This is a genomic window from Streptomyces tendae, assembly GCF_008632955.1.
Lineage (GTDB): Bacteria > Actinomycetota > Actinomycetes > Streptomycetales > Streptomycetaceae > Streptomyces.
Genome location: NZ_CP043959.1, coordinates 6331773 through 6446444, shown reverse-complemented (window position 1 = coordinate 6446444; position 114672 = coordinate 6331773). Strand labels below are relative to the sequence as shown.

Genomic DNA, 114672 nt, shown 5'->3' with positions numbered 1-114672 from the left:
ATGGGGCTGGTCTATCTCGCGCGCTCGGCGTCCGGCCGGCGGGTGGCGATCAAGACGGTACGGACGGAGCTGGCCGAGGACCAGCTGTTCCGGGTCCGCTTCACGCGCGAGGTCGAGGCGGCCCGCGCGGTCTCCGGTTTCTACACGGCGGCCGTCGTGGACGCCGACCCGCGCGCCGCCGTGCCGTGGCTGGCCACCGCGTACGTCCCCGCCCCCTCCCTCGAGGAGATAGTGAACGAGTGCGGGCCGCTGCCCGCGCAGGCGGTGCGCTGGCTCGCCGCGGGCGTCGCGGAGGCGCTGCAGTCGATCCACGGCGCGGGCCTGGTCCACCGCGACCTCAAGCCCTCCAACGTGCTGGTCGTGGAGGACGGCCCCCGGGTCATCGACTTCGGCATCGCCTCCGGGGTGTCCAACACCCGCCTGACGATGACCAACGTCGCGGTCGGCACCCCCGCCTACATGTCCCCGGAGCAGGCCAAGGACTCCCGCAGCGTCACCGGCGCGAGCGACGTCTTCTCCCTCGGCTCCATGCTGGTCTTCGCCGCCACCGGACACCCCCCGTTCCACGGCGCCAACCCCGTCGAGACCGTCTTCATGCTGCTGCGCGAGGGCCCTGACCTCGAGGGCCTGCCCGACGAGCTGCGCCCGCTCATCGAGGCCTGCATGCAGATGGACCCCACGGCCCGGCCCAACCCCGCCGACCTGCAGGCCCAGCTCGCCCCGCACCTGTTCGGCTCCGGCTCCGACGACAGCGGCACGGCGTCGGCGTGGCTGCCCGAGCGGGCGGTGGGCCTGATCGAGACGCGCCGCGGCGGACGCCCGGCCATGCCGCCGCAGCCGGCCGGCCGCAGCGGGGGCGGCGCCCGCCCCCACGTACCGCCTCCGCCGCCGCACGACCCGGTCGTGCCGCAGCCCCCGCCGGTCCCGGTGGGTCCGCCCGGCACCGGCCCGGTCCGGCTGGCGGGCGCCGCGGTGCCCATCGGCCCCGGCCCGCGCGTCGCCGACACGCGCGCGGCCGCCGTGCAGGCGCCCCCGGCCGCCTCCGCCCTGGCCGCGACCTGGACCAAGCTCCGCCCCGGCGTGAACGGCGCCGAGCCCGCCGCGCCCGCGACCACGGCGCCCGCCGCGCCGCCGGAGCAGCCGGGCGGCTGGCGCCCGTGGCGGTTCCGTATGTCCAACGACGTGTGGGGCACGCCCGCCGTCGCCGGCGACCTGGTGTACGTCACCTCCTTCGAGGTGCACGCCCTGGACGTGGCCACTGGCCGGCGCCGCTTCAAGACCCGGGACGTCGCCTGGTCGATGGCGGTCGCCGACGGCCGTATCCACGCCTCCGACGGCCCCACCCTCTACGCGCTCGACGCCCGGGAGGGCGGCGACCTGTGGCGGCTGAACACGGACGCCTGGGTGTACTCCCTCAAGGCCGAGCGCGGCACCGTCGTCACCGGTACCCGCGGCGGCGGCGTACAGGGCCGGGAGGCGTCCACCGGGCAGCAGCTGTGGGAAGTCACCGGCTGTCAGACCGACTTCGAGTCCCCGGAGGCCGGACCCGCGCTGCACGACGGCACCGCCTACGTCTGGCAGGACGCCCGGCTGCGTGCCCTGGACGCCCGCACCGGCGAGGAGCGCTGGTCCTACCCGATCGGCGACGCGGCCTCCTGCGGCGGCGTCCCGGTCCGCCTCACCGCCGCCCCCGACGGCTACGTCTACGTCTGCGCCGGCACCCGGGTGCTCGCCCTGGAGGCGGCCTCCGGGCACGTCCGCTGGCACTTCGAGGCCCCGGCCGTCTTCCTCTGCCCGCCGGCCTTCGTGCCGGGCCCGGCGGTGACCGGCGGCGGGATCTACCTCGCGGACTACCTCGGCACGGTCTACGCCCTGGACGCCACCGACGGCCGGGACCGCTGGCGCATCGCCACGGAGTCCCGCTCCTCCGTCGAACCGGTGCTGGTCGCCGCCGGACACGTGCACGTGGGCAGCGGCAAGGGCCTGTACACGCTGGACGCGGTCACCGGCACGCCCAAGTGGCGCTTCCAGTCGGGCGGGGAGATCGTCGGCGCGCCCGCGGTCGCCGAGGGCCGCATCCACTTCGGCTCCAGCGACCACCTGCTGTACACGCTGAAGGCCGACGACGGACGGCTGCGCTGGAAACTGGCCACCGGCGGCGAGATCACCGGCTCCCCGGTGGTGCGGGACGGCGTGGTGTACGCGTGCAGCAAGGACCGCTGCGTGTACGCCCTGGACGCGGAGAAGGGCACGGGCACGGCGCGGACGGCCTGACGCCGTTCCGGCTCCCCGCGCGATCCCCGGCCCCACGCGTTCCGCGTCCCCGCGTGATCCGCTCGTCCCGGCGGGACGGCCGTCGTGCCGGCGCACGGAAGGGGTCCGGACGGCGGCCGCCGCGGCGGACGGCGGCGCTGCCCGCCGCCCACGGCCCCGACGCTACGCCGGGTACGCGACGGTCGCCAGGTAGTGACATGCCCGTGACAGAGAGATCGCTAGCCTGACGGTCATGACTTCTCGGGGGAAGACACTCAGGCTCACCGCCGTCTCGGCGCTCGTCGTCCTCGCCCTCACCGGTTTCTCGACCGGCCGCGGGCACGGACACGGCAGCGGAGGCGACGGCGGGGGCGGCTGCAGCAGCTCCGGCCAGAACCACGACTCGTCGGGCTCGGGCGGCGGTTCGCACCGCGACTACTACGACGACGATGACGACGACTACGACTACGGCGACAGCGGCGGTTCCGGCGGCGTGGACACCACGGCCTCCCCGGACGCCGCCACGGTGACGCTGGTCGACTGCGCGTCCGAGGAGACGCCGTACGCCACCGTCGAGGTCGGCAACTCCGACACGGTGGAGGGCACCTTCTCGGTGACCGTGATCTTCAGGGACGCCGCCGGCGGGGAGCTCGACAGAGGGACGGAGGAGGTCTTCGTCCCGGCGGGCGAGAGCACGCCGGTGAGGATCTCGGTGAACGAAGCGGAGAGCGTGCCGCTGATCGAGGAGTGCGACCTCTCCCACGCCTAGGTTCTGTCACTTCGGTCGGCGTCGGGTCCAGATGAGGATGCCTGGCGAGGTGGAGGGCGGCGGCGGGCGGGAAGCGATGGCGGGTTTGGCGGTCCGTGTGGCGAGAGGCTCTGCCGGCCTGGCTCAGTACGTGAGGGTCATGCGACTTTCGGGCTTGTTGATCACGTGGCCTGTCGTGGAGGCATAGTCGGCGGGTGTGACGGTCATCCGCGGCACGACCATGCGGTCGGAGCACCAGGAATCGATGTGCGCGACGAGGTCCCGTGCGAGTTCCTCGGCCTGCATGCCGCAGGCGGCCGCGCCGAGTGGGATCGGGCCTTCGGCGTCGGTGCCCACGCGGGTGATGGTCAGGTAGGCCAGGGAGTCGTCCTCGACGAGGACGGGAGCTGCGGACGGGAATGGCGAGCCTGCGGAGCAGTTCCTGTTCCAGCGGGCGTGCCCGTCTGCAGGGTGGCCGGGCCGTCGGGGTCGAGGTTCTGGTCCTCGTCGTGGTGCACGCGGATGGTGTCGTCCGTCCTGCGCCAAATCGCCAGGGACGTCACCCCTCACAGGACGACTCGCATCCCCTCTACGGCCGCCATAATAGGGACATGCCCACCAGCCCACACCGCCCCGCGCCCGCACCGAGGAAGCTCTCGGGCGCGGACGCCGAGGACCTCGCGCTTTACCAGGAGAAGTTCCGAGGCCGTCTGCCGGAGTCGCTGGAAGAGCTGCACGGCCCAGCCAAGGGGGTCGTCGAGCTGCCGCTGCACATGGCCTGGTCCGGAATGACCACGTACGACTTGGACAAGCCGCGCCAGCGTATGGGCCTGTACCGCACCATCCTGCACGAAGGACTACGCGAGGACCTGCCCCGCTACCTCAACCGGGACCTGCTCCTTGAGCTGTGGCCGGTGCTGCGCACCCTCGTCGGACGCACCGTGCGCACGGTATGGGAAGACGCCTTCCCCCAGCTCAGCTCCCGCACCCGGGCAGCCGCGTGACGGACATGCCGGAGCTGCACACACGGCTCCTGGCAGACGTGATCGCCCTAGGCTCCCCCTATCCCCTGGTCCTCACCGGCGGCTACGCCGTCCGGGCACACCGCCTGGTGAACCGCCCCAGCCAAGACCTCGATGTCGCCACCGAGAATCCCGCGCCCATGACCGAGATCGCGGCTACGCTGCGCGCCGGCCTGGAAGCCCGCGGCTGGAGAGTGCACTCGCTGGAGACCGCCCCGCTGTCCGCCCGCTTCACCGTGACCGACCCGGCCACCGGACAGGAATGCGAGGTCGACATCCTCAAGGAGAACTTCTGGCGGCCGGTCACGCACAGCCCTTACGGGCCAGTCCTCGCGGAAGAGGACGTGATCGGGACCAAGGTCCGCGCCCTCGCCGACCGCGGAGCCCCGCGTGACCTGATCGACGTGTTCGCAGCCTCCCTCCGCTGGAGCACTGCCGATCTCGAAGAATTCGGCCGCCGCCACGCCCGCGGCCGCTTCGAGAGCGAAGACCTGCAGGCAAGTCTCACCGGTGCCGAATGGACCGACGACGAAGCCTTCGTCGCCTACGGCCTGGACGAGGCCGCCATCACCGCTCTTCGTACCTGGGCCTTGGAGTGGGCCGACGACCTCGCGACCCGCCTGCTCGAAAAGTCCAGCGATCCGGACATTGACTGACCACGTCCGGGTGTCGATGAAGAGCCGGCTGCTCCCCGCACCCGCGGGGATGGTCCCCACCGCGCCTCCCTCGGCCTCGCCCGGCGGACAGCCATCCACGGCGCGGCCCAGGACCGCACCGGCACCTGCCGCACGTTCGACCAGGTACAGGAAGCGATGCAGCGCGCCACCCCCGACGACTACCGGCCGGTGTGGCTGCTCGCCTTCTACGACCAGGCGGAACTCCACTCGCTCGCCCTGTCCGCCCACCTGTCGCTGGACGACTGCCCGACCGCCGAGTTCCACACCCGCCGTGGCCTGGCAGGGCTGCGCCCGCACGTGCGCCGGTCTCGGGCCACCACCATGACGCGCCTTGCCCACGCCCGGCTCGCCCAGGACGACCTGGAACACGAGAGCGGCCGTGTCCGGTGTCGTACGACACCGGACACGGCCCCTCTCGACGCCTCGGCCGCGGCGGCTCCCCCTCCGCGCCGCCGCGGCCGGTCCCCGTGCGGGAAAAGGTCTACCTGCCGTCCCGGTCCAGGGCGGGCGGGACCGGCGCGTGCTGGTCCAGCGTGGTGACCTCGCCGATGCTCGGCGGGGCGGGCGCGTGCTGGTCGAGCGTGGTGACCTCGGGGTCGTCCTTGCTCGGCGGCGTCGGCGCGTGCTGGTCCTGAGTGGTGAACTCCGGCTCGTTCGTGGCTTCGCTCATGACGTGTGCTACCCCCAACAGGTGGACTGGGCCGTGCGGTTGAACGGCCCGTTCGGCGACTCCCCCGAAGGCCGCCGAACGGGCGTTCTGGCGGGTCTCAGAGTAGAGATGAGCCCCTCGGATCCGCCTGCCCCCCGACGCGACGCATCCGTTCCATGAGAGTGACAGCCCGCCATAAACGTTCGATGAACGCCGTGGGCGCGGGCCGGTCAGGCCGCGGACAGCGGGGCGAGCAGGCGCCGCACCTGGGCGGCCTCGGCGGAGCCCGCCTCGTCGTAGAGGGCCAGAGCCTCACGCCAGCAGGCGCGTGCCCGGTCCGCCTGGTCCAGCGTGTCCAGTGCCCGTCCGAGCACGGTCAGGGCGTTGGCCCGCATCCAGTCGCCGCCGATGCAGCCGATCGCCAGGGCCTGTTCGGCGTGGCGGGCGGCGCGGGCCGGACGCCCGGCCCGCAGGTGCACCTCGGCGATGCGGTAGTGCGTGGTGCCCTCCCACAGGGACTGGCGGTTCTCCGCGAAGATGCACAGCGCCTCGTCGAGCTGGGCGAGCGCCTCGGCCGGCCGTCCCGCCTGGCTGAGCACGATGCCGGAGGCGTACCGGGCGTTCGCCAGCCGCACCGACATCCCCAGCTCGTCGTAGATCTCCACGCCCCGCTGGGCCAGTCGGACGGCCTGCGTGGTGCGGCCCATGGAGGCGAGGGTGCGGGAGAGGTTGCAGACCGCGCTGGCCTCGCCCGGGCGGTTGCCGTCGGCGCGGAAGGCGTCGATCGCCCGCTGGAAGTACCCCTCGGCGTCGGCGTACCGGGCCGTGCACAGCGCGATGATGCCCAGCTGGTTGGGTGCGGTGCCGTTCGCCCACGGGTCGTCCGCGCCGCGCAGCAGGGTGTCGGCGCGCCGGGCCTCCTCCTCGGCCGTCTCGAAGCGGCCCGCCTGGCTCAGCACCTGGGCGTGGGTGACGCGGGCCCGCACCTCGGCCCGGGCGTCCCCCAGGGCGGCCGCCGCCTCGCAGGCGGCGATCGCGGTCTTCCGGTACTGGCGCGAGTCCACCCCGGACTCCGCCAGGTCGATGGTGGCCACCAGCAGGTCGACGGCACGGCGCACCATGGCGGCGTCGAGGGACTGCTGCACGCAGGCCAGCAGCGGCCCGGCCTCGGTGTGCAGCCAGTCCAGCGCCTTCGCCGCCGTGCGGAACTCCTGGGCTCCGTACCGGCCCTTCTCCAGATGGGCGACGGTCCGGTCGCCCGGCCGCTCGATGGCGTACACCCCCACCGCCGTCGCCAGGTAGTGGTCCAGCAGCCGGGACCGGGCCGCGTCCCGTTCGGCGGGCGGCTGCTCGTCGCGCTCGGCGCAGGCACGCGCGTAGAGCCGGACGAGATCGTGGAGGCGGTAGCGGCCGGGGGCGGCCGACTCCAGGAGGGAGGTGTCGACGAGGGACTCCAGCAGGTCCTCCGTCGCCTCCACCGGCAGGTCCAGCAGGGCCGCCGCGGCGGCGACGGAGATGTCGGGGCCGTCGGCCAGGCCCAGCAGCCGGAACGCGCGCGCCTGCGTGGCCTCCAGGGCGCCGTAGCCCAGCTCGAAGGTGGCCGCGACCGCCAGGTCGCCGGCCTGGAGCTCGTCCAGCCGGCGGCGTTCGTCGGCGAGCTTCTCCGCGAGGAAGGAGACCGTCCAGGTGCGCCGGGAGGCCAGCCGGGAGGCGGCGATGCGGATGGCCAGCGGCAGGAAGCCGCAGGCGGCCACCACGTCCAGGGCCGCCTCGCGCTCCGAGCGGACCCGCTCCTCACCGACGATCTTCGTGAAGAGCGCCAGCGCCTCCTCCGGTGACATCACGTCCAGGTCGACCAGATGCGCCCCGGCCAGGTCCACCATCCGCACCCGGGACGTCACCAGGGCCGCGCAGCCCGCCGTGCCCGGCAGCAGCGGCCGGACCTGCGCCGCGTCGCGCGCGTTGTCCAGCAGCACCAGCACCCGGCGGCCGTCGAGCAGCGAGCGGTAGAGCGCGGCCCGCTCCTCCAGGGAGTCCGGGATGGCCGAGTCGGCCGTGCCGAGGGCGCGCAGGAAGGAGCCGAGGACCGTCTCGGGCTCCGCGGACCGGGCCCCGGCGCCCTGCAGGTCGACGTAGAGCTGGCCGTCGGGGAAGGCGGGCCGGGCGGCGTGCGCCACATGCACCGCGAGGGTGGTCTTGCCGACGCCGCCGATGCCGGCCACCGCCGACACCGCCATCACCTGCGCCTCGGCGCCGGACGCGGCTGACAGGACCTCGCCCAGCTCCCGTACGAAGGCCGCACGGCCGGTGAAGTCCGGCACCGACGCCGGAAGCTGCGCCGGGCGCACCGGGGCGGGCGCCTGCTGGGGCAGCGGGGCGGACGGCTGGGCGAGGGCCGGGTCGGCCTCCAGGATGCGCTGCTGCAGTTCCCGCAGGTCCGGGCGCGGGTCCACGCCCAGCTCGTCGGCGAGCAGCCGGCGGGTGTCGGCGTACACGGCGAGCGCCTCGGCCTGCCGGCCGCTGCGGTACAGGGCCAGCATCAGCAGTTCGCGCAGGCGCTCGCGCAGCGGGTGGGCGGCGGTGAGCGCGGTCAGTTCGGAGACGGCCTCCGCGTGGCAGCCCTGCTCCAGGTCCATGTCGAGCCGTGACTCCAGGAGTTGCAGCCGCCACTCCTCGAGGCGGACCCGCTGCGCCTCGGCGTACGGGCCCGGCACCCCGGCCAGCGTCTCGCCGTCCCACAGGGCCAGCGCCCGGTCGAGCACCTCGCGCGCATGGCACAGGTCACCGCCGGTGCGGGCCTTCTCCGCGTCCGTCGCCAGCTCCTGGGCCGCCGCGAGGTCCAGCGCGCCCTCTCCGAGCCCGCGCACCGCGTAGCCGCCGGACTCGCTGACCAGGACCCCGGGGCCGAGCACCTTCCGCAGCCGGGAGGCGTACGTGCGCACCGCGGCCAGCGCCTGGGAGGGCGGCTCCTCGCCCCACAGGGCGTCGATCAGCTCGGCGGCCGTGGCCGTGCGGCCCTCGCGCAGCAACAGGGCGGCCAGCAGCGCGCGTTGCTGGGGGCTGCCGGTGGCGACCTGTTCCTCGCCACGCCAGGCGCGGACCGGTCCGAGCACGCCGAACCGCAGCGCCTCCCGCTCCGCCGAGGAGCCGGCACGGCGCTGCTCCGGTCCTCGCGGCACACCGTCCATGCAGTCCCCCTATGCGTCCCGAGCAACTACGCCAGTTTGCCTTCTCCTGACGAAGGAGTCAGCCGTGCGAGACACCGATCACACGGCAGGCGGCGGGCCCCCACGGAGTCCCCACATGTGCGACCTCATCCGTCCAGATCCACCCGTACCGTCAGCAGCCCCGCGCCGACGGCCCGTACGGCGGCGCTGTTGAGGCGGGGCAGCAGCCGCAGCCGGGCGACCGGGTCGTCCTCCGGCATCGGGTGGGCGGTGCCGGTGTGCCAACGGCCACGGATGCGCACCCGCACCCGGGGGTCGGCCTTGATGTTGCGGACGTACTGCGAGCGTTCGCCGAACTCCGAGACCAGCCAGAAGGTGTCGCCGGTGCGCCGCCCGCCCACCGGGGTGGTGCGGGGGAGCCCCGAGACGCGGCCCGTGGTCTCCAGCAGCGTCTGGAACGGCATCCGGCGCAGCAGCGGGTTGCCGACGCGCCGCTGGAAGGCGGTGGCGGCCCGGTACTTGCGTTCGGCGCGAGAAGTCATGGTGCGGCCGAGCCTACCGGCGGCTGGGGCGAAGGGGGTTGGCGGAAGCGGCGGAAGCCCGGGCGTCGGACACGGTCTCCCGGCCGATCCCGACCGGTCGGTATGGACAAGGGCGGGGTTCGCGGGTATTGATGGGGCGTCGTCCGCGTACGAAAGGCCGCCCATGCGCATCGCCGTCACGATCTTCCTCACCGACGAGACGATCACCCCGGTCCGGCTGGCGAGGGAGCTGGAACAGCGGGGCTTCGCCGGGCTGTACCTGCCCGAGCACACGCACATCCCCGTCGAGCGGACCACCCCCTACCCGGCGGGCGGCGAGCTGCCCCGCGAGTACGGCCGCACCCTGGACCCTTTCGTGGCGCTCGGTCAGGCCGCGGCGGTCACCGACCGGCTCGGGCTCGGCACCGGCATCACCCTCGCCGCGCAGCACGACCCGATCGACCTGGCCAAGCAGATCGCGACCCTGGACCACCTCTCCGGCGGCCGGTTCACGCTCGGGCTCGGCTTCGGCTGGAACGTCGAGGAGGCCGCCGACCACGGTGTGCAGTGGCGCACCCGGCGGGCGCTCGTGCGGGACCGGATGGGCCTGATGCGCGCCCTGTGGGCCGACGAACCCACCGCCTACGACGGAGAGTTCGGCAGTGTCCGGGCGAGCACCGCGTACCCGAAGCCGGTGCAGAAGCCGCGCGGCCCGGTGACCGGCCCGCGCACGCTGGTCGGCGGGGCGGCCGGGCCCAAGCTGTTCGCGGACATCTGCGCCTACGCCGACGGCTGGCTGCCGATCGGCGGGCGTGGCCTGACCGAGTCCCTGCCGGCGCTGCGGACCGCCTGGGCCGACGCCGGCCGTGACCCGGCCGCCCTCCAGGTCGTGCCGTACGCGGTCCGGCCCAGCGCGGGCAAACTGGAGCACTTCGCCGAGCTGGGCGTCGAGGAGGTCGTCGCGCAGCTGCCGCCGGCGGGGGAGACGGAGGTGCTGCGGGCGCTCGACGCGCTCCAGCCGTTCGTGCGGGGGCGGAAGTCCTGATCACCCCGAACGTATGCTCAAAGAATGACGACTTCCGCGACGTCCGGAACCGGCGGCCCGACCGAGAACTCCCTGCGCCGCGCGCTCAGACGCGCCCGGGACGGCGTCTCCCTGGACGTCTCCGAGGCCGCGGTCCTGCTCCAGGCGCGCGGTGACCATCTGACGGACCTCTCCGCGTCCGCCGCCCGGGTCCGCGACGCGGGCCTGGAGGCGGCGGGGCGGCCCGGCGTCATCACGTACTCCAAGAGCGTCTTCATCCCGCTGACGCGGCTGTGCCGGGACAAGTGCCACTACTGCACCTTCGTCACCGTGCCCGGCAAGCTGCGCCGGGCCGGGCACGGGATGTTCATGTCGCCGGACGAGGTCCTCGACATCGCCCGCAAGGGTGCCGCGCTCGGCTGCAAGGAAGCCCTCATCACCCTCGGCGACAAGCCCGAGGACCGCTGGCCCGAGGCCCGCGAGTGGCTCGACGCGCACGGCTACGACGACACCCTCGCCTACGTCCGCGCCATCTCCATCCGTGTCCTGGAGGAGACCGGCCTCCTCCCGCACCTCAACCCGGGCGTGATGTCCTGGACGGACTTCCAGCGCCTCAAGCCGGTCGCGCCGTCCATGGGCATGATGCTGGAGACCACCGCGACCCGCCTGTGGTCCGAGCCGGGGGGCCCCCACCACGGCTCCCCCGACAAGGAACCGGCCGTGCGGCTGCGGGTCCTGGAGGACGCCGGCCGCTCCTCCGTGCCCTTCACCTCCGGCATCCTCATCGGCATCGGCGAGACCTACGAGGAGCGCGCGGAGTCGCTGTTCGCGCTGCGGAAGGTGGCCCGTGCCCACCACGGCATCCAGGAACTGATCATCCAGAACTTCCGCGCCAAGCCGGACACCGCGATGCGCGGCATGCCGGACGCGGAGCTGGACGAACTCGTCGCCACGGTCGCCGTCGCCCGGCTGGTCCTCGGCCCCACCGCCTGCCTCCAGGCCCCGCCGAACCTGGTCGACTCCGAGTACGGGCGGCTGATCGCGGCCGGCATCGACGACTGGGGCGGGGTCTCCCCGCTCACCATCGACCACGTCAACCCCGAGCGGCCCTGGCCGCAGATCGAGGAACTCGCCGAGCAGTCCCGCGCGGCCGGCTTCGAACTGCGCGAACGCCTCTGCGTCTACCCGGAGTTCGTCCGGCGCGGCGAGCCCTGGCTGGACCCGCGGCTGCGCCCGCACGTGGCGGCGCTCGCCGACCCGGAGACGGGACTCGCCCGCCCGGACGCGCTGCCCCAGGGGCTGCCGTGGCAGGAGCCGGACGAGGCGTTCACCGCGACCGGCCGCACCGACCTGCACCGCACCATCGACACCGAGGGCCGCACCGGCGACCGCCGCGCCGACTTCGACGAGGTGTACGGCGACTGGGACGCCCTGCGCGAGGCCGCCGCTCCCGGCATGGTCCCGGAGCGGATCGAGACCGACGTGCGCGAGGCGCTGCGTACCGCCGCCGACGACCCGACGAAGCTGACCGACGCCGAGGCGCTCGCCCTGCTGCACGCCGACGGGCCCGCGCTCGACGCGCTCTGCGAGGTCGCCGACGACGTCCGCAAGTCGGCGGTCGGCGACGACGTGACGTACATCGTCACCCGCAACATCAACTTCACCAACGTCTGCTACACCGGCTGCCGCTTCTGCGCCTTCGCCCAGCGCCGCACCGACGCCGACGCGTACACCCTCTCGCTGGACCAGGTCGCCGACCGCGCCCAGCAGGCGTGGGACGTCGGCGCGGTCGAGGTCTGCATGCAGGGCGGCATCCACCCCGACCTGCCCGGCACCGCCTACTTCGACATCGCGCGGGCGGTGAAGGAACGCGTCCCCGGCATGCACGTGCACGCCTTCTCCCCGATGGAGGTGGTCAACGGCGCGACCCGCACCGGCCTGTCCGTCCGCGAGTGGCTGACCGCCGCCAGGGAAGCGGGACTGGACACCATCCCGGGCACTGCGGCGGAGATCCTCGACGACGAGGTCCGCTGGATCCTCACCAAGGGAAAGCTGCCCGCGGCCACCTGGATCGAGGTCGTCGAAACGGCTCACGAGCTGGGCATCCGCTCCTCGTCCACGATGATGTACGGCCATGTCGACCAGCCCCGTCACTGGCTCGGCCACCTGCGCACCCTGGCCGGCATCCAGCGGCGGACCGGTGGCTTCACCGAGTTCGTGACACTGCCCTTCGTGCACACCAACGCCCCCGTCTACCTGGCCGGCATCGCCCGCCCGGGCCCGACAATCCGCGACAACCGCGCGGTCACCGCGATGGCCCGCCTGCTGCTCCACCCCTGGATCCCCAACATCCAGACGAGCTGGGTGAAGCTGGGCGCGGAGGGCGCGGCGGAGATGCTGCGCTCCGGCGCGAACGACCTGGGCGGCACGCTGATGGAGGAGACCATCTCCCGCATGGCGGGCTCCTCCTACGGCTCCTACAAGTCGGTGAAGGACCTGATCGCGGTCGCCGAGGCGGCCGGCCGTCCCGCCCGCCCCCGCACCACGCTCTACGGCGAGGTCCCCGAGGAGCGCCGCCGTGCCGCCGAGACCTCGGACGGCCATCTGCCGGAGCTGCTGCCCGTGCTCGACTGATCCGGGCCAGGCCCACCCTGGCAGTAGGATGATCCGACCCGCTTTCGGTAGCTGAGGAGTGCGTACCGGTGTCTGCCCGTCTTCCTTCGTGGGCCTGGGTGACCGGGCTGACCACGGGGGCGATAGCCGTGGTGGCGGTCCTGGCCGTCCAGGCGGACCAGGGGACGAAGCCCGTCGCCGCCACCAGCCCGCCGAGCGCCTCGGCGACGGCCGATCCCAAGCCGTCGGCCTCCGTCCCGCAGAAGGAGAAGCCGGCGGCGGTACCGGCCGACTCGGGCACCGGCCGCCGCATCGTCTACTCCCTCGGCCAGAAGCGGGTCTGGCTCGTCGACGCCAGCGACGCCGCCCGCCACTCCTTCACGGTGTGGCCCGGCACGGTCGCCCCGGACCCCGGCACCTACTCGATCGGCACTCGTAACGAGGCCACCACCGGCAGCGACGGCGTCCCGGTGGAGCACATCATGTACTTCGCCCAGAAGTCCGGCGTCTTCGTCGCCTTCTCCAACGCGGTCGACGGCTCCTCGCCCCCGCCCGCCGACCCCGGCGCCAAGACCGGCGGCATCCGCGTCGCCAAACAGGACGGCAAGGCCCTGTGGACCTTCGGCACCCCGGGCACCACGGTCCGCGTGGTCGGATAGCCGGCCGACCGGGCCCCACCACCCGCTCCCCGGCGCCCCGCGAGCTGCGTCACAATGGGGTGGACGGGACGCGGGGGAGAGGACGTTCGGGTGGCGCGGGCGCGGGTGTCGTTGCAGGAGCTCGTCCGGCTGCGTACGCGGGCCGGGCTGGTGGCGCGCAGTGCCGAACGGGAGGTGTTCCGGGCCAACTTCACCACCGCGCCCGAGGACGGACGGCACCGCTTCCTGTTCCACGTCCACGGCACCGCGGGCGTCGGCAAGACCAGGCTGGTCAAGGAGTTCGAGCATCTCGCCCGTGAGCAGGGCGCGTTGACCGCGTACGTCGACGAGAGCGCGGGCGGCGTGCCCGAGGTGCTGGAGGCGATGTGCCGTCAGTTCGCCGCGCAGGGACACCGGCTCAAGGATTTGGAGCGGCTGCTGACCAGCCACCGTGAGCGGCGCCACGAGGCGGAGACGGCCGCCCTCGCCGCTCTCGAACCCGTGCCGGACGGCGGCCCCTCGGCGGGCGGCATGGCACTCGCCCGCGCCGGACTGGCCGGACTCGGACTGGTCCCGGGCGTCGCCCCGTTCGCCGCCGTCCTCGACCCCGCGCAGCTCGCGCACGGCGCCGACCGGCTCCGCTCGACCCTCTCGGCACGCTTCCGCAGTCACGAGGACGTGACGCTGGTCCTCGACCCGGCCGGCGTCCTCACCCCCGTCCTCACGGACGAGCTGAACGCCGCCGCCTCCGACGTGCCCTGGATCGTCCTGTTCTTCGACACCTACGAGCGCACCGGCCCCTTCCTCGACGCCTGGCTGCACGACCTGCTCACCACCGACCGCCACGGCGCCCTGCCCGCCACGGTCGTCGTCGTCACCGCGGGCCAGCGCCCCGCCGACCCGGCCCGCTGGGGCACCTTCGCCGACTTCATGACGTCCCTGCCGCTCCAGCCGTTCACCGAGGCGGAGGCGCGCGGCCTGCTCGCCGAGCGGGGCGTCACCGCCGAACCCGTCGTCGCCGAGGCGCTCCGCCTCACCGGCGGCCTCCCGGTGCTGCTGTCCACCGTCGCCGGCACCCGCCCCGCCGGCCCGGAGGACGTCACCGACCCGAGCGCCACCGCCGTCGAACGCTTCCTGAAGTGGGAGCCGGACCCCGCCCGCCGCGCCGCCGCCCTCGCCGGGGCGCTGCCGCGGCTGCTGGACGCGGACGTGTTCGCGGTCGCCGCCGACTGCGACCCGGAGCGGGCCGACCTGCTGTACGGCTGGGTGGCCACCCTGCCGTTCGCCGACCGGCTCGGCGGCCGGATCCGCTACCACGACGTCGTGCGCGCCCCCATGCTGCGGCTCCAGCGCGGACGCTCCCCGCAGGGCTGGCTCGCCGGTCACCGCCGGCTCGCCGACGCCTTCCGGCGGTGGCGCGAGGCCGCGGAGGGCGGACGGGACGCGGGCACGCTCCTGCTGGACGACGGCTGGTGCGAGCTGCGGCTGGCGGAGCTGTACCACCGCCTGTGCGCCTCCGGCCACGCGGCGGTCCCGGACGCCCTGCGTGACCTGGTGGATGCGTGCGACCAGGGCGAGGCGCTCGCGGGACGCTGGATCAGGGTGCTGGAGGACGCGGGACGGGACGCGGAGGTGCCCGGGGTGATCGCGTGGGGCGGGCGGCTGGCGAGGGCGCTGAGCTCCGGCGGCACCCAGGCGGTCCTGGAGGCCCTGCTCGCGGGAACGGGACACGCGCCGCTGACCGCCCCGGCCGGCGCGCTGCACCGGGGCGGCGACCTCGGACCGGCGACCACGCCGGGCACCGCCGTACAGGGCGGTGGCGCGTGGGGAGGCACCCCCGACCTCGGCGGGCAGCCGGTGACGGCCGGCCTCGACCCCGAGGACGAGGGCGCCCTGGACTGGATGCTGGAGGAGCAGGCCCGCGAGATGACCCCCGCGGACGTCACGCTCCCCCCGGCTCTCGTCGCGCGCATCCACCGCGACCGCGCCCTCGCGCACGCCGCGCGGGCCGAGCACGCCGCCGCCGTCACCGCGCTGAGCTGGGCCCTCACCCTCACCCCGGACGACGCCGGCACCCTCGCCCTGCGCGGGGAGTACCTCCGCGTCCTCGGGCGGCACCAGGAGGCGGCCGCCGACCTGGAGCGGGCCGCCGCGCTCGACCCCGCCGACGCCTACGCCCACGCCTCCCTCGGCGCCGCCCGCCTCGCCCTCGGGCATCCGCAGGAGGCGGGCACCGCCCTGGACCGGGCCCTCGCGCTGCGGCCCGACTACCCCTGGGCACTGGTCCGCCGAGCCCGGGTGGCCCGGGAACTGGGTGACGCGGAGGGCCGCCTCGCCGCCCTCGACCGCGCCGTCGCCGTGGAGCCGGAATCCGCGTGGGCGCACTGCGAGCGCGGGGACGCCCTCCGGGCCGCCGACCGCGACCGGGAGGCCGTGGAGGCTTACGACCGGGCGCTCGCCCTCGACCCCGGGTACGCGTCGGCGTACGCGAGCCGGGGCGTGGCGCACCACCGCCTGGGCCACCTCGACCAGGCCCTCGCCGACCTGGACCGCGCCCTGGAGCTGAACCCCTCCTACGCCTGGGCGCGGGAGCGGCGCGAGGAGGTCGTACAGGACCTCGACGGCTGATTTCCGGCCACTTCCGGCCGCTCGGGTCACACTCCGTATACCGATCCGGCTTCTCAGCCGACCGTCCACGTTCGATTACAGTGCTGGGCGTCGTACGTACGGACGGTCCCCGGGAGGTCTAGGTGGCTGGTACTGCCGGACCCGTGTGGGGGCGCCGTGAGCAGCAGGACTTCCGCAGCCGGGTGCGCGGCACGCTGCTCGGGGTGGCCGTCGGTGACGCGCTGGGCGCGCCCGTGGACACACTGGACCTCGACGCCGTCCGCCGGACCCACGGCGCGGAGGGTTTGACCGACCTCGTCCCCGCCTACGGCCGGCGCGGCGCCGTCACCCACCACACCCAGCTCACCCTGTTCACCGTGGACGGCCTGATCCGCGCCCAGGTCCGGCGCGACACCGGCGCCTGGCACCCGCCGACCGACCTGCACCGGGCGTACCTGCGCTGGGCCACCACGCAGCGCGACTGGGGCCCGGACGAGCGGCGCAAGGAGGACGGCTGGCTGGCGCGGGAGGAATGGCTGTACGCCCGCCGCGACCCCGCCCGCGCCCTGCTGATCGGGCTCGGCGACGCCACCATGGGCACGCTCGACGCCCCGAAGAACCCCGGAGAGGCCGGTCCGGAGGCCGCCGCCCGGTCCGCGCCGTTCGGGCTGCTCGTCGGCTGGGACCCGCAGCTGGTCGCGCAGCTCGCCGTGGAGTGCGCGGCCCAGACCCACGGCCACCCGGTCGCCTTCCTCGCGGCGGGCGCGTACGCGGTGCTGGTGCACGCGCTGGCCCGGGGCGACAGCCTGGACGCCGGGGTGCAGCGCACCCTCGCCCTGCTGGCCGCCCGGCCCGGCCACCAGCCGGTCACGGACGCCCTCCAGCGCGCCCTGGGCGCCGTACGGCAGGGGATGCCCGGCCCGGAGCGGGTCACGGAACTGCTCGGCAACGCCACCGCCGAGGGGCTGCTCTCCGCCGCCGTGTACTGCGCGCTGGTGGGGGAGGACGTACGGCACGGGCTGTGCCTGGCCGTCAACCACAGCGGTCCCAGCGCGGCGGCCGGGGCGCTGACCGGCGGCCTGCTGGGCGCCCTGCACGGCGAGACGGCCCTCCCGCCGGCCTGGCTGGCCGAACTGGAGGGCCGCCCCACGGTCCTGGAACTGGCCGACGACTTCGCCATGGAGATGACCCAGGGCCCGGCCCTCCACACCCCCACGACCTCCTCCCCGGCCTGGCTGACCCGCTACCCGAGGTCCACCCTCTAGAGGCGCGGGGGACCGCACCCTCAAGGGCGCGGGGAACCGCGCGCTCAGGGGCGCGGGGAACTGCGCGAACGGGGGTCCGGGGGCGGAGCCCCCGAGGGACGGGACGGGAAGGGGCGGCGGGGGCGAAAAACCTGTAGGTGCACCCACCCACCCCGCCCCGCCCGAGGCCCACCTAGTCCTTCACCGGCGCCCCGGCCCCCTCCTCCGCAGCCGCAGCCGCCGGCAGGGCAACACCCACCCCGTCCCCATCCGTGTTCACCCGCTCGATGACCGCCACCCGCTCCTCCGTGTCCTCCGGCTTCACGAACCCGATCACCACGTACAGCACCAGCGACACGGCCAGCGGAATGGACACCTGGTACTCCAGCGGCACCCCGCCCTCGACCGCCCAGTTGACCGGATAGTTCACCAGCCAGAACGCCACCAGCCCCAGCCCCCAGCTGGTCAGCGCGGCCGTCGGCCCGGACCGCCGGAACGGCCGCAGCAGCCCCAGCATCATCGGAATGGCGATCGGCCCCATGAGCCCGGCCACCCACTTGATGACGACCGTGATGATGTCCTTGAACGTGGGCGAGTCGACCTGTGTGGCCACGGCCATGGACAGCCCCAGGAACACCACCGTCGTGACCCGCGCCGCCACCAGTCCCGACCGCTCGCCCCACGCCCGCGCCCGCGCGGACAGCACCGGCGCCACGTCCCGGGTGAACACCGCCGCGATGGCGTTGGCGTCCGAGGAGCACATGGCCATCGTGTGGGAGAAGAACCCGACGATGACGAGCCCCAGCAGCCCGTGCGGCAGCAGTTGCTCGGTCATCAGGGCGTAGGAGTCGGACCCGTCCGCCTTCTGGGACTCCACCAGCAGGGGAGACATCCACATCGGGAAGAACAGCACCAGTGGCCAGACCAGCCACAACACCGCCGACAGCCGCGCCGAGCGCGCCGCCTCGCGGGCGTCGCGGGTGGCCATGTAGCGCTGGGCCTGGTTGAGCATCCCGCCGTTGTACTCGAACAGCTTGATGAAGAGGAACGCCAGCAGGAACACCGTGCCGTACGGTCCGACCAGCGGTTCCCCGTGCCCCTTGAGCTCCGGCTGGTCCCACGCGCCGAGGAAGCCGCCGTGGTCGCCGAGCTCCAGCACCACCGCGACGAACATGGCGATGCCGGCCAGCAGCTGGATGACGAACTGCCCGAGTTCCGTCAGCGCGTCCGCCCACAGACCGCCGATGGTGCAGTAGACCGCGGTGACCGCGCCGGTGATGAGGATGCCCTGGTTCAGCGAGACCCCGGTGAACACCGACAGCAGGGTGGCGATGGCCGCCCACTTGGCGCCCACGTCCACGATCTTCAGCAGCATCCCGGACCAGGCCAGCGCCTGCTGGGTGCGCAGGTCGTAGCGGTTCTTGAGGTACTCCAGCGGTGAGGCCACATGCAGTCGGGAGCGCAGCCGGTTGATCCGCGGGGCGAACAGCCTGGACCCGATGGCGATGCCGAGGGCGATGGGGAAGGACCAGGTGACGAACGACGTCACGCCGTAGGTGTAGGCGATGCCCGCGTACCCGGTGAACATCACCGCGCTGTAGCCCGACATGTGGTGGGAGATGCCGGAGAGCCACCAGGGCATCTTGCCGCCGGCCGTGAAGAAGTCGCTGACGTTGTCCACCCGCTTGTGCGACCAGACACCGATGCCGACCATCACGGCGAAGTAGCCGATGAGCACCGCCCAGTCGAGACCGTTCATGTCCCCCCTTCCAGGGTCCGTCTTGTGAACTCCGCTCAGCTGGTTGGCACTTCGCCTGGGCGGGGTAGGGACGGGAAAGGGTGCGAAGTGCCCGCTCATCGTGGGCGCTATGGCGGGAGCACGACAAGAAAACGGAAGGCCAAGACAAGGTAAAAACGTTTGTCATGCTGACCTGTGTTCAGTGTGCTGAACGTGACGGTGACAGGAAAAGGCCCCGGGGAACTCTCCCCGGGGCCTGCCTCAGCGCAGCTCGTCCGGGCAGGGCGTCCCCCGCTCGCCCCACTTGTACGGAGCGGCCAGCCGGTACGTCCCCGCCTCCGGCGCCAGCAGCACCGTCCACTGGTCGCCGTTGGCGTCCTCCTCCGTCTCCATCAGGCACCCGTGGACGTTCTCGAACGTCCTCGGCTCGTCCTCCGGACGGTTCTCGGACTCCTCCGTCTCCTGCGGCGGTTCCAGCGCCTTGCCCTCGGCGTCGACGAGGCCCAGCCACGGCGAGTACGGCACCCGGATCAGGATCCGGCCCGGCTTCTCCACCCGCAGCGTCCACTCGCCCTGCTCGGCGCGCTCCACGACCGTGTTCGGCTCGGCCAGCGGGGTCGGGCCCTGCACCTCGAACAGCTGCCAGTTGGCGTCGCCCCAGATCTGCTTCAGGTACGGCAGCCCGCCCTGCACCAGGTCCCGCTCCCGCTGGCCGCCGTCACCGTCCGGTTCGTCCTTCGGCAGCACCACGAAGTGCACGCCCCAGCGCTTCAGCCACTCGTGGTAGTTCGCCGAGTTGAGGGTGTCGTCGTAGAAGAGCGGGTTGCGCTCCATATCGGCCTGCCGGTTCCAGCCCCGCGCCAGGTTCACGTACGGCGCCAGCGCGGACGCCTCACGGTGCGAGCGGGCCGGGACGACCTCGACGCGGCCACGCTCGGCGCCCACCTCCTGGAGCTCGTTCACCAGCGGCGCCAGCTCGCGCGCCCAGGACGCGGTGGGCGTGGTGTGCACGACGTCGTCCACCGACTTGAAGCCGATCCAGCAGGTGAAGCCGACCACGGCGACGACCAGCGCGTACCACTTGAGGGTCCGGGGCGCGGCGAACGGCAGCGCCGCCACCAGCACCACACCGCCGAACAGCATCGCCAGCCGCGTCATGTTGGAGCCGATCTGCGAGCTGATCAGCCAGACCAGCAGCACCCCGAGCCCGTACACCGCGGCCGTGATGCGGACCGTCTTCCAGTCCTCGGGCACCAGCAGGTACACCAGGACCGAGTACACCAGCGGCAGGATCACCGAACCGAAGCCCATCGGCTGCGTGCCCGAGAACGGGAACAGCCAGGCCGACACCGCGACCACCGCGCTGGGCGCGAGCCCCAGCGCCCACGCGCCCGGCCGGCGCTTCTGCAGGAACAGCGCCACCGCCACCAGCCCCACGAACAGGCCCGCGACCGGCGACGCCATGGTCGCCAGGGCCGCCAGCGGGGCCGCGCACAGCGCCTTCGCCCACCGCTTGTAGCGCCAGCGGTAGGGCCAGCAGAAGACGACCGCGACGGCACCGAGCGCGAACATCGTGCCCAGCCCGTACGTCACCCGGCCCGAGGCGGCGTTGCACAACAGCGCGAACACGCCCGCGAGCGCGGCCCACAGGGGATTGCGCACGGACCGGCTGCGCATCAGCACCAACGTCAGCAGACCGGCCGAGACGGTGCCCGCGATCATCATCGTGGTCCGCACACCGAGCAGCGACATCAGGTAGGGCGACACCACGCTGTACGACACGGGGTGCATCCCGCCGTACCAGGCGAGGTTGTACGCGGAGGCGGGGTGCCGGCCGACGAACTCGGCCCACGCGTCCTGCGCGGCGAGGTCGCCGCCGCTGTTCGCGAAGGTGAAGAACCAGACGACGTGCAGCAGGCCGGCGAGCGCGGTGACGGACAGCACCGGGTGCCGCAGCATGCGGGCGCGCACGGCGAGGACGGCGGCCTTGGCGCGGCCCGGGTCTCCCGCTCCGGCGTCACCGGCGCCGGGGGACCGCGGGGCGTGTCCGGGCTCCCGGGCACCCTCGGCCTGCCCGGCGGACCCCTCAGCGGGCCCCGGGGCCCCGTCCGCGGTCCCCGAAGAGCGTTCCGCTTCGGATGCGGGTATTCGCGGGTCTGCCCCCGGACCCGGGTCTGCGTCGTCGGCGCGTGTCGGCTCCGCTGTCGCCACCTGAAGGCACTCCCCGTATCCCGTTCCTCGCCCGTTTCCTGCCCGTTTCGTGACGCTAGCACGCACCCCGCGGACCGTCGCCCGGGTGGGCTGCGGTCCGCGGGGTGCGGCCGTGCCGGTCCGCCGGCGAACCGGCTGCGTCCCGGCTCCGGATCAGGTGAGACGGGTCAGCTTGTCCGTGAAGCCCGGCTCCACGAGGTCCTCCCGCAGGGCGACCGGCACCTTGACGGCGCCGTTCTTGCCGTCACCCACGGTGAGCGTGCCGACCTTCGTCCCGGCCTTCGCCGTCTGCGGCAGCTCGGTCCCGGCGAACGTCAGCTTCACCGAGAGCCCCGCCCAGCCGACGGCCTTGACGTCCTCCGTCACGGCGACCGGCGTACGCCCGCCGAGACCGTCGTCCGCGTACCCGACGACGGTGCCCTTCTTCAGGATGGTCTCGGCCCGGAGCGCGTCCTGACCGGCCAGGACGAGGTTGCGGCCGGCCTCCAGGGCGCCGGACAGGATGGTGTTGTCCTCGCCGCCCTCGGGCTGGCGCAGCACCGCGCCGACGATCCGGTGCACCTCGCCGTCGACGTCCTTCTTCGCCGCGAAGCTGAGGTTGCCGAGCGCGGAGGTGGTGGTGCCGGTCTTGATGCCGACGACGTCGTCGTGGCCGACGAGCCGGTTCCAGTTGTCGTGCCTCTCACCCTGGTAGTCGATGTACGACATCATCGCGGCGACCTCCCGGAAGGAGGGGAACTGCATCGCGGCCCTGGCCAGCTTCACCTGGTCCACGGCCGTGCTCACGGTGGTGTTGTTCAGACCCGAGGGGTCGGTGTACGTCGTGTCCGCCATGCCGAGGTCCTCGGCGGCCTCGTTCATCTTCTCGACGAACGCGTCCTCCGACTTCGCGTCCCAACGGGCGAGCAGCCGCGCCACGTTGTTCGCGGACGCGATCAGGATGGCCTCGATCGCCTCCCGCTGGGAGATCTGGTCGCCCTCGGTGACGTTGACGGTCGACTCCTGGCCGGCGTCGGACTGCTCCTCGGCGAGCGCGTCGATCGGGATCTTCGGGCCCTCGGCGCCGCTCTTGAGCGGGTGGTCGCGCAGGATCACGTACGCGGTCATGACCTTGGCGACACTGGCGATCGGCACGGGCTTCTGCTCACCGGAGGAGCCGAAGGTGCCGACGCCGTCGACGTCCAGCGCGGCCTGACCGTTGTCCGGCCACGGGATGTCCGGCTTGCCGCCCTTGAAGGTGTAGCTGTCCTCGGCGGTCAGCACGAGCGTGGGTGTCGGCAGCGGCCGGACGTTCTGCACGACCGCGAAGGCGATCACCAGCAGGATGACCAGCGGCGTCCAGATCTTCACCCGTCGCACGGCCGTCCGCAGCGGGGTCTGCGGGGGCGGCGGGGTGTTGGTCAGCTCGGCCAGCAGGTCCAGCGGCGGCTTGGGCGGCAGCGGCTGCTGTGTCGTCCGCTCCGGGCCGACCTGCGGCAGGAACGTCGTCGACTCGGCCGGGGCGGGACCGCCCTGGCGCGGGGGCTGCCGCACCGCGGGGTCGTCGAGCCGCTTCAGCGCGACGAACTTGCTGGTCCGCTCGGCCTCGGCCTCGGCGCCGCGGGCCTCGGCGGCGGCGCCGGCCTTCTTGCGTGCGGCCGCCGCGTCACCCAGCTTCAGCATGGTGGTGGGCTGGTCGACGGACGGTGCGGAGGGGCGCGGGGCCCGGAAGACGGCGGTGGGCTGGTCGACGGAGCCCTTGGAGGCACCGGCGCCGGTCGTGGCGGAGCCGGCGGAGCCCGGGGCCGGGGCGTCGTCGTCGCCCTTGCTCTTGTCGTCGTCGGCTTCCGCTTCGTCGGCGTCGGCGTCGGCGGAGTCGTCGGTGGCGCCCTCGTTGTCGGCGGACGGGGCGTCGGTGCCGGCCTCGGCGTCGGTGCCGGCTTCGGCGTCACGAGGGGCCACCTCGGCGTCCTCGGGGCCGTCGGCGTCCGCTTCGGGGGCCGAGGGCTTCTCGTGGGCCGTGGAGGTCTCGCTGTCGGCGCTGTCGTCGCTGTCGGCGCCCTTGGGGGCGTCGTCCGCCTCGCTCGCGCCCGTGGCGTCGTCGGACGTGTCGTCCGTGGCGTCCTCGTCGGCCTTCACGGCCGTACCGGCCACCGGGCCGCCGTCACCGTCCTCGGCGTCGGCCTTCGCGTCGTCGTCCGCCGGAGCGTTCCCGGTGTCCTCGGCGTCGGCAGCGTCGGCCTTCGTGTCGCCCGCCGTACCGGCGTCGTCCCGCGAGGCCTCTTCCGCCTCCGCGTCCGCAGCCGGGGCGTCCTCGCCCGTGCCCTCGGCCGGCTCCGCCGAGCGGACCCAGGCCGCGACCGCCTCCCGCAGGCGGCCGTCGCGGCCCGCCGCCGTGGAGCCGCCTTCGGGGGTCTCGGCGGTCTCGGGCGCCTCGGAGGCCGACGACTCGTCGGCGTCCTCGGGCGCGGCGGTGTCCGCGGCGTCCGGGTCCTCCGCGGGCCCTTCCGCGTCCGCCGACGCCTCCCGCACGGACAGCACACGGGTCGCCGTGTCGGCGCTGCCCCGCCCGTCCCCGGAGGCCCGCTTCCCGCTCGCGGAGGACTCCGTCCCCCGTGCCACCGCCAGGCGGGGGTCCTGCTTCTCGGGAACCGGGCCGGCGCTCCCCGACGTCTGTTCTGCCGACGACTCGCGCTGCTTCGACCTGTCGGGGGACTCGCCCGCCACCGATGCCTCCTCCATGTGCCGCACGCCCCGCGTGCGCCAACCGAACCGTGAACCGCCCGCCCGTGACATCGCTCCGCAGCGCTGTCCGAACCATGTACCAGTGTCCTGTGTGCGGGCTTACCCCATGCGGTAGACGAGAACGACATACCTACCGGTTCCACTACGAACCGGTCACGTGCTCTCGACAGACCAATGTGAGAGGGGTCACCCTGTCATTCATCCACGCGGGGAGGCATGGATGGGCAGGAGCCGCAGAACAATTCCGGAGGAGCTTCTGCTGCTGGCGCTGGACCCGACCACGGGTACCACCGCACAGCCGCAGTCGCTCGACCTCGGTCTGGCCGGAGCGCAGCTAGTGGAGCTGGCGCTGGCCGGACGGATAGCCCCAGACGGGGATCGTATCGCCGTGGTGGTGCCACGGCCGACTGGAGACCCAACACTGGACTGCGCGTTGGAGTTGCTGCGAAGGCGCGGCGCTCCGGTGCGGGCGGTCCACTGGATCGGCGGGCCCCGACTCGGGCTCCGCCAGACCTACCTCTCGCATCTGGAGCGGTGCGGCATGGTGCACGCCGTGGCCGGCCAGATGTGCGGGGTGCTGCCGACGACTCGCTACCAGGCGACGGACACCGAGATCAGCCGGGAGATCAGGGCCCGGCTGGACTCCGCGATCCGCACCGGCGTCCCGCCGGACCCGCGGACCGCGGCGCTCGCCGCACTGGCGCACGCGGTCGGTCTCGGCAAGCACCTGTACCCGGGGAACGAGGGTCGCTCCTCACGCTCCCGGTTGCGGGACCTGATCCGGCACGACCCGATGGGCGGACTCGTCGCGCACGCGGTGATGGACGTCCAGAACGGCGTCGCGGCCCAGCCGCGCCGCAACTCCGCACCGGCGGGCCGGCAGGCCCCCGGCGGCAGGGGCGCACCGGAACCCGCCCGAGGTGTTCCGGCGCAACCACGCCACGGATCCATGGCACGCGCCGTGGCCCACTGAGCCGTACGTCCCCAGGGCTCGGCACGGCACCACGGATCCACGGCACCGCAGACCCGGTCACGGGAGCCGCTGTCCGAGCGGGGCGGAGAGAACGCACGGGCTCTCTCCGCCCCGCTCGGCGTGCCCGACAGCGCTCCCGGCCGGCGGGTCCCGCACTGTTGTGTACCCGTCGTATATCCACCATTTCCCAGCGGTAGTACGCGCCTTGGTGGCAGTCTGCTCATCGAGCAGACACACAAAGTGGCAAGTACGCAGTGCAAGTACGCAGTGCAAGACAGTGCAAGTACGAGGCACGCAGCCGGAGGTGCACGTCCCGTGGCGTCCAATGTCAATCCCACCGTCCGGCGGCGCCGGCTCGGCCAGGAGCTGCGCAGGCTCCGTGAGCTGAAGGGCATGACGGCCGAGGAGGTCGCGGAGCGACTGCTGGTGTCGCAGTCGAAGATCAGCCGGCTGGAGAACGGCCGGCGCAGCATCAGCCAGCGCGACGTCCGGGACCTGTGCGGGGTGTACGAGGTCGAGGACCAGCGGATCGTCGACTCGCTGATGCAGATGGCCAAGGACTCCCGCCAGCAGGGCTGGTGGCACGCGTTCGGCGACATCCCGTACAGCGTCTACATCGGTCTGGAGACGGACGCGGAGTCGCTGCGGGTGTACGAGCCGCAGATCATCACCGGGCTGCTGCAGACCCGCGCCTACGCCGAGGCGATCGTCCAGGGCGGTTCGCCGGAGTCCAGCGAGCAGGAGAACGACAAGCGGGTGGAGGTGCGGCTGCGCCGGCAGAGCCGGATCACCGCCGAACAGGACCCGCTGCGGTTGTGGGTGGTGCTCGACGAGGCCTCGCTGCACCGGGTGGTCGGCAGCCGCCAGGTGATGCGCGAACAGCTCGAGCACGTCATGGAGCTGAGCCAGCTGCCGCACGTCACCGTGCAGGTGCTGCCGTTCGAGGTGGGCGCGCACGCGGGCATCAACGGCCAGTACTCCATCCTGGAGTTCGCCGACGCGGCCGACTCCAGCGTGGTGTACATCGAGGGCGTCACCAGTGACCTGTACCTGGAGAAGCCGCACGACGTGCAGAAGTACACGGTGATGTACGAGCACCTTCGGGCCCAGTCGCTGAACGTGGAGCAGTCCCGGCAGCTCGTGGAGCGCCTCGCCAAGGACTACGCACGGTGAACTCCCGTCAGGGAAGGGCCGGATGATACACGGGCGACACGCGCGACGGGAAGTCCCGCCTGGTATATGCCATCCGGTCGAGTGAACGACCGCTCCGGAAGATGAGGGTGGCGAGTAGCGTCGATCACGCCAATCAGCAGCGATGGTTGGCGCAATTCCGTTCTGCGGGTCCACGCCGGAATGCGCAGACGGTGACAGCAACTCAGCATCTGGCTACGGAGCGAACATGGCAATTCGTCTGGGCGCCACGGAAACGTGGACGACGTCCTCCTACACCAACAACAACGGCGCGTGCGTGATGGTCAGGTCGACCACCGAGGAAGCGCTGGAGCTCGGGGACACCAAGATCCCCGAGGGCCCGAAGCTGGCGTTCCCGGTGGACGCGTGGAGCGCCTTCGTGGCCTCGGTCAGGTCCTGACCCCCGGCGCACGGGCACACGCACCACCGACAGGGCCCTCTCGACCAGTTCGCCGTCCTTGCCGAGAGGGCTCGGCTCGTGCCCACCCGCCCCGACGGCGGACGCCGGCCCGCCCGGCCGGGCGGCGCGACCCGCACGCCACCGCCCGACGGCCGAGGACCCCCGGCCCGGTCACCGGGGGCCCGCCCGCCGGTCTCCGGGAGGCCCGCCCGACCGCCCGCCCGGTCATCGGGAGGCCCGTCCGCCCGGTCACCCGGTCGCCGGGAGGCTCGCCCGACCGCCCGCCCGGTCATCGGGAGGCCCGCCCGACCGCCCGGCTGCTCAGTCCGCCGGGCCGGCCACCGGGAACGCCACGTCGCACACCGGGTCCTACGGCCCCGCGGCGTCCCAGTCCGCGAAGTACACCTCACGGCACGGCCCCGCGTACGTCAGCCCCCGCTCCCGCATCCACTCCTCCACCGCCTCGAAGGCGGCCAGGATCTGCGGGTGCGCGACCTGCGCCTTGGTGATCCGGGTACGGGCCAGCCGCATCGCCGGCTCCACCCGCACCGTCGTCCCCCGGGCACGGCCCCCCTCCTCCGCCCAGGCGCGGGCCGCCGCCGCGTCGGCGACCGGCACGCACGCCTCCGCGGGCCCGTCGCTCTCCACCGACACCTCGGCGTGGTACACGACGAACGGCGCCCCGGTCACCCCGACGTACGCCCGCGCGCCCTCCTCCAGCCGCCCCAGCGCCGCGCCGATCCACGCCGGCAGCTCGTCCGCCAGCACGTGCCGCGACTCGGTGACGATCACCTGCTCCGGCACGTCCACCAGGTCCACCGTGAACTTCCCGTACCTCGGAGCTCCTCCCGACAACCGTCCACGGAGATGGTCGGCGAGCGTCCGCCGGGCGGCGTGCCGGGCCTCGACGTCCGCCCAGTACGCGGCGAGCCGCTCCGCCCCCGCCGTGCCGCCGTCCGCGTCCACGATCTCGGCGATCCGGGCCAGCGGCATGTCCAGCTGCCGCAACAGGGCCACCAGACGGGCCAACAGGGCCACCAGACGTGCCCGTTCGACCTGGCCGGCCCGGTAGAACCGGTAGCCGGTGTCCGCGTCGACCCGGGCCGGCACCAGCAGCCCCGTCCGGTCGTACAACCGCAGGGCCTTGGCCGACAACCGGGTGCGGGCCGCGAACGCCCCGATGGGGAGCAGTTCCTCGTCCACGCCGGCATTCTCCGTCACCGGACGGTCCGTCCGTCCGGTGACGCAGACCCTCACCCCTGACCCAGGGGCAAGGTCAACGGTCAGCCGAGCGCCTTCTCCACGGCCGCCACGACCTCCGCCGACTCCGGCTCGGTCTGCGGCGAGAAACGGGCCACGACCGCCCCGTCCCGACCGATCAGGAACTTCTCGAAGTTCCAGCGGACGTCCCCGCTGTGCCCCTCGGCGTCGGCGAAGCCGACCAGCCGCTCGTACAGCGCGTGCCGCCCCCCGCCGTTCACCTCGACCTTCTCGGTCATCGGGAACGTCACCCCGTACGTCGCCGAACAGAACTCGGCGATCTCCTCGGCGGAGCCCGGCTCCTGCCCGAGGAACTGGTTGCAGGGCACGCCGAGCACGGTGAAGCCCTGCTCCGCGTACCGCTCGTGCAGCCGCTCCAGACCGGCGTACTGCGGGGTCAGCCCGCACTTGGAGGCCACGTTCACGACGAGCACGGCACGGCCCGCGTACTGCGAGAGGTCGGCGGAACCGCCGTTCAGGGCGCCGATCTCGATGTCGAGCGGCGCGGCGCTGTTGTTCTCGGTAGTCGTCATGGGCCGACCCTAGCCGCGGCGCCCGGCGCCACCGGAGGGGGCCGACGGGAAACCGTCGCCCCGAGGCCTCCCGCTATCCCTCCGGGCCTTCGCCCTGTTCCTCCGGGTCCTCGCCCTCCACCAGCCGCTCCGCGATGTCGTCCGCCCACGCCTGTGCCCAGCGCCGCAGGTCCCCGACCGCCGGGGAGTCCAGCCCGTGCGCGCGGAACTCACGGTCGTCGAGCCACTCCGTGCCGGTCAGCCGGGACTGCAGCTCGGCCAGGTCGAAGGTGTCGGGGGCGTGGCGACGGCCCAGTTCCTCCAGCTCCGGCGGGCTCCACCGGTCCGCGGCCGCGTGCACGTCCACCAGGTCACGCGGCAGCCCCCGGTCCGCGAGCGCCCGCACCCGGGTGCCGACCAGGTCCTCCAGGGACAGCGCCGGACCGGCCGCGGTGACCACCGCCGGCCGCCACAGCACCTCCTTGCGGATGTCGACCCGCCACCGCGCCCCGGCCGGGTCGTCCCCGACGAGCAGCCGCGCCGCCAGCGGATCGACGACCGCCACCTCGACCGGCCACCCGCGCTCCTCCAGCCCGGTGCGCACGGCCCCGGCGATCTCGGGCATGCCCGCGGGATGCTCGGTGGCCAGGTCCACGCCCCCGCTGACCCGGGCGTCCACCAGCCGGTGCGCCCGTACGGCCTCCCCGCCGGCCAGCAGCAGACCGTACGGCGCCCCGGCGGCGAGCAGATCGCCGGCCAGCCGCTCGTGCACGGCGTCCACGCCGAGGGGAGGTGAGGTCATGCCTCGATTATCGCGGCGGTGACGGTCCACCACGATCGGGTGAATCCATCCGGTACGGGGCAACGGGTCGCATACCTCGCAGGTCACCTACGAGGACGACCGGAACGACCAGGGGAGAGCCCGCACCGTGACCCAGCCGAACGACCCGAACCAGCAGCAGCCCCAGCCGCCTTACGTGAACCGGCAGCCCTACCCGCAGCAGCCGGCGTACGGCGTTCCCGGCGTCCAGCCCCCGCCCCGGAAGAAGGGCCGCTTCGTCAGGTTCGCGGGCTTCGGCTGCGTGGGCGTGCTCGGCCTGGTCGTCGTGATCGCCGCGGTGTCGGCGAGCGGCGACTCCGACGACGGCGGGGACAGGGCCGCCGCCCCCTCGGGGTCCGTGTCGGCGCCCGCCGGGGCGGACGGGAAGGCTTCGACCAAGGAGGGGTCCGCCCGGAGCGGCCCGGTGCGGATCACCGCGGAGCGCACGGAGTTCAGCCGGACCGTCCTCGCCGACGGCAGCGGCTACACGAGTGTGCTGATCACCGTCGTCAACAACGGCGACGACGAGGTGAGCGTGAACCCCCTCTACTTCACGATCACCGACACCCGGGGCACCAAGCACACCGCCGAGCTCGGCGTCGACGAGAAGCAGATCGACGCCGTGGAGCTGGCCCCGGGCGAGAACATCTCGGGCACGGTCACCGGCAAGGGCGGTTTCACGCCGAAGTACGTGACCTACACGGACGGCCTGCTCGGCGACCCGGTCCGCGTGGACGTGTCCTGACGGCCGGGGGCCCGCGAAGGACTTCGCCCACCCCCCGCCGTCCGCGTCCGGTGTCCACGTCCGCCGTCTCGATCCGCCCGGACGACGAAGTGCTGGTCCGGGGAGTCCGCACAGGGTTCCCGGACGGCCTCGACGCCCTCCGCCGCGGTCCCGTCGGCGGTGCCCACGCACTGTCCCTCCGGCACCGGCCGGAACCGGAGGGCACTGGAGGCGTCGGACCCGTCAGGGGCGGCCCCAGGCGGAACAGGGTCGCCCGGGTGCGAGGCCTGCGGAGATCCCTTGTCTTGGACAACCATCGGCCCGTCCGGGCAGGTCAGACGGCCCTCCAGTCCCTGTACCGGACAGGGCCCGGCGCGCCGCGGACCTCTCCCGCATAGAATCCGGTCCCATGGTGAAGCCCGACGAGCTGATCGTAGACATCGCCGCCCGCGTGGAAGCGGGCCAGAGCAGCCAGATGTCTTTGACCGTGGTCACCGGTGGTGCCGTCATCACCGGCCGGCTGGCTCCCGAAGCGGTATGGCGGAAGAGGGTCTCGGAGGTACTGAACGCCTCCGACCGACTCGGTGAGTTCGCCGCCGTCTTCGACGCCCCCGTGAAGAACGACGGCCCTCCCACCCACCTGCACTTCCACGTCGCCCGGATCCTCCAGGGCACGGTCGGAATCCCGGAGACGGGTGGGATGTACCGGGTTGCGATCGAGGACGTCAGCGCCTGGACCGTGGGGGACTTCAGCTACTCCGACCACTGAGCGCACGTCCCATGGCTCTTGCGCCGCTCACCTCCTGGCCGTAAGTTACCGATGAGTAGGCCACAGGTGAACGGAGCGCCGTCATGCCCTCGCTCGACCGTCAGGAAAACGTGTTCGTCCTCGACCTGGGGGACGGCGAGAACCGGTTCCACCCCGACTGGATCGCCGCGGTCGGGGCCGCGCTGGACGAGGTGGAGAAGGCGGAGGGCCCGCGCGCCCTGGTGACGGCGGCCACCGGCAAGTTCTGGTCCAACGGCCTGGACCTGGAGTGGCTGTTCGCCAACGCCGACCACTACCACGACTACGTGGTCTCGGTGCACGAACTGTTCGCCCGCCTGCTGGCGCTGCCGGTCATCACCGTGGCGGCGCTGCAGGGGCACACGTTCGCGGCCGGGGCGATGCTCTCCCTGGCCCACGACTTCCGCGTGATGCGCGCCGACCGCGGCTACTGGTGCCTGCCCGAGGCGGACATCGACATCCCGTTCACCCCGGGCATGTCGTCCCTCATCCAGTCCCGGCTGGCCCCGCAGACGGCCCACGAGGCGATGATCACGGCCCGCCGCTACGGCGGCGGCGACGCCGCGGCCGCCGCCATCGTCGACCGCGCGGTCCCGGAGGACGAGGTCCGCTCCACGGCGCTGGAACTGGCCCAGTCCCTGGCGCCGAAGGCCGGCACCACCCTGGGCACGATCAAGTCCCGCATGTACGCCTCCACCCTCACGACCCTGCGTGACACCACGAACCCCCTGGGCTGACCGGCCGGTTCAGTCGCCGGAGTGGCCCCAGAAGTAGATCTCCTGGGGCTTCCCGTCGCCGTCGTGCAGCACCGCGCAGCGCCCGACCCACCGGGACCGGGGGAAAACGTCGAAGTCCTTGACGTGCGCCCGCGTCAGCACCTCGGTCCCCAGCAGCTCCCGCGCCTCCGCACCCGTCACGGGCTCCACGGTCCGGTAGTCCGGGGTGTCGTCAGGCCCCAGGACACGGACGATGTCGAGGATCGAGTGCGTACCGGCCTCCTGCACCAGCTCGTCGTCCCAGAGCTCGTCCAGCGACCGAGGAAGAGGCCCCGTGCTGTCCTTCGCGAGCCACTTGTCGCCGTTGACCCAGTAGTAGTCTCCGGCCTCGAACACCTCCCGCCGCAACTCCTGCAGCGCGGCATCGAGATCCTCCTGATACGGCACGTAGTAGTCCCACTCCGAAGCGCCCACGACCCTCATCCCCTCCGCACCACGTCACGTGGGCTGGAAGCTAACACCGGGCTGTGACATCGGGCCTTGCCACTTCTTGTGCGCTACGTGCCGATGCCCCCGAGCCGTGAACGGCTCGGAGGCATCGCGCCTTACCGGTCGGCGCGGCGGGAGCGCGCCTCGCCTCAGCCCGACAGCAGCGCCTTCGCGGCCGTGACGACCGGCAGGCCCACCTCACCGACCAGGGTTGCGATGCCGGTGACACGCTGCACGAAGGTGCGCCGGCGCTCCGGGGACGTCTCCTCGGCGATCGATTCGGCGGCCGCGTCCACCTGCGCCCGGTCGTCCTGGTCCAAGTGCGGGCGCAGCTTGGCGATTTCGTCCAGGAGTGCCTTCACGGCGGGATCCGCCACTGTCACGCCGACGGTCTTGCCGCCGGCCACGATGTCCCCGGAGCCGGTGTGCTCGGCCCGGCCGATGTTTCCCGATCCGTACTGCTGAATGTGGTCGCCGCTCATGATGCCTGGATGCCCCCGCTGCCGCTGTGCTGAGCCGTGCCGATGTTTCCCGAGCCGTACTGCTGGATCAGGTTGCCCTGGACCGCGTGCTCCACGTTGATGATCATCTGGGCGACGTCGGGATTGCCGATGGCCTTGGTGACCTCGTAGATCAGCTGCTGGATCTCCTCCTGCCGTGTGGACCAGATGGCTTCGCGCTGGGTACCGGAGGTGTTCAGGATGAGGCCGAACACCGGAGGTATCTGGAGGGTGGAGACCAACTTCCAGATCAGATAGCCCTGGACGGCTAGAAAGATGATGACGCCCACGGCGTCTGCCGCGGCGACGAGAATGCCGCCGAGGACCAACCAGACGAAGGTGCCCTGGAAGAACTTCTTCCATGCGGCGCCCTTGTCGACGTCCATTCTCCTCTGACCGACGTGAGAGATGTTGCGCAGCGGATAGGCCTCGCCCCCCACCCACAACACACCCTCATTGATTGTCACTTGGGCCGCCACAGGACCCTCCCGTCAGTTTTCGGACACTGAGGTGTGAAGAGTAGCGAAGCTTATGTGGACATGTGATGTGAATCCCTTTATCTCTTTGCTCTGAGCTGCCGGGTTTCGGTGCGGTTCGCGCTGCGGTGAATTAGTCATACGGTCTTCTTAATTAAGCACCGAACCTATTCGCGACAAAAATGGGCGGCAAATACTCAGATGTGAAATGGCTAACGCGGCCGAGGGCGCCTGCGGGATCGGTGGCAGAGGAACGCCGACTGACACCAGCGGCCGCCCTGTCCCGGTGGAACAGCCGGGCTACAGGGTCCGCCCTGAGGGGACGAACATGGCTGATCAGGGCTGGCACGACGACAGCGAGTACCACGAAGCGGTCCGGCGGGCGGAGCGGGCGACACGGTTCGGATGGTCGGCGATCGCCTGGACCACAGGAACGCTGGGCTGCGCGCTGGTCACCGTCGCCCTGCTCTTCGTGGCAGCGATGGTCGCGGCTGTCTACGTGATGGTGGCGAGCCACTACTGAACAGCCCCGCGCGGCCGTCGCGGAGGCACCGTCGACGTCCAGGTCCGCGTCACACCGGGGTGGGCGCAGCCAGTGCCGGGTCCTGGCCGGAACGGCGTAGCGCCTCAGCCACGAATCGGGACGCCACCAGCTCGGCGACGAGTTCGCTGAGGAACTGAGTCGTCCTCGGACGCCGCTCCTTCGGGGTGCCCATGGCCTGCCGGATCGTCATGAACGCGGGCTCCAGCAGACGCAGTTCGCCTCGCCCAGCAACGTGGGCGGTCACCGGTTGGCGGATGCCGGCCGCCACATCCAGGTTCTCGGCGTGGAAGACGTCGACCCCCTCGTCGCCGCGCACCACGGTGGCGTGACGCAGGGTGCGGCTCAGGTGGAGGTCGTACGCGGACCCCTTCTTGACGCCGATACGCACCCCGTCCCGGTCCACGTCGTCGGCGGAGACGAACTCCGAGTCCACCGGAGCCGCGTACACACCCTCGATGTGCACGTACGGCGTGGTGAACGCCACTTCCTTCTCTCGGTCCGGATCGACGGCCAGGAAACACAGGTCGGCGCGGCCGTCGGCCATCGCGGCGTACGACTTGCGGGCCGCATCGAAGCAGATGAACTGCACCGGCAGAGCCAGACGTGCGGCAACCTCACGGGCAAGCTCGACAGTGACCCCGGACGGCTCGTCGGGGGTCCCCTGGGCGAGGACCGGGTTGCCGAGGTTGATGGAGGCGCGCAGCACTCCGGTGGGGGCCAGGTCGTGCGCAAGCTCTGCGTCGATAGGCGTCATGGCCCGACCTTAGACGCCACCCGCGGCAGACGAACCGCCGACCGCGAACCGCGAAGAGCACCGAATTCTGGCCCGCAGCCTCGCTGCCGTGTCGGGATCCACGCAGCCGGGCTCGTCCCCCTGCGTCGGAGTCGTCGGTTCGTCTCCCGGCAGGAATTCGTCGCCATGTCCAGGACCGCCCCCGGCGTCGACCTTGACGGGTTCCGCATAGATCAGGAAGCCATGGCCGACACCTACGCGGACGATCCGTATGTCCGCTGACCGTTGACCGCTGACCGCTGACCGCTGACCGCTGACCGCTGACCGCTCGACGCCGCGCGGCAAGGCGATGGGTGACGCGACGGGTTTCCACTGGGTGCTCTCCTCGTAGCCACACGGGGGCGACCGTAGAATCGAACGCGTGAGCGACCAACCGTCCCGACTGGATCTGCTGCGCTTCGCGCGCCGTGTAGTGGTGCAGCAGGCGACGGCCGCTGTGCGACAGCTCGACGGGTGGATCGCGGACGAGGAGCGGCGTGAGGCTGAGCGGCGCCGAGGTGGGGAGATGCGGCCGTCACCTCCGGAGTGGCTGCTCCAGTACGGGCTGAACCGGAGAAACGTGGACGCCGTCCATGTGGGGGACTGCTGGGCGGCGGCGAAGTCGGGCCGCTGTCGTCCTGCGTCCCGAGAGCAGGTGGTGGAGGCTCTGCGGCACGGAGTGGTGGCGTGTGTGCACTGCCGTCCGGATACGGCACTGGGTCTGTTGGACAACCCGTGATGGTGGCGGTCCGAGTGCGCGCGAGACCGTTCCGAAAGGCATCTCCGGCTGTCGCCAGGTACAGCGTGCTCGTCCGCGCGACCGGGCCGCACTAGGCATACCAGCTGCCGCGTGCCCTGACGAAAGCCGCCGTGGACGACGAGCTGATCCGGCGCAACCCGTGCCGCAGCAAGGGCGCGGGAGAGTGCTGCTCGTTGGAGGGGGCGCGCGCGGGGCCGGCCAGATCCGGCGGACGCCGGTTGAGAAGACGATCACCTTTCTGGAAGGACCGCACCCGTGTCGGGTGCCGCACCACCGAAAGCTGACGGGCCGACCCCGCCGCAACTCATGCTGATGCAATCAGCACGCTGTTGCAAGTTATTCGCAATAACGCCGTAGGCTGTCCCAGGACGATCAACCCACCGAAGGAGACGCGCCAGATGGGCACCTACGCGCTTCCCGACCTGCCCTACGACTACTCAGCGCTCGCGCCGGCCATCACGCCGGAGATCCTGGAACTGCACCACTCCAAGCACCACGCCGCCTACGTCAAGGGAGCCAACGACACGCTGGAGCAGATCGCCGAGGTTCGCGACACAGACCAGATCACACCAACCGGCCTCGTCGGCCTGGAGAAGACCTACGCCTTCAACCTCTCCGGGCACGTCCTGCACTCGATCTTCTGGCAGAACCTCTCCCCGGACGGCGGCGACCGTCCCGACGGAGCGCTGGCGACCGCGATCGACGAGCACCTGGGTGGCTTCGAAGCCTTCAAGAAGCAGCTGACCGTGGCCACCACATCCGTGCAGGGCTCGGGCTGGGGCGTGCTCGCATGGGAGCCCCTGGGCAAGCGGCTGATCGTTGAGCAGGTCTACGACCACCACGGCAACGTCGGCCAGGGCAGCACCCCGCTGCTCGTCTTCGACGCCTGGGAACACGCCTACTACCTGCAGTACAAGAACGTCCGACCGGACTACGTCACCAAGCTCTGGGACCTGGTCAACTGGGAGGACGTCGCAGCCCGTTACGCAGCGGCCGCCGGCGCCTGACGGGCGTCACCTCGTTCCTGGTCACGTCCTCGGACGTCCGAGTCACGTTCGGGACGTGATCCGCGAGGGTGAGGAGAGGGGCCACCGGCTAGGGAATGTGGCATCTGCGCGGCATTAGTGGCACGCGTGTGGCACGAAGCCGTGAACGACCAGGGCCAGCCTAGGAGGAAACACCCCTCCTGAGCTGGCCCTTCTTCCCTGTGTCCCCGGCAGGATTCGAACCTGCGACCCTCGCTTGAGGAGTTCGGTTGCGGGTTCCTGGGCAGGGGAAGGCCGCTGCTGACGACCGCTGCGGACAGCCGGGTACGACCGCCCCCGTCCGCCGTCGTTGATGTCAGACCAGCCTGACATCCTGCGCCCGTGACAATGACTTGGGCCGACTTCTGGGCACTTATGGCCACCGTGAACGGCGAAGCAGCTGAAGAGAGCTGCCAGCGCCTCGCCGAGGAGCTGAGCCGCCGTCCCGTCTCCGACATCGTCGGCTTCGCGGAGCGGCATGCCGAGGCGCTCTACCACCTGGATCAGGAAAAATTCGGCACTCTGCCGGTGGTCGACCTGACGGCCCGGTTCGGCAGCCCATTCCCGCAATCAGCCGACGTGTTCCTGTACGCGCGTTGCGCTGTGGTGGCCGCAGGGCAGGCCGTGTGGGAGAGCGTCTTCTTCGATGTCGACAAGTTCGCCCCATACACCTCAAGCGAGCGCGACGGCGAATGGCTGCTGTACGTGCCGGACAAGGCGTACGAGCTGGCCACTGGCAAGGAGTGGGACCGCCCTACCCGCTATTGCTTCGAGAGCTACTCCAACCGGGACGGCTGGCCAGAACTTCGGGACTGAGTCCAGCTACCGGTTGATCGGGATTTCTTAGATGATCTCGCAATGGGCGGCAGGCGCGATGATGTCGGCCAAGATCTTAGAGGCTCGCCCCAAAGTGGCTGCCTAAAGCCGTGGAGCCGACCGCACCAGCCACAGAGGGTTTCTTCCCTAACCATGCCCGCAGCCGCCGAGCGCGCCGCCGGGCCCGGTCAGCCGGGGCGAAGACAGGAGGCGGGCCGCGCCGTAGAAGCGGCGCGCGCCCGCGCCGTGCGGGCTTTGACTCAGTGGGGATAGCCTGAATCAGGCTCAGTTGAGCGATGCTGTGTCTCGGAGGCTGGGGCCTATGCGTCGAAGTCGTATTCCAGGACGTAGGAGGCGGCGTCCAGGGTCATCTCGTTGACCTCGACGGGGTGGCCTTCGTCGGTGAACGCGGTGCGGCAGATGAGGATGACCGGGGTGCCCGGGGCGAGGCTCAGCTGCGTCAGCTCGTCCGGCGACGGCATGCGTGAGCGGATCTCTTCTCGGAAGTGCACCGGCTCGTGGCCGAGTTCGGCGAGTCGGGCGTAGGTGCCGCCGGGCCCGGTGTCCTCCTGGGTGATGGCGGAGCCGGCTACCAGGGACAGGGGCAGATAGCTCGTTGCGAGCAGAACCGGCTTGTTGTCCACGACGAAGCGCCGGCGCCTCACGCACATGACGGCTTCGGCAGTCAGGTTCAGCACCGCACTGATGTGTGCGGGAGCTGTCTCCTCGGAAACGGAGACCTGGTCGACCTCCAGCGCCCTGGACTCGATGTCCGCCGACCAGATCGAGCGGCCGTTGCCCCACTGGTCGCGGGCCAGTCGCTGGATGCCGCGACGGCGGAGCGGGCGGAAGGCCCGGACGAACACGCCGGCCCCCTTCCGGGCCTCGGCGATGCCCTCGTCCCGCAGGACGCCGATCGCCTGCCTGGCCGTCATGCGGGCCACGCTGTGCGCGGCCATGAGGTCGTTCTCTCCCGGGAGCCGATCACCGGGACCGTACTCGCCCGACCGGATCGCCTCGCGCAAAGAGTCTGCGATCCGCTGGTACTTGGGCCGACGGTCGTCGGTAGCAGCCATTCCGGAACCCTCCTCGCTTCTCTAGACACCTTAGGCCATAGGTAAGGCGCGGGCTTGCTGCGTGTAGCCGCCCGGTCCCTCGTTCCGGCGGTCCCCAGTCTTAATCCTTGACATCTCTAGAGAGGCGTCGGGATGGTCTGGATGTCTAGAGAGGTCGTTCCGGCTTCTGTCTGGCCGAGGGGTATCCCCATGCGTTCTGCGGTGGGCTTCCCTTCCAGTAGCGAGGAGAGAGTGCTGATGGCCTTTGTGATCGACCGTGATCCCTGTGACGGATCGCCGAGGCTCGGGTCGATGGTCCTGGACCCGACGCCGGAGTCCGTCTCTCGGGCGCGACGCTGGTTCCGGAAGCTCATCGCCCCGTACGGCCCTGCCTGTTCGGTGGATGACTGCGTTCTGCTGATCTCGGAGCTGGTGACCAACGCGATCCTCTACGGACAGTCCGACGAGGAATGGGTCGTTCGGGTCGAGTGGTCACGGAAGGGATCATCACTGCGCGTGGAGGTGCACAACCCGGGCTTTCCCGCGAGCGTGCGCCTCAGGCGACCGGACGCCGATGACGCTCACGGACGGGGGCTGCTCCTGGTCGACTCCATCGCGCGTCCTGGTGCTCCGGACCGAGCCGCTTCGGCGGAACGGTCGTTTCCTTCGAGCTGGCTGACGCGTGGCCTTGATGCCGTCCCGCGTGACGAGGGGAAGCCGCATCCGGGACCGCGGTTGTTGTTGTCGAAGGGAGATGTCAAAGGCCCCGGACCATGATCGGTCCGGGGCCCTTTGGCTGGTGCCCCCGGCAGGATTCGAACCTGCGACACCCGCTTTAGGAGAGCGGTGCTCTATCCCCTGAGCTACGAAGGCGTTGAGCGTCCTGGTCGGCGGCTGCGGGCCGTCTCGCGTGGCCGCAGCGCCCGCCGGGGCGCTCGATCCACAGGGTACCGGATCACAGCTGGGGCGGTCGCTGGGCGGGGAGAGAGCAGGGGAGAGAACAGGGGGGGCGGATAACGGGGGGAGGGGGAGGCGTAGCGGGGGCGCCCCCTCGGCTCACCCCCCTGCCACGGCGACGGGCCTCAGCCCTTCCGGCCCACCCCGCCGAACATCGCCACCTCCGCCGGGAGGTCCGCGGAGGGGTCCTCCGGGCGCCAGTGGTTGCAGGAGACCACCCCCGGCTCCAGCAGCTCCAGGCCGTCGAAGAAGCGGGTCACCGCTTCCGGTGTCCGCTGCGTCAGCTTCGGGGTGCCGTTCTCGTTCCAGAAGGCGACCGCCGCGTCGACGTCCGGCATGTCCGGGCGGGTGATCGTGTGGGAGAGGACCAGGTGGCTGCCCGGCGGCAGGGCGTCCATCAGGCGGCGCACGGTGCCGTACGCCTCCTCGTCCTTCTCGACGAAGATGACCACGCCGAGCAGGATGAGGGCCACCGGGCGGCTGAAGTCGATGGTCTTCGCGGCCTGTTCGAGGATCGCGTCGATGTTGCGCAGGTCCTCGTCGAGGTACGACGTGCTGCCCTCCGGCGTGCTGGTGAGCAGGGCCTCGGCGTGGGCCAGCACGATGGGGTCGTTGTCGACGTAGACGACGGTGGAGTCCGGGGCGATCCGCTGCGCCACCTCGTGGGTGTTGTCGGCGGTGGGCAGCCCGGTGCCGATGTCGAGGAACTGGCGGATCCCGCACTCGCCGGCGAGGTACCGCACGGCGCGGCCGAGGAACTGCCGGTCGGCGAGGGCGTAGTCGCCGATGCCGGGGTGCAGTGTGCGGATCTGGTCGCCGGTCGCCTGGTCGACCGGGTAGTTGTCCTTGCCGCCCAGCCAGTAGTTCCAGATGCGGGCGGTGTGCGGCTGGTCGGTCCTGATGCGCTTGCGTGCCTCGAGCGATGCCGCGGACATCTCCGTCACAAGGTCCTCCAAAGCTGGGCGAGCAGCGGTCAAGGAGCAACCTAGCGCGCGGAGTTGGCGGAAGGGGCCACCCCGGCCGGTCCCCGAGCCGCCCCGCCCGGCCTCACTGCGCCGACGTACGCGTCACCCGTATCCGGTACTCCTCCGCGCCCCCCGTCAGCACCGCCACCCGTACCCCCTCCTCGCGGTCCACGAAGTTCTGGCCCGGTGTGAAGGTCGCGTCCGAGAGCTCCGCGTGCACGTTGGGCGCCCGGGTGCAGCCGCCGCTGTCCCGGGTGGCGTCGTGGACGGTGATCGGCCCCATGCCGGTGTCCACGTCGGCGTCGACGCGGTAGATGAGGATGCCGGGGCGGCACACCGCCTCGTCGTTCCCGGCGCGGGTGCGCAGTTCGACCGCGTAGCCGGAGTGGGCGTCGAGGGGGATGAAGACGAGCTTGGGGCCGCCCGCACGCGCCAGCGGCGTCAGGACGTACTCCCCTGAGCCGTGTCGGGCGACGCAGCTCACCTGGGAGATGTCCAGCCAGCCCAGCTTCCACTTGTGCCAGGCGAGGAAGTCGTTGTTGGCGCCCCAGTCCTCGCTCATGATGTCCCAGTGGCCGACCGCGCCGCCGCCCTCGGCGGTGTAGAGGTCGGGCAGACCGAAGACGTGGCCGTTCTCGTGGGGGAGCACGCGGTAGCCGGTGCGGTCGTAGGAGCCGGAGCCGTCGTCCTGGCGGGAGTAGACGAAGGACGCGTTGGAGACGGGGGTGCCGTCCGCGGTCGGGGCCTCGTCGTTGCCGGCGAAGGTGACGGACAGGACGGTGTCCAGGGCGGCGGGGCCGGCGTTGGGGGTGACCAGCACGTTGACCAGGTCGTACGACTGGAAGTCCACCTCGGCGTCGGCCTCGGACACGAGGTCGCGGATCAGTTCCCGGTAGCCGGGGTCGAAGGGGGCGCCGCGCTCTATGCCGTACTCGCGGAAGGACTTGGGCATGCGGAGCCAGTCGGGCACGGGCAGTTCGGGGCGGTAGTCGAGGCGGCCGTAGGAGCTGGTGGCGAACCACTCGCGGGTCTGCGGGAAGAACTCCCGGTAGCGGTCCAGGGCGTCGCCCTCGCCGGGTGCGTCGGAGAAGTCGATCATCAGGGTGAGGGCACGGACGGTGCCGGTGGAGCGGGTGTAGCCGGGGGAGGTGGGCACGCCCTCGGACATCTGGACCTCGCGCTCGCTGCTGATCATGCAGGGGCCGTGCGCGGAGCTTTGGGACAGGGCGCTCGGGCCGGCGCCGGGGGCGGTGGTCGCGGGGGAGAGGTGGCCGTTGCCGGCCGAGCTGCAGACCGCGAGGGTGAGGGCGCCGACGGATGCCAGGGCTGCCAGGCGGCGCGGGGATATCCGGCGTCGGCTCGGCTGCGGCTGCATGGGGGGACCTCCGCTCGCACGGCAGCCGCCGTCTCCGACTGCACCCTCTCGATCACCCTGCGTCACGGGGTGGGGGTGCGCTCGCCGGGAGGTCCGATCGTGGGGTCAGGGTCCGCGCAGTTGTGACGTGAGTCACATGAGAAAAGTCCCGTGCGGGAAATAACCGGGGATCCTTTCCCCGTTTACGCCTGTGTCCGCACGAACCGGGGACTCACTCCCCGGATCCGTCAGGACACAGCGAGACACAGCAGAACAGCAGACAGCACAGCAGACAGCAGGCCCGGAACAGCCTGCGGACAGAGTCACCCGAGGAGTGCACCGTGCAGACCGCGACCCCCCTGACGCGCAAGGCGCCCCGGCCGCGCGCCGACGCCCTGCGCAACCGGGAGCGGATCGTCACCGCCGCCCGGGAGATGTTCGTCGAGTTCGGCCCCGAGGTGCCGTTCGACGAGATCGCCCGCCGGGCCGGCGTCGGCAACGCCACGGTGTACCGCAACTTCCCCGACCGCGACGCGCTGGTGCGCGAGGTCGTCTGCTCCGTCATGGACCGTACGGTCCGGGCGGCCGAGCAGGCGCTCAGCGAGACCGGGGATGCCTTCGAGGCGCTGGAGCGCTTCGCGCACGCGGCCGCCGACGAGCGGATCAGCGCGCTCTGCCCGATGATCTCCAGCACCTTCGACCAGAGCCATCCCGACCTGGAGGATGCGCGCCGGCGCGTCGAGAGCCTCGCCGTTCAGCTGATGGACCGGGCCCGGGCGGCCGGCCAGCTGCGGGACGACGTGGAGTACGGCGATCTGCTGGTGGGCGTCGCGCAGCTGAGCCGGCCCCCGGCCGGCACCGGCTGCGGGAGCGCCGACCGCTTCGTCCACCGCCATCTCCAGCTGTTCCTGGACGGCATGCGGGCGCCCGCCCGGTCCGTCCTGCCGGGTTCGGCCGTGACCGTGGAGGATTTGCGCCGCTGAGCGACCCCTGACACCACCACCGCACTTCTTTCAGGCCGCCCGTCCTGGTCACGGGCCATGACGCCGACGGCCGTCGACGAGGACGCGCCGTCATCCGATCCCGCCCGATCACCGGAGCACGCCCGGCTGTCCGAGCGCGCCCGATTTTTCACTTCACACGATCGAATTCCGCCACAAGTACCGAAGTGGGTACCTCCATGTCTGAAACAGTCTCCCCGGCCGGAAAGGCCCCGAGCCGCCCCGGTGCCGGCGGTCCGGACGCCAACCGCTGGAAAGCGCTCGCCTTCATCGCGATCGCCCAGCTGATGGTCGTTCTGGACGCCACCATCGTGAACATCGCCCTGCCGTCCGCACAGCAGGACCTGGGCATCTCGGACGGCAACCGTCAGTGGGTCGTCACCGCCTACGCCCTGGCGTTCGGCGGTCTGCTGCTGTTCGGCGGCCGCATCGCCGACCTGTGGGGGCGCAAGCGGGCCTTCGTGGTCGGTCTGGGCGGCTTCGCGCTGGCGTCCGCGCTCGGCGGCGCCGCCACCAACGAGGCCATGATGTTCGGCGCCCGCGCGCTGCAGGGCGCGTTCGGCGCGCTGCTCGCGCCCGCCGCGCTGTCGCTCCTCGCGGTGATGTTCACCGACGGCAAGGAGCGCGCCAAGGCGTTCGGCATCTACGGCGCGATCGCCGGTGGCGGTGGTGCCGTGGGTCTGATCCTCGGCGGCTTCCTGACCGAGTACCTGAACTGGCGCTGGACGTTCTTCGTGAACATCCCCTTCGCCGTGATCGCCGCGGCCGGCGCGTACTTCGTCATCCGTGAGCCCGCGGGCGGCCGCAACCGCTCCCCGCTCGACGTCCCCGGCGTGATCCTGTCCACCCTCGGCCTGGTCGCCCTGGTCTACGGCTTCACCCGCGCCGAGTCGGCGGGCTGGAGCGACACCCTGACGATCGCCATGTTCGTCGCCTCGGCCGTGCTGCTCGTGTCGTTCGTGGCCGTCGAGGCGCGGGTCAAGGCGCCGCTGCTGCCGCTGCGCGTGGTCACCGAGCGCAACCGCGGCGGTGTCTATCTCTCGCTGGGCCTGGCGATCATCGCGATGTTCGGCCTGTTCCTCTTCCTCACCTACTACCTGCAGGTCGTGAAGGGGTACTCGCCGGTCAGGACCGGCTTCGCCTTCCTGCCGATGATCGCGGGCATGATCACGGGCTCCACGCAGATCGGCGCCCGGCTGATGACCCGGGTCGCCCCCCGTCTGCTGATGGGTCCGGGCTTCCTGGTCGCCGCGCTCGGCATGCTGCTGCTGACCCAGCTGGAGATCGGCACCTCGTACGCGGCCGTGCTGCTGCCGGGCATGCTGCTGCTCGGTCTCGGTATGGGTACGGCGTTCATGCCGGCCATGTCGCTGGCCACGACGGGCGTCGAGCCGCGTGACTCCGGTGTCGCCTCCGCGATGGTCAACACCTCGCAGCAGGTGGGCGGCGCGATCGGTACGGCCCTGCTGAACACGATCGCCGCCTCGGCCACCACGGCCTACGTCGCCGACCACATCGGCGGCGCCACGAGCCGGTCCCAGCAGCAGCTGGTCCAGCTCCAGGGCCAGGTGCAGGGCTACACCAGCGCCATCTGGTTCGCCGTCGGGATCCTGGTGGCGGCCGCGGCCATCGCCCTGACCCTGATCAACGCGGGCCGTCCGGGCGGCACGGCGGTCGCCGGGTCCTCCGACGCCTCCGTCGAGGACGAGGTGGCCGTGCCGGTCGCCATGCACTGACGGACCGCCTGCCCACCTCCCGGTACCACCCGTACGGGAGAGGAAGGGGACGCCTCCTCCGTACGGCTCCCCGGACCTGCCCCGGCTCCTGCGGCGTCAGCGGAGCCAGGGCAGGTCCGCACCCGCTTCGCTCGGCTGAAGTCCCTCGGCGACGATCTTCATGATCTCGCCGAGGGACTTCTGCTGTTCCGGGGTGAGCCGGTCGAAGACCGCCTGCCGTACGGCCTCGACGTGGCCGGGCGCGTGCGCGCGCAGCACCCCCATGCCCTCGTCGGTCAGCACGGCGAACTGGCCGCGCTTGTCGGAGGGGCAGTCCTCACGGCGCACCCAGCCGTTCTTCTCCAGACGGGCCACAGCGTGCGACAGCCGGGAGCGGGTGATCTTGGCGTCCTTCGCCAGCTCCGTCATCCGCAGTCGCCGGCGGGGCGCCTCGGCGAGCTTGACCAGCAGGCCGTAGTAGACGTGCGGCATGCCCGCGTCCCGCTGGAGCTGACGGTCGAGGTGGTCCTCCAGGAGCGTGGTGGCGTCGACGTACGCACGCCAGACGCGCTGTTCCTCGTCGGTGAGCCAGCGGGGCTCCCCGGCGGCTGCCGATGATGCGGGTGCCGTGTTCATGTACTCCACTGTAAGACGCTCTCCTTGAAGATTAAACAAATGAGGCGTACAGTCTTCCGTAGAAGTTGAGACTTCAAGTAGATAGCCGGAAAGGCACACGGACCGGAGACGGCGCACCCCGAACGCGCCGCGCGCACCGAAGGAAGGAGTCGCCGTCATGACCACCGCCACTCAGGAGCGCATGCCGGCGCTCTACCTCAGCCACGGCGCCCCGCCCCTGGCCGACGACCCGGTCTGGCCCGGCGAGCTCGCCGCCTGGTCGGCGGGCCTGCCCCGCCCCAAGGCGATCCTCGTCGTCTCGGCGCACTGGGAGGAAGCCCCCCTCGCCCTCGGCGCCACCGAGACGGTCCCCCTCGTCTACGACTTCTGGGGGTTCCCGGAGCGCTACTACCAGGTCACCTACGGCGCCCCCGGCGCCCCGCAGCTCGCCGCATCGGTGCGCAAGCTGCTGCGCGCCCCCGGCATGCCCGTCCAGGACGTCCCGGACCGGGGCCTGGACCACGGGGCCTACGTCCCGCTGGTCGAGATGTACCCCGACGCCGACATCCCCGTGCTCCAGGTGTCCATGCCGACCCTCGACCCTGTGAGGCTGATGGAGATCGGGCGCCGGCTCGCGCCGCTGCGCGACGAGGGCGTGCTGATCGTCGGCTCCGGGTTCTTCACCCACAACCTCGCCGCGCTGCGCCAGGGCGGCATCCCCGCCTGGTCGGCGGAGTTCGACGCGTGGGGCAGGGAGGCCCTCGCGGCCCGGGACGTGGACGCGCTGCTGGACTTCCTCCGCAAGTCCCCGGCGGGCCGGCTCGCCCACCCGCGCACCGAGCACTTCGCCCCGCTCTTCGTCACCATGGGCGCCGCGGACGCAGCCGGCGAGCTCGGGGAACAGAAGTCCGTGATCGACGGGTTCTGGATGGGGCTGGCCAAACGGTCCGTGCAGTTCGGCTGAGACACGACCCCGGCACGCACCGTGACTCCGGCGGCCACGGCCACCGGGGTCACAGCTCCTTCTCGTACCAGGCCACGTCCCACCAGCGGCCGAACTTGTGGCCCACCTCCCGGTACGTGCCTACGTGCCGGAAGCCGAAGCGCTCGTGCAGGCGCGTCGAGGCGGCGTTCGGCCGGGCGATGCCCGCGTAGGCGCGGTGCAGGCCCTCGCCGGCCAGGGCGTCGAAGAGCGCCTGGTAGAGCAGGCTGCCGATGCCGCGCCGGCCGGCGTCCGGGGCGACGTACACCGTCGTCTCCACGGAGGTCGCGTAGGCGGACTTCGGGCGGAAGGGGCTCGACGAGGCGTACCCCAGGACACGGCCGGTGTCCGCCGCCGTGGCAACCATCAGGCGGTGGGGGCCGTCTACAGGGTGGGAGAGCAGCCAGGGGCGTCGCTCCGCCGGAGTGAACGGAGTGATGTCGAACGTGACGGCCGTCTCACGTACGTAGTGGTTGTAGAGCTCGGTGAGGCCCCCCCAGGTCCGCCTCGATCCCCGGCCTGACCTGCACCTCCGCCTGATCGGACGGCATCGCACCTCCCTGCGTGGCCGGACAGGGTACTGCATGATCAGAAAAATCGGGGGACGGGTTGGGAATTCTGTCCGGATTCCAGTCGTTGTTTCCTACGGATGCGGGCACCCGAGCAGAGTCCGGAAGAGACCCTGAAGACCGTGCCGAGTGTCCGCAGGACCACCCGCTGACCTCATCATCGCAAGGGAGCACGCATGGCAACCCGTGCCGTCGCCCGTCGTCAGTCCGCCTCCGGCGAGACGGTCGACTCGGCAAGCAGTGTTCGCGCCCATGGCGGCGAGATCGCCGACCGCGATCTGGTCGGCATGTACCTCGACGAGATCGCGCGCACGCCTCTGCTCGACGCCGCCAAGGAAGTCGAGTTGTCCCAGATCATCGAAGCGGGTGTGTTCGCACGACAGATCCTCGACGGCGTCGAGGAGAACAAGGCCGGAGCCACCCCCGAGGAGCTCCAGGCCCTGGTCGACGACAGCGAGCGGGCGAAGGACATCTTCATCCGTTCCAACCTCCGGCTGGTCGTCGCCGTCGCCCGCCGCTACCCGCGCAGCGGCCTGCCGCTGCTCGACCTGATCCAGGAGGGCAACGCCGGCCTGGTGCGCGCGGTGGAGAAGTTCGACTACCGCAAGGGCTTCAAGTTCTCCACGTACGCCACCTGGTGGATCCGTCAGGCCATCACCCGTTCGATAGCCGACCAGTCGCGCACCATCCGGCTGCCCGTCCACCTGGTGGAGGAGCTGGGCCGCATCCGGCGCGTGCAGCGCGAGTTCAACCGCGAGCACGGCCGTGACGCCGAGCCCGCGGAGATCGCCGCCGAACTCGGCTCCACCCCGGAGCGCGTCACCGACGTGCTCGACTGGGCCCGGGACCCGGTGTCGCTGAACATGTCGGTGGACGACGAGGGCGAGACGCAGTTCGGCGACCTCCTGGAGGACACCTCCGCGGTGTCGCCGGAGCAGTCCGTGATGACGCTGCTGCGCAGCGAGGAGCTGGACGACCTGATCGGCCGCCTCGACCAGCGCACGGCCTCCATCATCAAGATGCGTTACGGCATCGAGGACGGCCGGGAGCGCACCCTGACGGAGGTCGGCAAGGAACACGGCCTGACGCGCGAGCGCATCCGCCAGATCGAGAAGCACGCGCTGCTGGAGCTGAAGAAGCTGGCCCGCAGCACCGGGTTCGACGCGGCGGCGTGACATGAGGTCCGCCGTCGCCCGGCGGGGCGGCCGGGTTCCGCGCAGTCGCGTGAGAGCCCCGGGCCGCGTGCGCCGGGTGGCGAAAGACCGCGCAAACATGGCCGTACCCCGCCGCTTCAACCCGCTGGGGCCAGGGAACAAGACTTCCGAACCCAGCAGTTCGGCCCACGGGGCCTGAAGCCCCGGTGGACCCGTATGCCACGTCCCGACGCACAACCCCCCCGGCGCCGGGACTTCCCAGGCCGGGTCCGGCGCCTGTCCCCCCGGGCGCCGGGCCCGGCTTTTTCCTGCCGTGCGCACAGCGGGCCACCCCGAACCTGAACCCCGGGGTGGCCCGCCAGATGGCAGATTGTGCCACATGGGCATAGCCTGCCGAACGTGAGCAGTGCCACCCCGACGCCCCCGTCGCCGTTCCCCGAAGACCCGGCGGCCGACGGCTCGTTGACCGAGCGGCGCAAGGCGCAGACCCGCACGCACATCGCCCGCACCGCGGCCGCCCTCTTCGTCCGGCAGGGCCTGCGGGCCACCCGCGCCGAGGACATCGCCCAGGCGGCCGGCGTCGCCCCGCGCACCTTCTACCGGTACTTCGCCAGCAAGGAAGAGGCCATCGGCCCCCTCTACGCCACCGGCGCCCGGCGCTGGGTGGACGCGGTACGCACCGCACCCGCCGGGACCCCGCTGCCCCAGGTCCTCGAGGAGACCGCGCGGCACACCCTCACACCGGGCCTCGGCGTGGCGGAGGAGTCCTGGAACTGGGTACGCACGCTGATCAGGCTCGCCGCCGACAACCCCGCTCTGGGCCGGGTGTGGGCGGAGGCATGCCGGACGGGCGAACGGGACCTGGCCGAGGCGCTGGCGTGGCGGCTGACCGGCGGCGACGTCCCGCGGCCGGACCACGTCGCCGCCCGCAGCCGGCTGAGCTTCGCCGCGGCCGTCGCGAGCGCGGCCGTCCGCACGGCGATGGAGAGCTGGGCGGCCGGCGAGGGCCCGGCCGAAGGCCCCGAGGGCCCGGCGGAACTGGCGGCGGCCAACCTCGCCGCGCTGCGGGACTTCCCGTGGGACGAGGTGGCGGCAACCGGCGGCTGAGCGTCGGCCGTTCACCCGCCGTCGTCCGCCGACGGCGTCGCCCGCCGCCGCACGCGTGACCCGCCGCACGCGTCACCGCCGCCCGCGCCACTCGCCGTCGGCCGTTCACCCGCCGTCGCCGTCACCCGCCGCCGCACGCGTCACCGCCGCCCGCGCCACTCGCCGTCGGCCGTTCACCCGCCGTCGCCGTCACTCGCCGTCGGCCGTTCCCGCCGCCGCACGCGTCACCGCCGCCCGCGCCACTCGCCGTCGGCCGTTCACCCGCCGTTGTCCGCCACCCAGAGCCACCCGCGACACCGGCCGTCGGCCGTTCACCCGCCGTCGCCGGCGTGACCCGCCGCCGGCCGTTCCCCGCCGTCGCCCGCCGCCCGCGTCAGCCGGTCGCCCAACGTCCGCACCGCCGCCACGAGTTCAGCCGGCTCCTGCACGGTGAAGTCGTACCCCAGCATGGCCAGGCGGACCGCCATCCAGTCCTTGGGGTCGCTCACCGTCGCCCGCAGCCGGCAGCTCCCCTCGTCCAGCGGCTCGGGCGCACCCATCCAGTGCGGCAGCCGCGCGGCGACCGTCGTGGCGGGCGCGGTGAAGGTGACGACGACGTCGTACGACTCCCGCGCCCGGTACATGGAGCGGCGCAGGTACTCCGCGGCGCTCCCGGTCGGCAGCTCTCGCGGCGCGAACCGGGCCCCGGTCGCGAAGAGGTCGCTCACCCGGTCGACGCGGAAGGTGCGCCAGTCCTCGCGGTCGAGGTCGTACGCCACCAGGTACCAGCGCCGTCCCGTCGACACCAGCCGGTAGGGCTCCGTCAGGCGCCGCGATTCGGTGCCGTCGGCCGCCCGGTAGGCGAACCGCAGGCGCTCGTGCCCGGCCACCGTGGACGCCATGACGGTGAGCGTCTCCGGAGCGATGGTCGCCCCGTCACCGCTGGTCAGCGGGGTGGTCGCGGCCTGCAGGGTGCTGACGCGGTGCCGCAGCCTGCCCGGCAGCACCTGCTCCAGTTTCGCCAGGGCCCGCACCGACGCCTCGTCCACGCCCTCCAGCGCGTGCCCGGCGCCGGCCCGCAGCCCGACCGCGATGGCCACCGCCTCCTCGTCGTCCAGCACCAGCGGCGGCATCGCCTTCCCGGCGACGAGGCGGTAACCGCCGTCCGAACCCATCGTCGCCTGCACGGGATAGCCGAGGTCCCGCAGCCGCTCGACGTCCCGCCGGACCGTGCGCCGGGAGACCCCGAGCCGGTCGGCGAGCTCGCCACCGGGCCATTCGCGGGGCGTCTGGAGGAGGGACAGGAGCTGCAGCAGCCGAGCCGGGGTGTCCGTCGTCATGGGAACGAGGATGCCCCACCACTAGGACGCGATCTGACCTACTCGGGTCATACGTTGCGGGACATGCACTCCACCGACACCTCACAAGCGCCGGCGCCGCAGGCCGCCGCGGGCGACAGCCGCCGCTGGTTCGCCCTGGCCATCGTGATGACCGCCGCGTTCATGGACCTCGTCGACGTCACCATCGTCAACATCGCCGTCCCCTCGATCCAGCGCGACGAGGGCGCCACCTTCAGCCAGATCCAGTGGATCACCGCCGGCTACGCGCTCGCCTTCGCCGCCGGACTGGTCACCGGCGGGCGGCTCGGCGACATCCACGGCCGCAAGCGGATCTTCCTCCTCGGCATCGGCGGCTTCACCCTCGCCTCGGCCCTGTGCGGCTTCGCCGTGAACCCCGAGATGCTCGTCGCCTCCCGCATCCTGCAAGGTGCCATGGCCGCGCTGATGGTGCCGCAGGTGCTCTCCATCGTCCACGCGACCTTCCCCGCGCACGAACGGGGCAAGGTGTTCGGCCTGTTCGGCGCGATCGTCGGCCTGGGCGCGGTGTCCGGACCGCTGCTCGGCGCGCTGCTCACCGAGTGGAACCTGTTCGGCCTGGAGTGGCGGCCCATCTTCCTGATCAACCTGCCGGTCGGCGTCGCCGCGCTCGTCCTCGGCAGCCGCTTCATCACCGAGTCGAAGGCGCCGCGCGCCCTGAAACTCGACCTCGCGGGCGTCGCCCTGGTCACCCTGGCCCTGCTCATGCTGCTCTACCCGCTCACCCGCGGCCGTGAGCTGGGCTGGCCGGTGTGGGGGTACGTGTCGATGGCCGGCGCGCTCGTGGTGTTCGCGGCGCTGGTGGCGTACGAGCGGGCCAAGGGCGCCCGGGACGGCTCCCCGCTGATCGAGCTGTCGCTGTTCCGGGTGAAGAGCTTCGCGGCGGGCATCGCCGTGCAGACGGTGTTCGGCGTCGGCCTCGGCGTGTTCTTCCTGGTCTGGACGCTGTACATGCAGGTCGGCCTGGGCTGGAGCGCGCTGCGGGCCGGTCTGACCGGAGTGCCGTTCTCCGTCGCGGTGTCGGCGGCGGCCGGGATGTCGGTGCAACTGCTGGTCCCGCGCTTCGGACGCAAGGTGCTCCAGGCGGGCGCCCTGGTGATGGCGGCCGGCGTGCTGATCTACCTGCTGGAGGCCGAGCGGTACGGCCTCGGCATCACCTCCTGGCAGATGGTGCTCCCGCTGGTCGTCATGGGCGCCGGCATGGGCCTCATCGTGGCGCCGCTGACGGACGCGGTGCTGTCCGAGGTGCCGCGCGAGCACGCCGGGTCGGCGTCCGGACTCATCAACACCGTGCAGCAGATGGGGCACGCGCTGGGCCTCGGCCTGGTGTCGGTGGTGTTCTTCGGCGTGATCGACGACCGGCTCACGGACCGGGCCGCGCCGGCCGAGGTGGGCCGGGCCTTCGTCGACGGTTTCACCCACGCGCTGGGCTGGGTGGCCGGAGTACTGGTCGCGATCTTCCTGCTGATGTACGCCCTGCCCAAGCGCCCGGCGCAGCACGTGGAGGGCGCCGGGGCGGAGGGGACGCCGGTGACGGGGGAGGCGCGAGAGACGAAGGCGGAGCTGGTGTCCTGACGGAACGCACGGGACGCACGGGACACCGGGACCACGGGAGGCCCAGCAGGCCCGGCACTCGCGGAGTGCCGGGCCTGCCGTGTGTCACGCGGACGGTACGGGAGCCGCGAGCGGTGCGGGAGCCGCGAGCGGGTACGGGACCCCTCGGCTGGTGCCGGACTCCTGAGCGGCACGCACCCGCGAGCGATGTCCGGCCGGGACGGGGAAACGGACGCAAACGGAAGTCCGATCATGCCCGTATGAGGACCTCGGGTGTTTACTTTTCGGACATCCCGTCGTAGCCTCCCAGCGAAATCACACGTTCGGACACCGGCGGCGTGCGGAGACCGATGAGGTTCCGGCACCGATGACGTCCGGAGTCCGACGCCACGGACGGAACCGGGAGGCAGGCGGACATGTACGCACCGGAACGGCAGCAGGAGATCCTGCGCCTCGCCCGCGACAGCGGACGCGTGGACGTGGTCTCGCTGGCCGAGGAGTTCCAGGTGACCGCCGAGACCATCCGCCGGGACCTCAAGACCCTGGACCGGGCCGGCCTGGTCCGCCGCGTCCACGGCGGCGCCATCCCCGCAGGACGGCTCGACTTCGAACCCGACCTCGCCGAACGGGAGACCACCGCCGCCGACGAGAAGGACCGCATCGCCCGGGCCGCCCTCGCGGAGGTCCCCGCCGACGGCACGATGATCGTCGACGCCGGCTCCACCGCCGCACGGCTCACCGGCTCCCTGACCGCGGACCTCTCCCTCACCGTCGTCACCCACTGCCTGCCCATCGCCGCCCGCCTGGCCGACCACCCCGGCATCCAGCTGCACCTCGTCGGCGGGCGGGTACGGCACCGCACGCGCGCCGCCGTCGACGCCTGGGCCCTGCGCGCCTACGCCGAGATCCGCGCGGACGTGCTGTTCCTCGCCGCCAACGGCTTCTCCGCCGAACACGGACTCACCACCCCCGACCTCGCCGAGGCCGCCGTGAAACGCGCCGCCATGGCAGCCGCCCGCCGGGTCGTGCTGCTCGCCGACTCCTCCAAGCACGGCCAGGAACACTTCGCCCGCTTCGGCGGCCTCGACGACGTCGACCTGCTGATCACCGACACCGGGCTGAGCCCGCAGGACGCCGCCGCCATCGAGAACGCCGGCACGGAAGTGGTGCGCGCATGATCGTCACCGTCACCCCCAACCCGTCCCTGGACCGCACCTACGAGGTGCCGTCCCTGGACCGCGGCGAGGTCGTCCGCGCCACCGGTGAACGCGTCGACCCCGGCGGCAAGGGCGTCAACGTTTCACGCGCCGTGGCCGCCGCCGGCCGCCGCACCGTGGCCGTCCTGCCACTCGGCGGAGCACCCGGCGCCCTGGTCGCCGACCTGCTCCACGCCCAGGGCATCCAGGTCGCCGCGGTCCCCGTCACCGGCGCCACCCGCTCCAACATCGCCCTCGCCGAGGCGGACGGCGTCCTCACGAAAATCAACGCCCCTGGGCCCGAACTCACCCCCGCCGAACAGGAACTCCTCCTCGACACCGTCCGCCGCCACGCCCCCGGCGCCGACTGGATCGTGTGCTCCGGCAGCCTCCCGCGCGGCCTCACCCCCTCCTGGTACGCCGAACTCGTCGCCCGGGTGCATGCCGCCGGCCTGCGCATCGCCCTCGACACCTCCGGCCCCGCTCTGCTCACCGCCCTGCGCGAACACCCGGACCTGGTCAAGCCCAACGCCGAGGAACTCGCCGAAGCCGCAGGCCGCCCGCTCGCCACCGTCGGCGACGCACTGAAGGCGGCCGAGGACCTGCGCGAGACCGGCGCCCGCACCGTCCTCGCCAGCCTCGGCGCCGACGGACAGCTCCTCGTCGACGACGACGGCGCCTGGTACGGCACCGCCCCCGTGGACGCCGTCCGCAGCAACGTCGGCGCCGGCGACTCCTCCCTCGCCGGGTTCCTCGTCGCCGGCGGACGCGGACCGACGGCGCTCGCCTCCGCCGTCGCCCACGGAGCGGCGGCCGTACGCCTGCCGGGCAGCGTCATGCCCTCCCCGGCCGACCTCGACCCCGCCGCCGTGACGGTCACCGCCGACGTGCCCGTCGACCGCCCCCTGACCGGAGCGGCGGCCTCATGACGCCCTCGGCCCCCGCCGGCGTCCCCGAGCTCCCCCGTCCCCTTCTCGTCCCCACCCCCGCCCATCCCGCAGTACGGGCGATACGCGTGCGAAGGAGCCCGCGATGAGCGACACGATCACCGCGGACCTGGTCGACCTCGACCTGTCCGCCGACACCAAGGAAGCGGCGACACGCGCCCTCGCCGGGCGCATGGCGGCCCACGGCCGGGTGACCGACCTGGAGGGCTTCCTGGCCGACGTCGCCGCCCGCGAGGCCCAGATGCCCACCGGCCTCGACGGCGGCATCGGCATCCCCCACTGCCGCAGCGAACACGTCACCGAGCCGACCCTCGCCTTCGGCCGCAGCACCGCCGGAATCGACTTCGGTGCCGCCGACGGGCCCGCCGACCTGATCTTCCTGATCGCCGCCCCGGCCGGCGCGGACGACGCCCACCTCACGATCCTGTCCGCACTGGCCCGCCGCCTCATGAACTCCGAGTTCACCGACGCCCTCCGCTCGGCGACCGACGCGGAGACCGCGGCGGCGCTGATCCGGGGGGAGAAGACGGACGTTGGCATCGAGCGTGCGGGCACGGAGGGTGCCGCAACGGAGGGTGCGGGCGCTGAGCGTGGGCGCGCGGGGCATGCGGACGTCGGCGTTGCGGGCGCCGGCTCCGAGGACTCCGTGGCGGGACCGGCGGCGGCCTCCGCCGGTCCCGCCACGGGCAGCCTCGCCGCAGCCCCTGCCGGCCCCGCGACCTCCACCGTGCCCGGCGAGGACCGCCCCTTCCGGATCGTGGCCGTCACCTCCTGCCCCACCGGCATCGCCCACACCTACATGGCGGCCGAGTCGCTGGAGAACGCCGGCCAGGAGGCGGGCGTCGAGGTCGTCGTCGAGACCCAGGGCTCCGCCGGCTTCACCCGGCTCGACCCGGCCGTGATCGCCGCGGCGGACGCCGTGATCCTCGCCCACGACGTCCCCGTACGGGAAAAGGAACGCTTCGCCGGCAAGCCCACCGTCGACACCGGCGTCAAGGCGGCCATCAACCGGCCCGCCGCACTGATCACCGAAGTGAGAGCCAAGGCGGCACGCGGCGAGATCACCACGGCTCCCGCGTCCGGCGGCACACCCGTCGAACGCACCGGCGCCGGCGGCGAAGGCTACGGCACCAAGCTGCGCACCTGGCTGATGTCCGGCGTCAGCTACATGGTCCCGTTCGTCGCGGCGGGCGGCCTGCTGATCGCCCTCGGCTTCGCGATCGGCGGCTACGAGATCAACGAAGCGCCCTCCGTGATGGACCACTTCGTGTGGACCCAGGCCGACAGCTGGGGCGCGCTGCTCTTCCAGATCGGCGGCGTCGCCTTCGGCTTCCTGGTCCCCGTCCTCGCCGGTTACATCGCCTACGGCATGGCCGACCGCCCGGGCCTCGTACCCGGCTTCGTCGGCGGCGCCATCTCCCTCACCATCAACGCCGGATTCCTCGGCGGTCTCGCGGCCGGTCTCATCGCCGGCGCCGTGGTGCTCGCCATCCAGCGGGTGCGGATCCCCGGAGCACTGCGCGGCATCATGCCGGTGGTGGTGATCCCGCTGATCTCCTCGGCGGTCGTCGGCTTCCTGATGTTCGTCGTCATCGGCAAGCCCATCGCCGAGGCCCAGAAGGGCATGACCGACTGGCTGAACGGCCTGACCGGCACCAACGCCGTCCTGCTGGGCGCCCTCCTCGGCCTGATGATGTGCTTCGACCTCGGCGGACCCGTCAACAAGGTCGCCTACACCTTCGCCACCGCCGGCATCGCCGTCGCCGACCCCGGCGACTCCGCGATGAAGGTCATGGCCGCCGTCATGGCGGCCGGCATGGTGCCGCCGCTGGCGATGGCCCTGGCCACCACCGTGCGCGGCCGGCTCTTCAACCGGGCCGAGCGCGAGAACGGCAAGGCCGCCTGGGTCCTCGGCGCCTCCTTCATCTCCGAGGGAGCCATCCCGTTCGCCGCCGCCGACCCCCTGCGCGTGATCCCCGCCTCGATGGCCGGCGGCGCGGTCACCGGCGCCCTGTCGATGGCGTTCGACGCCACCCTGCGCGCACCCCACGGCGGCATCTTCGTGGTGCCGCTGATCGGCAATCCGCTCCTCTACCTCGTCGCCATCGCCGCGGGCGTCTGCGTCACGACCGCCCTGGTGATCGTCCTCAAGGGACTCCGCCGCACGGCCCCCGCCGGTCCGGCGACGACCGAGGAGGCCACGACGGCACCGGAGCGCGGCAAGGAAGCGGTCGCCGCGCAGCCGCTGTGACGATGCGTCCGTTTGGGGGGGTGTGGGCAGTTCATGCCTAGTGCGATATAGATCACGATCGTCACGGTCCGGGGTACAGGGCCCCGGACCGTGGTGTGTACTGGGGCGCATGGCTGAGCACGAGACCCTCTCGCGGACGACGGGTGGCACCGTCCTCGCCCTGGTGGCCGTGGCCTGCGCGGCAGGCCTCGCCGACGCCCTGCGGCGGCGCGTACGGATCCGCAGGCGCACGCGGGACCACTCCGGGGCCGCGACCACCGCGGCCCACACCCATCACGGCGCCCCCACCATCCCCCGCCAGCGGGCCACCGGCCCCCGCGCGGAAACGGTACGACTCACGGAGGCGGAGCGCGACGCGTTCGCCGTCCTGGTACGACGCCTCGCCGAAGGGGACTAGTCCCTCCGCGGGCTCGGCTCCCTCCGCGGGCTCGGCGCCCGTGACGCGTCACTCTCCGCCGACCTGGGCGTTCCTCACCGCGCGCCCCGCGCGCCAGTCAACGGCCCTGCGCCGCCCGGCGTTCCATCGCGCGGCGCGCCGCGTCCTCGCTGGTGTACACCTCGCACATGTGCCGCCCGTCCGGCGTCACCGTGTGCTCGACCTCCCACAAGGAGACCTCTCCACCGTCACCCAGCAGGAACGCGTGCTCGTAGAGCGAGAAGCACAACGCCGCGCGCCCGGCCCGGGACGGGCGGCCGAAGGCCTGGGTGATGCGGTGCGCGCACGCCGTGGCCAGCAGCGCCGCCGTCTCGTCGTCCGGCCGGTCCGTGTTCTCCGCCCGGCGCAGTAAGCGGCGGGCGTGGTCCGGGGAATCGTCCGGCACGTACCCATGCCGCAGCGCGGGGGCCGGGACCGCCGCCGCCGTCACCGGCAGTTCGAAATCCGGGGCCTCCGGCGGCAACGGCAGCCGCGCCGTCGCCGTACGCAGCTCCTCCTCGTCGACGTACACCTCATGCTGCGGCTCGCTGCCCCGGGCCGTGTTGTGCACCAGCTCCCACAGTGTGAGCGCCGAACCATCGGCCAGCAGCCACGTGTGCCGGTACGTCTCCCGGTGCAACCCCGCGCTGTGATGCGCCGAATGCAGGGAACCGTCGTGCGCCAAGGCGCAGTCCAGCCGGCGGATCGTGTCGTCCGGCAGCTCGAAGGAGTTCAGGGCACGGCCCAGGAGGCGCGCGAGATGCTCCTCCGGGGACTCGGACGAGTCAGGTGGTTCGCACGCTGCCGTCTCGTACGGAACGCTCAAGGTTTCTCCCGGCGTTGCTGCATGTCACCTTGTGGGTGCATACCGTAGCCCCTCGGTCGGACATCATGTCCGGGAACCGAGAAAACGTATGCCCGAACGACGAGCGGAACACACGAAAAGTTCCCGACACCGCCCGCCCGGACGTGAGTTGTTGCTGGTCATACGGTACTTCCGAGGTGCGCCCGGGCGGGAGGCGAGCCGTTGCGCGACGGGTTCCCGCACGCCGGGGGCCCCGCCCCCTCCCTCCCCTCCCCGCCCTCCCGTCCCCTCAACGCCCCCGTACAGCTCCCCGTACGACGGCCACGCGCCGCCGGGGCCGTTCACCGGGTCGGCGGCGCGCACCGCGCGGACGATCGCCCGGGTCACCAGGTCCGCGCCCGCCGCGAGGATCTCGTTCGGCGCGAGCGGGTCCGCGGGGTCCAGCGCGTGCGTGCCCGTGGCCAGGGTGAAGACGGTGTCGCCGTCGTTCAGCAGGTGCACCGGGCGGACGGCCCGCGCGATGCCGTCGTGCGCGGTGCCCGCCAGTTTCTGCGCCTGTGCCCGGGTGAGGCCGGCGTCCGTGGCGACCACGGCCAGCGTGGTGTTCATCGGGGAGGGGCGTTGCGCTCGGCGGTCTCCGCCAGCCGGCGCAGCGCCGCCTTGTGCACCTCCGGCTCCGGCAGCCGCGGCCGGCCCTCGAAGTAGTCCCCGTACAGCACGCCCGTCTCCGGGTCCACCGCCGATCCCACCGCGTTGGCGATCACCAGGGCGGCGACCGTCACGCCCGACGGCAGCACCGTGCTCGCCGAACCGACCCCGCCCTTCACCTGACCCAGCACGGCCCCCGTCCCGGCTCCCACACAGCCCTGCGACACCGGGGCGCCGAGGCCGGTCGCGGCGGCTGCCTCGACCGCCTCACGGCCGAGGGCGGCGTCCGGCCGGGCCCGGAAGTCACCGCCGCGGCCCAGGTCGAAGACGCAGGCGGCCGGCACCACCGGTACCACGTGCGTGGGCTCCGGCCCGACCCGCACCCCGCGGCCCCGTTCCTCCAGCCACGCCATCACCCCGGACGCCGCGTCCAGCCCGTAGGCGCTGCCCCCGGTGAGGACGACCGCCTCCACCCGCTGGACCAGGTTGCGCGGATCGAGCGCGTCGGTCTCCTTCGTCCCGGGACCGCCGCCGCGCACGTCCACCGCGGCGACCGCCCCGCCTTCCGGTGCGAGCACCACCGTGGTCCCGGTGAGCCATCCGTCACCGGTCCGTGTCGCGTGTCCCACGCGCAGGCCGGCCACATCCGTCAGAGCGTCAGCGTTCATGCGGCCAGTCTGGCCCCGACGGTCCCGGCCGTACCCTGGACGCATGAGTACCGCCCCCGAGCCCCGGCCGCGCGAGCCCAAGCCGGCGCTGGTCTTCGACGACCCGCTGGACCAGCAGTCCTCCGACGACACGGACCGCGGATGGGGCGAGCGCCCGTCCGGCGACAGCGCCGCCGACCTGAAGCGCTTCCTCGACGAGAAGCCGCCCCACCACATCTGACCGGGCTGCGGGCGGATGTGAGCCGGGTGAGGGCCGTGACGTCGTGTCGGCCTGCCGTCGTCGCCGTGTCCGCTAGCTCCCGGAGTCGCCCTTGCGGAGCCCGCCGTCGCCCTGTGCGCGCTGGGCCACCAGGGCGTCGCGGATCTCCTTGAGCACCTCCAGCTCGGTGATCTCGACGACCTCGCGGGTGCCCTCCTTCGCCTTCCGGCGGGCCTCCATGCGGGCCAGGTACTTCGCCATGGGCAGCACCATCAGGAAGTAGACGACGGCCGCGGTGATCAGGAACTGCAGCGTCGCGCCGAGCACCGAGCCCCACAGGATCCGCACGCCGGTCGCCGCGTCCCCGGTGCCCTCGCAGGGGCCCTTCAGGCAGGACGTGTAGTTGTCGAGGTCCTGGGTGCCGAAGGCGCCCACCAGCGGGTTGATGATCCCTTCCACGACCGAGTTGACGATGTTGGTGAAGGCGGCACCGATGACGACGGCCACCGCCAGATCGACCACGTTGCCGCGCATCAGGAAAGCTTTGAACCCCTGCAAGAGGCTCGTCTTCTCCTGGTCGCTCACTGCGGGGCCTCATTTCTTGTCCATAGGCTGCGGAAGAAAGCGCTCCGCAACTTACGTGACGACCGTGGCGACCTGTCCAATCGTGCCGAAGGGCGGGACGGCGCCTCACGCCCGGGCCGGTGCCCGTCGCCGCACCCCTCACCACAGGGTCACCGCCAGCCGGGCCGTGGCGCTCGCCCCGGCCAGGTCGGCCGCCGTGCCGCGCGGCACCGACAGCACGACCAGCGCTCCACCGTCCCCGTCCACCGGCCGCGGCACCTCGGTCACCTCGGCACCGCGCGCCACCACCCGGGCCGCTCCGCCGGACACCGTCTCCTCGGCCGCGATCACGTCCACCCGGTCACCGGGCCGCAGCAACCGGACCGTGGCCGCGTCGGCGATCCGCACCGGCGCCGTGACCGTCGCGCCCGCGCGCGGGGACCCTTCGGGGCGGTCGCCGTCGGACGCCGCGGGCGCTCCGGCCGCCGGGGCGCCCGCGGGGTGGCCGCGGGACCGGTCGGTGTCCCGGGGGCCCGCCGCCACGAGTGCCGCCGCCGTCACCGCGAGGCCGACCGCCACCGCGCGCCTGCGGTGCCGCACCAGCCGGCCCGTGAGCGGCAGGGAGCCGCGCACCCGCACCGGGGCGAAGTGCGGCACTCCGCACGGCGCCGGGACGTCCGTGCCGGGCGGACGGGGGACGACGGGGGAGGGGGAGAAGAGGGACGGCGGGATGGAGGGCGTGGGGAAGGAGGAGGGGAGGGTGAGCGACGGGACACGGGATCACCACCTGGGACGAGGACCGGCTTGCGACCCCACGATGAAGCCCCGGCGGAATCCCCGGGGGCTGTGGACGCGTCCCGCCCTGTGGAAAACCGGGCCACCCGAACGAGGGCGTCCGCCACCGGCCCTCGCCGCTACCGATACAGCTGCCGCTACCGATACAGCTGCCGCTACCTCTGCAACTGCCGTGACCCGCCCCGCCTCACGGCAGTTCGAACCCCGGGTCCATCCCGCCCAGCGCCGAGGCGCACAGGCAGTCCCGGTCCTCCGTCGCCGGCAGCGCGGCCACCGCGTCGAAGAGCACCCGCGCAGCCGGTCCACGTTGGCCGCGAAGACCCGCAGCACCTCGTCGTGGGAGACGCCTCACCCGTCTCGGCGCCCGCGTCCAGGTCGGTGACCAGCGTCATCGAGGTGTAGCAGAGCTCCAGTTCACGGGCGAGCGCCGCCTCGGGGTGACCCGTCATGCCACCACGGACCAGCCCTGCGCCTGGTGCCACAGCGACTCGGCGCGGGTGGAGAAGCGCGGGCCCTCGACGACGACCAGCGTGCCGCCGTCCACCGCCTCCCAGTCCCGGCCGCGTGCCGCCTTCAGCGCGGACGCCCGCCCGGTGGGGCAGTACGGGTCGGCGAGGGACACGTGGACCACGTTCGGCACCGTGCCGTCGGGCTGCGGCAGCCCGTCGAAGTAGGTGTTGGCGCGGGACTTCGTGCGGTCCACGAGCTGGTCCGGCACCAGCAGCGTGCCCGGGCCGTACGGGGCGCAGCCCGCCCACCGCGCACGGGCCGAGGACCTGGCGCACGCCGACCGAGCGGAGCGCCCACAGGTTGGCGCGGTAGTTGATCCGGTGCGGGGGGAGGTGGTGGCCGCGTCCGTGCCGGGGCAGGAAGGCGACCCGCCGGCCGGCCACCTCGCCGAGGAAGAGGGAGTCACTGGGCGCCCCGTAGGGGGTGTCGACCTGCACCTCGGTCACGTCGTCGAGGAAGGAGTAGAAGCCGGAGCCGCCGATCACGCCGATGTCGGCCTTCGCCATGTTCGCCATGCCCCGACCCTAGCCGCACCGGACATGCCGAGGACCCCGTCGCGGGGGGGCGACAGGGTCCTGCGAGACATCGGAGGGCCGCGAATCAAGGGGCCCGTGACCTGGGGTGCGCCCGCCGTGAAGGCTCCGGCCACCGAAGCGCCGGACCTGCGTCAACCCGCCGTGCAGCCGCCCGGACAAAAGAACCCGGCGGGGCCGCCCTTACGCAGCCGTCGTGCTCGTGGAGCTGCCCGACGACCCGGACGACGACGTGCTCGAACCGGACGACGTGCTCGACCCGGAGTCCGAGGACGAGGAGCTGGACGACGAGGACCCGGAGGACTTCGACGACGCCGGGGACGAGCTCGACGAGGCGCCACGGCTGTCGTTGCGGTAGAAACCGGAGCCCTTGAAGACGATGCCGACCGCGGAGAACACCTTCTTCAGGCGGCCCTGGCAGTTGGGGCACTCGGTCAGGGCGTCGTCCGTGAACTTCTGCACCGCCTCGAGGCCCTCGCCGCACTCGGTGCACTGGTACTGGTAGGTCGGCACTGTCTTCCTCCTGGCACTCTCACTCAATGAGTGCTAACGACGGTCCATAGTGACGCATTACGTGGGCCTAGTCCACTGCGACGGGCTCGCGGTGACCCATGCCACGTGCGACCGTACGCCCCCGCGAACCGCCCGCGAGCCGCGAGCGCAGGGCCAGCAGCGTCGCGAAGGCCAGCAGGGTGCCGGTCGTCGGCACCAGGAATCCGGCACCGTCCCACAAGCGGTCCTCGAGCTGTCCGGCGACCGTGACGGCGGCGGCCTGGCCGAGCGCGACGGCGCCCGTCAGCCAGGTGAACGCCTCGGTGCGGGCCCCGGCCGGGACCAGGCTCTCCACCAGCGTGTAACCGGTGATCAGCGCCGGCGCGATGCACATGCCGACCAGCAGGCCCAGCGCGGCCAGCAGCAGCGCCGAGTGGGCGGTCCACAGGGCGGACGCGGCGAGTGCCAGGGCGGCGTGGGCGAGGACCAGGCGGCGCTGCGGGGAGACCTTCCAGGCGATCGCGCCGCAGGCGATGCCGGCGAGCATGTTGCCGGCGGCGAAGACGCCGTAGAGGACGCCGTTCAGGCCCGGTCGGCCGATGGACTCGGTGAACGCGGCCAGCGAGACCTGCATGCCGCCGAAGACGGAACCGATGCCGAGGAACGTCACGATCAGCACCCGCACCCCGGGTACGCGCAGGGCGGACGCGGTCCGTACGCGCGCGTGGCCGTCGCCGGTCGCGGCGACCGGCGGCTGGGTGCCCTTCTGCGCGGCGAACAGCAGGCCGCCGATCAGGGTGAGCGCGGCCTCGGTGACGAGTCCGGCGGCCGGGTCGACCGTCGTGCACAGGGCCGTCGCCAGCAGCGGGCCGACGACGAAGGTGAACTCGTCGGTGACGGACTCGAAGGCCGCCGCGGTCGCCATCAGCGGGGAGCCCTTGAGGCGGACGCCCCAGCGGGCGCGCACCATGGGCCCGACCTGCGGCACCGAGGCGCCGGTGGGCACGGCGGCGGCGAACAGCGCCCACAGGGGGGCGTGCTGGAGGGCCAGGGCGGTGAGGGTGAGTCCGGCGGCCGTGTGCACCAGGACACCGGGCATCAGGACGGCGCGCTGCCCGTGGCGGTCGGCGAGCCGGCCGCTCCAGGGGGCGAACAGCGCCATGGAGACGCCGGTGACGGCGGCGACGGCGCCGGCCGCGCCGTAGGAGCCGGTGGTGTGCTGGACGAGCAGCACGATGGAGAGGGTGAGCATGGCGAACGGCTGGCGTGCCGCGAAGCCGGGGAGCAGGAACGTCCACGAGCCGCGCGTGCGCAGCAGTCGGCCGTACCCCGGTCGGGAGGTGGCCGCCGAGTCCTTCGACGTGGTGACCGTGGATGCCACGGCCCGTGCCTTTCCGCCACCTGGTAGCGCCCCGCGCGAAGTCGCACGGGCACGCCGAGAGCTGTCCTCTTGCGCTGACTGCGGTAGATACCGGCGCCACAGCTCAGGGGCGCCCGGCCGCCATACGGTCGCGCCAGCTCTGCGTCAGGCAGAGTTGGTTCGATCTGGGGTCGCTTCATGATACAGGGGGCCTGCCGTGCCTACGCCTGTGAAAGTGAGCACCTTCTCAGCGTCCGGCCTGCGATCCGTCGGTGCCCAGCCAGCCGGCCAGCTTGCCGCCCCGGGCAACCGCGCGCAGCCGCCGTTCCGTCGCGTCCCGGACCGGGTCGGTGGCGACGACGAGGAGTTCGTCGCCGCGGCGCAGCATCGTCTGCGGCAGCGGCACGAAGGACGTGTCGTCGCGCACGACGAGGGTGACGGCGGATCCGGTCGGCAGCCGCAGTTCGCCGACCTCGACGCCGTGCATCCGCGACCCGGCGGGCACGGTGACCGACAGCAGGTGTCCGCGCAGCCGCTCCAGGGGCGCCGACTCGACGCCGAGGTCGGCGGCGCCGGAGTCGCCGAGCCGGAGCACCCGGGCCAGCCAGGGCAGCGTCGGGCCCTGGACGAGGGTGTAGACGACGACCAGCAGGAAGACGATGTTGAAGATCCGCTCGCTGGCCTCGACGCCCCGCACCATCGGGATGGTCGCCAGGACGATGGGCACGGCGCCGCGCAGCCCCGCCCAGGACATCAGCGTCTGCTCCTGCCAGGGCACCCGGAACGGCACCAGGCACAGGATCACGCTGAGCGGGCGGGCCACCATGGTCAGCACCAGTCCGACCACCAGCGCGGGCACGATGTCGTCGCCGAGTTCGTGCGGGGTGACCAGCAGACCGAGCAGCACGAACATGCCGATCTGGGCGAGCCAGCCGAGTCCCTCGGCGAAGCCGCGGGTGGCGGGCCAGTGCGGCAGCTTGGCGTTGCCGAGCAGCATGGAGGCGAGGTACACGGCGAGGAATCCGCTGCCGTGGGCGAGGGCGCCGGCCGCGTAGGCGGTGACCGCGATGGCCATGACGGCGATCGGGTAGAGGCCGGAGGCGGGCAGCGCCACGTGCCGCAGGCCCCAGGCGCCGAGCCAGCCGACGGCGAGTCCGATGGCGGCGCCGATGGCCAGCTCCAGGACTATCTCGCCGATCAGCACGTACCAGTGCTCCACCGGCCCGGCCGTGGAGAAGGCCACCACCAGGATGACGACGGGGGCGTCGTTGAAGCCGGACTCGGCCTCCAGGGTGCCGCGCACCCGTGACGGGAGCGGCACCTTCCGCAGCACCGAGAAGACGGCCGCCGCGTCCGTCGAGGACACCACGGCGCCGATGATCAGCGCCTGCCGCCACTCCAGCCCGATCAGCAGGTGCGCCGCCGTCGCGGTGACCCCGACGCTCACCGCGACGCCGGCCAGCGCGAGCGCGGAGGCGGCGGGCAGCACCGGTCTGATCTCGGTCCACTTCGTCCCCAGGCCGCCCTCGGCGAGGATCACGACCAGGGCCGCGTACCCGATGACCTGGGTCAGTTCGGCGTTGTCGAACTGGACGTCACCGATGCCGTCCTGCCCGATGGCGATGCCGATGCCCAGGTAGACGAGCAGGCTGGGGAGCCCGCTGCGCGAGGAGATCCGGACCGCCGCGACGGCGACGAGCAGGACGATCGCACAGACGAGCAGGAGCTGGTTGAGGTGGTGGACAGTCAGCGGCGTTCCCTTCCCCGACTCAGGCGCACCCGCGCGTGAGCTCATGTCCACCGCGGGCGATGCGACCGCCTTCCCGCCGAACCGCTTCGTTCGTCACGGCGAACTACTTCGTTACCTTACCTAACTCTTGACGCGTTCTTGACGCGAAGCGCGGCATGATCGAACGCCCGTCCGGGCTGGTTCCCGACTCCGCGTCAAGGGGCGCCGGGCCCTGCGCCTATCGTTGCTCCAGCGCTCAGTTAAAAGCACAGCCCGACCTGCCGCTCGCGTTAGGACAGCAAGGACAGCGATGCCCACCGACACCACCGCCGCCCCAACGGGTCAGCAGGCCGCCGGCACGTCCGTCAGGAAGAAGGGGCGCAAAGGCCGTCTCATCGTGCTCGTCCTGGTGCTGGCCCTGATCGGAGGCGTCGCCTACGGGGCGTACTGGTCCATCAGCACCGTGCGTGCCTCCTTCCCGCAGACCAAGGGCTCGATCACCCTCGAAGGCCTCTCGGGCCCCGTGGACGTCAAACGCGACGGCTACGGCATCCCGCAGCTCTACGCCTCCTCCGACGAGGACCTGTTCATGGCGCAGGGCTACGTCCAGGCGCAGGACCGGTTCTACGAGATGGACGTGCGCCGGCACATGACGTCCGGCCGCCTCTCGGAGATGTTCGGTTCCGGCCAGGTCGACAACGACGCCTTCCTGCGCACCCTCGGCTGGGACCGGATCGCGAAGCGCGAGTACGAGGAGAAGCTCTCCCCCGCCACCAAGAAGTACCTCCAGGCGTACGCCAAGGGCGTCAACGCCTACCTGGAGGGCAAGGAGGGCAAGGAGATCTCCCTGGAGTACGCGGCGCTGGGGTTCGAGAACGACTACACCCCGGGCGCGTGGACGCCGGTCGACTCCGTGTCCTGGCTGAAGGCGATGGCCTGGGACCTGCGCGGCAACATGCAGGACGAGATCGACCGGGCGCTGCTGACCAGCCGTCTGGGCCCGAAGCAGATCGCCGACCTGTACCCGGAGTACCCGTACGCCCGGAACAAGCCGATCGTGCAGGAAGGCGGCTACGACGAGGGCAGCGGCGCCTACGAACAGGGTGAGGGCGGCTCCGAGGACGGCTCCGGTTCGGAGGACGGCTCCGGCTCCGGGGAGGGCTCCGGTTCCGAGGACGGCTCGGGCTCCGGGGACGGCACCGGCTCGGCGGACGGCTCCGGCTCTGAGCTCGGCAACGGCACCGGCACGGGGGACGGCACCGGGACCGAGGGCTCGGGCGCCGAGACCCAGCTGGCTGGCCTCCAGCAGGTGCTGCAGGACCTCCCCACCGCCGTCGGCATCAACGGCGACGGCATCGGCTCCAACTCCTGGGTGGTCGCGGGCGAGCACACCGTCTCCGGCAAGCCGCTGCTGGCCAACGACCCGCACCTGTCGGCCTCGCTGCCGTCCGTCTGGTACCAGATGGGCCTGCACTGCCGCAGCGTCTCCGACAAGTGCCGCTACGACGTCACCGGTTACACCTTCGCTGGCATGCCCGGCGTGGTCATCGGCCACAACCAGGACATCGCCTGGGGCCTGACCAACTCCGGCGTCGACGTCACCGACCTGTACCTGGAGAAGATCACCGGCGACGGCTACCAGTACGGCGGCAAGGTGGTGCCGTTCGAGACGCGCGAGGAGACCATCAAGGTCGCCGGGGGCGCCTCGCGGAAGATCGTCATCCGTGAGACGAACAACGGCCCGCTGCTGTCGGACCGTTCGGACGAGCTGGTGAAGACCGGCAGGAAGGCCGCCGTCGAGAGCGCCGCCCCCGACCGGGGCGAGGGCTACGCGGTCGCACTGCGCTGGACCGCCCTGGACCCCGGCCGCACCATGGACGCCGTGTTCGAGATCAACCGCGCGAAGGACTGGGACGACTTCCGTGAGGCGGCCGAACTGTTCGAGGTGCCCTCGCAGAACCTCGTCTACGCGGACACCGACGGCAACATCGGCTACACCCTGCCCGGCAGGATCCCGACGCGCACGAAGGGCCACGACGGTTCGCTGCCCGCCCCCGGCTGGGACCCCGACCACGAGTGGACCGGCTGGGTCGACCAGGACGAACTGCCCCACGAGTACAACCCGGACCGCGGCTACATCGTCACCGCCAACCAGGCCGTCGTCGGCAAGGACTACCCGTACACGCTGACCAAGGACTGGGGGTACGGCGCCCGCAGCCAGCGGATCAACGACCTGATCCAGTCGAAGATCAAGGACGGCGGGAAGATCTCCACCGACGACATGCGGCAGATGCAGCTAGACAACTCCAGCTCCATCGCCAAGCTGCTGGTGCCCGAACTGCTGAAGATCGACGTCGGTGACGAGCACGTGCGCGAGGCGCAGAAGCTGCTGGAGGGCTGGGACTACACCCAGGACGCCGACTCGGCGGCCGCCGCCTACTTCAACGCCGTCTGGCGCAACGTCCTCAAGCTCTCCTTCGGGCACAAGCTGCCCAAGGAGGTGCGGGTGGAGGGCCAGTGCCTGTGGGTCGACCCGGTCAACACCACCGGTCCGGCCGACAAGGCGGGCAAGGTCCGCGAGTGCGGCCAGCGCTCCGCGAGCCAGGCGCAGCCCGACGGCGGCGACCGCTGGTTCGAGGTGGTCCGCCGGCTGATGGCCGACGAGGACAGCGAGTGGTGGACCACGCCCAAGCGGGGCACCCGTCCCGCCGCCGACAACCGTGACGAGCTGTTCAAGCGGGCCCTGATCGACGCCCGCTGGGAGCTGACCGCCAAGCTCGGCAAGGACATCGACAGCTGGAGCTGGGGCCGGCTGCACCGGCTGTTCCTGAAGAACCAGACGCTCGGCACCGAGGGCCCCGGCTTCCTGCAGTACGCGCTCAACCGCGGCCCGTGGAAGCTCGGCGGCGGCGAGGCCACCGTCAACGCGACCGGCTGGAACGCCGCCGGGGGCTACGGCGTGGTGTGGGTGCCGTCCATGCGGATGGTGGTCAACCTCGGCGACCTCGACAAGTCCCGCTGGATCAACCTCACCGGCGCCTCCGGCCACGCCTACAGCGCCCACTACGTCGACCAGACGGACAAGTGGGCCGAGGGCGAACTGCTGGAGTGGGCCTACTCGGAGAAGGCGGTCGAGGACGGCACCAGCGACACGCTGCTGCTCAAGCCCTGACCGTCCGCACCCCGCGGACCACGGGACCGGCCTCCACGCGCGCGTGGAGGCCGGTCCTCGTGCGTCAGGGGGCGTCGCCGGGCGCCTGCGGGCCGGGGCCGAACCGCCGCACCCCGGACGGGGTCACCACCGCGTGCACCGGCCGGTCGTGCGGCTCCTCGGGCACCCGCTCCACGACCTCCCCGTCGTACAGCAGCACCACCAGGGCGGGGTGGACGCCCGCACGGCCGAGCCGGGCGAGGACCCGGTCGTAGGAGCCGCCGCCGCGCCCCAGCCGCATCCCTCGGGCGTCCACCGACAGGCCCGGCAGCAGCACGGCGTCCGCCTCCGTCACGGTGTCGGGGCCCAGCCGCTCCCCGGCCGGCTCCAGCAGCGTCATGCGTCCGCCGTGCCGCACCGGGACGAGGGAGCCCGCTCCCTCGTAGACACCCCATGCCAGGTCGTTGTCCGGCAGCAGGGCGGGCAGCAGCACGCGCGTCCTCCGCGCGCGCAACGCGTCCAGCAGCGCGAGGGTGCCGGGTTCACTGCCGACGGACACGTACGCGGCCACCGTCCCCGCCCCGGCCAGCTCGGGCAGCGCGAGGGCGTGGCGGGCCAGGGCCTGCGCGTGCGTCCGGACGTCATCGTCCGTCAACCCGTTCCTCACCCGCAGGACTTCGCGCCGTCGCTCTCGCTTGTCAGGTTCGACCCGACCCCGGTTGTGTCTCAAGTCAGTCCCCGTACTGTCGCAATATGCTCATATGAGAAATAATTCATCGGAGTCACAGATTCAGTGCAAAGACACCGGCTAGGGTGTCGGCCATGTCTCAGTCACACCCTCGGATCAGCAAGGCTAGGCTCATCATCCCGCAGCCGGCCTCGGCACCCGGTTCCTGCCGGCCACGAAGGCCACGCCCAAGGAGATGCTGCCGGTGGTCGACAAGCCGGCGATCCAGTACGTGGTCGAAGAGGCCGTGGCCGCCGGTCTCGACGACGTCCTCATGGTGACGGGCCGCAACAAGCGCCCCCTGGAGGACCACTTCGACCGCAATTATGAACTGGAATCCGCCCTGGAGAAGAAGGGCGACGGCGAACGCCTCGCCAAGGTCCAGGAGTCCAGCGACCTCGCCACCATGCACTACGTCCGCCAGGGCGACCCCAGGGGCCTCGGCCACGCCGTGCTGTGCGCCGCCCCGCACGTCGGCGACGAGCCCTTCGCCGTCCTCCTCGGCGACGACCTGATCGACCCGCGCGACCCGCTGCTCCAGCGCATGATCGAGATCCAGCAGGAGTGCGGCGGAAGCGTCGTGGCGCTGATGGAGGTGGCCCCCGAGCAGATCCACCTCTACGGCTCCGCCGCCGTCGAGGCCACCGGGCACGACGACGTCGTCAAGGTCAGCGGCCTGGTGGAGAAGCCCTCCCGCGAGGAGGCGCCCTCCCACTACGCCATCATCGGCCGCTACGTCCTCGACCCGGCCGTCTTCGACGTGCTCCGCAAGACCGAGCCCGGCCGCGGCGGAGAGATCCAGCTGACCGACGCCCTGCAGCAGCTCGCGGCGGACGAGAAGCTCGGCGGTCCGGTGCACGGCGTGGTCTTCCACGGCCGCCGCTATGACACCGGTGACCGCGGCGACTACCTGCGTGCCATTGTCCGACTCGCGTGCGAACGTGAGGACCTGGGCCCGGACTTCCGGGACTGGCTCCAGCGATTCGTCACCGAGGAGATGCAGCAACCTTGAGCAGCGCCGCGCCCCGCACCGCAGAACCGGACCGCCTCTGGTCGGTGGACGAGCACCTGGACGACATCCTCGCGACCGTCCGCCCGCTCGAACCCATCGAGCTGAACCTCCTCGACGCCCAGGGCTGCGTCCTGGTCGAGGACATCACGGTGCCGGTCTCCCTGCCCCCGTTCGACAACAGCTCGATGGACGGCTACGCGGTGCGGGTCGCCGACGTCGCGGGCGCGAGCGAGCAGTACCCCGCCTCCCTGGAGGTCGTCGGCGACGTCGCCGCCGGAGCGGCCGACCTGCTGCACGTCGGCCCCGGCCAGGCCGCCCGCATCATGACCGGCGCCCCGCTGCCGCCCGGCGCCGAGACCGTCGTCCCCGTCGAGTGGACCGACGGCGGACTCGGCCAGGGCCCGGCCTCCGGGATGCGCGCCCGCAGCCTCGCGCCCGAGGGCGCCGCCGGACACGTCGAGGTGTACCGCCCGGCCCCCGCCCGCGCGCACGTGCGCGCCCAGGGCAGCGACGTGCGGGCCGGCGACCGTGCCCTGGACGCCGGCACCGTCCTCGGCCCGCCGCAGATCTCGCTGCTGGCCGCCGTCGGCCGCGGCACCGTCCGGGTGCGCCCGCGCCCGCGCGTGGTGGTGCTCTCCACCGGCAGCGAACTCGTCCAGCCCGACGAGCCCCTGGGCCCCGGCCGGATCTACGACTCCAACAGCTTCGCCCTCACCGCCGCCGCGCGGGACGCCGGCGCGATCGCCTACCGCGTGGGCGCCGTCGCCGACGACGCCACGACCCTGCGCGACACCATCGAGGACCAGCTGGTGCGCGCCGACCTGATGGTCACCACGGGCGGCGTGAGCGTCGGGGCGTACGACGTGGTCAAGGAAGCGCTGTCGCACGCCGGCGACGAGGACGAGCCCGGCAGCGGCGTCGAGTTCCGCAAGCTCGCCATGCAGCCGGGCAAGCCGCAGGGCTTCGGCTCCATCGGCCCCGACCACACCCCGCTGCTGGCCCTGCCCGGCAACCCGGTCTCCTCCTACGTCTCCTTCGAGCTGTTCGTCCGCCCCGCCATCCGCACCCTGATGGGGCTCACGGACGTGCACCGGCCGAGGGTCCGCGCGGAACTCCGCGCGGAGCGCGCGCTCAGCTCGCCCAAGGGCCGCCGTCAGTTCCTGCGCGGCCGGTACGCCGACGGCACGGTGACACCCGTGGGCGGCGCCGGATCGCACCTCGTGGCGGCCCTCGCGCAGGCGAACGCGCTCCTCGTGGTCCCCGAGGACGTCGAGGACGTCGCGCCGGGCACCGAGGTCGAGGTGGTCCTGCTCGGCTGAGCAGGGCCGGTTGGCGGTACCGTGTCGCGCACAGCAGGCCCGCGCCCCGCACCGCGCCGGGCCCGGACCGGGAGCGCCACACGATCATGACCGTGCCTTCCCGGGGGGAGACCCCCGGTACCTCCGACCCGTCCCGCCTGACCCACATCGACGACGCGGGCGCCGCCCGCATGGTCGATGTGTCCGGCAAGGACGTCACCGCGCGCACCGCGCGGGCCACCGGCCGCGTGCTCGTCGCGCCCCGCGTGATCGAACTGCTGCGTGGCGAGGGCGTCCCCAAGGGCGACGCCCTCGCCACCGCGCGCATCGCGGGCATCATGGGAGCCAAACGCACCCCCGACCTGATCCCGCTGTGCCACCCCCTGGCGCTGTCCGGTGTGAAACTGGACCTGTCGGTCGCGGACGACGCCGTGGAGATCGCGGCGACCGTGCGGACGACGGACCGCACGGGCGTCGAGATGGAGGCCCTCACCGCGGTCTCCGTCGCCGCGCTGACCGTGATCGACATGGTCAAGGCGGTCGACAAGGAGGCGGTCATCACGGACGTGCGGGTGGAGGAGAAGACGGGCGGCAAGTCGGGCGACTGGAGCAGGTCATGACGCCTGACGCGACCGTCGGCGGCGCGCTGCCCGCCCCGTACAGCGCGCTCGTGGTCACGGCCTCCAACCGGGCCGCCGCCGGTGTCTACGAGGACACGGGCGGCCCGCTGATCGCCGAGGGCCTGCAACGGTTCGGCTTCGCCGTCGACGGCCCGCGGGTCGTCGCCGACGGCGACCCCGTGGAGGCGGCCCTGCGCGCGGCCGTCGACGCCGGGTACGACGTCGTCGTCACCACCGGCGGCACCGGCATCTCGCCCACCGACCGCACCCCCGAGGCCACCCGCCGTGTCATCGAGCGCGAGGTCCCCGGCATCGCGGAGGCCGTCCGCGCGTACGGCCGGGACAAGGTGCCCACCGCCGCCCTCTCCCGGGGACTCGCGGGCGTCGCGGGCGGCACGCTGATCGTCAACCTCCCGGGTTCCCGCGGCGGGGTGAAGGACGGCCTCGCCGTCCTGGAGCCGCTGCTGAAGCACGCCGTGGACCAGCTGCGCGGCGGGGACCACCCCCGCCCGGACGCCGGCGAAGGAGGCGCGCGCTGAACGCCCCGTACTGGCCGGCGGAACTGGTGGACGGCGACATCGTCCTCCGGCCGATAAAGCTGCGCGACCAGAAGGCGTGGCGCGAGGTCAACCGGCGCAACCGGGACTGGCTGCGGCCCTGGGAGGCGACCATCCCGCCGCCCACGCCCAGTGGCCCGGTCATCCACCGCCCGACCTACCGGCAGATGGTGCGCCACCTGCGCTCCGAGGCGAACGCGGGCCGCATGCTCCCCTTCGTCATCGAGTACCGGGGGCGCCTCGTCGGGCAGTTGACGGTCGCCGGGATCACCTGGGGCTCGATGTGCTCGGGCCACATCGGCTACTGGGTGGACGAGGAGGTGGCCGGCCGGGGCGTGGTGCCCACGTCGGTGGCGATGGTCGTGGACCACTGTTTCCGCAGGGTCGGACTGCACCGCATCGAGGTCTGCATTCGCCCGGAGAACGGGCCGAGCCGCAGGGTCGTGGAGAAACTCGGATTCCGCGAGGAGGGGCTGCGACCGCGCTATCTCCACATCGACGGCGCCTGGCGCGACCATCTCGTGTTCGCCCTCACCGCGGAGGAAGTCCCCGACGGTCTGCTCGCCCGCTGGCGCCGGACCCGCGCACAGGAGCGGTCCCGCCATGAGCTGCCCGGACGCGAGCAGCACGGACGGGGAATCCCGCACGAGTAATTGAATACACGTTCGAATTGCGGCGCAAGGTGACCGTCTGGGAACCGGCAATTACCGGGTTCCGGTGACTGTCTGATCGCATCCATCACAAGAAAAGTTCGAAATATCAGCCAGATCGTGCGACACACCGGCCCAATTGGCCTATGGCCTCCTGCAAACCCCTCTACGGTGTGAGACGTGAGCAGCAGCGGCCTCATCTACGCAGTCATTGTCGGGGCCTGGGCCGCCTACTTGGTGCCGATGTGGCTCCGTAGGCAGGACGAGCTGAACGAGGCACGTCCGACGGAACGCTTCAGCACCGCCATCCGACTGCTGTCCGGACGGGCGGGCATGGAGCGCCGGTACGCCAAGGACCTGCGGACGCGCTCCACCGACGAGGGGGAGCCAAGCGTCCACGACCCGGATGCGATCACCGACTCGGTGGACGTCCGGGCCTTCGCCGTGTCCCAGACCCGTCCGCAGACCCAGGCGCCCGTACCGCCCGCCCCCGAGGTGCGGCCGGAACCCGAGCGCCCTGCCCGGGCCCCGCAGGAGCGCGCCGAACCCGCCCCCGAAGTGCGCGCGCCCGAACCGCGTGTACCCGAACCGGCCGCCGCGCGGGGCACGGATCCGCGGGGCCGCGTCCCCGCCGCGCGCCGCGCCCCGGACCACGCCCGCCGCGACCGGAGCGCGCAGGCCGCCGCCGAGCGCGCCCGGCGCTCCAAGGTGCTCGCGCGCCGTCGGCGCACCATCACGATGCTGTTCCTCGCCTTCACCCTCGGCGCGATCGTCGCCGCCGTCGGCGGACTGGCGTTCCTGTGGGCGCCGGGCGTGCCCGCCGTGATGCTCAGCGTCTACATCGGCTACCTCCGCTCCCAGGAGCGCCGCCGGTTCGCCTACCAGATGGACCGCCGCCAGGCCGAGGCCGCCGCACAGCGGCTGCGCGAGCGGCGGCCCCGCCGCCGTCCCGCCGTCGACGAGGCCGACCCGGACGAACCGGAGGGCCCGGAAGCGGGCACCGACACCGACCCCGGCCTCTCCGCGCTCGCCGCCGACCGGCGCGCGCTCGTCGAGCAGACCGACCACGCCGAGTGGGTCGACCAGCAGCGCGAGCGCAGCAGGCGGCCCGGCCAGGGCGGCGACAGCTGGGACCCGGTCCCGGTGCCGCTCCCCACGTACGTGACCGCCCCGGTCGCCCCGCGCGCCTCCGGCGACGTGGACCTCGGCGCCCCGGACACCTGGAGCTCGGCCCGCTCCAGCGCCGTACCGGCCGACGAGGCGCAGGCGGCGGCCGCCGAGGAGCCGGACCCGGCGGTCCCCGACGACCGGGACACCGACGACGACCGCACCGACGCCCGCCGCGCCGCCTCCGCCCGCCGTTCCCGCGAGCGAGGCCGCACCCCCCTGTTCGACCAGTACGAGGACGGCGAGCGTCCCAAGGCCGCGAACGAGTAGCACCCGGCCGACGGATTTTTGAGCACCCCGATCGGGATGCTAAAGTTTCACTCGTTGCAAGGGCCTGTGGCGCAGTCCGGTAGCGCACCTCGTTCGCATCGAGGGGGCCAGGGGTTCAAATCCCCTCAGGTCCACGCAACGAAGCCCCGGCCGGGTTACCCGGCCGGGGCTTCGACTTGTCGTCACCGGTGGCTGCCGCGGCGCCGTCTCCCGCCCGCACGGTCCCGGCATGAAGCCTCATCAGGACCGGCTGCCGCGAAGGCTCCAGATGGCCGACGGCCTTCTCCGCCACGTGGCGCGCGGCCGGTGCCGGTCGGCTGGGCCGTGATCCTGGTCGTCCTGTCGGCGCTTGCCCGGCGTCATGTGCCCCGTCCGTGGGCCGGGCTGGTCAGCGGTTTGATCCTGCCCGCCTGGCTCATCCCGGTCGGCGCCGGCTACGAGCGCAGCCGCGCGGACGGCGAGGGCGGGGCTCGGTGAGGCCCGTGCGGCGCGGCCGGCCTCATCGACGCCCCGGCCGAAGCCCGCGTCGACCCCGACGCGGACATCGCCGTCGCAACCGAACCCGACGTCTTCCTGCTGGTCCGCGCCGGCGGAGGATGGCGCATCGCCAACAAGGCGTACCACCGGCACGCCTGACCCGAGCGGGCCCTACAGCGTCTTGGCGTAGCAGAGGCTCTCGTCGTGGAAGCGGTAGTAGCCGAACTTCTCGCAGGGCTCGTAGCCGCTGGAGGTGTACAGGGCGATGGCCTCCGGCTGCTTGGTGCCGGTCTCCAGGACCATGCGGACGCGGCCGGCGGCGCGGGCGTCCTCCTCCAGGGCGGCGAGGATGCGGCGGGCGAGGCCCAGGCCCCGCATCTGCTCGACGACGTACATGCGCTTCAGCTCCGCGTCACCGTCGCGGTTGCCCTCGTCGTTGGCGTCCTGGACGCGCCAGCCGCCGGAGGCGACGGGGACGCCGAGCGCGTCGTAGGCGATCAGGTAGGTGCCGTTGGGGGGCGCGAAGTCCGCGGGGTCCATCGGGGTGGCGTCGCCGCCGTCGCCGTAGCGGATGTCGTACTCGGCCTGGACCTCTGCGTCCAGCTTCACGGCGTCGGGGTGGTCGTAGGGGACCCGGCGGATTTCCATGACGAACACCGTAAAACATGCCCGGACCAGCGCGTGTGTATCGTGCCCTGGTGCTCACTGTGACCTCTGTCAACGTCAATGGACTGCGCGCCGCCGCGAAGAAGGGCTTCGTGGAGTGGCTCGCCGGTACCTCCGCCGATGTGCTGTGCCTCCAGGAGGTGCGGGCCGAGGCGGCGCAGCTCCCGGAGACGGTGCGGGAGCCCGAGGGCTGGCACGTGGTGCACGCGCCGGCCGCCGCCAAGGGGCGCGCGGGCGTCTCGCTGTACACCCGCCGCGAGCCGGAGCGGGTGCGGGTCGGTTTCGGCTCGGCGGAGTTCGACGGCAGCGGCCGGTACGTGGAGGCGGACCTGCCCGGTGTGACCGTCGCCTCCCTCTACCTGCCGTCCGGCGACGTCGGCACGGAGCGGCAGGACGAGAAGGTCCGCTTCATGGAGGAGTTCCTGGCGTACCTCAAGGAGTTGCGGGTGAAGGCCGCCGCCGACGGCCGTGAGGTCGTGGTCTGCGGCGACTGGAACATCGCGCACGAGAAGGCCGACCTGAGGAACTGGCGCGGCAACACCAAGAACTCCGGGTTCCTGCCGGAGGAGCGGGAGTGGCTGTCCCGTGTCCTGGACCCGGCCGACGGCGGCTACGTCGACGTGGTGCGCGCCCTGCACCCGGACATCGACGGCCCGTACTCGTGGTGGTCGTACCGGGGGCGCGCTTTCGACAACGACACGGGATGGCGCATCGACTACCAGATGACCACCCCGGGGCTCGCGGACCGCGCGGTGAAGGCGTACGTGGAGCGGGCGGCGACGCACGCCGAACGCTGGTCGGACCACGCGCCGGTGACGGTCGTCTACGGGTACGGCGTCAGGTGAGGTCCCGGGGTATTACCCCGGCTCAGTTCTTCTGGTGCAGCCGCCGGTCCAGCGCCAGTGACAGTTCCGCGTCCACCACGCTGCGTGCCAGGGGGCGCAGGCGGTGCAGGGTCTCCTCCGGGGCGTGGCGGAGGATCAGGGCGGCGAAGAGGTCGGCGAGCGCGTCGGCGTGGGCGCGTACCTCCGCGCCGGTGCGGAGCACCTCGCCGAGCGGGATGCCCTCGCGGACCAGGGCGGACGACACCTCCAGCAGGCGGCGGCTGATGTGGACGATCTCCTCGCCGTCGACGCCCAGGTAGCCGAGGTCCAGGGCGGCGGCCAGGTTCTCCGGGGTGACCTCGCCGGCGAAGTGGTCGGCGAGTTCCTCGGGGGTGAGGCGGACCGGGGTCTCCTCGGTGGGGACCTCCACGCCGAGCAGGTCGCCGACGTCGCGCCCGTGGTCGAAGGCCTCCGCCAGCTCCGCTATGCCGTTGAGGGTGTGGCCGCGCTCCAGCAGGGCCGTGATGGTGCGCAGCCGGGCCAGGTGCTGGTCGTCGTACCAGGCGATGCGGCCCTCGCGGCGCGGTGGCGGGATCAGTTTGCGCTCGCGGTAGAAGCGCAGCGTGCGCACGGTGACGCCGGCCAGCCGGGCCAGCTCCGCCATGCGGTACTCGCGCTTCTGCGGGGGTGTCTCGCTGTCGTCTGCCACATCTGAACCCTAGGCCGTACCGGCGGTAACTTTCCTCGCGCACCCCCTACCCATGAGTACGGCACTGCTCTACGCTCCCCATTGCGCCAGTGTTCACTGGCATGGTTCTGAGCGATGCGCGGAGGCTTTGGGATGGCCGAGCACGAGCATGTACGGGTCGCGGTGATCGGGTCGGGATTCGGCGGACTCGGGGCCGCCGTACGGCTGCGGCGTGAAGGGATCACCGACTTCGTCGTCCTGGAACGGGCGGGCAGCGTCGGCGGCACCTGGCGGGACAACAGTTACCCAGGGTGCGCCTGCGACGTGCCGTCGCACCTGTACTCCTTCTCCTTCGCGCCCAACCCCGACTGGCCGCGCTCCTTCTCCGGACAGGAGCACATCCGCGCCTACCTGGAGCACGTCACCGACGTGTTCGGGCTGCGCCCGCACATCCGCTTCGACTCGGAGGTGAAGCGGATGGCGTGGGACGGCGAGCGGCTGTGCTGGGACATCGAGACCAGCAGCGGCGACCTCAGCGCGGACGTCGTCGTCTCGGCCACCGGGCCGCTGTCCGAGCCCAAGCTGCCGGACGTCCCCGGTCTGGACACCTTCCCCGGCAAGGTCTTCCACTCCGCCCGCTGGGACCACGACTACGACCTGCGCGGCAAGCGCGTCGCCATGGTCGGCACCGGCGCCTCCGCGATCCAGATCGTGCCGGCGATCCAGCCGCAGGCCGAGCGGCTCACGCTGTTCCAGCGCACCCCCGCCTGGGTGCTGCCGCGCATGGACCGGCCCATCGGTTCCGCCGAGCGCGCCGTGCACCGGGCGGCGCCCTTCACCACCAAGATGCGCCGCGGACTGCTGTGGGGCATCCGGGAGCTGCAGGTCCAGGCGTTCACCAAGCACCCCGGCCAGCTCGGGTTCGTGGAGCAGCTGGCCAAGCGCAACATGGCCCGGGCGATCAAGGACCCGGCGCTGCGCGCCAAGCTCACCCCGGACTACCGCATCGGCTGCAAGCGGATCCTGCTGTCCAGCACGTACTACCCGGCCCTCGCGCAGCCCAACGTGGACGTCGTCGCGAGCGGGCTGAGCGAGGTGCGCGGCTCGACCGTGGTCGCCGCCGACGGCACCGAGGCCGAGGTCGACGCGATCGTGTTCGGCACCGGCTTCCACGTCACGGACATGCCGATCGCCGAGCGGGTCGTCGGCCCGGAGGGCAAGACCCTCGCCGAGTCCTGGTCCGGCGGCATGCAGGCGCTGCGCGGCGCCTCCGCGGCCGGCTTCCCCAACTGGATGACGATCATCGGCCCCAACACCGGCCTCGGGAACTCCTCGATGATCCTGATGATCGAGTCCCAGCTGAACTACATGGCCGACTACCTGCGTCAGCTCGACGTCCTGGGAGGCCGGGCCGCCCTCGACGCCCGCCCCGGCGCGGTGCGTGCCTGGAACCACCGGGTGCAGGAGCGGATGAAGCGCACGGTGTGGAACACCGGCGGCTGCACCAGCTGGTACCTGGACGAGAGCGGCCGCAACACCACCATCTGGCCCGGCACGACCGCCGAGTTCCGGCGCGCCACCCGCCGCGTCGACCTCGCCGAGTACGCCGTGCTGCGCGCCCCCGCCGAGCGGGAGACGACCGCCGCCGAGAGCACGGAGGTGTCCGCGTGATCCGCCCCACCCCCGCCACCGGCGGGCGTTACGCCCCGCCCGCCGCCGTCCGCGAGCTGACCGCCCGCTCCGCCGACGGCACCGCACTCCACGTCGAGGTGCACGGCCCCGAGGGCGCGCCCGCCGTCGTCCTCGCCCACGGCTGGACCTGCTCGACCGCCTTCTGGGCCGCGCAGATCCGCGAACTCGCCGCCGACCACCGGGTGATCGCCTACGACCAGCGCGGACACGGGCGCACCCCGGCGAGCCCCGCGAGCCCCGCGTGCACCACGGACGCGCTCGCCGACGACCTCGAGGCCGTCCTCACCGCCACCCTCGCACCCGGCGAACGCGCCGTGATCGCCGGGCACTCCATGGGCGGCATGACCGTGATGGCCGCCTCCCAACGGCCCGCGTTCCGCGAGCACGCCGCCGCCGTCCTGCTGTGCAGCACCGGCAGCGGGCAGCTGGTCGCCGAGTCGACCGTGCTGCCGCTGCGGCCGGGCAGAGCCCGGACCTGGCTGACCGGACGCATCCTCGGCAGCCGGGCCCCGCTCGGTCCGGTCACACCGGCCGCCCGGCGCATCCTCAAGTACGCGACCATGGGCCCCGCTTCGGCCCCGGACATGGTGGAGGCCTGCGCGCGCATCGTGCACGCCTGCCCGCGCACCGTGCGCCACGCCTGGTCCCATGTGCTCGCCTCCCTCGATCTCGAAGCGGACGTACGGGGGTTGCGGGTGCCGGTGGAGGTCGTCGTCGGCACCGCCGACCGGCTCACCCCGCCCGTGCACGCCCGCGCGCTCGCCGCCGCGCTGCCCGACTGCCGCGGCGTCACCGAACTGCCCGGCGTCGGCCACATGACTCCCGTCGAGGCGCCCGACCTGGTCACCGGGCGGATCCGTGACCTCGTCGCCGCCCATGTGAGCCCCCGCCAGCCCGCCGTACCCGCCGCACCCGCCGAGGAGAGCGCATGAGCAGGGTCAGTCTCGAAGGAAAGGTCGCCGTCGTCACCGGAGCGGCGCGCGGAGTCGGGGAGCTGCTCGCCCGCAAACTCTCCGCGCGCGGCGTGAAGGTGGCGCTGGTCGGCCTGGAGCCGGACGCGCTGAAGGACGTCTCCGCCCGGCTGCACAGCGACAGCGATCACTGGTGCGCCGACGTCACCGACCACGAGGCGATGGCCCAGGTCACCGAGCAGGTCCGCGAGCGGTTCGGCCGCGTGGACATCGTGGTCGCCAACGCCGGTGTGGCGACCGGCGGTCCGTTCACCGAGTCCGACCCGGAGGCCTGGCGGCGGGTCATCGAGGTGAACCTCGTCGGATCGGCCGTCACCGCACGGGCGTTCCTGCCGCTGCTCGCCGAGAGCCGCGGCTACCTGCTCCAGATAGCGTCCCTCGCCGCGATCACCCCCGCGCCGATGATGACCGCGTACTGCGCCTCCAAGTCCGGTGTGGAGGCGTACGCGCACGCCCTGCGCGCCGAAGTCGCCCACCGGGGCGTGAAGGTGGGCGTCGGCTACCTGTCGTGGACCGACACCGACATGGTGCGCGGCGCCGACCAGGACGACGTCATGCGGGAGTTGAGGCAGCGGCTGCCGTGGCCGGCCAACAAGACCTACCCGCTGGGCCCGGCCGTGGACCGGCTGGTCGCCGGCATCGAGCGGCGGTCCGCTCACGTCTACGGGCAGGGCTGGCTGCGCGGCATGCAGAGCGTCCGCGGCTATCTGCCCTCCCTCATCGGCACGGTCGGACAACGGGAGATGAGGCGGTTCGGGCACCGGCTCGAGGGCTTGCGCATCGGGCTGGTCGGAGCGGGCGGCAACGCCGACGAACAGCACCGCGCTACGGTCCGTGACTGATCGACATGCGCAGGGTGACCGCCCGTGTGAATCTGATGGGGCAAGTTCCCCCACCCCACACGGGAGTGAACCCACATGGGTATGAAGGACCAGATGCAGGAGAAGGCCGGCCAGTTCCAGCAGCAGGCCAAGCAGCGCGCCCAGCAGGGCAAGGAGCAGCTGCAGCAGAACCGCAACCGCCGTCGGGACGACGAGGCGGCGGACCCGCAGCGTCGCCGCGAGTCGGAGGAGCGTTTCGACCAGGACCACGAGGTCTGACGGTCGGCACCACCGGGCACTGAGGTGCCCACGCGCTGAGCGCGGGTGGGAAGGGGTGCCCCTGGCGAAGGGGGCACCCCTTCCTCACGTCCGCGGCGGCAGCTTCGGGCGCGAACGGTCGGGCACGTCGCCGTAGCCCGGCGGCGAGGCCGGCGGTTCGGCCTCCAGCAGGTTCAGGGCGAGCGTCACGGCGTCGTCCAGGACCGCGTGCCGGCCCTCGGCCCAGTCCAGCGGCGTGCGCAGCGCCTCCAGGTCGGGGTCGACACCCCGGTTCTCCACGGACCAGCCGTACGCGTCGAACCAGGCCGCGTTCATCGGCACCGTGATCACCGTGCCGTCCCCGAGCCGGTGCCGGCCGGTCATGCCGACCACCCCGCCCCAGGTGCGCTGCCCGACCACCGGCCCCAGCTTCAGCAGCTTGAACGCGGCGGTGATCATGTCGCCGTCGGAGCTGGTCGCCTCGTCGGCCAGGGCGACGACCGGTCCGCGCGGCGCGTTCGAGGCGTACGACACGGGCTGGGCGTCACGGGTGAGGTCCCAGCCGATGATGGTGCGGGTCAGCTTCTCCACCACCAGTTCGCTGATGTGCCCGCCGGCGTTGCCGCGCACGTCGACGATGAGCGCGGGCCGTGACATCTCCATGCGCACGTCCCGGTTGAACTGCGCCCAGCCGGAGCCGCCCATGTCGGGGATGTGCAGGTAGCCGCACCGTCCGCCGCTCAACTCCCGGACCACGGCACGCCGTTTGGCGACCCAGTCCTGGTAGCGCAGGGGCGTCTCGTCGATCAGCGGGACGACCGCGACCCGCCGGGGCGGGCCCTCGCCGTCGGGCACGAAGGTGAGCTCCACGGTCGTGCCGCCCGCCGCCGCGAGCAGCGGGTAGGGGCCGGCGACCGGGTCCACGGGGCGCCCGTCGACGTGGGTGAGCACCGCGCCCTCGCGGATGCCGGCGCCGGCCAGCGGGGAGCGGGCGCGGGAGTCGGAGGAGTCGCCGGGCAGGATCCGCTTCACCGTCCAGCCGGCCTCGCGCGGCACCAGGTTGGCGCCGAGCAGGCCCTGGCGGCGCTGGTAGTGCGGGGGACCCTCGTTGCGGCGGGCGGCGGTCACGTAGGCGTGCGAGGTGCCCAGTTCGCCGAGCACCTCGCGCAGCAGGTCGGCGAACTCGTCGGGTGAGGCGACCCGTTCGACCAGCGGGCGGTACTGCTCCAGCACCCCGTCCCAGTCGATGCCGCACATGTCCGGCTCCCAGAAGTAGGCGCGGATCAGCCGCCCCGCCTCCTCGTACGCCTGGCGCCACTCGGCGGCCGGTTCGGCCTCGTGCTTGATGCGGCGCAGGTCGATCCACACCGTGGAGTCGCCGTCACCCGGCTCCGTGGCGGGCACCGCGCGCAGCTCGCCCTCGTCCACCACGACCAGCCGGGAACCGTCCCCGCTGACCGCGAAACAGTCGAGGTGGGCGACGAGTTCGGACTTCTTGGCCTTGGGGATGCCGAAGTGCTCCAGGGTGGGGCGTCCGCTGGTGTCGTCGGGGTTGGCGAACGTCTCGCCGAGCGCCCCGGAGATCGGCCAGCGCAGCCACACCAGCCCGCAGCCCGCGACCGGGTACAGCCCGGAGTACTTGGACGCGGCCACCGGGAAGGGGCTGACCCTGCTCTCCAGGCCCTCCGCCTCCACGGTGACCGTGCCGCCCTCCTCGCTCTCCTCCTGCTCCAGCGGGTCGAGACCGCCCGCCGCGGGACGGCCCTCGGGACTCAGCGCGAACGGCGAGGGTGTCGCCGAGGACAGCGGGACCAGGTACGGGCGGCAGCCCAGCGGGAAGGACAGGTCCCCGGTGTGCACGTCGTACACCGGGTCGAAGCCGCGCCACGACAGGAAGGCCAGGTAGCGGCCGTCCCGGGTGAAGACCGGGTTCTCGTCCTCGAAGCGGCCGCCTGTGACGTCGAGGACCAGCCGGTCCTTGATGCGCGCGAGTTTGATCTGCCGCAGGGAGCGTCCGATCACCGGGTGGGACCAGGCCAGCCAGGCGCCGTCGGGCGAGAAGGCGAGGTCGCGCACGGGGCCGTTGCCGGAGTGGATCAGCTCGGTGACCTCGCCCGCCGTCCCGTCCGTCGCCTCGTCGGTGTCCACCAGCAGCAGCCGGCCGTCGTGCGCGGCGACGGCGAGCCGCTGCCCCTCGGGGTCGGCCACCATCTCCAGCACCCGGCCCAGCCTGCCCGCGGCCAGCCGCCGGTGGACGCGGTGGCCGGTGGCCCGGGGCAGCGAGGCGATCTCCACGGCGTCCTCGCCCTCGGCGTCGGTGACGTACGCGACCTGGCCGCCGGCGCCGAGCATCTCCGGCAGCCGGACCCGCACGCCCGGGGTGTCGGTCAGGGTGCGGGCGGGCCCGTCGCGGTGGGTGAGCCAGTACAGGCTGCCGCGTACGACGACGGCGCTGGCGCGGCCGGTCTCGTCGACGGAGAGGCCGTCCAGGTGCTGCGCGGTGGGCACCTGGTAGGGGCGCCGGCCGGAGCGCGGACCGCTCAGCCGCACGTCGAGCCGGCGCGGGGCGGAACCGGGGGAGAGGTCGTCCACGATCCACAGGTCGCCCGCGCACTGGTAGACGACGCGGGTGCCGTCGGTGGCGGCGTGCCGGGCGTAGAAGGAGTCGTGGTCGGTGTGGCGGCGCAGGTCGGTGCCGTCGTGGGCGCAGGAGTAGAGGTTGCCGATGCCCTCGTGGTCGGAGAGGAAGGCGATCCGTCCGCCGACGAACATGGGGGAGTGCAGATGGCCGTCGAGGCCGTCGAGCAGCCGGTGCCCGTGCAGCCAGAGCCTGCCGGTGGCGCCGCCCCGGTAGCGCTTCCAGGACGCCGGTTCGTGCGGCGGGGTGCCGGTGAGCAGCAGGGATTTGCGCTCGCCCGCGAGGTCGGCGACCTGGATGTCGGACACCGGGCCCCACGGCAGCTTGCGTCCGGGGCTGCCGTCCAGGCCCAGCTTGTAGGCCCAGGTGAAGTACGAGAAGGGCTCGCCGTGCGAGGTGACGGCGAGGATCTCGGCGTGGCCGTCCTCGTGGGGCGGGGCCCAGCCGCACACCCGGGTGTCGGAGCTGCCCCAGTACGTCAGGCGCCGCCCGGGTCCGCCGTCCGCCGGCACCAGGTGCACCTCCGGGTCCAGGGTGCGCCAGCTGGTGTACGCGATGTGGCGGCCGTCGGGGGAGAAGCGGGGGTGGCCGAGCTTGGTGCGGTCGACGGTGAGCCGCCAGGCGCGGCCCGGTCCGTCGAGCGGGGCGAGCCAGAGGTCGTCCTCCGCGACGAAGCACAGCAGGTCGTCCTTGAGGTGCGGCAGACGCAGGTAAGTCACCCTCCCCATGCTTTTCCGGGGGACGGACCGCAGCAACTTATGCGGAACCGACAACCGTGACGCAGACCACGTACGAAACGGTTTCGTTTCGATACTCGTGAGTTGTATCGTCGTCTTGTACGAAACCGTGTCGTTTCTTTGACGCGGTGGGACCCGGAGCGGAAAGGTGGTCGGCATGAGTGACATCGCGACGTCACGTCGCAGCCGGATCACCCCCGAACGCGAGGCCGAGCTGTACGGCGCCGTGCTCGAACTGCTCCGTGAGGTCGGCTACGACGCCCTCACCATGGACGCCGTGGCCGCCCGCACCCGGTCCAGCAAGGCCACGCTCTACCGGCAGTGGGGTGGCAAGGCCGAGCTGGTGGTCCGGGCGATGCGCAGCCAGAAGCCGGGCGGCATCGCCGAGGTGGACACCGGGACCCTGCGGGGTGACCTGCACACGATCATCGGCCGCGAGGACGACTGCGTCATGGCGCAGAACGTCGCCCTCATGCGGGCCCTCGCCATGGCGGTGCACCAGAACGACGACCTCCGGCAGGCCTTCCGGGAGCTGCTGGTGGAACCGGAGATCGAGGAGTTCCGCCGGATCGTCGACCGGGCGGTCGACCGGGGAGAGGTCCGCGCCGACAACCCGGCGCTGGAGTACATCGTGCACATGCTCGTCGGGGCGTTCGCGACCCGGACCCTGATCGACGACCGGCCACCCACGCAGAAGTTCCTCACGTCGTACATCGACGCCGTGGTGCTCCCCGCCCTCGGCGTCGCCCCAGCCCACTGACAGCCCAACCCCCTGACAACCCACAGTTCAGCCACCCTGACGTAACCTCCCCCACCGCCTGAAGGGCGTGGGCGGTACCCCCAGCGTCGTCGGGCTGATAACCCCTGCCCCGAACCCACCACGACCTGACCGGGAGCACGCCCTCGTGGCCACATTCCTGTACCGACTCGGCCGGTTCTCCTTCCGGAAACGGCACGTCGTCGCCCTCTTCTGGGTGGCGCTGCTGGCGCTCGCGGGCGCCGGCGCGGCCGGCGCACCCGCGGCCGGCAACTCCTCCTTCTCCATCCCCGGCACCGAGGCCCAGAAGGCCTTCGACCTGCTGGAGGAACGATTCCCCGGCTCCAGCGCCGACGGGGCGACCGCACGCGTCGTCTTCAAGGCGCCGGACGGCGAGAAGATGACCGACCCCGGGAACAGGACGACGGTCCGGGAGACCGTCGACGAGCTTTCCGGCGGTTCCGAGGTTGCCCGGATCACCGATCCCTACGAGACCGGCGGCGTCAGCCAGGACGGCTCCGTCGCCTACGCCTCGGTGACCTACAAGGTCCCCGGCATGGAGCTGGAGGAGCCGACCCGCGAGGCCCTGAAGGCCGCCGCCGAGGACGCCCGCGACGCCGGGCTGGCCGTCGAGATCGGCGGTGACGCCCTCCAGGCCGTTCCGGAGACGGGCTCCGCCGAGATCATCGGCATCGGTGTCGCCGCGGTCGTCCTCGTCATCACACTCGGCTCGCTGCTCGCCGCCGGACTGCCGCTGCTCACCGCGATCGTCGGCGTCGGCATCGGCGTCGCGACCATCACCGCGCTGGCGAGCACGCTCGACCTGGGCTCCACCACCTCCATCCTGGCCTCGATGATCGGTCTCGCGGTCGGCATCGACTACGCCCTGTTCGTGGTCTCCCGCTACCGCGCCGAACTCGCCGAGGGCCGCGAACGCGAGGAAGCGGCCGGCCGGGCCGTGGGCACCGCCGGTTCCGCGGTGGTCTTCGCCGGCCTGACCGTCGTGATCGCTCTGGTGGGCCTCTCCGTCGTCAACATCCCGATGCTGACGAAGATGGGCATCGCCGCCGCCGGCACCGTCGCCGTCGCCGTCCTGATCGCCCTCACCCTCATCCCGGCCGTGCTCGGCTACGCCGGGCGCCGCATCCCCGCCGCGGGCGAGAAGAGCAAGCTGCTCGGCGGCGGCCGTGCCAAGAACAAGACGGGACGCCCCAACATGGGCACCCGCTGGGCGAGCTTCGTCGTCCGCCGTCCGCTGGCCGTGCTGCTGCTCGGCATCGTCGGCCTCGGCGCCGCCGCGGTCCCGGCCGGCTCCCTGGAACTGGGCCTGCCCGACGACGGCTCCCAGCCGACGTCCACCACCCAGCGCCGCGCCTACGACCTGCTCTCCGAGGGCTTCGGCCCGGGTTTCAACGGCCCGCTGGTGGTCGTGGTCGACGCCCAGGGCAGCGAGGACCCGCAGGCCGTCTTCCGGCAGGCCGGCGACGAGATCAAGGCCCTCGACAACGTCGTGAACGTCGCCCCCGCGGCCCCCAACAAGGCCGGCGACACCGCGACCATCACCGTCGTCCCGGACGCCAAGCCCTCCTCGGCCACCACCGAGGACCTGGTGCACGACATCCGCGCCGCCGGTGCGGACATCAGGGCCGACAGCGGCGCCGACGTCCTGGTCACCGGGGCCACGGCGATGAACATCGACGTCTCGCAGAAGCTCAACGACGCGCTGGTGCCGTACCTGGTGCTGGTGGTGGGGCTCGCGTTCCTGCTGCTGATCGTCGTTTTCCGCTCGATCCTGGTCCCGCTGAAGGCGGCCCTCGGCTTCCTGCTCTCGGTGCTGGCGGCCCTCGGCGCGGTCGTCGCGGTCTACCAGTGGGGCTGGCTGTCCGGCCTGATGGGCGTCGAGGAGACCGGTCCGATCATGTCGATGATGCCGATCTTCATGGTCGGCGTGGTCTTCGGACTGGCCATGGACTACGAGGTGTTCCTTGTGACCCGCATCCGGGAGGCCCACGTCCACGGCGAGAAGCCGTCCCAGGCCGTGGTCACCGGGTTCCGGTACAGCGCCCGGGTGGTGACCGCCGCGGCGGTCATCATGATCGCGGTGTTCTCCGGGTTCATCGGGGCCAGCGACTCCATGGTCAAGATGATCGGCTTCGGCCTCGCGATCGCCGTCCTCTTCGACGCGTTCGTGGTCCGCATGGCGATCGTTCCGGCCGTCCTGGCGCTGCTCGGCGACAAGGCCTGGTGGCTGCCGAAGTGGCTGGACCGTGCCCTGCCCAACGTGGACGTCGAGGGTGAGAGCCTCGCCGCGCACGGCGGCACGGCGGGCAAGGACGACGAGGACAAGGAACTCGTCCGGGCCTGACCGCCCGGACGGTCACGACCAGCCGGTGAGGGCTCCGTGGGGACGGGGCGCCCTCACCGGCTTCCTCGTCCCCTGTGTCCGGCCCGCTCGCCGGGCCTCCCTCGTCCGGCCGCTCGCCGGGCCCCCGTCCGGCCCGCCGTCCGGCTCACGGAACGAGGTCGCGTGGCCTGTGCACCGACCGCTAGCGTGCCTCGCATGACCACCTCCGCCACCGACGCCGAGGGCTCCGGAGCCCATCCCCGCTTCGCCGAGGCCCTGCGGGACCTGGGCCTCGCGGACGTGATCGGCCAGGTCCGCCGCTTCCCCGAGGCCACCCGCACCGCCGCCGAGGCCGCAGCCGCGATCGGCTGCGAGCTCAGCCAGATCTGCAAGTCCCTGATCTTCGCCGCCGACGGGGTGCCCGTGCTGGTGCTCATGGACGGCGCCTCCCGCGTCGACGTCGAGCGGGTCCGCGAGGAGCTCGGCGCCGGCCGGGTCACCCGCGCCAGGGCCGACGTCGTCCGCGAGAGCACCGGGTACGCCATCGGCGGCGTTCCGCCCTTCGGCCACCGCACCACGACCCGGGTCCTCGCCGACCGCTCGCTGCTCGGCCACGCCACCGTGTGGGCGGCGGCCGGCACCCCGTACACCGTCTTCCCGATGGAACCCAAGACGTTGATCGCCCACGCCGGCGCGACCCTCACGGACGTACGCGAGCGCACCGCGTGACGCCCCGGTTCGGTGCGGCGGCCGTGCGCTCAGGTGCCGTGGACGGTGGAGCGGTGCCCGACGTGGACGACCCGCCCGGGCTCCCGCGCGAGCGCACCGCGTGACGCCGTTGGTCGCCGTGGCGGTGCTGTTCGCCGCGGTCACCCACGCCGGCTGGAACGCGCTCGCGCACCGGATCACCGACAAGCTCGTCGGGTTCGCGCTGATCTCCGGCGGAGGGCTGCTGATCGGGCTGGCCGCCGCCCCGTTCGTGCCGTTCCCGGCGGCCGGGGCGTGGCCGTACCTGCTCGGCTCGGCGGCCGTGCACATCCTGTACTACGCGCTGCTGATGACGTCGTTCCGGCTGGGCGACTTCGGACAGGCCTACCCGCTGGCCCGGGGCAGCGCGCCGCTCGTCGTCACCGTGCTGGCCGCCGTGTTCGCGCACGAGGTGCCCGACCCGTGGGCCGCCGCCGGGATCGTCGTCTCCTGCGCGGGCCTGACCGGGGTCGCCGTGTGGGGGCTGCGCGGCCGGCGGCCCGACTGGGCGGCCGTCGGCGCGGCCCTGGCGACCGGGCTCACCATCGCCGTGTACACCGTCGTCGACGGTCTCGGCGTCCGCGCCTCCGGCTCGTCGACCGGGTACATCGCGTGGCTGATGGCGGTCCAGGGCACGGTCATCCCCGCGTACGCCCTGGTGCGGCTGCGCGGCGAGGCGGTCGCGAGGATGCGGCCGCACGCCCGGCTCGGCCTGCTCGGCGCCGCGCTGTCCGTCCTCGCCTACGCCCTGGTCCTGTGGGCGCAGACCCGGGCACCGCTCGCCCCGGTCGCGGCGCTGCGCGAGTCGTCGATCATCGTGGGCGCGGTGATCGGGGCGGTGTTCTTCAAGGAGCGGTTCGGCGCGCCGCGCGTCGCCGCGGCCGGGCTGCTGGTGGTGGGCATCGGGCTGATGCTGCACGCCGCGTAGGCGCCCGGCGCGGCCCCGGGCCGGGTGCACGGGGACGGGGCGAGGCGCACCCTGGAACGAGAGGAATCCGGAGGTGATCCGTCATGATGCACACCGCAGTGGGATGGCACGTGGAGATGGAGTTCACGGAGGACGAGCAGCACACCCGCGCGGTCGCGCTGGTCCGGCTGCCCGACGGCTCCGAGGTGCGGGCGCACGGACACGCGTCGCGGCACTACACCGACTCCAATCAGCCACGGGTCGGGGAGGAGATCGCCGGCGCCAGGGCGCTGAACGAACTCGCCATGCAGATGCTCACCAAGGCACACGGCGAGATCGACGACGCGTCCGGCCGCACCTCGCACCCGATCCACGTGTAGGAACCCCGGCGGGCCCTACGCGCCGAGGCACTCCCGTACGGCGCGGATCAGTGCCTGGGCCCTGGGGTCCGCCGTCACCGTCCTGCGGAAGCCGTTGGTGACGTAGCCGAGGGCGAGGCCGGACTCCGGGTCGGCGAAGCCGAGGGAGCCGCCGCGGCCGGGGTGACCGAAGGATCCCGGGGCCAGGAAGGGGGAGGCGCTGCCGTGCAGCATGTAGCCGAGCCCGAAGCGGGTGCCCACCACCAGGACCCGGTCGGGGCCCGCCGACTCCTCGGCGCGGGCGCGCTCCACGGTGGCTGCCTCCAGCAGGCGGGTGCCGTCGACCGGGCCGATCAGTGACGCGTAGAAGCGGGCCAGCCCGTCCGCGGTCGCGATGCCGTTCGCGGCGGGCAGGGCCGCCGAACGGAACGCCGGGTCGTTGTGGTCCGGGGAGGGCTCGATCGCGGCGAAGGCGCGGCGGGTGAGGGAGGTCGGGTCGGCGTAGGCGGCGGTGACCGCGCGCTTGGGCCGGGCGCGCAGCGCCCCCGACGGCTCGGGCCCTTCGACCTTCCCGGCCCGCCCGACGCGGTGCGCCTCGGCGTCCGGCAGCCCCACCCACAGGTCGAGACCCAGCGGGGCGGCGATCTCGGCGGCGATCCACTCGCCGGTGCCCCGGCCGGTCACCCGGCGCACCAGTTCGTCCACCAGCCAGCCGTAGGTCAGCGCGTGGTAGCCGTGGTCCGTGCCCGGCTCCCACACCGGCGCCTGGGCGGCGAGCGCCTCGGCGGCCCGCCGCGGGTCGGTGGCCTCCGCGAAGCTCAACGGGCGGTCCAGCACCGGGAGCCCCGCGCGGTGGCCGAGGACGTGCCGGACCAGCAGGCCCTCCTTGCCGTGCGCCTTGAACTCCGGCCAGAGGCGGCCGACCGGCGCGTCCAGGTCCAGCAGACCGCGCTCGTGCAGCATCAGCAGCACGGCGGCGGCGACGCCCTTGGTGGCCGACCGCACGACCTGGGCGGTGTCCCGCTGCCAGGGTGCGGTGCCGTCGACGTCCTTCGTCCCGCCCCACAGGTCCACGACCCGGTGCCCGTCCCGGTACACGGCGAGTGCCGCGCCCCGCTCCCCGAGCCGCTCGAAGTTTCGGGCGAACGCCTCCCGGACCGGCTCGAAGCCCTCGGCCACTGCGCCGTGCACGTCGACGTCCACGTTCCTGTCGTTCCCTTCCACTCGCCTGCGACAGTGGGTGCAACCACGCCGGTGCGCCGGCGATTCCGGGGTGCGGCGCGCCCGTCACCCGCGGCCGGGCGGCGCGGGCACGGAGCGCGGGTCGAAGCCGTACGGCAGCTCCAGCCGGTGCGCGCGCATCAGGTCGTCGTCGGCGAGCAGGTCGCCGGTGGCGCCGTCCGCCGCGATCACCCCGTCGCTGAGGACCAGCGCGCGCGGGCACAGCTCGAGCGCGTACGGCAGGTCGTGCGTGACCATCAGGACGGTGACGTCCAACGAGCGCAGGATGTCGGCCAGTTCGCGGCGGGAGGCGGGGTCGAGGTTGGAGGACGGCTCGTCCAGGACGAGGATCTCCGGCTCCATCGCGAGGACGGTCGCCACGGCCACCCGGCGCCGCTGCCCGAAGGAGAGGTGGTGCGGCGGGCGGTCCTTGAAGCCGGCCATGCCGACCCGCTCCAGCGCCCGGTCCACCCGCGCCTCCAGCTCGGGCCCCTTCAGCCCGGCCGCCGCGGGCCCGAACGCCACGTCCTCCCGCACGGTCGGCATGAACAACTGGTCGTCCGGGTCCTGGAAGACGATGCCGACCCGGCGCCGGATCTCCGCCATGTGCCGCCTGCCGACCTCCAGGCCGGCCACCCGCACCGTGCCGGTGCCGCCGCTGAGGATGCCGTTGAGGTGCAGGACGAGGGTGGTCTTGCCGGCGCCGTTCGGCCCCAGCAGCGCCACCCGCTCACCGCGCGCGATGGTGAAGTCCACGCCGAACAGGGCCTGATGGCCGTCGGGGTAGGCGAAGGCGAGGCCGGAGACCTCCAGGGAAGCAGTACTCACAGGGTCCATCCCAGCAGACACACGACGAGGGCGGCGCACGGGAGGGTCAGGGCGTACGACCACTGCGCCCGGGACGCGGCCACCTCGTCGATCACCGGCATCGACCCGGTGTAGCCGCGGCTCACCATCGCCAGGTGGACGCGTTCGCCGCGTTCGTAGGAGCGGATGAACAGCGCGCCCGCCGACTTGGCGAGCACCCCCCAGTGCCGCACCCCGCGCGCCTCGAAGCCCCGGGACTCGCGGGCGATCCGCATCCGGCGCATCTCGTCGGTGATGACGTCGCCGTAGCGGACCATGAAGGACGCGATCTGCACCAGCAGCGACGGCAGCCGCAGCCGCTGCAGACCGAGCAGCAGTTCGCGCAGTTCGGTGGTGGCGGCGAGCAGCACCGAGGCGGCGACGCCCAGGGTGCCCTTGGCCAGCACGTTCCAGGCGCCCCACAGGCCGTTCACGCTGAGCGAGAGCCCGAGCACGTCGACCCGCTCGCCCTCGGCGACGAACGGCAGCAGCACCGCGAAGGCGACGAACGGCACCTCGATCAGCAGCCGCTTCAGCAGGAAGCCCGCCGGGACGCGCGCCGCGTACGCGACGGCGGCGAGCAGCACGGCGTACCCCGCGAACGCCCACATCGCCTCGCGCGGCGTGGACACGACCACCACCACGAAGGCCAGGACCGCGGCGATCTTGGTGTGCGGCGGCAGGGCGTGCACGGCGGAGTGCCCGTGCCGGTAGAGCCGGTGGGTGTGGCCCGCGCCCACGTCAGACGCTCGTGCCGGTGGGGGAGGTGGCCTCGGCCTCCTCCTCGGTGCGGCGCCGGCGGACCGCCCAGAAGACGCCGGTGCCCGCCACCACCGTCACGCCGACGCCGATCACGCCCGCGAGACCTCCGGAGAGGCGGGCGTCGTCGACGTCCTTCACACCGTAGTCGGCGAGCGGGGAGTCGGCGGCGGTGTGCTCCTCGGCCTGCTTGTCGATGCCGTGGTCGGCGGCGACCTTCTCCAGGCCGTCGGGGTCGGCCGAGGCGTAGAAGCTGACGAACCCGGCGAGCACCAGCGAGGTGACCAGGCCGGCGATCCACACCTTGCGCGGGGACCGCGCGGTGGCCGGGGCGGGCTCCGCGCCGGTGTCCGGGGCGTCGACCAGCTCGCCGTCCACCCGCAGCTTCAGCTTCTGCCGCAGTCCGCGCGCCCCGTGCACCAGGTCCGGGCGGACGGCGACGACCGCGCCGACGGTCAGCGCGGTGATGACGGCCTCGCCGAGGCCGATGAGCACGTGCACGCCCACCATGGCGCCGGCGACCTTGCCGAGGGACACGTCGGTGGTGCCGCCGACCGCGAACAGCAGCGTGAAGACCACGGCGGACGCGGGGACGGAGACCAGGGCGGCGACGAAGGACGCGGCGGTCACCGAGCGGCGGGTGCGCGGCAGCACCTTCACCAGGACGCGGAACAGGGCGTAGGCGACCAGGGTCGTGGTGATCGCCATCGTGGTGATGTTCACGCCGAGCGCGGTCAGGCCGCCGTCGGCGAACAGCACGGCCTGCATCAGCAGCACGACGGACACGCAGAGCACACCGGTGTACGGGCCCACGAGGATCGCGGCGAGGGCGCCGCCGAGGAGGTGGCCGCTGGTGCCGGCGGCCACCGGGAAGTTCAGCATCTGCACGGCGAAGATGAACGCCGCCACCAGCCCGGCCAGCGGTGCGGTGCGCTCCGCCCCGGCCCCGGCCGCGCCCGGGCGCGAGGTTTCGTCCAGCTCGCGGCGCGCGCCTCGCAGGCTCACGGCGATCGCGCCGGCGGCGAGGAGGCCGGCCGCGGCGGACACGGGGGCGTCGATGAATCCGTCAGGTGCGTGCACGGACTCGATGATGTGGCCTGTTGCGAACCTTTCGCAAGAGCGAGTGACTTGTTTTACTTCCGCCCTACCTCATCTGTGCCGGCCGCCGCTCGGAAGCGCGGATTCCAGTTTGGGTGCAGGATGGGACGGGGGTGGGTAGTCGCCTTGTATGCCTTTGACGGCGTGTGACGCAGCGTAAAGGGGCCCACCGATGTCCGTGATCGAGCAGTACGCGCGAGTCCACATCGTGACGGATGCGGATCCCCTCCTGGAGAACCGCGGGGCGGTCCCCGTGGTGCTGCGGTACGACCCCGAGACCGACCCCGGACACGTGCGCGTCGGCCTGCCCGGGACGCTGCCCCGCGAGTGGGTCATCGAACGGGACCTCCTGGAACGCGGCCTGACCGCGCCCGAGGAACAGGCCGGCATACGGGTGTGGCCCTGCGGCCGGGTGCAGGCGGTGGTGGAGTTCCACACCCCGCAGGGCGTCTCGGTGGTGGAGTTCGAGACGAAGACCCTCTCCCGCTTCCTGCGCCTCACCCACGTGCCGACGGCCCAGCCGGTCCCGCACTGAGCCGCGGCTCCGCCGGGTTGGTATCGCACCGCGGCTCCGCTCTCCGGCCCGCGCTGGGCCGTGCGCCGCCGCCCCGCCGGCCCCACACCGAACACCGTGGCTTCGCCCGGCCGGTCCCGTACCGAGCCAGGGGCTCCGCTTACCGGCCGCCCTGAGCCTCCGTGGCTTCCCGGCCGGTCCCGCGCTGAGCGCCGTGGCTTCGCTCACCGGGCGGGCTGAGCCGTGCCAGCTGGTCCCGCATGGAGCCCGGGGCTCCGCTCACCGACCCGCACCGAGTACCGAGGCTCCCCCCGGCCGGGGTCCCGCATCGGCCCCGCGGCTCCGCTCAGCCGCCCGCCTTCAGCAGGGCCGCCACGATCGGGCCCGCCGTCGAGCCGCCGTGTCCGCCGGCCTGCACCACACCCGCCGCCGCCAGGTCACCGGCGTACGCGGTGAACCAGCCGTTGGGCTTCTTCTGGTTGTCGACCTCCGCCGACCCCGTCTTGGCGCCCCGGTCACCGCCCACGCCGGCCATCGCCTCCGCGGCGGTGCCGGCCGACGCGGTGTACGACATCAGGTCCCGCAGCTGCGCGAGCGTGTCCGCGGACAGCGTGCGCGGGGCCTTCGCCAGCTGCCGCCCGTCGACCTCCGGCGACACCAGGTACGGCTGGTGGAACACCCCCGCCTTGACCGTCGCCGACACCGACGCCATGTTCAGCGGGTTCATCCGCACCCCGCCCTGGCCGATCAGGGACGCGGCCATCGGGGCCTTGGACTGCACCGGCACCGAGCCGTCGAACGTCGGCACCCCGACCTGCCAGTCGTTCTTCCCCAGCCCGAACACGTCCTGCGCCTGCTTGGTCAGGTCGTCGTCCTCCAGCTCGGGGGCCTGGCTGATGAAGGCGGTGTTGCAGGAGCGGGCGAAGCTCGCCTTGAACGTGCCGTCCTTGATCTGGAACTTGTCGTCGTTCTGGAACTTCCAGCCGCCGTAGCTGAAGTACTTGGGGCACGGGTGCTTCTCGTCGGCGGACGCCAGGCCCTTCTCGATCAGCATCGAGGAGGTGATCACCTTCATGGTGGAGCCCGGGGCCAGCGACCCCTGGAAGGCGACGTTGAAGCCGCGCGAGGAGTTCGCCACCGCGAGTATCTCGCCGGTCGAGGCGCGCAGCACCACCACCGACGCCTTCTGCTTCTTCGCCACCTGCGCCTCGGCGGCGGCCTGGAGGGACGGGTTCAGCGTGGTCTTCACCGTGCCAGGCGTGCCCTCGCTCAGGGCCAGCAGGGTCGTGTCCGACAGCTCCGCCTTCTTCGACTCCTCGCCGCGCACCACGCGCAGCTCGACGCCGGCCTTGCCGCCCGCCTTGTCGCCGTACTTCTCGCGCAGCCCGTCCAGCACGGAGCCGAGGGAGGGGTACTTCGCGGTGGTCAGCTCGCCGCCGTCGCGGTCCAGCGCCTTGACCGGCGGGGTGCCCGCCTCGCCGGTGACCAGCTTGTCGCCCGCCCTCAGCTCCGGGTGCAGCACCGACGGCCGCCAGTCGACGCGCGGCTCTCCGTCCCCGGCCCGGCGCACCACGGTCAGCGTGCTGTCGTAGGCCAGCGGCTTCGTCAGCTGCTCGTAGGACACCGTGCCCTTGACGGAGAAGGTGACCGTCCCCCCGGCGGGCGCGCCCGGGGTGAGGGCGAGGTTCCGGACGCGGGCGTCCTTGGCGTACGAGGTGAGCAGCGCCGTGGCGGCCCGCGGGTCGTCGGTCGCGGCGGCGGCCTGGCCGACCCTGCCCGCCTGCCAGGCGGTGAGGAAGTTCCGGGCCGCGGTGGTGACCTCGCCGGCCGACAGCGGCCCGGTCTTGACGGCCTCCGCCTGCGTGGACGCCTGACCCTTGCCGTCCTCCCCGGCCCCGCCGACGAGTGCGTACGCGCCGAAACCGGCACCGCCCGCGACCACGACTATCGCTGCGCCGAGCACGGCCGGCTTCATCCTTCGCCGGTCCGCGGCGCGCCCTCTGGTCCCCACTGCTGTTCGTTCCTCCGTCGCCCGCCCCGGCCCCCCGCGGCCCGCGTGGCTCTCATTCGAGTCAAGGCCCCCTCGGCGCGGGTACGCCGAGGTCGGCCCCCACCCTAAAGTCCCGCCGGCCGGGCGGTGCGCTCAGCTGGCCGCTCGTAGCACGGCTGCGACAATCGGGCCGGCCGCGTCGCCGCCGTGGCCGCCCTGCTGAGCCATGGCGGCCGCCGCGACATCGTTGCGGAAACCGGTGAACCAGCTGTCCGAGGTGGCCTTGCCGTCGACCTCCGCGGAACCGGTCTTGGCGCCGATGTCCCCGCCCAGACCCGACATCGCGGGCTGGCCGGTGCCCTGGGTGGCGGTGAGCCGCATCATCTCCTTGAGCTGCGCGGCGGTGTCGGCCGACAGGCCCTTGGCCTGCGCCAGCTCCCGGCCGTCGAGGTCGGGGGAGACCAGGTACGGCTGGCGGAAGGTGCCGGTGATGGCGGTGGCCGTCACGGACGCCATGTTCAGCGGGTTCATCTGCACCTGGCCCTGGCCGATGGCGTTCGCCGCACGGTCCGGGCCACCGGAGGCCGGCACGCTGCCGTCGAAGGAGGCGATGCCGGTCTTCCAGTCGTCCCGGCCGAGGCCGAACCGCTCCTGCGCCTCCTGGGTGAGCGAGTCGTCGCTGATCGGCTTCTCGTCGATCAGCTTGATGAACGCCGTGTTGCAGGAGCGCAGGAAGCTGTTGGCGAGGCTGGCGCCCTCGTTGGGCTCCATGCCGGTGAGGTTCTTGAAGGTCTGGCTCTGCCAGGTGGCGGTGTCCGTGCAGGGCGCGGGGCCGTTCATGGAGGTCACGCCGTTGTCGATGAGCATCGCGGCGGTGATGATCTTCATGGTGGAGCCGGGGGCGACCTGGCCCTGGAACGCCGCGTTGAAGCCGTCGTCGCGGTGGTTGGCCACCGCCAGCACCTCGCCCGTACTGGGCTTCACGGCCACCACCGAGGACTCGGGGTACGCCTTCACCGCCTTCTCGGCCGCCGCCTGCACCCCGGCGCTGAGCGTGGTGCGCAGCTTGCCCGCCTTGCCCTCGGCGAGGGTGAGCAGCGGGGTGTCCGCCTCCTCGTCGGGGTGCCGGATCGACAGCTCGACGGCGGAGGTGCCGCCCGCCTTGTCGCCGTACTTCTGCCGCAGGGTGTCCAGCACGGGGCCGAGGGAGGGGTACTTCTCCTTCGTCAGCACGGTGCCGTCGCGGTCCACCGCCTCGATGGGCGGCTGTGCGGACTCGCCGGTGACGAGGGTGTCGCCGTCCCGCAGGTCCGGGTGCACGACGGACGGCTTCCAGTCGACCAGCGCCCGCCCGGTGGTCTGTCCGCGCACGACGGTCACGCTGCTGGTGTACCGCAGCGGCTTCGAGGCGCCGTCGAGGGAGACGGTCGCCTTCACGGTGAACGGCACGACGGTGCCGCGCGGGGCGCCCGGCGTGATGGCGACCCGGCCGATCCGCGCCTCCGCGCCGTACGCGGTCAGCAGCGCGCCGGCCTCCTGCGCGTTGTTCGTGTACGAGGCGGCCTCGGCCGGCTGCCCCTTCTCCCAGGCGCCGAAGAACGCCTCGGTGGTCTCGCGGACCTCGTCCTTGTCCGGCGGCCCCGACTTCGGCGTGTCCGCCGCCCCCGAGCCGCCGCCCCCGCCACCGTCCAGCGCCGAGACGATGTTGTACGCCCCGTACCCGGCTCCGCCGACCATCACGGCGAATATGCCGCCGACGACGGCGACCTTGACCCCCTTGCCCATCGGGCGATCCCTCCCCCGGCCGGACCCCACGCCTTCTGAACGTGTTCAAAAGCCCGGCGCGCCCTGAACTCTATGCGCTGCCCGCGCCCAACGGGACCTGCGAAACCGATCGTTGTCCCAAAGAGACCCTCCCCGACGAGGTCCCCGGTGTCGTCCCCTCCGCACGCCGACGGCCCCCTGGCCGAGAACGGGTCATGGCGGCCGAACGGCACCTTCGGGACGCCGGCCGGACGCCGGAATCAGCCGCACGCGTCGCAGACGCCCGTCGCGGGGAGCTGCACGAAGCAGGTGGCGCAGACCTGGGCCGGCTTCTCGGCACGCCGCCGGCGCCGGTCGACGGAGCATGACCGTGCCCTACTGGTATGCGGGGACTCCGCCGCGGTCGTGCTCGCGCAGGTCACCGCCCTCGCGGCCCTCGTCGAGAAGGAGACCGGCCTGACCGCCTACGACCCCCGGACGGGATGCCCGCTGACGAAGGCGCCGCCGGAGGAGCCGGCCGGGCTGATGGCACGCGTCACCGAGGAGCTGCGCGGCCGTTACGGCGGTTGAGGGCCGGGGGCCGTCGCCCCGGGCCCCCGCCCACTAGACCCACGTGTCCAGCCACATCCGTGATCGCCAGTCGTCGATCGGGATGGGCGTGCCCGTGTAGATCGGCCAGAAGTAGATGAAGTTCCAGATGATCAGGAGGGTCACCACGCCCGCCGCCGTCGCGCCCGCCACGCGGCGGGTGTCGGTCGAGCGGCGCGGGCCGACGACCGCGCCCAGCAGCATCGCCACCGCCAGGCACAGGAACGGCAGGAAGACGATCGCGTAGAAGTAGAAGATCGTCCGCTCCTGGTACAGGAACCAGGGGGCGTAACCCGCGGCGATGCCGCAGGCGATCGCGCCCGCCCGCCAGTCGCGGCGGAAGAACCAGCGCCACAGCACGTACAGCAGGGCCAGACAGCCCACCCACCACAGCATCGGGGTGCCGATGGCCAGCACCTCCTGCGCGCACTTCTCACCCGCGTCCGTGGGGCAGCCGTCCACACCGGGCGCCGGTGACTCGTAGAAGTACGACACCGGCCGGCCGGTGACGATCCAGCTCCACGGGTTGGACTCGTACGTGTGCGGCGAGGACAGGCCGACGTGGAAGTCGTACACCTGGTTCTCGTAGTGCCACAGGCTGCGCCACCAGTCGGGGAACAGCCACGACCAGTCGCTGCGCCGCCCGTCGCGGGTCGCCCAGTCGCGGTAGTAGCCGCCGCTGCCGTCGGACGGCGAGAGGAGCCAGCCGATCCAGGACGCGAAGTAGGTGAGCACCGCCACCGGCACGGTCGACAGGAACGCCCAGCCCAGGTCCCGCTTCAGCACGGTCAGCCGGGGCCGGGCGGCGCCCGCCACCCGGCGCGCGCCGACGTCCCACAGCACGGACATCACACAGAACGCGGCCATGATGTACAGCCCGTTCCACTTGGTGCCGATGGCCAGGCCCAGCATCAGGCCGGCCGCGAGACGCCAGGGACGGAAGCCGATCCGCACGCTCCCGGCGATCCCCGCGTCCGGGCGCGCCCGCCCGTCCGGCCCCACCGGCAGCGCCGCCGCCAGTTTCGCGCGGGCCTTGTCCCGGTCGATCAGCAGGCAGCCGAAGGCCGCCAGCACGAAGAACATCAGCACGCCGTCGAGCAGCGCGGTGCGGCTCATCACGAAGTGCAGCCCGTCCACCGCCATCAGCGCGCCCGCGAGGCAGCCGAGGAACGTGGAGCGGAACAGCCGCCGCCCGATCCGGCACAGCATCAGCACGGACAGCGTGCCGAGCAGCGCCGTCATGAAACGCCAGCCGAACGGGTCGAAGCCGAAGATCAGCTCGCCCAGTCCGATGACGTACTTGCCGACCGGCGGATGGACCACGTAGGCCGCGTCCGTGGGGATCGGGACGTTGCCGCCCGAGTCCAGGACGAGGCGGTTGACCTCCTTGTCCCAGTTGACCTCGAAGCCGCGGTGGACGAGCGCCCACGCGTCCTTGGCGTAGTACGTCTCGTCGAATATCACCGCCTTGGGGTGACCCAGGTTCCAGAAGCGCAGCACGCCCGCAACCAGCGTCACCAGCAGCGGGCCGCCCCACCCCGACCAGCGGACGAGGCGGTCGGCGAGCACCGGCGGCACGCCGAGCGTCTTCCACAGCCGGCCCGACGGCTCGGTGTACGGCGGGACCAGGCGGTCGCGGACGTCGCCTCTGGGGCCGGACGTCCGGTAGCCGAAACGCCGCAGCCGCTGCTGCCACGTCTGCCGTTGCTCGTGCGGCGGCTGCTCCTGCCGGGTGTCCGTGGAGGACGCGGTACTGGTCACCGCGCCATCGTAGGGAACGGCGCTGTGTGAGTCCCGCGCATGGGCGGTATGCCCCGCCTCCGTCGCCTCCTGGGAGGATGGGCGGGTGACCGGAACCCTCGTACTCGCAGGCACCCCCATCGGCGACATCTCCGACGCGCCGCCCCGGCTCGCCGAAGAACTCGCCGGCGCCGACGTCGTCGCCGCCGAGGACACCCGGCGGCTGCGCCGGCTGACCCAGGCGCTCGGCGTCACGCCCAAGGGCCGGGTGGTGTCGTACTTCGAGGGCAACGAGTCCGCGCGGACGCCCGAACTGGTCGAGGAGCTGGTGGGCGGTGCGCGCGTGCTGCTGGTGACGGACGCGGGCATGCCGTCCGTGTCCGACCCCGGCTACCGGCTGGTCGCCGCGGCCGTCGAGCGGGACGTCAAGGTCACCGCGGTGCCGGGACCGTCCGCCGTGCTCACCGCACTCGCCCTGTCCGGGCTGCCGGTGGACCGCTTCTGCTTCGAGGGGTTCCTGCCCCGCAAGGCCGGCGAGCGGCTGGGACGGCTGCGGGAGGTCGCGGACGAGCGCCGCACCCTCGTCTACTTCGAGGCCCCGCACCGCCTCGACGACACCCTCGCCGCGATGGCCGAGGTGTTCGGCGGCGAGCGCCGGGCCGCCGTCTGCCGGGAGCTGACCAAGACCTACGAGGAGATCAAACGCGGGCCGCTCGCCGAGCTGGCGGCGTGGGCGGCCGACGGCGTGCGCGGGGAGATCACCGTGGTCGTCGAGGGCGCGCCGGAGAAGGGCCCCGAGGAGACCGACGACGCCGAGCTGGTGCGCCGGGTGCGGGTGCGCGAGGAGGCGGGGGAGCGGCGCAAGGAGGCCATCGCGGCGGTCGCGGCGGAGGCCGGGCTGCCCAAGCGGCAGGTGTTCGACGCGGTCGTCGCGGCCAAGAACGCCGACGGCCGGGACCCCGGGAAGCGCTGACACCGGGCGCCGGCGCCGCGCGAACCCGGGCGTTGGCAAAGAGCTCGGGGCATTGTGGTAATCCACGGCCAAATCGGCGCCAATACTGCGTCGCCGCCCGTGTGTTCACGGTCCGCGAGGAGTCCACTGGTCGGTGGGGGCGGACGCGGGTCCGTCCCGTCAGCGGACCGACGGGAGCCGGCATGACCGAGATCTCCGGACAGGGCGGACTGCGCGCGGGCGCCACCGCCGTGGTCACCGAGGCATACGCGTTCGCCTGCATGCGCTGCGGATACGGCTGGGAGCAGTCGTACGAGATAGAGCACCACGTCGACGGCGACGGCCGGACCTTCGTGCTGTACGTGGCGGACGGCCGGATCGTGCCCTCCCCGCTGAACCGGCCCACCTGTCACAGCTGCGACGGGCATCTCGTACGGATCCTGCGCCCGGGCCGGGTCGACTCCGCCCGCGACGCCGCCCACCGCGAGCGCCGGGTGCCCGCCGCGGGGCCGGTCGAGGCCCCCTGGACACCGGCGGGTCCCGCGCCGCTTCCGCTGGACACCCCGGAGGGTCCCGCGCCGCTTCCGTAGGATCGGAGGCATGCCTGCCAACGACCCCGACAAGAACGCCGCACCGCCGCTCCCGAAGCCCCTGCGGGTACCGGTCGCGGACTCCCACACCCACCTCGACATGCAGTCCGGCACGGTCGAGGAGGCCCTCGCCAAGGCCGCGTCGGTGGGGGTGACGACCGTGGTGCAGGTCGGCTGCGACCTCAAGGGGTCCCGGTGGGCGGCGGACACGGCAGCGGCGTACGACGCGGTCCACGCGACGGTCGCGCTGCACCCGAACGAGGCCCCGCGGATCGTGCTCGGGGACCCCGACGGGTGGTCGCGGCAGGGGGCCCGTGAGGCGGGCGGGGACGCGGCGCTGGACGAGGCGCTCGCCGAGATCGACCGGCTGGCCGCGCTGCCGCAGGTCAAGGGCGTCGGCGAGACGGGCCTCGACCACTTCCGCACCGGCGAGGAGGGCAAGGAGGCCCAGGAGCGGTCCTTCCGCGCCCACATCGAGATCGCCAAGCGGCACGGCAAGACCCTGGTGATCCACGACCGCGACGCCCACGCCGACGTGCTGCGCGTGCTCAAGGAAGAAGGTGCCCCCGAGCGCACCGTCTTCCACTGCTACTCCGGCGACGCGGAGATGGCGGAGGTCTGCGCCCGCGCCGGCTACTACATGTCTTTCGCCGGCAACGTGACCTTCAAGAACGCGCAGAACCTGCGGGACGCCCTCGCCGTCGCCCCGCCGGAGCTGGTCCTGGTCGAGACCGACGCGCCGTTCCTCACGCCGGTGCCCTACCGCGGGCGGCCCAACGCCCCCTACCTGGTGCCGGTCACGGTGCGTGCCATGGCCGCCGTCCGGGGCGTCGACGAGGACACCCTGGCCACGGCGCTGGGCGCCAACACCGCCCGCGCCTTCGGCTACTGACGACCCCGCACATCGCGCACGTTCCGTAGTCGTGTCGCTTGGGAGAGTCACCGGCGCTCGGCTAGGTTCTGGGAGCCCCATCGGGACCCCCTGGCCAGCCCTGGAGCGTGTCGGCGTGAGCACCACCCTGCGGTTCGAGACGTACGAGAAGACGTGCCCGACGCATGCCGTGTGCGGCGGGATCCACGAGGCGGAGACCGTGCCCGCCCTGCCCCGCCGCGCGCCCGCCCCCGCGCCGCCCCGGCGGTCCGCGCACCGGCGCCCCGGCCGGTACGCCGAGCGGGCCGACGCCGCCCGCCGGCTGCTGCCCAGGGCACTGGTCGTCGCGTTCCTCGCGGGCGGCACCACCGCCTTCGTGGCCGAGGACAAGGCCGTCGAGCTGAACGTCGACGGCCGGCCCCGCACCCTGCACACCTTCGCCGACGACGTCACCGCGCTCCTCGCGGAGGAGGGCGTGCGCACCGGGCCGTACGACGAGATCGTGCCCGCGCCCGGCACCGCCCTGGAGGACGGCGACGCGATCGAGGTGCTCCACGCCCGCCCCCTGCTGCTCACCCTCGACGGCACCCGCCAGGAGGTGTGGACGACCGCCGAGACGGTGCGCGAGGCGCTGGAGCGGATCGGCGTGCGGGTGTCCGGCGCCCGGATGTCGGTGCCGCCCGGCCGGCGCATCGGACCGGCGGGGCTCGCCCTGGACGTCCGCACCGAACGCGCGGTGACCGTGCTGGCCGACGGACGGGCCCGCACGGTCCGCACCAACGCCGCGACCGTGCGCGAGGCCGTGACGCAGGCCGGGATCACCCTGCGCGGCCGGGACACCACCTCCGTCGCCCCCGGGAGCTTCCCGCGCGACGGCCAGACCGTCACCGTGCTGCGCATCACCGACGGCACGGAGGTCCGCGACGAGGCGATCCCGTTCACCGAGGTGCGCGTCGAGGACCCGGCGCTCACCCGGGGCGCGGAGGTCGTCGACCGCCCGGGACGGCAGGGCCTGCGCCGCCTCACCTACGCGCAGCGCACCGTCAACGGGGTCCGGCAGAAGCCGCGGCTGCTGGGCACGGAGGTGGTGCGCGACCCGCTGCCGCGGCGGGTACGGGTCGGCACGCGGCCGGTGCCGTCGTCGGTGCGGGGCGCGGACGCGCTGGACTGGGACGCGCTGGCGCGGTGCGAGTCCGGCGGCCGGCCCGACGCGACGGACCCCTCGGGAACCTACGGCGGGCTGTACCAGCTCGACACCCGCACCTGGCAGGATCTCGGCGGCACCGGCCGGCCCCAGGACGCGCCCGCCGCCGAGCAGACGTACCGCGCCAAGAAGCTGTACATCCGCAGCGGCGCCGCGGCCTGGCCGCACTGCGGTACCCGGCTGGAGGGCTGACGGCAGTGCGGGGGTGGCGGTCCGGCGCCCCCGCACCGCCGGGGCGCCGGCCGGCACCCGGGGTGACCGGGGCGGACCCGCACGCCCCGTACCCTTGTCCCGTGACCAGCCCCACCCCCGACGCCCTCCTGGGCCCCGCCGACGTCCGTGAACTGGCGGCCGCCCTCGGCGTACGGCCCACCAAGCAGCGCGGCCAGAACTTCGTCATCGACGCCAACACGGTCCGCCGTATCGTGCGCACCGCCGAGGTCCGCCCCGACGACGTGGTCGTCGAGGTCGGCCCCGGGCTCGGCTCGCTCACCCTGGCTCTGCTGGAGGCCGCCGACCGGGTCACCGCCGTCGAGATCGACGACGTGCTGGCCGGCGCGCTGCCCGCCACCGTCGCCGCCCGCATGCCGGAGCGCGCCGACCGGTTCGCGCTGGTCCACTCCGACGCCATGCACGTCGCCGAGCTGCCCGGGCCCGCCCCGACCGCCCTGGTCGCCAACCTGCCGTACAACGTCGCCGTCCCGGTGCTGCTGCACATGCTCGAGACCTTCCCGAGCATCGAGCGCACCCTGGTGATGGTGCAGTCCGAGGTCGCCGACCGGCTCGCCGCCGCCCCCGGTTCGAAGGTCTACGGCGTCCCCTCGGTCAAGGCCAACTGGTACGCCGAGGTGAAGCGGGCCGGAGCCATCGGCCGCACCGTCTTCTGGCCCGCGCCGAACGTCGACAGCGGGCTGGTGTCGCTGGTGCGGCGCGCGGAGCCGCCGAAGACCACCGCCACCCGGCGTGAGGTGTTCGCCGTCGTCGACGCGGCCTTCGCACAGCGCCGCAAGACGCTGCGCGCCGCGCTCGCCGGATGGGCCGGCTCGGCCGCCGCCGCCGAGACCGCGCTGGTCGCGGCAGGTGTCTCGCCGCAGGCGCGGGGCGAGTCGCTGACCGTCGAGGAGTTCGCCCGCATCGCCGAGCACGGGCCGCGGCACGCGTCCGACACGGAGGCCGGTCAGCAGTGAGCGTCACCGTCCGCGTCCCCGCCAAGGTCAACGTCCAGCTCGCCGTCGGCGCGGCCCGCCCCGACGGCTTCCACGAGCTGGCCAACGTCTTCCTCGCGGTCGGCCTGTACGACGAGGTGACCGCCACCCCGTCGCCGGACGGACTGCGCATCACCTGCGACGGACCCGACGCCGCCCAGGTCCCCCTCGACCGCACCAACCTCGCCGCGCGCGCCGCCCTGGCCCTCGCCGAGCGGTACGGCCGCACGCCGGACGTCCACCTGCACATCACCAAGGACATCCCCGTCGCCGGCGGCATGGCCGGCGGCAGCGCGGACGGCGCCGCCGCGCTGCTGGCCTGCGACGCGCTGTGGGGGACCGGCGCCGGACGCGAGGAGCTCCTCGACATCTGCGCCGAGCTGGGCAGCGACGTGCCGTTCAGCCTGGTCGGCGGGGCGGCGCTCGGCACCGGGCGGGGTGAGAAGCTGACGGAGCTGGAGGTCGGCGGCACCTTCCACTGGGTGTTCGTGACGGCCACCCGGGGGCTGTCCACGCCCGCGGTCTTCCGCGAGTTCGACCGGCTCGCCGAGGGACGGGACATCCCGGATCCGGTGGCGTCGCAGCCCCTGCTCGACGCCCTGGCCGAGGGTGACCCGGACGCCCTCGCCGCCACCGTCACCAACGACCTCCAGCCGGCGGCCCTCTCCCTCTTCCCGGAGCTGACGGACACCCTCGCGGCCGGCCGTGCGGCGGGAGCGCTCGCCGCCCTGGTCTCCGGCTCGGGCCCGACCACGGCCTTCCTGGCCCGCGACGAGCAGGCGGCCGAGAAGATCGCCGCCGAACTCCGCCCCCTGGCCACCTCCCGCACCGCCCGCACGGCCCCGGGCCCGGTCCCGGGGGCGACCGTCCTCTGAGACCTCAGGGACACGAGCCGACGGCGCTCAGTCCGATGTCGATGGCGGCGGGGTTGCCGCCCGATCCCGGTCAGGTCATCACAAAGGGTGACCGTCTTCTCGCGTCCCGGGCGCCCCCCGGCAGGGCCTACGCTTGAAGACTGATCGATCCACCGGGCAGGAGAGAAATGGCCGTCAATCTGGTCAATGTCGAGAACGTCAGCAAGGTGTACGGGACGCGTGCGCTGCTGGACGGGATTTCGCTCGGCGTCTCGGAAGGGGACCGGATCGGGGTCGTGGGGCGCAACGGGGACGGCAAGACCACGCTGATCCGCATGCTGGCCCGGCTGGAGGAGACGGACGGCGGGCGCGTGACGCACTCCGGCGGGCTGCGGCTCGGCGTGCTCACCCAGCACGACTCGCTCGACCCCGAGGCCACCGTCCGGCACGAGGTCATCGGCGACATGGCCGACCACGAGTGGGCCGGGAACGCCAAGGTGCGGGACGTGCTCACCGGGCTGTTCGGCGGGCTCGACCTGCCCGGCTTCCCCAAGGGCCTGGACACCGTCATCGGGCCGCTGTCCGGCGGTGAGCGCCGCCGGATCGCGCTCGCCAAGCTGCTCATCGAGGAGCAGGACCTGATCGTCCTCGACGAGCCGACCAACCACCTCGACGTCGAGGGCATCGCCTGGCTCGCCGAGCACCTGCGCAACCGCCGGTCCGCGCTCGTCTGCGTCACCCACGACCGGTGGTTCCTCGACCAGGTCTGCACCCGCATGTGGGACGTGCAGCGCGGCGTCGTCCACGAGTACGAGGGCGGCTACTCCGACTACGTCTTCGCCCGCGCGGAGCGCGAGCGCATCGCGGCCACCGAGGAGGCCAAGCGGCAGAACCTGGTCCGCAAGGAACTGGCCTGGCTGCGGCGCGGCGCCCCCGCCCGCACCTCCAAGCCGCGCTTCCGCGTCGAGGCGGCCAACGAGCTGATCGCGGACGTGCCGCCGCCCCGTGACAGCAGCGAGCTGATGAAGTTCGCCTCCTCGCGGCTGGGCAAGACGGTGTTCGACCTGGAGGACGTCACCGTCCAGGCCGGGCCGAAGGTGCTGCTGAAGCACGTGACCTGGCAGCTCGGCCCCGGCGACCGCATCGGCCTGGTCGGGGTGAACGGCGCCGGCAAGACGTCCCTGCTCCGCGCGCTCGCCGAGGCCGCCCGCAGCGAGGGCGAGGTGCAGCCCGCGGCGGGCAGCGTCCGCGTGGGCAGGACGGTCAAGCTGGCCTACCTCTCCCAGGAGGTCGCCGAACTCGACCCCGAGCTGCGGGTGCTGCAGGCCGTGCAGCAGGTGCGCGAGCGGGTCGACCTCGGCAAGGGCCGGGAGATGACCGCCGGTCAGCTCTGCGAGACCTTCGGCTTCAACAAGGAGAAGCAGTGGACGCCGGTCGGCGACCTGTCCGGCGGTGAGCGCCGCCGGCTCCAGCTGCTGCGGCTGCTCATGGACGAGCCCAACGTGCTCTTCCTCGACGAGCCCACCAACGACCTCGACATCGAGACCCTCACCCAGCTCGAGGACCTCCTCGACGGCTGGCCCGGCTCCATGATCGTCATCTCGCACGACCGGTTCTTCGTCGAGCGCACCACCGACCGGGTGTTCGCCCTGCTCGGCGACGGCACCCTGCGGATGCTGCCGCGCGGCATCGACGAGTACCTGGAGCGGCGCAAGCGCATGGAGGAGGCCGCCGCGGCCTCCTCCGTCCCGGCCGCGGCGGCGACCCGGTCCGAGGCGCCCGAGAAGAGCGCCGCCGACCAGCGCGCCGCCAAGAAGGAACTGCAGCGCATCGAGCGCCAGCTGGACAAGGTCTCGGCCAGGGAGGCCACCCTGCACGCCGCCATCGCCGAGAACGCGACGGACTTCGCGAAGGTGGCCGAACTGGACGCCGAACTGCGGGACCTGGCAGGCCAGCGCGACGAACTGGAGCTGCGCTGGCTGGAACTGGCCGAGGACGCCTGACCCGGCGCGAGGCTCGCGCCGCGCGCCCGCGCGTGGGGAGCGCGCGGCGCGTGAAGAGGGCGTGAAGGCACGTAACGGGCGCATCACAGGCCGGTCCTCCCTTGGGAACAGGGGAGGACGCGGCCCCGTGGCGTGTCGGTACCGGGTGATAGAAAGAGCCGTCTGGTAAGTGACCGACGACGACTCTGGGTCATCACGTACCTCAGGGCGTGGCTAAAAATCAGTGAGTAAGGGGGAACGCGCTGATGACTCAGCCGCCCAACCAGCCGCCTCAGGGCGGCTTCGGACCGCCGCAGGATCCGCCGCCGGGCGGTGGCTTCGGACCGCCGCAGACCCCGCCGCAGGGCGCGCCGTCGACGCCGCCGCCCCCGCAGGGTCCGCCGTCCGGTGCGCCGCAGCCCGGGTACGGCTACCCGCAGCAGCCGCCCGCCGGTTACGGCTACCCGGGGCAGCAGCCCGGACCGTACGGACAGCCGGGACCCTACGGCCAGCCGCAGCAGCCCGGACCGTACGGCGCGCCCGGCTACGGCCACCCGCAGCAGCCGCAGTTCCCCGGCGCGCCCGGCACCCCGCCCGGCGGCGGCTCCCGCAACCCCTTCAAGGGCAAGCCCCTGCTGATCGTCGCCGCGGCGGTCGCGGTGGCGCTCGTCGTCGGCGGCACCGTGTGGGCCGTCTCCGGCGGCGACGACAAGAAGGACGAGCCGGTCGCCGGGCCGACCGAGGACCCCAAGCCCGGCAAGTCCGACGGCGCCCCGGTCAACCCCGGCGACGGCAGCGGCGACGGCGGCGAGGACCCCGAGGACCTCAACGAGGGCCGCCAGGCCGGTGAGTCCAAGGTGCTCTGGTACAAGGAGGCGCCCGACGCGCCCGGTTCCGGCGCCGACGCCCCCGGCCTGTGGGTCACCGGCAGGACAGCGGTCAAGGCGGCCTACAAGGACGTCTACGCCTACAACGTGAGCGACGGCAAGCCCGCCTGGGACACCATCAGCTTCCCCCACAAGATCTGCGCGGTCACCCCGCAGAAGACGGCCGACGACAAGGTCGTCGTCGCCTACATGAGCAGCAGCAGCGACAGCGCCAAGTGCAACCGGCTCCAGCTCCTCGACCTCGACACCGGCGAGAAGGGCTGGACGCAGGAGGTCGCCGACGGTGCCCTGTTCGACTCCGTGCTGTCCATCGAGATGTCCCTCACCGGCAACACGCTGATGGTGGGCCGCTCGCAGTCCGGCACGGCGTACGACGTGCGGACCGGACGGAAGCTGTTCGACTCCAAGCGGTACGGCGACGCCCCCTGCTTCCCCGCCGCCTTCGCGGGTGGTGAGCGGCTGATCCAGGTCGCGTCCTGCGGTGCCGGCGGCACCAACGAGCACGACGAGGTCCGTGAGCTCGACCCGGCGACGGGCAAGGTCAAGTGGACCTACCAGTACCAGAAGGGCTGGAGGGTCGAGCGCACGTACTCCGTGAACCCGCTCGTCGTCTACGCCACCAAGGAGGAGGACGGCGACAAGAAGGCCTGGAACATCGCCGCCTTCACCGCGGCCGGCAAGCTGCGCTCGCAGGTCTCCGTCGACGAGAAGTTCGACGCCGGCTGCGGCTGGGCCATCCTCGCGCGTGAGCTCCAGGGCTGCGACGGCGTCGTCGCCGAGGGCGACACCCTCTACCTGCCGACCGCGGCGACCACCGGGGCCAACGAGATCGTCGCCGTCAGCCTCGCCACCGGCAAGGAACTCTGGCGGCAGTCCTCCCCCGTGGAGGAGTCGATGGTCCCGATGAAGGTCGAGAACGGCAAGCTCATCGCGTACGTCGAGCCGTCCTACGACGCGGGCGGCCGGATCGTGGCCCTGCCGGTGTCCGGCGCGAACCACAAGCCGGCCGTGCTGATGCAGAACCCGCAGGCCGTCGCCGACATCGAGAACGGCTTCTTCAGCAAGGCGATCGACTGGGTCGACGGCCGCTTCTACCTGTCCACCACCCGGCTGACCGGCAATGACGACGCTAAGGAGAAGTTGATGCTCGCCTACGGCAAGTGAGACCCGTGAGTACCGCTCACGTCACTTTCCCGCCGCCCGTCGTCCCCTTCCCCGAGGTGCCCACGTCATGACCCAGCCGCCCCCGCCGCCCAACCAGCCCCCGCAGCAGCCCGGGTTCGGACCGCCGCAGGATCCGTCGGATCCGCCGCAGCAGCCCGCTCAGCCCGCGCCGCCCGCCCCGTCCGGGCAGCCGGCTCCGCCCGCGCAGCCTCCGGGGCAGCCCCCGCAGACGCCGGGTCAGCAGCCGCCCGCCGGGCCGGATCTGAGCAAATCGCCCCAGCCGGGATACGGCTACCCGCAGGCGCCGGGCCAGCAGCCGCCCGCCGCGCCGCCGACGCCCCCGCAGGGGCCCGGGTACGGCTACCCGCAGCAGCCGCAGCCTCCGCAGCCGCCGGCCGGTTACGGGTACCCGGGCCAGCAGCCCGGACCGTACGGTCAGCCGCAGCAGCCGGGTCCGTACGGTCAGCCGCAGCAGCCGGGTCCGTACGGACAGCCCGGGTACGGGCAGCCGGGGTACGGACAGCCCGGGTACGGGCAGCCGGGGTACGGCTATCCGCAGGCGACCGTGCCGATGCAGGCACAGGCCGGGCAGCCGGGCGGACGCAAGATCAACACCACGGTGGCCATCATCGCCGCGGCCGTCGTGGCCATCGCCCTGATCGTGGGGACCGGCGTCTGGTACGCGTCCTCGTCCGGCAAGGACGACGACAAGCAGACCACCGCCGGCGGCGGCGACGGCAAGGGCGAGGAGAAGGGTAAGGGCGACGGCTCCACCGGCGGCTCCGGCGAGGGCACCGGGGGCACGTCCGGCGAGGCCAAGGAGAAGGCGCCCTCCGACCCCAAGTCCAAGGTGCTGTTCCAGGTGCCCGCGCCGAAGGTGCCCAAGGGCACCTCCAGCATCCCCATCGCGGGGTCCTGGCTGACCGATTCGGTCTACGCCAAGAGCGGGCTCTCCGAGATCACCGGCTACGACCGCGCGACCGGCGGCAAGAAGTGGACGCTGGACCTGCCCGGTCCGGTGTGCGCGGCGACCGGCCATCTCACCGAGGACAACAAGACGGCCATCGTCCACAAGCCGGCCATGCCCACCAAGGCGAACCCCCAGTCCTGCACCCAGGTCGCGCTGATCGACCTGGAGGCCGGCAAGCAGGTGTGGTCCAAGAGCGCCAAGTCCGGCACCATGCCGATCAGCTTCAACAACGTGACGCTCAGCGGCGGAACGGTGGCGGCCGGCAGCACCAGCGGCGGCGCCGCGTGGAGCATCGCCGACGGCAAGGAGCTGTGGGCGCCGAAGACCTCCGACTCCTGCTACGACGCCGGGTACGGCGGCGGTCCGAAGCTGGTCGCGGTCCGCAAGTGCGGTTCGTACGGCGAGGACCGTCAGCTGCACATCCAGACCGTCGACCCCAAGACCGGTGACGTCGTCACCGAGTACAAGATGGACGGCGGCATCGAGTACGCGGCCGTCGTGTCCACCGACCCCCTGGTGGTGGCCGCAGACGTCGGCGACTCCGCCGGTGACGGCAGCGGCATCTCCGACTTCTTCTCCGTCGACAACAAGACGGGCAAGCTGCGGGCCCGGCTCTCCGCGCCGGGCGACGAGTTCGCGGCCCGCTGCGACGGCATCTACAAGGTCGAGAACTGCACGGGGGTCACGGTCGGCAACGACCGGCTGTACATCGCGACCGAGGAGCACGACACCGGCGGGGACTCCTACGGCCAGACCAACGAGGTCGTGGCCTTCGACCTGGCGACCGGCAAGCAGACGGGCCAGCGGGCCGACGCCGGTGACGACTACGAGATCTACCCGCTGCGGATGGACGGCGGCAACGTGATCGCGTACAAGCGTCCGCCGTACGACAAGGGCGGGCAGGTCGTCAGCATCGACGGTGGCTCCTTCAAGCAGACCGTGTTGATGGAGAACCCGTCGACGGAGGCCGTGCGGGACGTCGAGTCGCGGATGTCGCCGGACTACTCGGAGGTCCTCTACGGGCAGGGGGGTCTGTACATGTCCTCCGTGTTCGCGAGTGACTACACCAGCCGTGACAAGGAGTACTCGGTGATCGCGTTCGGTACGAGCTGATCGGTTGCCGGTCGGCTTCGGTCGAGCGGTGGCGGCTTCGGTCGCATCCCTGGTGGGCTGCAACGGCCCCGTCCCTGTTCAGGGGCGGGGCCGTTCGCGTACCGCTCATCCCGCGCTCTTCGCCACCGAAGACGAGAATTTCGGCGTTCCGGGGCGATTCTCGCCGGTAGGGGGAGCGCGACGTCGAACAAGCGTGTAGCTTCCGGGGGCATCCGGGGGCGTGTGGTCTGGGGGATGGTTGTCCGATGGGAGTGCGGCTGATGGTGGTCGACGACCACCGATTGCTCGCCGAGGCGCTGGCCTCGGCGCTGAAGCTGCGAGGGCACAGGGTGCTGGCCGCGGCGGCGCCCGCGGCGGGGGCGGCGGATCTGGTGATCAGCAGGGCGCCGGAGGTGTGTCTGCTGGGGACGGCGGCGCCGGCGGAGGCCGGGACGTTCGATCCCGTGGTGAAGATCAAGCGGGAGCGGCCGCAGGTGGCGGTGGTGGTGCTGGGTCCTGTGCCGTCGCCGCGGGGGATCGCGGCGGCGTTCGCGCGCCGGGGCGTCGGGGTACGTCCGGCACGACGAGCGGATCGAGGGGGTCGAGCGGGCGATGCTCAAGGCGCGGGCGGGGAGGCCGCTGTGGCGCCGGCGTTGTTGCAGGGGGCGTTCGGGGAGCTGCTGAATCCCGCGGCTCAGCCGGATGACGAGGGGGCGCGGTTGTTGCAGATGCTGACGCCTCGGGAGGTGGAGGTGCTGGTGCGGGTCGCGGACGGGGAGGACACGCGGCTGATCGCGGCGGGGATGGGGATCGCGCCGTCCACGGCTCGGACGCATGTGCAGCGGGTGCTGATGAAGCTCGGGTGGGGTCGCGGCTGGAGGCGGCGGCCCTGGCGGCCCGCACGGGCCTCCTGGACCGCGCGTCCCCGCGGGGGCGGGCGGCTGACGCCTGCGGCTCGGTGGGGCTGGGGTGGGACGCCTGCGGCGCAGGGTTGCGGTGCGGTGGGGGCGGGCGTAGCGCCCAGGGGTGGCGGGTGGTGCGGGGCCGGGGTGGGGGGTCGTCCTCGGTCTGGCGCGATGGAGCGTGCTTGGGGGGTGCGGGGTGTTCACGCGCCAGCCGCTGCGGGCGCCCACCCCCACCCCGTCCCCTCCCCGCCATGGGCGACTTCCCGACGCCGGTGGCGTACCCCCAGGCGCACGGGGTGGTGCTTACGCGTACGGGGTGTGCAGCCCCCGTGAGAAGGGAGCCGCACACCCCGTGTTGGGAGGGGGCCGTCAGGTTGTGGGGGTGTTCTCGTCGGTCGGGGGTGGCGGCGGCGCCGTCGGACGGAGCCAGAGCCAGAGAAGGAACAGCAGGCCGAGGATCAGCATCCCCAGCCCCGTCCACAGGTTGATGTTGACCCCCTGCGCCTTGTCGATGTCGGCATCCGACGCGGTGAACCCGGCGATCATCACGATCACCCCGTACAGCACGAACAACCCACCGATGATCCGCCGGATGTCGAACAACCGGGCGGCCGTCGCGGACTTGGTCTCCAGCTCGGTGATCTCCTTCTGGAGGTCACTCTCGGAGTTGTGCTCGGACATGCTCTCTCAATCCTCCCGCGGTCAGAACGAGAACGGGATGTAGCAGGCGGCAGCCAGAATCACCGCACCCCAGCCCAGCAGCGCCGGCTTGCGGTACCACGCGTCGTCGCCCTCCGCGGGCGGCTCCGCCATGCCGGGCGAGCGGGTGCCGTACACCAGCCCCTGCAGTTCGGCCTTCGGCTTGGGTGCCGTGAAGAGCGACACCACGACCATGACCACCGCGCCCGCGACGAAGCCCGCGATCGCGGAGACGAAGTTGGCGCCCTGGTCGGAGGGGATGTCGATGATGCCCTGCTCGTAGATGACGAAGTAGTTGACCATCGCGGCCGTGGTGCCGGCGACCAGACCCCAGAAGCCCGACTTCATCGACGCGCGCTTCCAGAACATGCCGATGATGAAGACGACGAACATCGGCACGTTGAAGAAGGAGAACAGCGTCTGGAGGTAGGCCATGATGTTGGAGAAGGAGCTGGCCAGGAACGCCGTGCCGATGGACGCGACCACGCCGATCGCGGTGATCAGGCGGCCGAAGCGCACGTAGTAGGAGTCCTCGCGGTCCGTCACCACGTACTTCGCCCAGATGTCGGAGGTGAAGACGGTGTTGAACGAGGAGACGTTCGCCGCCATGCCTGCCATGAACGCGGCCAGCAGACCGGTCACGGCGATGCCCAGCACGCCGTTGGGCAGCAGCTGCTGCATCAGGAACGGGATGGCGTCGTTGTACTGCAGGTCCGAGCCGCTGGTGCCGATCTTCGGGACCAGCACGGCGGCGACCAGGCCGGGGATCATCACCAGGAAGACGATGAAGATCTTCGGGAAAGCGGCGATCAGCGGGGTGCGCTGGGCCGCCGACAGGTTCTTCGCGGACAGCGCGCGCTGCACCTCGGCGAAGTTGGTCGTCCAGTAGCCGAAGGAGAGGACGAAGCCGAGGCCGAGGACGATGGTGAGCCAGTTGGCGCCGAGCGGGTTGTCGCTGCCGATGCCGGTGCCGCCCCATGCGGTGACGAAGTTGTCGCCGTGCGCCTTGGTGAGGGAGTCGGTGAGGCCGTCCCAGCCGCCGACGCTCTTCAGGCCGAGCACGGTGATCGGGATGAGCGCCGCCAGGATGACGAAGAACTGCAGGACCTCGTTGTAGATCGCCGAGGACAGACCGCCCAGGGTGATGTAGCCGAGGACGAAGGCCCCGGCGACGACGATGGCCACCCACTGCGGCCAGCCGAGGAGGGCCTCCACGACGATCGCGAGGGCGTAGAGGTTGACGCCGGCGATCAGGATGGCGGCCGCCGCGAAGAGGATCGAGCTCAGCAGGTGCGCCGCCTTGTCGAAGCGCATCAGCAGGAACTCGGGGACCGAGCGGACCTTGGAGCCGTAGTAGAACGGCATCATCACCAGGCCGAGGAACACCATCGCGGGGATGGCGCCGATCCAGTACCAGTGCGTCGTGTAGACGCCGTACTGCGCGCTGTTCGCGGCCATGCCGAGGATCTCGGTGGCACCGAGGTTGGCGGCGATGAAGGCCAGTCCGGTGACCCAGGCGGGCAGCGAGCGCCCGGAGAGGAAGAAGTCCAGGCTGGTCTTGACCGATCGGCGGGCGGCGAATCCGATGCCCAGCACGACGACGAAGTAGATCCCGAGGATCGTGTAGTCCAGCCAGTTGGTGGGGAGCCGAAGCTCCGCGGCCAGGTATGTGGGGGTATGCATACGCACTCGCTTCGTTCGCGAACTGATCGATGCGGAATCTACGCTTCCGTGTTCAAGAACTGAACACGTTCCTACATGTTCTTTGTTTGATTGTGATGAGAGCCGTCCGCTGGTGAGTTGTGATGTGTTATGTTCGATTGTGTTGAGTGACGGGCGGGCGTGGAGGAGTACCCCAGTGAAGAAGACCTCGACCCGGCTGGCCGACGGCCGCGAGCTCATCTACTACGACCTCGGTGACGACACGGTCCGGGACGCGGTCGACCGCCGTCCGCTGGACGCCACCGTCACCACGTCCGAGATCCGGCACGACGCCCTGCTGGGCGACGCCGTCGCCGTCGCCTCGCACCGGCAGGGGCGGACGTACCACCCGCCGGCCGACCAGTGCCCGCTGTGCCCGTCGGAGGGCGGGCGGCTGAGCGAGATCCCCGACTCCTCGTACGACGTGGTGGTCTTCGAGAACCGCTTCCCCTCGCTCGCCGGGGACTCCGGCCGCTGCGAGGTCGTCTGCTTCACCTCCGACCACGACGCCTCCTTCGCCGCTCTGAGCGAACGGCAGGCACGGCTGGTGCTGGACGCCTGGACGGACCGGACGTCCGAGCTGTCGCATCTTCCCTCCGTTGAACAGGTGTTCTGCTTCGAGAACCGCGGCGCCGAGATCGG

The 114672-nt window shown here is 72.5% G+C and carries 96 protein-coding genes, 2 tRNA genes and 8 pseudogenes (2 of these 106 running past the window's edge); 64 read left to right on the top strand and 42 right to left on the bottom strand.

The genetic code is table 11. The features are described 5' to 3' along the window. Both F3L20_RS29475 and F3L20_RS29470 read left to right on the top strand, forming a co-directional pair. On the top strand, nt 1-2274 hold the 3' portion of the coding sequence (locus tag F3L20_RS29475; protein WP_150156873.1) for a PQQ-binding-like beta-propeller repeat protein. The gene continues 78 nt to the left of window position 1, outside the view; only the last 2274 of its 2352 coding nucleotides appear in the window; its start codon lies off the left edge, out of view; it ends in the stop codon at nt 2272-2274. Between the two features lie 232 nt (nt 2275-2506). Beyond that, nucleotides 2507-3022, top strand: coding sequence for a hypothetical protein (locus F3L20_RS29470; protein WP_150156872.1), 516 nt, complete (start codon nt 2507-2509; stop codon nt 3020-3022). A 123-nt stretch (nt 3023-3145) separates the two neighbouring features. Here the strand turns inward: F3L20_RS29470 and F3L20_RS29465 are convergent, their stop codons facing one another. Then, complete coding sequence (locus tag F3L20_RS29465) at nt 3146-3358, bottom strand: hypothetical protein (RefSeq protein ID WP_150156871.1); 213 nt, start codon at nt 3356-3358, stop codon at nt 3146-3148. A 254-nt stretch (nt 3359-3612) separates the two neighbouring features. Here F3L20_RS29465 and F3L20_RS29460 point away from each other — a divergent pair, with 254 nt between their 5' ends. The 3 genes and pseudogenes from F3L20_RS29460 to F3L20_RS34985 form a co-directional block, all read left to right on the top strand. Next, complete coding sequence (locus F3L20_RS29460; protein ID WP_150156870.1) at nt 3613-4005, top strand: hypothetical protein; 393 nt, start codon at nt 3613-3615, stop codon at nt 4003-4005. Between the two features lie 5 nt (nt 4006-4010). Further along, complete coding sequence (locus F3L20_RS29455; RefSeq protein ID WP_206338831.1) at nt 4011-4679, top strand: nucleotidyl transferase AbiEii/AbiGii toxin family protein; 669 nt, start codon at nt 4011-4013, stop codon at nt 4677-4679. Between the two features lie 39 nt (nt 4680-4718). After that, nucleotides 4719-5054, top strand: a pseudogene (locus F3L20_RS34985) (XRE family transcriptional regulator); the annotation flags it as partial. A 127-nt stretch (nt 5055-5181) separates the two neighbouring features. On the opposite strand, the gene F3L20_RS29445 reads toward F3L20_RS34985, so the two are convergent. From F3L20_RS29445 to F3L20_RS29435, 3 genes are all read right to left on the bottom strand, one after another. After that, nucleotides 5182-5370: a sigma-like protein gene (locus F3L20_RS29445; protein WP_145826814.1), complete on the bottom strand. Its 189-nt coding sequence runs from the start codon at nt 5368-5370 to the stop codon at nt 5182-5184. Between the two features lie 209 nt (nt 5371-5579). Further along, the gene (locus tag F3L20_RS29440; protein WP_150156868.1) at nt 5580-8537 is read right to left on the bottom strand and encodes an AfsR/SARP family transcriptional regulator; all 2958 of its coding nucleotides are present in this window, start codon (nt 8535-8537) and stop codon (nt 5580-5582) included. A 125-nt stretch (nt 8538-8662) separates the two neighbouring features. Beyond that, nucleotides 8663-9058, bottom strand: a complete 396-nt coding sequence (locus F3L20_RS29435) for a nitroreductase/quinone reductase family protein (RefSeq protein WP_145826816.1) — start codon at nt 9056-9058, stop codon at nt 8663-8665. 163 nt (nt 9059-9221) lie between these two features. Between F3L20_RS29435 and F3L20_RS29430 the strand changes: the two genes are divergently transcribed. The 5 genes from F3L20_RS29430 to F3L20_RS29410 all read left to right on the top strand — a co-directional run bounded on the left by F3L20_RS29430 (nt 9222) and on the right by F3L20_RS29410 (nt 17184). Then, a complete protein-coding gene (locus F3L20_RS29430) occupies nt 9222-10082 on the top strand; it encodes an LLM class F420-dependent oxidoreductase (protein WP_145826817.1) in 861 nt (286 codons plus the stop codon). Nucleotides 10083-10106: 24 nt separating this feature from the next. After that, entirely contained in the window at nt 10107-12695 is a 2589-nt protein-coding gene (locus F3L20_RS29425) for a bifunctional FO biosynthesis protein CofGH (RefSeq protein WP_150156867.1), read from the top strand. Between the two features lie 68 nt (nt 12696-12763). Continuing rightward, nucleotides 12764-13333, top strand: a complete 570-nt coding sequence (locus F3L20_RS29420; RefSeq protein ID WP_150156866.1) for a hypothetical protein — start codon at nt 12764-12766, stop codon at nt 13331-13333. 90 nt (nt 13334-13423) lie between these two features. Beyond that, nucleotides 13424-15940, top strand: a complete 2517-nt coding sequence (locus F3L20_RS29415) for a tetratricopeptide repeat protein (protein WP_240810784.1) — start codon at nt 13424-13426, stop codon at nt 15938-15940. Between the two features lie 122 nt (nt 15941-16062). Continuing rightward, a complete protein-coding gene (locus tag F3L20_RS29410; RefSeq protein WP_150156864.1) occupies nt 16063-17184 on the top strand; it encodes an ADP-ribosylglycohydrolase family protein in 1122 nt (373 codons plus the stop codon). A 172-nt stretch (nt 17185-17356) separates the two neighbouring features. Here F3L20_RS29410 and F3L20_RS29405 read toward each other — a convergent pair whose 3' ends face one another. From F3L20_RS29405 to F3L20_RS29395, 3 genes are all read right to left on the bottom strand, one after another. Beyond that, a complete protein-coding gene (locus F3L20_RS29405) occupies nt 17357-18922 on the bottom strand; it encodes a sodium:solute symporter family protein (RefSeq protein ID WP_150156863.1) in 1566 nt (521 codons plus the stop codon). A 240-nt stretch (nt 18923-19162) separates the two neighbouring features. After that, nucleotides 19163-21112: an MFS transporter gene (locus F3L20_RS29400; protein ID WP_150156862.1), complete on the bottom strand. Its 1950-nt coding sequence runs from the start codon at nt 21110-21112 to the stop codon at nt 19163-19165. Between the two features lie 153 nt (nt 21113-21265). Further along, a complete protein-coding gene (locus tag F3L20_RS29395; RefSeq protein WP_240810783.1) occupies nt 21266-23818 on the bottom strand; it encodes a D-alanyl-D-alanine carboxypeptidase in 2553 nt (850 codons plus the stop codon). Between the two features lie 238 nt (nt 23819-24056). Here F3L20_RS29395 and F3L20_RS29390 point away from each other — a divergent pair, with 238 nt between their 5' ends. From F3L20_RS29390 to F3L20_RS29380, 3 genes are all read left to right on the top strand, one after another. Then, a complete protein-coding gene (locus tag F3L20_RS29390; RefSeq protein WP_150156860.1) occupies nt 24057-24809 on the top strand; it encodes a GOLPH3/VPS74 family protein in 753 nt (250 codons plus the stop codon). Nucleotides 24810-25124: 315 nt separating this feature from the next. Next, nucleotides 25125-25982 (top strand): helix-turn-helix domain-containing protein, encoded by an 858-nt coding sequence (locus F3L20_RS29385; protein WP_145826825.1) that lies wholly within the window; start codon nt 25125-25127, stop codon nt 25980-25982. A gap of 226 nt (nt 25983-26208) precedes the next feature. Continuing rightward, nucleotides 26209-26400, top strand: a complete 192-nt coding sequence (locus F3L20_RS29380; protein WP_145826826.1) for a DUF397 domain-containing protein — start codon at nt 26209-26211, stop codon at nt 26398-26400. 369 nt (nt 26401-26769) lie between these two features. Here the strand turns inward: F3L20_RS29380 and F3L20_RS29375 are convergent, their stop codons facing one another. From F3L20_RS29375 to F3L20_RS29365, 3 genes are all read right to left on the bottom strand, one after another. Further along, complete coding sequence (locus F3L20_RS29375; protein WP_150156859.1) at nt 26770-27621, bottom strand: MerR family transcriptional regulator; 852 nt, start codon at nt 27619-27621, stop codon at nt 26770-26772. A 62-nt stretch (nt 27622-27683) separates the two neighbouring features. Then, nucleotides 27684-28193, bottom strand: a complete 510-nt coding sequence (locus tag F3L20_RS29370) for a glutathione peroxidase (RefSeq protein ID WP_145826827.1) — start codon at nt 28191-28193, stop codon at nt 27684-27686. A 73-nt stretch (nt 28194-28266) separates the two neighbouring features. Next, nucleotides 28267-28974, bottom strand: a complete 708-nt coding sequence (locus F3L20_RS29365; protein WP_150156858.1) for a nucleotidyl transferase AbiEii/AbiGii toxin family protein — start codon at nt 28972-28974, stop codon at nt 28267-28269. Between the two features lie 127 nt (nt 28975-29101). Here F3L20_RS29365 and F3L20_RS29360 point away from each other — a divergent pair, with 127 nt between their 5' ends. The 3 genes from F3L20_RS29360 (at nt 29102) to F3L20_RS29350 (ending at nt 31240) form a co-directional block, all read left to right on the top strand. Further along, complete coding sequence (locus F3L20_RS29360) at nt 29102-29737, top strand: DUF4352 domain-containing protein (RefSeq protein ID WP_150156857.1); 636 nt, start codon at nt 29102-29104, stop codon at nt 29735-29737. Nucleotides 29738-30125: 388 nt separating this feature from the next. Beyond that, nucleotides 30126-30485 carry a hypothetical protein gene (locus F3L20_RS29355; protein ID WP_024884288.1) on the top strand — a complete coding sequence of 120 codons (360 nt, stop codon included), beginning with the start codon at nt 30126-30128 and terminating at the stop codon, nt 30483-30485. Nucleotides 30486-30568: 83 nt separating this feature from the next. Beyond that, on the top strand, nt 30569-31240 hold the full coding sequence (locus F3L20_RS29350; RefSeq protein ID WP_150156856.1) for an enoyl-CoA hydratase-related protein: 672 nt from the start codon (nt 30569-30571) through the stop codon (nt 31238-31240). Between the two features lie 9 nt (nt 31241-31249). Here F3L20_RS29350 and F3L20_RS29345 read toward each other — a convergent pair whose 3' ends face one another. The 3 genes from F3L20_RS29345 to F3L20_RS29335 form a co-directional block, all read right to left on the bottom strand. Then, the gene (locus F3L20_RS29345) at nt 31250-31693 is read right to left on the bottom strand and encodes a hypothetical protein (RefSeq protein ID WP_150156855.1); all 444 of its coding nucleotides are present in this window, start codon (nt 31691-31693) and stop codon (nt 31250-31252) included. Nucleotides 31694-31857: 164 nt separating this feature from the next. Further along, nucleotides 31858-32190, bottom strand: coding sequence for a hypothetical protein (locus F3L20_RS29340; protein WP_150156854.1), 333 nt, complete (start codon nt 32188-32190; stop codon nt 31858-31860). Then, entirely contained in the window at nt 32187-32675 is a 489-nt protein-coding gene (locus tag F3L20_RS29335) for a DUF6232 family protein (RefSeq protein ID WP_276615857.1), read from the bottom strand. The genes F3L20_RS29340 and F3L20_RS29335 overlap by 4 nt, the downstream gene beginning before the upstream one ends. A gap of 337 nt (nt 32676-33012) precedes the next feature. Here F3L20_RS29335 and F3L20_RS29330 point away from each other — a divergent pair, with 337 nt between their 5' ends. Next, a complete protein-coding gene (locus tag F3L20_RS29330) occupies nt 33013-33207 on the top strand; it encodes a hypothetical protein (protein ID WP_150156853.1) in 195 nt (64 codons plus the stop codon). A 49-nt stretch (nt 33208-33256) separates the two neighbouring features. Here the strand turns inward: F3L20_RS29330 and F3L20_RS29325 are convergent, their stop codons facing one another. After that, nucleotides 33257-33982: a transporter substrate-binding domain-containing protein gene (locus tag F3L20_RS29325; protein WP_150156852.1), complete on the bottom strand. Its 726-nt coding sequence runs from the start codon at nt 33980-33982 to the stop codon at nt 33257-33259. 400 nt (nt 33983-34382) lie between these two features. Here F3L20_RS29325 and F3L20_RS29315 point away from each other — a divergent pair, with 400 nt between their 5' ends. The 3 genes from F3L20_RS29315 (at nt 34383) to F3L20_RS29305 (ending at nt 36601) form a co-directional block, all read left to right on the top strand. Continuing rightward, entirely contained in the window at nt 34383-34739 is a 357-nt protein-coding gene (locus F3L20_RS29315; RefSeq protein ID WP_150156851.1) for a DUF6233 domain-containing protein, read from the top strand. 419 nt (nt 34740-35158) lie between these two features. After that, the gene (locus F3L20_RS29310) at nt 35159-35767 is read left to right on the top strand and encodes a superoxide dismutase (RefSeq protein WP_150156850.1); all 609 of its coding nucleotides are present in this window, start codon (nt 35159-35161) and stop codon (nt 35765-35767) included. 366 nt (nt 35768-36133) lie between these two features. Further along, nucleotides 36134-36601: a DUF4240 domain-containing protein gene (locus F3L20_RS29305; RefSeq protein ID WP_150157537.1), complete on the top strand. Its 468-nt coding sequence runs from the start codon at nt 36134-36136 to the stop codon at nt 36599-36601. A 320-nt stretch (nt 36602-36921) separates the two neighbouring features. Here the strand turns inward: F3L20_RS29305 and F3L20_RS29300 are convergent, their stop codons facing one another. Beyond that, the gene (locus F3L20_RS29300; protein WP_150156849.1) at nt 36922-37677 is read right to left on the bottom strand and encodes a GntR family transcriptional regulator; all 756 of its coding nucleotides are present in this window, start codon (nt 37675-37677) and stop codon (nt 36922-36924) included. 237 nt (nt 37678-37914) lie between these two features. Between F3L20_RS29300 and F3L20_RS29295 the strand changes: the two are divergent. After that, nucleotides 37915-38348: pseudogene (locus tag F3L20_RS29295) on the top strand (ATP-binding protein). Between the two features lie 105 nt (nt 38349-38453). On the opposite strand, the gene F3L20_RS29290 reads toward F3L20_RS29295, so the two are convergent. The 3 genes from F3L20_RS29290 to F3L20_RS29280 form a co-directional block, all read right to left on the bottom strand. Continuing rightward, nucleotides 38454-38529: transfer RNA gene (locus F3L20_RS29290), tRNA-Arg, on the bottom strand. A gap of 209 nt (nt 38530-38738) precedes the next feature. Continuing rightward, nucleotides 38739-39548 (bottom strand): SAM-dependent methyltransferase, encoded by an 810-nt coding sequence (locus tag F3L20_RS29285; protein WP_150156848.1) that lies wholly within the window; start codon nt 39546-39548, stop codon nt 38739-38741. Between the two features lie 112 nt (nt 39549-39660). Continuing rightward, the gene (locus F3L20_RS29280; RefSeq protein ID WP_150156847.1) at nt 39661-40953 is read right to left on the bottom strand and encodes a M6 family metalloprotease domain-containing protein; all 1293 of its coding nucleotides are present in this window, start codon (nt 40951-40953) and stop codon (nt 39661-39663) included. A 320-nt stretch (nt 40954-41273) separates the two neighbouring features. Here F3L20_RS29280 and F3L20_RS29275 point away from each other — a divergent pair, with 320 nt between their 5' ends. Together F3L20_RS29275 and F3L20_RS29270 are read left to right on the top strand one after the other, a co-directional pair. Continuing rightward, nucleotides 41274-41915 carry a TetR/AcrR family transcriptional regulator gene (locus F3L20_RS29275; protein ID WP_150156846.1) on the top strand — a complete coding sequence of 214 codons (642 nt, stop codon included), beginning with the start codon at nt 41274-41276 and terminating at the stop codon, nt 41913-41915. Between the two features lie 197 nt (nt 41916-42112). Next, complete coding sequence (locus F3L20_RS29270; RefSeq protein ID WP_150156845.1) at nt 42113-43669, top strand: MFS transporter; 1557 nt, start codon at nt 42113-42115, stop codon at nt 43667-43669. 96 nt (nt 43670-43765) lie between these two features. Here the strand turns inward: F3L20_RS29270 and F3L20_RS29265 are convergent, their stop codons facing one another. Then, nucleotides 43766-44284: a MarR family winged helix-turn-helix transcriptional regulator gene (locus F3L20_RS29265; RefSeq protein ID WP_150156844.1), complete on the bottom strand. Its 519-nt coding sequence runs from the start codon at nt 44282-44284 to the stop codon at nt 43766-43768. A 157-nt stretch (nt 44285-44441) separates the two neighbouring features. On the opposite strand from F3L20_RS29265, the gene F3L20_RS29260 reads away from it, so the two are divergent. Beyond that, complete coding sequence (locus F3L20_RS29260) at nt 44442-45227, top strand: dioxygenase family protein (protein WP_382686571.1); 786 nt, start codon at nt 44442-44444, stop codon at nt 45225-45227. A 49-nt stretch (nt 45228-45276) separates the two neighbouring features. Here the strand turns inward: F3L20_RS29260 and F3L20_RS29255 are convergent. Beyond that, nucleotides 45277-45796 (bottom strand): annotated as a pseudogene (locus F3L20_RS29255) (GNAT family N-acetyltransferase). A gap of 194 nt (nt 45797-45990) precedes the next feature. On the opposite strand from F3L20_RS29255, the gene F3L20_RS29250 reads away from it, so the two are divergent. Further along, nucleotides 45991-46989, top strand: a complete 999-nt coding sequence (locus F3L20_RS29250; protein ID WP_145826856.1) for a sigma-70 family RNA polymerase sigma factor — start codon at nt 45991-45993, stop codon at nt 46987-46989. Between the two features lie 378 nt (nt 46990-47367). Further along, complete coding sequence (locus F3L20_RS29245; RefSeq protein WP_145826857.1) at nt 47368-48075, top strand: TetR/AcrR family transcriptional regulator; 708 nt, start codon at nt 47368-47370, stop codon at nt 48073-48075. A gap of 311 nt (nt 48076-48386) precedes the next feature. Here the strand turns inward: F3L20_RS29245 and F3L20_RS29240 are convergent, their stop codons facing one another. Continuing rightward, on the bottom strand, nt 48387-49394 hold the full coding sequence (locus F3L20_RS29240) for a helix-turn-helix transcriptional regulator (protein ID WP_150156843.1): 1008 nt from the start codon (nt 49392-49394) through the stop codon (nt 48387-48389). A 63-nt stretch (nt 49395-49457) separates the two neighbouring features. Between F3L20_RS29240 and F3L20_RS29235 the strand changes: the two genes are divergently transcribed. The 5 genes from F3L20_RS29235 to F3L20_RS29215 all read left to right on the top strand — a co-directional run bounded on the left by F3L20_RS29235 (nt 49458) and on the right by F3L20_RS29215 (nt 55775). Then, on the top strand, nt 49458-51005 hold the full coding sequence (locus F3L20_RS29235; protein WP_150156842.1) for an MFS transporter: 1548 nt from the start codon (nt 49458-49460) through the stop codon (nt 51003-51005). 395 nt (nt 51006-51400) lie between these two features. Next, nucleotides 51401-52162, top strand: a complete 762-nt coding sequence (locus tag F3L20_RS29230; RefSeq protein ID WP_150156841.1) for a DeoR/GlpR family DNA-binding transcription regulator — start codon at nt 51401-51403, stop codon at nt 52160-52162. After that, on the top strand, nt 52159-53109 hold the full coding sequence (gene pfkB / locus F3L20_RS29225) for a 1-phosphofructokinase (RefSeq protein WP_150156840.1): 951 nt from the start codon (nt 52159-52161) through the stop codon (nt 53107-53109). Before F3L20_RS29230 ends, pfkB begins: the two co-directional genes overlap by 4 nt. A gap of 103 nt (nt 53110-53212) precedes the next feature. Beyond that, nucleotides 53213-55378: a PTS fructose transporter subunit IIABC gene (locus F3L20_RS29220; protein WP_150156839.1), complete on the top strand. Its 2166-nt coding sequence runs from the start codon at nt 53213-53215 to the stop codon at nt 55376-55378. A gap of 109 nt (nt 55379-55487) precedes the next feature. Next, the gene (locus F3L20_RS29215) at nt 55488-55775 is read left to right on the top strand and encodes a hypothetical protein (RefSeq protein ID WP_150156838.1); all 288 of its coding nucleotides are present in this window, start codon (nt 55488-55490) and stop codon (nt 55773-55775) included. A 97-nt stretch (nt 55776-55872) separates the two neighbouring features. Here F3L20_RS29215 and F3L20_RS29210 read toward each other — a convergent pair whose 3' ends face one another. Together F3L20_RS29210 and F3L20_RS29205 are read right to left on the bottom strand one after the other, a co-directional pair. Further along, a complete protein-coding gene (locus tag F3L20_RS29210; RefSeq protein ID WP_150156837.1) occupies nt 55873-56619 on the bottom strand; it encodes a DUF6227 family protein in 747 nt (248 codons plus the stop codon). 273 nt (nt 56620-56892) lie between these two features. Next, a pseudogene (locus F3L20_RS29205) lies at nt 56893-57914 on the bottom strand (P1 family peptidase); the annotation flags it as partial. Nucleotides 57915-57957: 43 nt separating this feature from the next. On the opposite strand from F3L20_RS29205, the gene F3L20_RS29200 reads away from it, so the two are divergent. Next, nucleotides 57958-58134 (top strand): hypothetical protein, encoded by a 177-nt coding sequence (locus F3L20_RS29200; RefSeq protein WP_093544669.1) that lies wholly within the window; start codon nt 57958-57960, stop codon nt 58132-58134. Between the two features lie 72 nt (nt 58135-58206). Here F3L20_RS29200 and mscL read toward each other — a convergent pair whose 3' ends face one another. From mscL to F3L20_RS29170, 6 genes and pseudogenes are all read right to left on the bottom strand, one after another. Beyond that, nucleotides 58207-58698: a large conductance mechanosensitive channel protein MscL gene (gene mscL, locus F3L20_RS29195; RefSeq protein ID WP_150156836.1), complete on the bottom strand. Its 492-nt coding sequence runs from the start codon at nt 58696-58698 to the stop codon at nt 58207-58209. A 138-nt stretch (nt 58699-58836) separates the two neighbouring features. Next, entirely contained in the window at nt 58837-59334 is a 498-nt protein-coding gene (locus F3L20_RS29190; protein WP_240810781.1) for a hypothetical protein, read from the bottom strand. Between the two features lie 325 nt (nt 59335-59659). Then, a pseudogene (locus F3L20_RS29185) lies at nt 59660-60488 on the bottom strand (S-methyl-5'-thioadenosine phosphorylase). Nucleotides 60489-60698: 210 nt separating this feature from the next. Then, on the bottom strand, nt 60699-61028 hold the full coding sequence (locus F3L20_RS29180) for an FmdB family zinc ribbon protein (RefSeq protein ID WP_145826867.1): 330 nt from the start codon (nt 61026-61028) through the stop codon (nt 60699-60701). Nucleotides 61029-61095: 67 nt separating this feature from the next. Beyond that, entirely contained in the window at nt 61096-62388 is a 1293-nt protein-coding gene (locus F3L20_RS29175) for an MFS transporter (protein WP_150156834.1), read from the bottom strand. 226 nt (nt 62389-62614) lie between these two features. Continuing rightward, nucleotides 62615-64146, bottom strand: a pseudogene (locus tag F3L20_RS29170) (potassium/proton antiporter). 260 nt (nt 64147-64406) lie between these two features. Here F3L20_RS29170 and F3L20_RS29165 point away from each other — a divergent pair. Then, nucleotides 64407-67268: a penicillin acylase family protein gene (locus F3L20_RS29165; protein WP_150156832.1), complete on the top strand. Its 2862-nt coding sequence runs from the start codon at nt 64407-64409 to the stop codon at nt 67266-67268. A 64-nt stretch (nt 67269-67332) separates the two neighbouring features. On the opposite strand, the gene F3L20_RS29160 is transcribed toward F3L20_RS29165, so the two are convergent. Continuing rightward, nucleotides 67333-67902: a 5-formyltetrahydrofolate cyclo-ligase gene (locus F3L20_RS29160; RefSeq protein ID WP_240810780.1), complete on the bottom strand. Its 570-nt coding sequence runs from the start codon at nt 67900-67902 to the stop codon at nt 67333-67335. 167 nt (nt 67903-68069) lie between these two features. Here F3L20_RS29160 and galU point away from each other — a divergent pair. The 8 genes and pseudogenes from galU to F3L20_RS34175 all read left to right on the top strand — a co-directional run bounded on the left by galU (nt 68070) and on the right by F3L20_RS34175 (nt 74025). Next, nucleotides 68070-68986 (top strand): annotated as a pseudogene (gene galU, locus F3L20_RS29155) (UTP--glucose-1-phosphate uridylyltransferase GalU). Continuing rightward, nucleotides 68983-70305 carry a molybdotransferase-like divisome protein Glp gene (gene glp, locus F3L20_RS29150; RefSeq protein ID WP_150156830.1) on the top strand — a complete coding sequence of 441 codons (1323 nt, stop codon included), beginning with the start codon at nt 68983-68985 and terminating at the stop codon, nt 70303-70305. Before galU ends, glp begins: the two are co-directional and overlap by 4 nt. A gap of 86 nt (nt 70306-70391) precedes the next feature. Beyond that, complete coding sequence (moaC, locus tag F3L20_RS29145) at nt 70392-70904, top strand: cyclic pyranopterin monophosphate synthase MoaC (protein ID WP_145826874.1); 513 nt, start codon at nt 70392-70394, stop codon at nt 70902-70904. Continuing rightward, nucleotides 70901-71443 (top strand): MogA/MoaB family molybdenum cofactor biosynthesis protein, encoded by a 543-nt coding sequence (locus F3L20_RS29140; protein ID WP_150156829.1) that lies wholly within the window; start codon nt 70901-70903, stop codon nt 71441-71443. Before moaC ends, F3L20_RS29140 begins: the two co-directional genes overlap by 4 nt. A gap of 26 nt (nt 71444-71469) precedes the next feature. Continuing rightward, on the top strand, nt 71470-72114 hold the full coding sequence (locus F3L20_RS29135; RefSeq protein WP_240810779.1) for a GNAT family N-acetyltransferase: 645 nt from the start codon (nt 71470-71472) through the stop codon (nt 72112-72114). Between the two features lie 177 nt (nt 72115-72291). Then, complete coding sequence (gene sepX / locus F3L20_RS29130; RefSeq protein WP_150156827.1) at nt 72292-73548, top strand: divisome protein SepX/GlpR; 1257 nt, start codon at nt 72292-72294, stop codon at nt 73546-73548. A gap of 60 nt (nt 73549-73608) precedes the next feature. Beyond that, nucleotides 73609-73682 (top strand) — tRNA-Ala (locus F3L20_RS29125). A 172-nt stretch (nt 73683-73854) separates the two neighbouring features. After that, nucleotides 73855-74025: a hypothetical protein gene (locus tag F3L20_RS34175; RefSeq protein ID WP_167534635.1), complete on the top strand. Its 171-nt coding sequence runs from the start codon at nt 73855-73857 to the stop codon at nt 74023-74025. 171 nt (nt 74026-74196) lie between these two features. Here the strand turns inward: F3L20_RS34175 and F3L20_RS29115 are convergent, their stop codons facing one another. Continuing rightward, the gene (locus tag F3L20_RS29115; RefSeq protein WP_145826879.1) at nt 74197-74673 is read right to left on the bottom strand and encodes a GNAT family N-acetyltransferase; all 477 of its coding nucleotides are present in this window, start codon (nt 74671-74673) and stop codon (nt 74197-74199) included. Nucleotides 74674-74690: 17 nt separating this feature from the next. Here F3L20_RS29115 and F3L20_RS29110 point away from each other — a divergent pair, with 17 nt between their 5' ends. Next, entirely contained in the window at nt 74691-75536 is an 846-nt protein-coding gene (locus tag F3L20_RS29110; protein WP_150156826.1) for an exodeoxyribonuclease III, read from the top strand. Between the two features lie 22 nt (nt 75537-75558). Here F3L20_RS29110 and F3L20_RS29105 read toward each other — a convergent pair whose 3' ends face one another. Further along, on the bottom strand, nt 75559-76179 hold the full coding sequence (locus F3L20_RS29105) for a MerR family transcriptional regulator (RefSeq protein ID WP_150157535.1): 621 nt from the start codon (nt 76177-76179) through the stop codon (nt 75559-75561). 177 nt (nt 76180-76356) lie between these two features. Here F3L20_RS29105 and F3L20_RS29100 point away from each other — a divergent pair, with 177 nt between their 5' ends. From F3L20_RS29100 to F3L20_RS29085, 4 genes are all read left to right on the top strand, one after another. Then, complete coding sequence (locus F3L20_RS29100) at nt 76357-77874, top strand: flavin-containing monooxygenase (RefSeq protein WP_150156825.1); 1518 nt, start codon at nt 76357-76359, stop codon at nt 77872-77874. Further along, on the top strand, nt 77871-78827 hold the full coding sequence (locus F3L20_RS29095; protein WP_150156824.1) for an alpha/beta fold hydrolase: 957 nt from the start codon (nt 77871-77873) through the stop codon (nt 78825-78827). Before F3L20_RS29100 ends, F3L20_RS29095 begins: the two co-directional genes overlap by 4 nt. Continuing rightward, complete coding sequence (locus F3L20_RS29090; RefSeq protein ID WP_150156823.1) at nt 78824-79708, top strand: SDR family oxidoreductase; 885 nt, start codon at nt 78824-78826, stop codon at nt 79706-79708. The genes F3L20_RS29095 and F3L20_RS29090 overlap by 4 nt, the downstream gene beginning before the upstream one ends. A 75-nt stretch (nt 79709-79783) precedes the next feature. After that, nucleotides 79784-79966 (top strand): hypothetical protein, encoded by a 183-nt coding sequence (locus F3L20_RS29085; RefSeq protein ID WP_145826884.1) that lies wholly within the window; start codon nt 79784-79786, stop codon nt 79964-79966. Between the two features lie 84 nt (nt 79967-80050). Here F3L20_RS29085 and F3L20_RS29080 read toward each other — a convergent pair whose 3' ends face one another. Further along, complete coding sequence (locus F3L20_RS29080; protein WP_150156822.1) at nt 80051-83302, bottom strand: S41 family peptidase; 3252 nt, start codon at nt 83300-83302, stop codon at nt 80051-80053. A 175-nt stretch (nt 83303-83477) separates the two neighbouring features. On the opposite strand from F3L20_RS29080, the gene F3L20_RS29075 reads away from it, so the two are divergent. The 5 genes from F3L20_RS29075 (at nt 83478) to F3L20_RS29055 (ending at nt 88455) form a co-directional block, all read left to right on the top strand. Continuing rightward, on the top strand, nt 83478-84080 hold the full coding sequence (locus F3L20_RS29075; protein WP_150156821.1) for a TetR/AcrR family transcriptional regulator: 603 nt from the start codon (nt 83478-83480) through the stop codon (nt 84078-84080). Between the two features lie 145 nt (nt 84081-84225). Continuing rightward, nucleotides 84226-86442: an MMPL family transporter gene (locus F3L20_RS29070; RefSeq protein WP_150156820.1), complete on the top strand. Its 2217-nt coding sequence runs from the start codon at nt 84226-84228 to the stop codon at nt 86440-86442. A gap of 195 nt (nt 86443-86637) precedes the next feature. Beyond that, a complete protein-coding gene (locus F3L20_RS29065; RefSeq protein WP_150156819.1) occupies nt 86638-87150 on the top strand; it encodes a YbaK/EbsC family protein in 513 nt (170 codons plus the stop codon). Nucleotides 87151-87250: 100 nt separating this feature from the next. Next, nucleotides 87251-88096 carry an EamA family transporter gene (locus F3L20_RS29060; RefSeq protein WP_150156818.1) on the top strand — a complete coding sequence of 282 codons (846 nt, stop codon included), beginning with the start codon at nt 87251-87253 and terminating at the stop codon, nt 88094-88096. Between the two features lie 83 nt (nt 88097-88179). Then, nucleotides 88180-88455 (top strand): DUF1876 domain-containing protein, encoded by a 276-nt coding sequence (locus F3L20_RS29055; protein WP_150156817.1) that lies wholly within the window; start codon nt 88180-88182, stop codon nt 88453-88455. Nucleotides 88456-88470: 15 nt separating this feature from the next. Here F3L20_RS29055 and F3L20_RS29050 read toward each other — a convergent pair whose 3' ends face one another. The 4 genes from F3L20_RS29050 to F3L20_RS29035 form a co-directional block, all read right to left on the bottom strand. Next, nucleotides 88471-89637: a serine hydrolase domain-containing protein gene (locus F3L20_RS29050; RefSeq protein ID WP_150156816.1), complete on the bottom strand. Its 1167-nt coding sequence runs from the start codon at nt 89635-89637 to the stop codon at nt 88471-88473. 84 nt (nt 89638-89721) lie between these two features. Further along, complete coding sequence (locus F3L20_RS29045) at nt 89722-90492, bottom strand: energy-coupling factor ABC transporter ATP-binding protein (RefSeq protein WP_150156815.1); 771 nt, start codon at nt 90490-90492, stop codon at nt 89722-89724. Further along, on the bottom strand, nt 90480-91241 hold the full coding sequence (gene cbiQ, locus F3L20_RS29040; protein WP_145826893.1) for a cobalt ECF transporter T component CbiQ: 762 nt from the start codon (nt 91239-91241) through the stop codon (nt 90480-90482). Before cbiQ ends, F3L20_RS29045 begins: the two co-directional genes overlap by 13 nt. A gap of 1 nt (nt 91242) precedes the next feature. After that, nucleotides 91243-92340, bottom strand: a complete 1098-nt coding sequence (locus tag F3L20_RS29035; protein ID WP_150156814.1) for an energy-coupling factor ABC transporter permease — start codon at nt 92338-92340, stop codon at nt 91243-91245. A 190-nt stretch (nt 92341-92530) separates the two neighbouring features. Between F3L20_RS29035 and F3L20_RS29030 the strand changes: the two genes are divergently transcribed. Further along, nucleotides 92531-92893, top strand: a complete 363-nt coding sequence (locus F3L20_RS29030; RefSeq protein WP_150156813.1) for an SsgA family sporulation/cell division regulator — start codon at nt 92531-92533, stop codon at nt 92891-92893. A gap of 325 nt (nt 92894-93218) precedes the next feature. Here the strand turns inward: F3L20_RS29030 and F3L20_RS29025 are convergent, their stop codons facing one another. Together F3L20_RS29025 and F3L20_RS29020 are read right to left on the bottom strand one after the other, a co-directional pair. After that, entirely contained in the window at nt 93219-94847 is a 1629-nt protein-coding gene (locus F3L20_RS29025) for a penicillin-binding transpeptidase domain-containing protein (protein WP_382686635.1), read from the bottom strand. Between the two features lie 168 nt (nt 94848-95015). Then, complete coding sequence (locus F3L20_RS29020) at nt 95016-96647, bottom strand: penicillin-binding transpeptidase domain-containing protein (protein WP_150156811.1); 1632 nt, start codon at nt 96645-96647, stop codon at nt 95016-95018. Nucleotides 96648-97031: 384 nt separating this feature from the next. Here F3L20_RS29020 and F3L20_RS34170 point away from each other — a divergent pair, with 384 nt between their 5' ends. Beyond that, nucleotides 97032-97196 (top strand): hypothetical protein, encoded by a 165-nt coding sequence (locus tag F3L20_RS34170; protein ID WP_167534634.1) that lies wholly within the window; start codon nt 97032-97034, stop codon nt 97194-97196. Nucleotides 97197-97229: 33 nt separating this feature from the next. On the opposite strand, the gene F3L20_RS29015 is transcribed toward F3L20_RS34170, so the two are convergent. Further along, a complete protein-coding gene (locus tag F3L20_RS29015) occupies nt 97230-98975 on the bottom strand; it encodes a dolichyl-phosphate-mannose--protein mannosyltransferase (protein ID WP_150156810.1) in 1746 nt (581 codons plus the stop codon). Between the two features lie 85 nt (nt 98976-99060). Between F3L20_RS29015 and rsmI the strand changes: the two genes are divergently transcribed. The 10 genes and pseudogenes from rsmI to F3L20_RS28965 form a co-directional block, all read left to right on the top strand. Then, entirely contained in the window at nt 99061-99927 is an 867-nt protein-coding gene (gene rsmI, locus F3L20_RS29010) for a 16S rRNA (cytidine(1402)-2'-O)-methyltransferase (RefSeq protein ID WP_150156809.1), read from the top strand. Nucleotides 99928-100109: 182 nt separating this feature from the next. Beyond that, nucleotides 100110-100496, top strand: a complete 387-nt coding sequence (locus tag F3L20_RS29005) for a hypothetical protein (RefSeq protein ID WP_150156808.1) — start codon at nt 100110-100112, stop codon at nt 100494-100496. Between the two features lie 10 nt (nt 100497-100506). Next, nucleotides 100507-101388 carry a TatD family hydrolase gene (locus F3L20_RS29000; RefSeq protein ID WP_150156807.1) on the top strand — a complete coding sequence of 294 codons (882 nt, stop codon included), beginning with the start codon at nt 100507-100509 and terminating at the stop codon, nt 101386-101388. A 115-nt stretch (nt 101389-101503) separates the two neighbouring features. Next, entirely contained in the window at nt 101504-102763 is a 1260-nt protein-coding gene (locus F3L20_RS28995) for a resuscitation-promoting factor (protein WP_150156806.1), read from the top strand. Between the two features lie 101 nt (nt 102764-102864). Then, entirely contained in the window at nt 102865-103758 is an 894-nt protein-coding gene (rsmA, locus tag F3L20_RS28990; RefSeq protein ID WP_150156805.1) for a 16S rRNA (adenine(1518)-N(6)/adenine(1519)-N(6))-dimethyltransferase RsmA, read from the top strand. Further along, nucleotides 103755-104651: a 4-(cytidine 5'-diphospho)-2-C-methyl-D-erythritol kinase gene (locus F3L20_RS28985; protein WP_150156804.1), complete on the top strand. Its 897-nt coding sequence runs from the start codon at nt 103755-103757 to the stop codon at nt 104649-104651. Before rsmA ends, F3L20_RS28985 begins: the two co-directional genes overlap by 4 nt. Nucleotides 104652-104818: 167 nt before the next feature. Next, complete coding sequence (locus tag F3L20_RS28980) at nt 104819-106633, top strand: ABC-F family ATP-binding cassette domain-containing protein (protein WP_145826905.1); 1815 nt, start codon at nt 104819-104821, stop codon at nt 106631-106633. A 245-nt stretch (nt 106634-106878) separates the two neighbouring features. After that, the gene (locus F3L20_RS28975) at nt 106879-108663 is read left to right on the top strand and encodes a PQQ-binding-like beta-propeller repeat protein (protein WP_150156803.1); all 1785 of its coding nucleotides are present in this window, start codon (nt 106879-106881) and stop codon (nt 108661-108663) included. A gap of 67 nt (nt 108664-108730) precedes the next feature. Beyond that, nucleotides 108731-110746 carry a PQQ-binding-like beta-propeller repeat protein gene (locus F3L20_RS28970; protein WP_150156802.1) on the top strand — a complete coding sequence of 672 codons (2016 nt, stop codon included), beginning with the start codon at nt 108731-108733 and terminating at the stop codon, nt 110744-110746. A gap of 245 nt (nt 110747-110991) precedes the next feature. Further along, nucleotides 110992-111659 (top strand): annotated as a pseudogene (locus F3L20_RS28965) (helix-turn-helix transcriptional regulator); the annotation flags it as partial. A 340-nt stretch (nt 111660-111999) separates the two neighbouring features. Here F3L20_RS28965 and F3L20_RS28960 read toward each other — a convergent pair. Both F3L20_RS28960 and F3L20_RS28955 read right to left on the bottom strand, forming a co-directional pair. After that, on the bottom strand, nt 112000-112311 hold the full coding sequence (locus F3L20_RS28960; RefSeq protein ID WP_150156801.1) for a hypothetical protein: 312 nt from the start codon (nt 112309-112311) through the stop codon (nt 112000-112002). A gap of 21 nt (nt 112312-112332) precedes the next feature. Continuing rightward, nucleotides 112333-114012 carry a sodium:solute symporter family protein gene (locus F3L20_RS28955; protein ID WP_145826910.1) on the bottom strand — a complete coding sequence of 560 codons (1680 nt, stop codon included), beginning with the start codon at nt 114010-114012 and terminating at the stop codon, nt 112333-112335. Nucleotides 114013-114187: 175 nt separating this feature from the next. On the opposite strand from F3L20_RS28955, the gene galT reads away from it, so the two are divergent. Next, a protein-coding gene (gene galT / locus F3L20_RS28950) for a galactose-1-phosphate uridylyltransferase (protein ID WP_150156800.1) crosses the window boundary here: on the top strand, nt 114188-114672 show its 5' end (the start). 577 nt of this gene lie beyond the right edge of the window; 485 of the gene's 1062 nt are visible here — the first part of the coding sequence; the start codon lies at nt 114188-114190; its stop codon lies off the right edge, out of view.

Excerpts from the sequence above, each read along its gene's own strand:
- F3L20_RS29470 (WP_150156872.1), top strand. The coding sequence starts at position 2,507 with ATGACTTCTCGGGGGAAGACACTCAGGCTCACCGCCGTCTCGGCGCTC.
- F3L20_RS29460 (WP_150156870.1), top strand. The coding sequence starts at position 3,613 with ATGCCCACCAGCCCACACCGCCCCGCGCCCGCACCGAGGAAGCTCTCG.
- F3L20_RS29455 (WP_206338831.1), top strand. The coding sequence starts at position 4,011 with ATGCCGGAGCTGCACACACGGCTCCTGGCAGACGTGATCGCCCTAGGC.
- F3L20_RS29445 (WP_145826814.1), bottom strand. The coding sequence starts at position 5,370 with ATGAGCGAAGCCACGAACGAGCCGGAGTTCACCACTCAGGACCAGCAC.
- F3L20_RS29440 (WP_150156868.1), bottom strand. The coding sequence starts at position 8,537 with ATGGACGGTGTGCCGCGAGGACCGGAGCAGCGCCGTGCCGGCTCCTCG.
- F3L20_RS29435 (WP_145826816.1), bottom strand. The coding sequence starts at position 9,058 with ATGACTTCTCGCGCCGAACGCAAGTACCGGGCCGCCACCGCCTTCCAG.
- F3L20_RS29430 (WP_145826817.1), top strand. The coding sequence starts at position 9,222 with ATGCGCATCGCCGTCACGATCTTCCTCACCGACGAGACGATCACCCCG.
- F3L20_RS29425 (WP_150156867.1), top strand. The coding sequence starts at position 10,107 with ATGACGACTTCCGCGACGTCCGGAACCGGCGGCCCGACCGAGAACTCC.
- F3L20_RS29405 (WP_150156863.1), bottom strand. The coding sequence starts at position 18,922 with ATGAACGGTCTCGACTGGGCGGTGCTCATCGGCTACTTCGCCGTGATG.
- F3L20_RS29390 (WP_150156860.1), top strand. The coding sequence starts at position 24,057 with ATGGGCAGGAGCCGCAGAACAATTCCGGAGGAGCTTCTGCTGCTGGCG.
- F3L20_RS29380 (WP_145826826.1), top strand. The coding sequence starts at position 26,209 with ATGGCAATTCGTCTGGGCGCCACGGAAACGTGGACGACGTCCTCCTAC.
- F3L20_RS29370 (WP_145826827.1), bottom strand. The coding sequence starts at position 28,193 with ATGACGACTACCGAGAACAACAGCGCCGCGCCGCTCGACATCGAGATC.
- F3L20_RS29365 (WP_150156858.1), bottom strand. The coding sequence starts at position 28,974 with ATGACCTCACCTCCCCTCGGCGTGGACGCCGTGCACGAGCGGCTGGCC.
- F3L20_RS29355 (WP_024884288.1), top strand. The coding sequence starts at position 30,126 with ATGGTGAAGCCCGACGAGCTGATCGTAGACATCGCCGCCCGCGTGGAA.
- F3L20_RS29350 (WP_150156856.1), top strand. The coding sequence starts at position 30,569 with ATGCCCTCGCTCGACCGTCAGGAAAACGTGTTCGTCCTCGACCTGGGG.
- F3L20_RS29340 (WP_150156854.1), bottom strand. The coding sequence starts at position 32,190 with ATGAGCGGCGACCACATTCAGCAGTACGGATCGGGAAACATCGGCCGG.
- F3L20_RS29330 (WP_150156853.1), top strand. The coding sequence starts at position 33,013 with ATGGCTGATCAGGGCTGGCACGACGACAGCGAGTACCACGAAGCGGTC.
- F3L20_RS29325 (WP_150156852.1), bottom strand. The coding sequence starts at position 33,982 with ATGACGCCTATCGACGCAGAGCTTGCGCACGACCTGGCCCCCACCGGA.
- F3L20_RS29310 (WP_150156850.1), top strand. The coding sequence starts at position 35,159 with ATGGGCACCTACGCGCTTCCCGACCTGCCCTACGACTACTCAGCGCTC.
- F3L20_RS29305 (WP_150157537.1), top strand. The coding sequence starts at position 36,134 with ATGACTTGGGCCGACTTCTGGGCACTTATGGCCACCGTGAACGGCGAA.
- F3L20_RS29300 (WP_150156849.1), bottom strand. The coding sequence starts at position 37,677 with ATGGCTGCTACCGACGACCGTCGGCCCAAGTACCAGCGGATCGCAGAC.
- F3L20_RS29285 (WP_150156848.1), bottom strand. The coding sequence starts at position 39,548 with ATGTCCGCGGCATCGCTCGAGGCACGCAAGCGCATCAGGACCGACCAG.
- F3L20_RS29280 (WP_150156847.1), bottom strand. The coding sequence starts at position 40,953 with ATGCAGCCGCAGCCGAGCCGACGCCGGATATCCCCGCGCCGCCTGGCA.
- F3L20_RS29270 (WP_150156845.1), top strand. The coding sequence starts at position 42,113 with ATGTCTGAAACAGTCTCCCCGGCCGGAAAGGCCCCGAGCCGCCCCGGT.
- F3L20_RS29265 (WP_150156844.1), bottom strand. The coding sequence starts at position 44,284 with ATGAACACGGCACCCGCATCATCGGCAGCCGCCGGGGAGCCCCGCTGG.
- F3L20_RS29260 (WP_382686571.1), top strand. The coding sequence starts at position 44,442 with ATGACCACCGCCACTCAGGAGCGCATGCCGGCGCTCTACCTCAGCCAC.
- F3L20_RS29250 (WP_145826856.1), top strand. The coding sequence starts at position 45,991 with ATGGCAACCCGTGCCGTCGCCCGTCGTCAGTCCGCCTCCGGCGAGACG.
- F3L20_RS29240 (WP_150156843.1), bottom strand. The coding sequence starts at position 49,394 with ATGACGACGGACACCCCGGCTCGGCTGCTGCAGCTCCTGTCCCTCCTC.
- F3L20_RS29235 (WP_150156842.1), top strand. The coding sequence starts at position 49,458 with ATGCACTCCACCGACACCTCACAAGCGCCGGCGCCGCAGGCCGCCGCG.
- F3L20_RS29230 (WP_150156841.1), top strand. The coding sequence starts at position 51,401 with ATGTACGCACCGGAACGGCAGCAGGAGATCCTGCGCCTCGCCCGCGAC.
- pfkB (WP_150156840.1), top strand. The coding sequence starts at position 52,159 with ATGATCGTCACCGTCACCCCCAACCCGTCCCTGGACCGCACCTACGAG.
- F3L20_RS29220 (WP_150156839.1), top strand. The coding sequence starts at position 53,213 with ATGAGCGACACGATCACCGCGGACCTGGTCGACCTCGACCTGTCCGCC.
- F3L20_RS29215 (WP_150156838.1), top strand. The coding sequence starts at position 55,488 with ATGGCTGAGCACGAGACCCTCTCGCGGACGACGGGTGGCACCGTCCTC.
- F3L20_RS29200 (WP_093544669.1), top strand. The coding sequence starts at position 57,958 with ATGAGTACCGCCCCCGAGCCCCGGCCGCGCGAGCCCAAGCCGGCGCTG.
- F3L20_RS29165 (WP_150156832.1), top strand. The coding sequence starts at position 64,407 with ATGCCCACCGACACCACCGCCGCCCCAACGGGTCAGCAGGCCGCCGGC.
- moaC (WP_145826874.1), top strand. The coding sequence starts at position 70,392 with ATGACCGTGCCTTCCCGGGGGGAGACCCCCGGTACCTCCGACCCGTCC.
- F3L20_RS29140 (WP_150156829.1), top strand. The coding sequence starts at position 70,901 with ATGACGCCTGACGCGACCGTCGGCGGCGCGCTGCCCGCCCCGTACAGC.
- F3L20_RS29115 (WP_145826879.1), bottom strand. The coding sequence starts at position 74,673 with ATGGAAATCCGCCGGGTCCCCTACGACCACCCCGACGCCGTGAAGCTG.
- F3L20_RS29110 (WP_150156826.1), top strand. The coding sequence starts at position 74,691 with ATGCCCGGACCAGCGCGTGTGTATCGTGCCCTGGTGCTCACTGTGACC.
- F3L20_RS29105 (WP_150157535.1), bottom strand. The coding sequence starts at position 76,179 with ATGGCGGAGCTGGCCCGGCTGGCCGGCGTCACCGTGCGCACGCTGCGC.
- F3L20_RS29100 (WP_150156825.1), top strand. The coding sequence starts at position 76,357 with ATGGCCGAGCACGAGCATGTACGGGTCGCGGTGATCGGGTCGGGATTC.
- F3L20_RS29090 (WP_150156823.1), top strand. The coding sequence starts at position 78,824 with ATGAGCAGGGTCAGTCTCGAAGGAAAGGTCGCCGTCGTCACCGGAGCG.
- F3L20_RS29085 (WP_145826884.1), top strand. The coding sequence starts at position 79,784 with ATGGGTATGAAGGACCAGATGCAGGAGAAGGCCGGCCAGTTCCAGCAG.
- F3L20_RS29075 (WP_150156821.1), top strand. The coding sequence starts at position 83,478 with ATGAGTGACATCGCGACGTCACGTCGCAGCCGGATCACCCCCGAACGC.
- F3L20_RS29065 (WP_150156819.1), top strand. The coding sequence starts at position 86,638 with ATGACCACCTCCGCCACCGACGCCGAGGGCTCCGGAGCCCATCCCCGC.
- F3L20_RS29055 (WP_150156817.1), top strand. The coding sequence starts at position 88,180 with ATGATGCACACCGCAGTGGGATGGCACGTGGAGATGGAGTTCACGGAG.
- F3L20_RS29045 (WP_150156815.1), bottom strand. The coding sequence starts at position 90,492 with ATGGACCCTGTGAGTACTGCTTCCCTGGAGGTCTCCGGCCTCGCCTTC.
- F3L20_RS29030 (WP_150156813.1), top strand. The coding sequence starts at position 92,531 with ATGTCCGTGATCGAGCAGTACGCGCGAGTCCACATCGTGACGGATGCG.
- F3L20_RS29025 (WP_382686635.1), bottom strand. The coding sequence starts at position 94,847 with ATGAAGCCGGCCGTGCTCGGCGCAGCGATAGTCGTGGTCGCGGGCGGT.
- F3L20_RS29020 (WP_150156811.1), bottom strand. The coding sequence starts at position 96,647 with ATGGGCAAGGGGGTCAAGGTCGCCGTCGTCGGCGGCATATTCGCCGTG.
- F3L20_RS29005 (WP_150156808.1), top strand. The coding sequence starts at position 100,110 with ATGACCGAGATCTCCGGACAGGGCGGACTGCGCGCGGGCGCCACCGCC.
- F3L20_RS29000 (WP_150156807.1), top strand. The coding sequence starts at position 100,507 with ATGCCTGCCAACGACCCCGACAAGAACGCCGCACCGCCGCTCCCGAAG.
- F3L20_RS28980 (WP_145826905.1), top strand. The coding sequence starts at position 104,819 with ATGGCCGTCAATCTGGTCAATGTCGAGAACGTCAGCAAGGTGTACGGG.
- F3L20_RS28975 (WP_150156803.1), top strand. The coding sequence starts at position 106,879 with ATGACTCAGCCGCCCAACCAGCCGCCTCAGGGCGGCTTCGGACCGCCG.
- F3L20_RS28970 (WP_150156802.1), top strand. The coding sequence starts at position 108,731 with ATGACCCAGCCGCCCCCGCCGCCCAACCAGCCCCCGCAGCAGCCCGGG.
- F3L20_RS28960 (WP_150156801.1), bottom strand. The coding sequence starts at position 112,311 with ATGTCCGAGCACAACTCCGAGAGTGACCTCCAGAAGGAGATCACCGAG.
- F3L20_RS28955 (WP_145826910.1), bottom strand. The coding sequence starts at position 114,012 with ATGCATACCCCCACATACCTGGCCGCGGAGCTTCGGCTCCCCACCAAC.